This is a genomic window from Pseudomonas sp. YL2 (assembly GCF_023063025.1).
Lineage (GTDB): Bacteria > Pseudomonadota > Gammaproteobacteria > Pseudomonadales > Pseudomonadaceae > Aquipseudomonas > Aquipseudomonas putida_A.
In genome coordinates this window covers 224,994-336,649 of sequence record NZ_JAJSLU010000002.1, presented here as the reverse complement: position 1 = coordinate 336,649, position 111,656 = coordinate 224,994, and the positions used below count along the sequence as shown (strand labels likewise).

Sequence of the window (111,656 nt, the reverse complement as noted above, 5' to 3'; positions counted from 1 at the left end):
ATATCATCGACTGACCATGATGCTTTGAAGTGCGGAACATGACGACGGATCTGCTCAACCGCAGCCGGTGTGTACTCCAGATTTTGATTGACCAACACCCCGTCACCGCTCTCCTGAGCGATGTTCCACTGCTCCAGTGCCGGAAAATCCAGTCCTTCGACGTCAAGTTCGAACGCCTTCGACTTGATCTCAGCAGGGAATCCACCGACCTTGCCCTGTGGCCCTGAAACAATGCCCTTCCAATAAGCATCCAAACCACATAGCGCCCTAATCATGGATGTTGCGGTGGCCGCTGTGAGAGTGCTGATATCGGCGGGCTGGGGAACGGAACGTAAAACCTTCAGCAGCTCTAGAGGCGTAACTTCGTCGTCTGCCGTAAAGCACCGTGGCATGTGCTCAGGCTCTAGGGTTTGGTTTAGAAATCTTGATAGATGATGGTGGCATCCGAAGAAGCGGGCATTCTCGATAGCTGGCCATTGCGCCCGAACAATAGCGGCCACCGTCGCCAAGTTGCCGAAACCTCCTACGACAGGCCAGCCGAGCCGTGCAGCGACTGGATTTACCAGGTCAGGAAAGCACGCGTTGAGAACAGGTATGCGCTTACCCAGAGACTCTATTGCAAGGCAGACGGTGCGTAAGGGCGGCAAGTGCAAGGGAAGTGTTATACCAAAGCCGGCGTCCTTAACCAGTTGAGACCAAGCATCGTCGTTACCCAATTCTGAGGGCGGCTGTTCGCTGGCCATCTGCACCACGAGATCCGGCTCCCATTGCTCGAGGGCGGGCCGCACGCTTTGCGGATCCTGCCAGTCCACGGCGTAAGCTTCGCCAGTGATTTTCCTACCCGAACAGCTCGCGATGGCCTGAGCTTGTCCTAAAGTCTGTTCGGCATGTTCAAGTTTGCGGCCCAGCACTACCAGTGAGATTGAATCGGTCGCGACTGCCGTCAGAACCAATGTCTGAGCAATCGCATTGGATATTTTTCCGGTGCCTGCCAGCATGATGACTGCCATGATTTCTCTCCTGCCAGAATTAGATTTTGGACTTCGGTTGCACCGAAAAATGGGATGCAGCCTGTTCAAAACTCTGTCCTGCACGTGGATTCCACTGCACACCAGAGCGGGCTTCAATCCCAGGCTTCAGCTGCTGGTTGTCGTCATAGTCTTCACGGGGGTGAAAAAATAGCGGCTGCACCGCTTCCAGGCTTCGCAAGTAATCGGCATATGAGTTCAGATATTGCTGACGTTCGTCATCGCTGAGCTGCGCCGGCATCCATGCAGCGAACGGGGGAAGAACTGTGAAACCGGTATAGGCCAGAATGCCGTTATGGATAGGCCAGAGTACGTGATGCAAGTCGCCATCGATGCCCGCCGGGGTATAAAGGCTGCTTGCGGTGCCCGTGGTTAGACAAAGCATGGCTTTCTTACCCTTAAGTAGTCCCGATCCATACTTGTGCCCTGATGAGTATGCGAATCCCCGGCTCAATACCCGGTCGACCCAGCCTTTCAGAATGGCGGGCATCGAAAACCACCACACAGGAAACTGAAAAATCACCAGGTCAGCCCACATGACCTTCGATTGCTCAGCCTTCACGTCGTCGGTATGGGAACCGTTTGCAAACGCATGTTCTTGCTCGCGGGAAAGATCGAGATAGCCAGCATCGGCGCGATCCTCGAGGAAGTCATCAATGCCCAGCTCAACCTTCCAATTCATCGCGTAGAGATCGCTCACCTGAATCTGATGACCGAGTTCGCGCAGCGTTTCGACAGCTACGTCCTTTAACGCAGCGTTGAAAGACCTTGGTTCTGGATGCGCTAACACTATTAACGTCTTCATAACTGCATCTTCTCCTCGCGATTTTGCGGGGGCGGGTAACTTCTTTCGTCTCCAGTCTGTTCGACCGCTTTGCTGAGATTCACCACGAGCAGGCCGACAATGGTCAGGCTTGCGCCCAGCAAAAATCCGAAGCTCGTCTGCTCTCCGAGCCACAGATAACCCATCAGTACGCCAAACAGCGGACTCATGAAGGCCAGCACTCCCAGGCGAGCCGCGAGGTAGCGACGAAGCATCCAGAACCAGATCAAGTAGCTTGCCACTGACACGATTAGTGTCTGGAAAACCAGGTTGGTGACTGCAACGGATGAAAAAGTCATCGAGCTTTGGCCTGCCAGCAGGCTTAAAGGCAGCAGAAAGAGAAAAGCACCTGCCAGTTGGTAAAACAGGGTCTGGGTTGCCGGCGCTTCACTAAGGCGGCTTGTACGCACGGCTACCGTCGTAAACCCCCAAGTAGCGCCCGCGCACAAGCCCAGCAGGTCACCCAGAAGACTGTTTGCGTTGGTGCTTTGAATGGCTGTCCCATCGCGTGGCATGAGAAAGGTGATGGCGATCCCTGCGAACGCCAGAGACATACCAAACCATTGAGTCGCACTAAGACGCTCCTCCGGCAAGCGTAGGTGCAGACCAATGGCGGCGAATAAGGGAGCCGTATAAAGGAAGACCGCCATATGCGAAGCACTTGTCCACCGTAACCCTTGCGCGACGAACAGGAATTCACCAGCGAACAGAACGGCCACGACCAACCCGGCGCGGCACCAGACGCCTGGTAACCACATTTCCCGCATGATCCATTTACCGACCAGCCAGACCAAAGCTGCAGCGACTCCGGAGCGAACGGCGACCTGCATGATAGGTGCTACGTCACCCGCAACCGCCTTCATTGCCACTTGCTGAGCACCCCAAATCAGGCATAGCAGCACCATCACTGCCGTCGCAGCCCCGTCTACTGACTTCCTCACTTATCGGCCCTTTTTATCGTTGATGATTTGTCGTCAAACCACGTTACCCGGACAATCGGCATTGGGTTTTCCTTTGAAAATCGAGATTCGTTCTGCGCTGTTGCGAAATTCAATTGTGGGAAAGTACGCAAGCCGCTACAAATCATGTGTTTTCGATCTATAGAAGAGAAAAACTACGTCATGAGAGCTAACACGCCCCTCAGGGCTATAGCTTGCTTCGACGCGGTTATGCGCACTGGCAGCGTCAGCCTTGCTGCAAGCCAGTTGTTCGTAACGCCCGGGGCAGTAGGGCAACAGATCCGCAAGCTGGAAGATTGGCTAGGCACGCCACTGTTCGTACGCAGTGTGCGTAGGCTGCAGCCAACGGCTGAAGCACTGAGCTACTGGGAGCAGGTGAAGCCGGCTCTTCGCCTGCTGGAGACCGCCAACCTAGCCGTCCGTGGTCTTAGAGACAGACAGGTACGGTTAAGCCTGCCGCCGGCGTTCGCTAGCTCCTGGTTCGCAAAGCGGATGCCATTGTTCACGGAGCGTCATCCAGAGGTGCAACTGCACCTGAGCGCATCCACCGATACCGTTGATTTCAATGACGCTACTTGCGACCTGGCGGTGCGGCATTTCGATGGATATGGCAGTGGTGTGAACGCAGAACTGCTCTTGCCCGACGAAGTAAGGGTCTATTCCAGCCCGGCTTATCGCGAACGGCTCCAGTTGCATAACCTTGAATGTTTGCCGGGAGCAACCTTGCTCTACACGACGTCTCATGCTCACTGGTCTCAATGGCTATCATCGGTCGGTATGTCACTCGATAGCTTCTCGAGTAGCCTCAAGTTCGATCAGTCTGAGCTGGCAATCGACGCCGCGCGCCGCGATCAAGGTTTAGTGCTCACCAGCCCTTGGCTGGTCGAGGAAGATGTACAACGGGGCCTTCTCGTACCTGTCTTTGACTCTGTGCTAAAGACTGGCAAGGGCTACTATTTGGTGCAGGCCAAAGATGTGGTGTTGGGTGAGGCAGCCCAGCTGTTGCGCCGGTGGCTTTGCGACGTAGCGCAGCGAGCTCAACAAAATTGATAATTTGAAGTCGATGCTTTCTTTTTAACGTGAACACAAACGATCAATAAGTGGGCTTTGCGGGACGCTAACCGTGGATGCGCGATCTAGTCTTTGAACTGACGTAAGGTGCAGAAAGTTGAAACTTGGCTAAGCTCGCAAAAGGTTTACGAAGCCAGGTTGGTCAGGGAAGACAGGCTGGATAATGCTTGCTGAGCGAGAGCAATGGAAATGCGCAAGAAATCCCAGTCATGGTTTGTCCCACTCCTGATTCTTTTCGCGATCCTTTGGGCGATAGGCAAAAAAGACACGCCTCCCGCTCAGGTGCAACCGAGCCTTCCTCCCACTCCGAATACTCTGGTCTCATCTACCTCGGTTCCATCATCCACACCTGCCCCCTCAGTTGATCAATACGTAAGCACTGACAAGCTAAATATCCGAGATCAACCAGGCGGAAAAGTTATCTCCAAGTTGAGCCGGGGAGCCAAGGTTCAGGTCTTCGAAAAACGGGATGATTGGGTGCGCATAAGCGTCGATGGCCAGCCTGCGAAATGGCTTTCCTCCAAAAGTCTTTGTACCGGATCGAATTGCTACAGCGCCTCTAAACCGAGACAGTCGCCTTCGCCAGTGCAACCAACCCGGAGGCAGACTCCGGAATACGGATCCTCCTGCCCTTGTTCCTCGGGAAACGTTTGCATCGGGCCAAGAGGCGGTCGGTACTGCATTACTTCAGGTGGCAACAAGCGTTATGGCATGTAATTTTGCTTCAATGACGATCCGCTAGAACCTTGGCGCATCGCCTGTCGCTTCCGCAATGGTGGCCAAAGCCTCCTCCATATCGGCGATGTTGTCTTGAAGCTTTTGAAAAACCAACAGGAAAGCGCCGTCCACGTCCACGGTCTGATGGCCACGAAGCGTACCTACTCTTTCATCCTCCATCTGCTGGAGACGGTTGACGCTCTCTCGCAGAGCCAACAACTGATCAAAGATGGCGCCGATTTGAGCTTGGCTCTGTGCACTCATTCATGCCACCCAAGCCTTGAATTGATCTCCCTTCGATAGGACGTATCGATCTGAGCCGGTACCTGCCTAACGTAGTCCCGCGCGTGCTCCTGCGCATCTGCACTCAAGCCTGCTAGATATGAAACAGCGTCATCAACAGTTGGGATCAAACCTTCAATGTCTTCGAATCTGGGCGGCAGCGCAGTCCAGATAACTGCGTCCAATTGGTGAAGGAGTGCCCATTCGGCGATTACTCCCACTGGGGAGCTACTGGTAGTAAAAACACCGATTCCATCTTCCCTGTCCTCTGGAATTTGCTCTCGGACACGCAGGGCCTCGCATGCCTCTTCCAGGTTTTTCTCATTCAACACTGCCCAGAGAACGGTGCACGGATGCGCATTCGCGCAGATCGCCGTTGCGAGCTCGCCCCCATCACCGACTCGCGCAAATTCGATGGGCAAAACGGGCCCATCCAAAAACCATTTGCTTGCGAGCGGTAATGCTCCAGGTTTCCAAATCAGGGATCCCCATCCTAGGCAGGCAATTACCATTGAAAATTTCCTCTGGGTAGACATGCGCCGACGGACACGGAAAGCGAACTCCTGATAAAACTGTCGTCCTTGATAAGGATCGAAAGTCTTCTTCGCAGCCTCCCATTATTTTGGATTCGACTCAGCCTTTTGTTTTCCTAGGGTCGGCGGCACGAGGAAAGGTACGTTCCTCTTGTATCGTCCCATCCTCTTTGTGGATTTTTAGAGAGGCTGTTTTACCTTGCAAAAATTCGCTGGCTATTTCAGTAATTTCCGCTTTCGTAGAGGCCGTTTTGGAAGCACGTTGCGAGCCCTCTTTGACAAGCTCCCAAGCGTTTACTTTTTTTGTGATGTGGTAGTTATCCATGGATCACCTCGACATGATTAATCAACAACAGCTAGTAAGGTTGACCATCGTCGAACTGGAGAGTTTGAAAGGATTGGCGAAGAAACTAATGCTGCCTACGACTGCGTGTGCGCCCTCCCACAACGACGTTAACGAGCGGATTAACTGGCCTAGCTGCGCTCTAGGCTCGCCATATCATCTCGGTCTGCGATCCTCGATGCCATCCCTTCATCGTCATATTGCCGGCTAAGAAATTCGCGGATCAAGACGGCAGTTCGTCTAGCGCTGGTCACCACAAAGAAGTGCCCCTCCCCTTTAAGAATGCGAAGTTCTGAACGTCGAATTGTGCGGCGCAAGATATGGGCGTTGTATGCCTGTATTAACGGATCGCGGTCGCCGGTAAGAACCAGCGTGCGTTGAGGCAGCCGGGACAACCGAAGCAGGCTTGTCCATCCGATCAACGCTGCGAGCTGGAAATAGTAGGTACGCGGTTTAACAGAGAGCATGCCTTTCATCACACCGAACCGCAGCAGCGTGTGAATTGAATCGCGGGAGCTATCTTGCTTGGGCATTTTGGCGTTTTTACTCCTGCGGAAAAAATCCATAACGTCAGCAGGCTTCATCAACAGCACTAGGCCGGGAGAGGTTGCCGCGAGGATCAGCCTGCGTACCATGCTCGGGTAACGAAGAGCGAATTCTTGAGCCAGTGCACCTCCCCAACTCACCCCGAACACATCGACTTGGTCGACTCCCAGTTGCTGGAGCATTTCGGCAATCACGTCGGCATGGCTTGGCAGGCGAATGGGCCAACGGGGCATTTGCGACTTGCCGACTCCTGGCACGTCCAGCGTGATCGTCATGAAGTCGTCAAGTTCATCGCGCAGCGGATCAAAGGTACGTATCAAACCGCCCAAACCATTGAGTAAAAGCAGCGGAGAGCCCTGACCGCAGATCGAAACATTCAACTGCAAGCCCTTCGCTATTAGCCTGTGCGTTGTCATGATTTCTCCTTGCTGCACACAATTGGGAGGCAGTATTGGTGAGACTTAGGGGGAAGTTCCGAAGAGCTCCGCAGCCGCTTCCCTCATAAAAATCTCAATGGTTTTCGGCCCTACCCCTTCAAATTCAGATAGCCGTTTTTCGAATGCCTTACGATCTGCGCTTGCCGCGACGATGTTGCTGACCTTGCCGTGATATTCAGCATTCATCTTGTTAGCCAATGCCAACAACCGCGACGCGGTGGTCTCGTCGTAACGCACGTAGTGAGCCTCACCAAGCATCATGACCAACTGGCGGTGAGTGCAGCTCGCCAATTTGTGCGGCGTATCCCGATGATGTTTATCGACGATCACTTGATAGGCGTTGGCAGCAATTGGCCCCTGGATTCTCTTGCCCATCAGGAAACTGGCAAGCAGCCATTTGAATAACCCGGCTTCGTTCGCACCTTGAAGGTCGATTTGTAAGTCATGTGCGCAGATGATTTTGCTCACTGGTTCACCCTCAAGCGATGGTCTCAATGTAGACCAGGCGCTATCGCGAATGATCCAGCTGTGCGACGCCGTGATAAAGGAACCCTTATTCATGCTCGACGCCTAATGGTTGAACCTTACGATTTGAGAAAGTCGAAATGCATATTTCCGACACAATCCAAGTCATGGAATCGCTATCAGCCAACGAAGCAAACCTAAAGCTTCACGAGGGCTGGTCATTGATATCTGTGGTCGTCACAACCCATCCCAATGGTCAGCTTCATCCTTGCTACATTCTCGGCAAATCGAAAACCCCATCCAACCATCAAAAGCCCGATTGATTAGGGTTATATCGATAAGAGATTTGTTGCGCTGAACTGTAACGGGGGGATGATTTGGCTTATCTGGATTGGATTCAATGGCCAGCGATGGTTGTTACCGTTCTCGCCGCATGGCTAATCGGATCGCAGCGGCCAAGGCGGCGGATGATCGGATTTGTATGCTTCAGTGTGAGCAACGTTTTGTGGGTGATTTGGGGATTTTACGCAGGCGCGTATGCATTGATCGTATTACAGGTTTGTCTTTTCCTGATGAACCTTCGAGGACTCAAGAAAAATTCGAAGGGTAAAGAAAACGAGCATTCTCAGGACGGACGTTGACCATCGAAATTCTTCTTGAAGCCACGCGCATTCATCCCCAAAAGTATGCATTCGAGCAGGATCAGGGCGTAGGCATCAGCGTGAAGCCCCCAGATCACCCAAAGCACATTACTGGTGATAAATCCCCAAAAGGCAATCATGCGACGGTACGCTCGTTGCGACCCGATGAACCAGGCTGAGGCTACCGTCACTACCATGGCTGGCCATTGCAGGTAATCGATGTACTCCAAATTGTTCCCTCCTGCAGACGGCGCTTTTTTAAAGAGAGACGCCGGCGCTAGCCTGTGGATCAAGCGCAGGCAATCCCAGTGAGGCACCCAGATTGACCAGATACTCTCCAAACCCTCCACGACATTTGTAATCCTTACGGGCGCTGGTGATGACCGGATTCGTTGCTGTCCAAACGATATGAGCACCGATCCTCTTAAGGTCAGCGACCAAATGGACATCTTCGTGTGCGGTGAGAGGCTGGAACCCACCTGCGTTCCGATAGGCATCGGCACTCAAGCCAAGGTTAGCTCCGTGGATGTGCCGGTGATTCTCGATGAACTGGTAAAGCTCCATGTACTTTGAGCGAACCAGGTCTCCATGGAAATTCCAGCTATCCACTTCGACTGTTCCACAAACTGCATCAGCCTTGAACCCAATCTGACGCGCCAGCCAATCATGTGGCACGACGGTGTCGGCATCGGTGAAGGCAAGCCACATCGCGCCAGCGGCCAGAAGATGATCTGCACCGGTTGCTCTCGCCTTACCCACGTTCTGAAACGAAACTTCGATCCGTCCTACACCGTGTGCTGAAACAATCTGTCCGGTCTGATCAGAGCAAGCATCTAAAACGACGACTACGGAGACTGGCTGACCTGCCAATGCAGGATGCTCAGCCGCGAACAGAACAGATGTTAGACACGCAGCGATGTGGTGCTCTTCATTGTGGGCAGGTATGACAACTCCGATCATAAACGGCACCCTCGATTACCTGAGTTAAGACTCCAGCAGTCGACCCACTTCCGCTCAATTAGGTTTAAAAAATTACGAGCATGTCTACTTAGGCGACCGCTAGTCATCTGCGTATCTATCACTCTGAACTTAATTTCTCCGATCCTCCTCTCCCACTTACCATCCAGCTAAAGTAGGTAAGACGTTATGAGAGCACTCACCTATCACGGCGCGCACAGCGTCAAGGTCGACACGGTTCCTGATCCGGTTATCCAGGAAAGTGATGACATCATTCTTCGGGTTACCGCGACGGCGATATGCGGATCTGACCTCCATCTCTATCGGGGCAAGATTCCGACTGTCGAGCATGGCGATATCTTCGGGCATGAGTTCATGGGGATCGTTGAAGAGGCAGGCTCAGCGGTTACCGCAGTGCAACCCGGCGACCGCGTGGTAATTCCCTTTGTAATCGCCTGCGGCAGCTGTTTCTTCTGCGCAATGGATCTGTTCGCCGCCTGCGAAACAACAAATACAGGGCGCGGAGCGATCATGAATAAAAAGGCGATACCACCAGGAGCCGCGCTGTTCGGCTTCAGTCATATGTACGGCGGCGTTCCTGGCGGGCAAGCCGAATACGTGCGCGTGCCGAAAGCCAACACCGGGCCGTTTAAGGTGCCGGGGACACTGTCGGATGAAAAGGTTCTTTTCCTTTCAGACATCCTTCCCACGGCGTATCAGGCTGTAACTAACGCGGGGATTGGTAATGGTTCCAGCATCGCAATTTATGGTGCAGGGCCCGTCGGTTTGTTGAGCGCGGCCTGTGCAAGGATGCTCGGTGCCGACCAAATTTTCATGGTCGATCACCATCCTTACCGCTTGGCTTACGCGCAGAAAACGTATGGTGTAATTCCGATCAACTTCGATGAAGACGACGATCCTGCAGATACGATCATTCGGCAAACCAAAGGAATGCGGGGAGTTGATGGCGTCGTAGATGCGGTAGGGTTTGAAGCAAAAGGTAGTACGACGGAAACAGTTCTCGCGACACTCAAGCTTGAGGGCAGCAGCGGCAAGGCTTTACGTCAGTGCATCGCCGCCGTTCGACGCGGCGGCATCGTCAGTGTCCCTGGCGTTTATTCAGGGTTCATCCATGGCTTCCTGTTCGGAGATGCATTCGACAAGGGGCTGACCTTCAAAATGGGGCAGACCCATGTGCACCGTTTCCTACCCGAGCTCCTGGATCACATTGAGACAGGTCGTCTCGCACCAGAAGTCATCATCAGCCATCGCATGTCACTAGAACAGGCCGCTGAGGGATATAAAATCTTTGATAAAAAAGAAGAGGACTGCCGAAAAGTCATTCTGACACCCGGCGATAGCCACATCGATATTCCGGAGAGCGATAGCAGCGCAACACCGTTGACTACCTAAGTCTACCGGTAAGTGAAAAGGACGAGATGGTTCGGTTTTATACCGAAAACTCTCGTCCTTTTTTCATTTGGGGGAGCGATCCAAAAAAAGGCAGCGGTTTTCCACCCTGGTCGGCCTCTACTCTCCAGTTCGTTCAGGTACTGAGGACGATCTGTGATCTGGGTCATCAATAGATTCGCGAGGGGCCACAAAATCCTGAAATGCGAATACACTCACAAACTGACTCATCAAACGCCGACAGGTGCGCTCGGCTAAGGGATCTCGGATTGATCGTACAGTGGGAAGGTTTTTTGCCTATTGAAGGATCGGTGATCGTCATCGAGGACGATCCGACCTTGCGAGCGCTGATGGAAGAAATCGTATCGGAGGTCGGCGGGAAGGCGATCTCCTTTGAGACTGCAGATGATGCGTTAACCTATTTGCTTCAAACTCATGAACAGTGTCGTTTGGTGATCGCAGACCACGGCGTACCTGGCCAGATCCAGGGGATCGAATTCATCGAGATGGTAAGTAGTCGATGGCCATCAATTGCAGCAATCCTGACCTCTGGATATTTGATAGATCCAGAAGCTGTTCCAGCCTCTAGCATCTATCTGCACAAGCCGTGGTCGCTGGATGAGTTCGTGATCGCTATGGCGACGTTATTACAACCTGGTATCGCGATTCACAAAGCCTGACTTACAGGATCGGAGATGCGAAGGTAGGTCGGGCTCGACTTTGTAACTCCTCTCATCAGAAGCTTTGTGAGTGCCTCCTCTATCTCATCAGCAGCGCCGTTTTTATGCTCCGTAAGCGACCACTGCCAGTAACGATCTGCCATCAGGCCGCCAACCGCTTCTGCACATAGTGCATCACAGCTCACACCCATCTTTGTGGCTCCGCGATGACGGCTAGAAGTGCTTGCTCAAGTTGCTGTGTTCTATCGGAGGACACGGAACGGGCTCCATGAAAATGAAGCCTTAGTATGGCTGATACCAGTTTGACATCAAAGGCAGTTTTGGACTGCTATCCTTGTGCATGAATCTGCTCAACGCTCTTGGGCTCTGCGCTCGCTCCATTCGAACCTGGTTTTGCGTGCCGCCATCTCGCTGCGTAGCTCGCCAATTAGACTGGCAATCGCCCTGCTAGACGTGAGCGCTGGCGTCGAAACCCCCGTCACCAAAAGCTCCACACTGCCTGTTTAAGGATCAATAACCTTAATCATCAACGAGCCATCCGCATTTGTCGTGCATGTGCAGGACAATGGTAGAAAGCCACACTCAATCATATATCGGATCTCAAGGGCGGAGATCATGGTATTCGTCCTGGAAGCAGTTTCCATTAAGTATTGTTCATATGGGGAGGTAGTCAAAGATTCCATGACGGATTAATCGACAGGCCATTTCACGATGACTTTGCTGAAACGTTACACTTGCCGTCGGCCCGTCGCATATTTTTCGAGGCTTCGTCCGCCTCGAGCTTATCTTTCTTGCTACCACCGTTCAGACCACCCAATCAAAAGTCATCGAGTCCAATGGGAGAGAGAAGTCTCACCGAAAAGCGCCCTTTTGATCGTGCTGGAAACTCACCTGACGCATATCGGGTTCAACCGCAGCGCCAATCTTGAACCGTTTTGGCTGAGTTTCTTAAGGGACTGCCGTAGCATAACAATCGCCAATAACCCATTGGTGAGCGAGGCACCCCGCCACTGCAATCACCGTACTGATCGTCACCATTCTTCTCGACGATATCAGGAGGATAGGTGGTAAGCATCCAGCGAACACACCGACCGCATTCGGTCATTGACGTACACATAACACTGCCCGCTATTACCACCAAGGCTTCGGAAACCGTATCGGAATACGCAATCAGTCCACCGAATTGAGGCGATAGCATGAAACCGACGCTGGCACCAAGCAGGCCGTTTTCCTGCTTGTTGTCCTGCCAGTCTCCATCGATCTTGGTCTCTCCGCCACGATTGTAGGTCGCGTCCAGGGACGCCCGGAGCGCACGGATGAAGGCATCAGCAAGGAACCATGACTCCATGGGGTTGAACTCATCTGTCGTGGGTGTCGTCTAGCATACAAATGGAGCAATAAAATGATGCTTTAAAAACCTGGCGTCAGAGGACATATCCATGACTAAGCGCGCACGTTTGAATTACTTAAACGACACCCTTTTCGGCCCTATCGCCAAAACTATTGATTGCGACGTACTCATCACTCCCATCACATCAGGTGCCTTCCAAGTGCAGGTGCTATCCCCAGTACCTGATGATCTACACAAGGCTCACTCCTTGACCATGATTCTCTCTTCGGGAGAACGCTTGAACGGGACGGTGGCCCACGCCCGCAGACTGGAAAATGCTGATTTGGAGTTGCAGATCGATGTATGAAATTCCATTGCCACATCAGGGTTTCGGAGAACCTTGAATGAACAAACTGCGAGCTGAGACAGCTAACGTTCAAACCCTGCTGTTTGAACGCAACCAATGGGTTCCCAACAACCCGCGCCTACCGGTACTGATTTACCCCAACGCGATTGCAATTCAGGGCGACGCCCCAGCTGCGCGGTTCGAGCAAACCTTCATCGCCAATGGCTAGCCATCACAATGGCGATATGGGATTTACAGCTACCACCACTACCATACCGAAGGTCATGAAGTGCTTGGCATCGCCAGCGGTGGAGCTCGGCTGATGCTGGGCGGCTCGGAGGGTCATGTACTTGAAGTCAGTGCAGGCGACGCATTGCTATTGCCTGCCGGCACCGGCCATTGCAATTTAGATTCAAGTGAAGATTTTCTGGTAGTCGGTACCCATCCGCCGGGGCAACGTGCAGATATCTGCCGAGAGGCCCCCACCAATGCTCAACTGGCGAGCATCGACACGCTGCCGTTTCCCGACCAGGATCCGGTGCAAGGCTCGCAAGGCGCCGTACACCGGTATTGGGCTGGCCAAGGTTGAGATATTGCAGTCAATCACGAATGGCGCGAACCTTTCCGCTGAAGACTCTGAAGCCGTAGGTGTTGTAGAGGAGCGTCACCGGGATCAGCATGGCGAACCCGACCAGCATAAAAATCTGACTGGTGGGACTTGAGGCTGCTTCTTGCAAGGTCAGGTTAGGCGGGACAATCAATGGAAAGAGCGCTGCGACCATCAATGCGAATGCCAAGATGAAAATTCCCAGTGCGGCGAATAGCGGCAGATATTGCCGGCGGCTTCGAAAGCTCAAGGTAAAGCTGATCAGCAATGCAGCGAGCAATATTGCCGCTGGCAACCAGACAAGCCTATTTGAAAGACGATGCACATATTGAGCATCCAGCGTCGCTGTCCAGATCACCAACACGGCCAAAAGTATCATGGTCACGATGGCCAACGCCTTTGCCTGCCGACCTGACCGATGTTGCAGATCCTCTACAGTGCGCCAATACAGCCAGCACGCGCCTAACCATGTATAGGCCACGACGAGCACCGCCCCACAATACAACGGAAACAAGCCCAACCATTCCCAGCCGTTACCGCTGTATTGCCCGTCTTGATTAGGTACGCCTTGAACTAGCGTTCCCAACACAATTCCCTGAGTTGCCCCAGCTAGCAGTGAACCGATCAGCAGCAACCCATCGACCATGCGCTTCATACGATAGCTTTTCGAGTAATCGCGAAATTCCAGCGCGACCGCGCGAAGAATCAACGCCAGAAACATAGTGATAAACGGCCAATAAAGCGCCGGCAGCAGGACGGCATAAGCCAGCGGAAACAACGCCAGCAGACCGCCACCACCGAGCACTAGCCACGTTTCGTTAGCGTCCCAAATCGGAAGGATAGTCACCGCCATGGCACGTCGGTGCTTGCTGCAACGAGTAAGGCCCAGCAGCACCCCCACACCAAGATCAGTGCCATCCAACAGCACGTAGTTCAATACCGAAAACGCCAGCGCCGCAGCGGACAGTAGTGTTATCCAGTCATTGCCCATCATCGATGTTCGCCCTCAGGATCACCCGTCTCGTCCGCCAAAGAGGGTTGAGGCCCAGGCTCGTCTTCGAGAGGTGGCTCCCGCAAAAGTCGCAGCAGTACCCAGAAACCCATGCCGAAGATCACCAGATAAAACGACAGGATTGCCCACGTTGCCCCTACCACCTGCTGACGAGATACCGAAGACAGACTGTCAGCAGTTCGCATCAACCCATAGACAGTAAAGGGCTGACGGCCAACCTCTGTTACAACCCAACCACTCAGCATTGCCAGAAATCCAGCGGGCGCCATCAGCGCACTCCCTCGGAACATCCAACGCGCTGAGTACAAGCGATGCCGCCAGCGTAATACCAGACTGATTAACCCCTGCCCCAGCATCAATAGTCCCAATCCGACCATGACACGGAAAGCGAAGAACACGGGCGGCACAGGTGGTATGTCCTCAGGCGGGAATTCATCAAGCGCTTTAATAGTGCCGGTCAGGTCATGTCGCAAGTACAAAGACGCTACGCGCGGAATCGCTACTTCCCAATGGTTGCGTCGCTCAGCCATATCTGGAATGGCGAATAAACGTAATGGTTCCCCCTCTCCTTTCGCTGGTCGTGTCCAGGAACCTTCGATGGCGGCAACCTTTTGCGGCTGAACTTTAAGGCTGTGCTCACCATGCAGATCGCCCACCAGTAGTTGCACAGGCGTCAGCAACGCAACCACCCACAACGCCATAGAGTAGGCAAGCCGGGCTCGCGGGTTCTGTGGCACACGCAACAACTGCCAAGCGCTAACACCGGCTACCAGCGAGGCGCTGCCTATAATCGCGGCCAATGTCATATGCACAAGCCGGTAAGGGAACGAAGGATTGAAGATGATCGCCCACCAGTTTTCGGCAATAAAACGTCCATCGACTCCAATTGAATAGCCGGCGGGTGTTTGCATCCAGGAGTTGGCTGACAGGATCCAAAAGGCGCTGATCAAAGATCCAATTGCGACGGCGCAGGTGGCGAAAAAATGCAGCCTAGGGCCCACCCTCTTCAACCCGAACAACATGATACCGAGAAAACCCGCTTCCAGGAAAAATGCCGCCAGTACCTCGTAGAACATCAACGGCCCTAGAATGTCTCCCGCCTGGGCCGAGAGGCGTGACCAATTCAATCCGAATTGGTACTCCAAAATCACACCCGACGCTGTGCCTACCGCAACGTTGAGCACAAACACCTTTAGCCAGTAAAGGTAGACATCCAAGTAGATCCTACGCCTGCGCCACAGCCACAGTGCCTCCAGCACCATGAGAAAATTGGCCAAGCCAATGGTGAAGGCTGCCAGCACGATATGAAAGCTTATGGCAATCGCGAACTGGGCACGCGCTGCCATAAGCGCCGAATCAATCGCATCCATACAGCCCTCTAATGATTGGCCTGCATTTACGGAAATTTTCGCAACGCAAGCTCGTAGCTTAGCTGCGCGAAGAGCCAAATGGATGCGTGGATACAGGCGTAGCACTTGTCCGAAAATATTGCCCGTCGGCTCTTCCTGACTAATTGGCGGTCAAAAAAAGTAGGGAAAATCGTTCTCACGCCGACTCTCGCTTCTTGGAACGTAAATTTACTTCATATTTTGTCTTACCAACTTTATTAAAAAATTTATCGTTTTCATCACTCTGGACGGAAGTTCGCTTGAGCGCCGTCTCAAGCTGCTCTTGAGCAAGAAACCAATAAAAAAGGTCAGCGCCCTCTGGGCAAGCATCTTTTACCCAAAGTGCATACGCTCTTTCGCGAATAACCGATTCATCAATCATCTTTTTCTCCTGCTTGGCTATCCTGGGGCTCGTCAGGAAAATTCAGCTCCTTAGTTCGCTAGAACTGGATAGAGCTCGGATGAGTCATAATTTTCCTATCGAAGCTGGTCGACGGAACCATGCCTCCGTCGACCAGGACGTTTGCTGATACCGTTTTTATTTAGGATCCATGGTCGCTGCTTGATTACCACCTTGCTCCGCAATCTTAGTCAGCTTTTCGTCCGCACCTTTTTCTTCGGCAAGCGTTGCTGCTAATAAAGCTGCCGCGTCGTCGAGCTTTAGATGCTTTGCCATTGCTATCAGGGTGCCGTAGGCAGCAATTTCGTAGTGCTCCACCTTTTGCGCTGCACCAATCAATGCTGCGTCGAGAACAGCTCCCTTATCGATCTCTTCCAACAGCTCTTTCGACTCTTCGACAAGTCCCTCCATGGCCACGCACTTCATACGTTTCAGTTTGATACCGGTGAGTTCTACCAACTGATCAATGCGTTCAATTTGCCCATGAGTCTCCTCCAAGTGGGACGTAAACGCGTCTGCCAGGAGTGGATTCGTCGCTGCTTTCGCCAAGCGCGGCAATGCTTTGGTGATTTGTTTTTCCGCACTGTAAACGTCAGAGAGTTCATGGATAAACAAGTCTTCGACAGTTTTTCTAGCCATTTCCAAACTTCCTTCTGGTCAGTATTGGCGTCGCCCCGATGGGCGTCCGAATGGGATCAACATGCATTGCAAAACTTGCATTACATGAAGATTGACCAACCTCGTTTGAGACGTGTTCCGAATTTTTTTTGGGGGACAGACAAAAGGCTGGAAGCTAACCCAAAGCAGTGTCGAGAAACATCATCACACCGAAACCGAGCATCAGTCCCAAGGTCGCGGGAGTTTCATGACCGTTGCGATGAGTCTCCGGAATGACCTCGTGAGACACCACAAAAATCATGGCGCCCGCTGCTAAGCCGAGGGCAATGGGGTAGCCCAATGCGAAGCTGCTGGAAATACCCAAGCCGACGATGGCGCCAATCGGCTCCATCAACCCCGAACCCACTGCAATCAGCGCCGCGCGCAGTACGGAGATGCCCGTCACCCGCAACGCCAAGGCGACGGCTAGACCTTCGGAATGTCTTGAATGGCAATGGCAGTGGTTAGTGGCAGTCCGACCTTCATATCGCCATTGGCGAAGCTCACTCCAATAGCCATGCCTTCGGGCAGGTTATGCAGAGTGATTGCCAAGACGAACAACCAAACACGGTTGATACGCTGCGCGTCTGGCCCCCGGCGTCCGCTTTTCTCGTGTTCATGAGGGACGAAACGATCTAGGCCAACCATCAGCGTTACGCCCAATCCCAATCCCGCAACAACTACGCATGCTGCGAGCAACTGGTTTCCGAAAAGGGCCTGAGCTGCTTCGATACCAGCGAGAATGAGCGAGAAAGAACTGGCGGCCAGCATCATGCCGGCGGCGAAGACCAGCATGATGTCTTGAGTACGGGCGGCGATGTCTCGTAACGCAATCGCTAAAACAGCTCCCATGGCCGTTGCAGCGAAACCTGACATGCCACCGAGAAAAGCGAAGTGCAGATTTTGTTTGTTGGCGCCGACAAAGCCGCCATATCCGCATATGAGTAAGAACATTGTTGCGCAAATCAAAATTGACCAGAACGCGCGCCCGCCCCACCCAGTTCCTGAGAACCGGGCGAACCAGGAGCGAGGCGGCGCGCCTGATGAGGTCAACGGATCGGGCACGGATACCTCCTATTTTTTTGAATCGTACTTTTCAGTAGATACGGAAAGCGACCGTAGGAATTGCCTGGATACGCGTTGCGCGTCACGTTCAAAAGCGACGCTGGTGGCAAAGAGCATCTCAGGGCCAGTTAAATTCCGACGCGCTGATTTTTTGTTAACCATGCTGTGATTCCTCTCTGAATGAGATGAAAGACCGCACGCCGGAGGGCGTGCGGCTGCTCTTCAAGGTTGAGGTTCGCCTTGTACACCTGCCCCTAAGTCCGCCCCTGTGATCGGATTGCTGTCTGGGTCGGACATCGTCCTGGCTTTCATATCCATGAGCAGCGCCTCGTCCTCAGCGCTCAATTGCACAGAGGCGGTGCCGTCCCCACCATCCACTGCAGGCGCCGGATCTTCCACAAAGTCCCAATCGTCCCCTTCGTTCCAAGGGCCGCGAGTGCTGCCTTCGCCCTGTGACATGTTGAAGTAGACGTTGGTGAACTCCGGCATGCCCGGCAGTTTGCCCTGAGGGAAATTTGGCTGGATGGCGTGCAGTGCTTTTTCGAAAGATAGCTGGTGGGCGATTTCACGCGTCATCAGAAATCCTAGGGCCTCTTTCACACCCGGATCATCGGTAACATTCATCAACCGTTCATAGACAATTTTCGCTCTCGCCTCAGCGGCGATATTTGAGCGCATGTCTGCTGTCGGTTCGCCGATGGTGTCGACGTAAGCTGCCGACCAAGGCACGCCCGCCGAGTTAGTCAACGGAGCACCGGCGCCGTACAATAGACTGGTGATGTGAGAGTCGTTGCCGGCACCATTAATGGCGCGATAAAGCTCTCCTTCTTCCTCCACACCTTCAGCCATTTGTCCTTTAGCACCCTTGTTTAACATCACGATGATCGACCCGACGATCTCGAGGTGACTGAGTTCTTCGGTGGCGATGTCCATCAGCAGATCCTTTCTGCCTGGATCATCTTCTGCCAACGCTTGGGTGAAGTAGCGGGAGGCCGCTGCAAGCTCGCCCTGAGCTCCCCCAAACTGTTCCAGTAATAAATTTGCTAACCCAGGGTTTGGCTGGGCAACTCGCACGGTGTATTGAAGTCGTTTGTTATGTAGGAACATGACATTCTCCTCAGGCGAATCAGGGCTGCAGTTCACTCGGTAAGAGACCGAATGCCAACCCACATTCATCTGAAGCAAATGCGTCTGGGTTAATTTCAAAAACCTTCTGCACTAGCGACCAACGGATGCTGCTTACCCTTTGCTGTGTTCAGGCGACGATGGGCCTTCTTTGATTCCGCGCGGCCCCGCAACACCCCAAACGATTAAACCAATGACTGGGAAAATGATGAGCCCAATAGCCCAACCGGCTTTGACTCCCACCGTCTTGTCGCTGCGAAACACGCTTACGATGGCCCAAAGGTCAACGAGCAAAATGATCACTGCGACGGCAATTGCGAAATAGCTGGTAGCTTCCGACATGGCCAAGCCCTCCTCAGATTGATATTGCTTAGGCCCCACGAATCCAAGGGTGTTCAAGTAATTCCGCAAGTACATATCGACTCTCGCGAGTCAGTCTTCCTGGGCGATGACTGAGATCTTGCCGTTGCGCTCTAGGATTGCGAACTTGATCTCTTCCAGCTTCTCGATACCTTGGCTGGAACGTGCAGCCTCCATCACATCCGCTTCTAACAATCGCGCACGACGAAGGCGTTCGTGGAGCAGTTTTCCGTTCTCAACGATTACGGTCGGCTCGCCATCAATCAGCCGTGACATCCACCGCGAGCGCCGCTTGAGCAGGGACAGGCCAACGTCGATGGCGACAAGGGTGACGATGACGATCACAGAATTAGTGAGCGAAAAATCATCGCCCAGCAGGGCTTGCTGAGTCGCCTCACCGATCATCAGTAAAAGAATGAAATCGAAGGTGGTCAGTTCCGCCAAGGAGCGCCGTCCAGCGATCTTGAAGAGCACCAAGAGGGCCACATACATGGCACCTGCACGCAAAACTGAATCCATAAATCACCTAAGGGAAGATGAACTGCACAAGCTTTATGCCGTTGGTGCCCGGTGAAAAGATTTGACTGCGGTAGAAGCCAAGGCCATCCCCTCGCAGGGTGATATATAGCGTCGCTTGACCATCAAGGTCGGTCTGTAGCCAGAGCCTGATGCCCTGTGTAGAACTTCTTGAGCGCAGAGGTTCGGGTTGTAGAGTTTCGATACTGAAGCCTTCCAATAGCTGACCTGCGAGCTCCAGCTCTGCCTGAGAATCTGGCGCTGAATTCAAAGTGATTTTCATCGAGTTAGTCGAGCCGTTGCGATGGAACATTTCATATTCCACTCTGACTTTACCGTCCTCACTGCGGACATCTCTTGAACTGAGCAAGCCTCTGGAAAAGACGCCCATCAACCCCATCAAAACGACTAAAACCAACACGTACCAGCCGACGCGCTCAAAACGCCAGACCTTCAATTGATAGGTCATGTCCTCATGAATCGGGTGTTCGCGGCTTTTCAGATCTGCGTTATCGGAATCTGCGCTCATCAGGCTTCACCCCGCTCGCCAGCTCGCGCCCGACGATGAAAATGCGGTAGCCACTGCAATGCATATTCCGTTGCCTCTGCTTGAACCTGACAGCGTCCTCCGAAGAACCTGTGTTCATGACTGAAGACATAGCAGTCATCATCCGCCTGAAACGCCCAAGCAAAACAGATTGTGCCTGCAGGGATGCCATCGACATCGTCCGGCCCCAGTATTCCGGTAGTTGCGATTGCGACATTTGCGGTGCTATCTCGCAAGGCCCCCGTAGCCATTTCTTTAGCCACCTCGACGCTGGTGAGGTTGAAGGTTTTGATAGTTTGAGGGCTGACATGCAGTAGACGCTCTTTAGCTTGGGGCGAGTAAACGACGTAACCACATTCAATAAATTCGCCGCTGCCCTCCACCTCGGATAACAGCGTGACAATTTTCCCCGCCGTACACGATTCCGCTGTTGTGATCATCAATGCGTGATTACGCAGGTACTGAACAGTGTCGCCGGCGATAGACATGGCCTAAATAACCTCAGTGGTAATCGTCTCCAGCGACAGCACGCAGGTACGCGTCGTCTGCTTCCCGTCTCAGGTCGCGCCACTCGCCCCAAGTCAGAATTCCCAAGCGATCCATTTCATCCGACTGACGCAGCAGTTCATCGTGATAGGCGTCAGGGGCATTCCATCCGCAATTCAAGATTTTCCAATGCGCGATGCCAGGCATCCAAAGCGAGTAACCTAGTTTCCTGTACAAATGTCAGTTGATTCTTAAAAGCGCTCATCTCGCTCCCCCCGAACATTTCCCGGTTGAGCAACCGGGGTTGAGTTAGGTTCAACGTGTCGGACGAAAAACCGCATGACCTGAAACAAAGATGGGAGGCCTATTGCGGGCCTCCCGATGCCGCGCGGTTAGGAGGTGCCCAAGCCTTGAGAAAGATCTGCGCTGGCCGACGTGGTGGTGCGTGTTTCTTCAGCCGCAGACTGCGCCCTCGGCTGATCAGTGGTTTTCGTCACTGTGTCGCGCACCGCTTCATAACCCTCTTGCGCCTGCTTTTTCACCTTGTCGACCAGCCCCGCACTGGTGCGTCCCATGTAGCGTTGCTCGGTCTGGGTCGTGGGCAGTGCTGCGCCCAGCAAGGCTCCGAGGGCGATACCGGCAGCGGCCACCACCAACGGTTGTTCCCTGAGCAACTGGTTGAATTGCTGCCCCAATACCTGGGAGTTGCGCGTCAGCCGATCACCGGCGTCGTGCATGGCGTGGCTGAGATTTTCACCCGCCGCGCCGACGTTTTCTCCTAAGTGGGCGGCCTTGCCCTTGAGCGACTGGTAGCCCCCTTTGATCGAGTCAGCGGTCTGGTGCATATGTTCCCGTGCACTGTCTAACCCTTCTGCCAAACCGTCGGCCCACTCTCCCGCCTTGTCCTGATCAGGCCCGGTGCGATACGCAGGTTGGGGCACCGGTGGCCGATTCTGGCTCATCATCAGCCATAGCAATCCAACCGAAGTGAGCACGGCAGGCACCGGATTATTACGCACGCTGGTGCCGAGATTGCTGACAAAGATCGAGCCATTGTTCTGCATCATGCCCCACGCTTGATCGAACATCTGGCCGGGGGTGAATTTGCTCTCCAGCTTGTCGACGATGTTGCCGATACTGGCCCGTTGCGCGTCGATTTCCCGCTCGATCTGTTCCGGGCTTTTTTGCGATTCGATATCCAGTTCAGTGCTCATGAGACTTTCCTCCGCAGCGCTTCCTGATCCTTGTTCAAAGCATCGAGCGTCCGGTCAGGTTTGAAGTGGGATGGCTCAAATTGTTTTTTGCCCGACTGCAACATGGCGAAGCCAATGATCATCACCACCACACCGACGATGAGGGCTGCCAGCCATGGCGCCATGAACAGGCTCAAGCCGTAGACCGCTGACATCAGCAGAATGATGAAGCCCGCCAGGAACACAATCGCACCGCCCGCCACCGCAGCGATGCCGGCCTTGAGCGTATTGAGGCTGGTCTGCAGCTCGACTTTGGCCAGCGCCAGTTCCTTGGTAAATAACGCGGGAACTTCGCGGGACAACTGCCGTAATAGGCCCACCACCGAAGCATCGTCTGTGGACGCCAAGGGTCTGGTTCCTGGCAGATCAGGATCGTCTGTGTTCATCACAATACTCCTTTGGTGCTGGGCGAAACCGCCGCCGATGCACCGGCAAAGTCGGTCGGATGGTCTTGCTCATTGGGCGACGCAGGTGTGATTCCTGTGGCGAGTCCCGGGTTTAGGTCGGTGGACGTTTCGTAAGGCCGATGTACTCCGTACCCTCCCGAGGGCGGCGTCGAGCTGCCTGCAGCTGGATCGTGATGCGCGCTGACGGTAGCAGCCGCCGAGGTGCCTGCCTTTAAAAACCGCGACAAGCCGAACCCGATGGCCACACTGCCGACGATAAACAGTGCTGGATTGTTGCGAGCCAGATCGGCGGCGTCATGCAAGAGCTGCTCGGCGCTCTTGCCGCGCAGGTTCCCGGCGAGGCCTGTCATCGACTCGGCCATATCGGTGAGATAGTCGGACATGCCCAATGTGTCCTTGTCCTCCAGCTCGGAGACAAAGCTTTTCGCACCTTGGGCCAATGCCTCGATTTGATCGGCAGCGGTGTCGCGATATTGGCCGAACTGCGCATCGGCCTGCTCCCTAGCTCCACCGAGTGCTTCGGTGACATCCTCCTTCAAATGCTGAAAGTCTTGTCTTGGTTTAAGGTCTGCAGAATCGTCGGCCTGGGATCCCGCCCTGCTGTCTGAAGTATTCATGTGGCCCCTCGCTTTCCGTGTGAAAACGTTTAATGGGACTACACAGCAGAATTGCCCTGAGCCCCTCATATCAAAGGACGGGGCAGCTCAGGCTAGAGTTCAAAGAGGGTGATGAGCGTCAAAAGTGCTTCATCTAAGTTGCGCGGAATTAAGTTACGGCGCTCCTATATCAGACGCTTCTGTCGCTAGATTTTAGCTGCATGGAAACGATTTCGAGGTTCGAGATGCCGACGAAAGGTCGAATTGTAATAAAGTATTTCAGGCGTACCGGTTGTCTAGTTCTTACCTACAACTAGAGTTAGCAATCATGAAATTCGCACGATTCTGCCAAGCCCTTTCCAACTGGGCAGGCAGCTCAAAAACCTTCCTGCTGGCAATCGCTTTGATCGGAGTATGGGCGCTCACGGGGCCGTATTTTCATTACAACGACACGTGGCAGCTGATCATCAATACGTCGACAACCATCATCACGTTCCTAATGGTATTTCTGATCCAGAACACGCAAAACCGCGACAATGACATTCTACATCTGAAGATCGACGAACTGATTCGGGCAACTAAGGAAGCACAAAACGCGACGTTATGCCTTGATAAAATGGGCTCGAGAGACCTACGCAAGCTCCGGGATCAGTACAGCTCTCTGGGTGAGAATGATCAGGTCGATCTCGGTACTGCCAGTACGGATGAGACGATTTCTGCTGAAATACCTCTTCAATCTAAATCGCCTGACTCTGACCTTGGAGGTCTGCAAAGGTGAGGGCATTGAAGTAGCCTGCGGAAAGAGAGCAACTGAGCTAGCCTTCTTGTTAACCTCATCGATTGGGGCCCAATCGACCCACCCCTTAAGCGACCGGTGAGGTGAGCATCTTTCGCTAACATTCTTATAATTGAGCCTGGTTGGTCGTTAGCAAAAGCTGTGTAACGCCCTCTCTCCTCAACGTGGAAATTCTAGAGAGAATTGCAGTCCAGGATGTTGGTTCAGCATCGAAATTTCGCCACGAAGCTGGCGTGTCAGCGACTTAATAATCTTCATTCCTACCGACGAGTGCTTTTTGAGATCGAACCCTTCCGGAAGTCCCCTTCCTCTGTCAGTCACTCTCAACAGTACCTGGTCAGTGGACGCCTTTAACTCAACAAATACCTCGCCGCTTGCCTTGTCTGGATAAGCGTATTTAAGGGCGTTGGTGACCAGCTCATTCAGCACTAGAGCCAAAGGTATTGCTTTATCCAGCGGCAGAATTACGTCCTCCATATCGATTGCGAAACTCGTATGGAGGGATGCTGAGCCACGTAGGCCATCTATCAACTCAGACAAGTAAATTCCCGCGTTCACTGTTTCCACTTGATCAGCCTGATACAGCTTTTCATGCACTGCCGCGATGCTGGTGATTCTTCTACTGGTATCGACGAGTGCTGCCCGCGCCTGCGGATCTGCCAACTGGCGTATCTGTAACTGAATCAAGCCAATGATCAGCTGCAGGTGGTTCTTCGTTCGATGGTTGATCTCCTTGAGAAGCATGTCCTTCTGTTCAAGAAGTCGACTCTTCTGCTTTAGCGACCGTCTCAGCTCCAACTGAGCCATTACCTGTTTCGCCAGCGTTGCAAGGGCGAACTTTTGTTGCGGGGTTAACTCTCTTGGCTGACGGTCGAGGATGCATAGAGTCCCTAGACCATAGCCATCCGGTGTTTGCAATAAGCAGCCAGCGTAGAAGCGCAGACCTTCATCCGCCGTCACGAGAGGATTGGAACTCATACGTGGATCATCTCGCAGATCCGGTATGACGGTGACACCTGGTAGGAGAAGGACATGACGACAGATGGAAACGTCCAATGGCGTTTCCCTTATACCCAATCCGATTTCAGCCTTGAACCACTGCCGATGGCTATCGATCAGGTTCATCACTGAGATAGGCGCATCACAGATGGAAGCAGCCAAACTTACAAGTTCGTCGAAATCGGACTCGCGTGGGGTGTCGAGGATCTCATATCCATGCAGTACGGCAAGACGTTCCGGCGAATCGCATAAATCAGTGAAACGTTGCGCAATCATTAGGACTCCAGCATTGGGGCAAGCAGCATCAGTGCGATCAAACTCAAAGGAATCAAATGCATTGGCTGCGCGTGCTGATGGAGAAAGTGAGGAAATTCAGCATACAGCATCTGGAGCATTTTCTGATGACTGCAACACAGGATGTTCTAAGGTGTAATCTCAAATTTGTTGGACTTCATGGGAGATGAGCGGTTATATCCTAAAATCACCCGTAATCTGCAAGCTCAGCTGTTTTCATTTAAGGACGAGTCCATGCACGATAGCTTTCAAGCAAACGTAGCTGCAGCTGACGCTCTTACGTTGCTTCTGCATAACCAGCATGCAATTTGTGCGGCCATTGAAGAGGTTACGACGTGGCTTTCGAACAACGGAGCGGGGAATTCTGCGATCAATGCCCTCACTGCCATGGAAACATTAGACAGGAACGCTCAGGGGATTACGGACGCAATCTTGCGGCTACGTCAGTCATAGGCATCGCTTCCAACTGTCCGTCCAGCATGAACAAGTCAATTGCTTCTCGCTGATCTTGTTCTTCGCTTTCGGGACGAACTATGATTGAGCCGATGTAGCCAGACCAGGAAGCGCCATGTCAGCCTTCAGGACGATTGCCATTCTAGGAGTAGCCGTCGTCATCTCAACCGCAGCGTACTCAGCTCATTTTGTGGGGCAGCAGATCTTATATCTGCATCACAAGCTTTCTGCTTCGACAGAAAATCAGAGCTTCGCGACCCAGTGGCCCCTTGTAGAAGCAGCGCTCCCCAAACTGGAAGATCAGTTGCCGAGCTCGCTACAGAAGGCCACTCCCGTATCCTTGAATAATCTTGGTTCTGAAAAACGGTGAAACACTCGTCACGATAATTTCACATTTGCAGGTATACGGTTGTAACAGCTCCTTTAGTGATTCCAGCCCGCCCCCCATCGCGGGCTTTTTTTTGCGCCAATAAGGAATCACTTGTAAAGGCCTACACGCTCGCCGTTCGAGCTGTCCGCCCCTGACCAACTCACTCGATGATTGAGGAAAGGGGTGTCGGAGGGTTAGCGCGGATCCTGCTGATTGTCCATCACCGCATTATCCGTCTCCTCCCGCACACGCTCAGGGTCTAGCCCGACATCGTCATCATCAAGCGGACGCTCACCTTCATTATCCGGCAGTTCGTCAATCCCCTCCTCCTTCATTGGGCCAACTTCAGTGCGCCCAGGGCTCAATGGATCAGGTGAAGTGGGCATTGGGTCGTCCTCACCCATACCGCCTTGAAGCTTGGTATCGTGATTCATACACACCTCTCAGTACCCTCAATGGTGGGGGCATGTAGCTTGGAGAGGGTTCGCTTTTCGAGTGTTCGATTAATTGGCTTACCGACCGTCGCCATCCTTCCATTCACCCTTTCAGTCATCTCGATGGAACGTTGCTCCAGACCCCGTCCTCTATCGCAAGACGAGCAAATCTGAGGACATCATCATGATTGACCCAGCAACCGGTATGAAGGCGGGTGAGCGTTACATCGTAGAAAGTCTGGAACGCACACGACATTTCCCAGGCTTCTTCCTCGACGGGAAATATTACCTTGGCCCCGAATTGATGACGGCCATAGGTTGGTTGGAAGGTCAGCAGTTTTATTACGATGAGCTTGACCCCACTGGTGAGCCAGTATTCCCCAATCGACTCGCCGGCACTGTAGAAGACCTTACCCTCATTCTTGCAGACGGTGCGCGTTTACCTTTAAACGAAATGCCCTACGAAGCAGAGATCGATCCCTCTGACATTCCGATCAGTCGTAATCCATCGACATCGGGGCATCGCCCTACTTCACCAAGCGATAAGCACGGAGTAGAGGGCGTATGGATGTCAGGTAAACATCCCTATCCCATACTCCTTGCGGCGGGCGCAGCGCTATTACTGGGAATACTGTTTGGGGTCAAACAAGCTAAACGCCTTCCTATCCGAAAGCTGAGGTAGTCGTCCTTCGTGAATTCTGGAGAAGCGCCCTTTGAAAGATCGGAGTGAGAAATGCATCCAGTGACCCCTGATGGTCGTTACTTCGTTGTCAAAGGGCAGCTGTGGCGCTGTTCAAACCCGTCATTAGAAGAGGACGTGCGCCAGCGTCTTGTCGATGCCCTCATGGCAGCGCGACGCGAGGTGAAGAAAGCAAAAGAATCGGAAGACGCATCGCAGCTAAAGCGCGCTCGGGAAAAGGTACAAGTGGCCAAAGTAGCGCTTGGTGAGCGGGGCCCTGTTTGGTGGACAGATGGAAGCCCGGACTTCAACCGGCGGCTGGTCATCAATTCCCCGTATGCCGAATGGTTCAGCTCGCTTTATGAGTCTGATTAACCCTTGGCTCAAGGTGCATATTCAATATGCCTTGCCGGCTAATAAAAAAGACCTTCAAGGGCCCTTTTTGCACTTAAACCACAACCTGTACGTGTTGAACAACCTCGATGAAAAAGCGGAAGTAATGCGATGAAAACCGCAGTGGCACTCATGCGCTGCGGTTTCTCCGCTTCGATATCTGGAAAAGACGGAACGACTCAGACCATATGCTTTCGAAAAATTGAGCGCTTCAAGTTTCGAGGGTCGAGGGTCGAGGGTCGAGGAGAAATCTCATGACTGAAAAAAGCTCCACTTCATCAAAAAAAAGCAAAGCACTGGAGGATTCTGTTCTCGTCTCAGACGTGTCTGAAACAGGTTTAACAGATGACGAACGAGTTGTTAGGGAAGATGAGTTCCTTGGCGACGAACCACGTGTAGAACCTGGCCCAGCAGACTTGGAAAGACTTAAGGATTAAAGCCAGCTCCGCTTCGTTTTCGATGCGACCAATATTTTCAATACGCGACGTCTACTACTTGAAATTTGCTTAAAGGTGTCACGTATGCGCCAGCAAACCTCATTCATATTTGATCTTGATGGCACGTTGACTGATAGCGTTTACCAGAATGTTTTCGCGTGGAAAACCGCGCTCGACTCAGAAGACATACCGTTGGCCATGTGGCGAATTCACAGAAAAATCGGTATGAGCGGTGGACTGATGCTTAAGACGTTAGCCCGTGAGACCGGCTTGGAAATCAAACCAGACCAGGCCAAAAGGCTGAGTGATAAACATGATGAAGCCTACAAGGATCTGCAAGGCCAGATAACCGCTCTTCCTGGCGCTGTAGAGCTTCTCGATACTCTAAACCGCAATCAGCTCAAATGGTGCATCGCTACCAGCGGTGGCATGGACACTGCGGCGATAAATCTGAAGGCATTGGGCTTGGATATCGCGAAGGTCAGTCTCATCACCCGTGATGACGTGAAGTATGGCAAGCCCGATCCAGACCTTTTCCTCGCCGCTGCAAGCAAACTCAGTGTACCCATCGAAGATTGCCTGGTGATCGGCGATGCCATTTGGGACATGCTTGCCGCACGCCGCTGTAAGGCCACCGGTATAGGGCTGCTTTCAGGTGGTTACGACATAGGAGAGCTTGAACGAGCTGGTGCACTCCGCGTCTACGAAGATCCTCTGGCACTGCTGCGGCACCTAGACGAGGTTGCTTCCCGTCCGTGAAACAGTTGTAGGCACGCGGATTGAGTTGCTGTGCTCCCCGCTCGCGGTGACGTTCACGCATCCAGCCATGCCAGACGATTGATCGGGTTATGTTCCAGTGCTCCTCAGAATCGACGATCCGAGGCATTGGACGCACCCCGATAAAACTGCGCGCCCTACAAGGCACTCGTATAACGTCACCAAGTTTTACGCTGCGATAGTAGGCGAAGCGCTTACAAGATCAGCCCGGCTCCACTGGCGCCGGCACTGCCACTCTTGAACAGACAAAAAGCAACATGCCTATCAGGATCAAGCCCCCTCCCCGCATCCATGTTTCCAGACTTTGCTGGCTGAGCAGTACCAGGCACGAGACGATAGCAAGTACCGGAACCCACGTCGGCACCCGAAAGTGATTTTCCGCAACCTCGTCACGGCGCAGGATTAACACGGACAAATTAGTGCTTAGAAATACAAACAGTAAGAGCAGGACGACGGTTTCGGCCAATGTAGCTAGCGTTCCCGTCAGCGTGAGTGCGATTGCTACCACGGTGGTAGCGATGACCGCGATCCAAGGGGTGCGTCGCCGAGGCAGCACATTGCTCAAGGCGGTCGGCAACAGTCCTATACAGGCCATGCCATAAGTAAGGCGACTCGCCATTATCATGGTTAACAGCGCGCCGTTGGCTACCGCGATCAGTGCAATGAAGGCGAAGACGCGAGGCGGAATGTTTAAACCTGACGCCCGAACCACCTCAAGAAGAGGAGCCGAGGTGGCCACAAGTTTTTCCATGGGCAGTACGGAAGATGCCGCGATGCCGACAGCCATGTAGACGACTCCGGCGGTTAGCAATGCGGCAAATAATGCGCGCGGATAAATTTTTCGAACGTCTCGAATTTCTTCCGCGAGATTGGCGGATGTTTCGAATCCTACAAAAGAATAGAAGGCGATTAATGCCGCGCTCAAAACGGCTAACATCGGGCTGATCCCAGGTTTGAACTCAAGGCTGCGACCCAAATCAGCTTCGCCTGTACGGAAATACCAAGCAGCGGCTACGACGACCAAAAGAAGACCTGACAGCTCAATGACTGTCATCACCAGGTTGGCTCCCAAAGACTCTTTAATTCCCCTCGCATTGAGTAGCGCGATAACGAGAAGGAAAAGTAATGCTGCGATGTGAGGCGTTACATGAATGAACGCCGCTAGGTAATCACCGGCAAACGCTAGGGATAAACCCGCCGCGCTCGTGACAGCTGCCGATAGCATGCAAAAGCCAACAAGAAAAGAAATGAGCGGAGACCGGAACGCCTTCTCTGCAAAAACTGAAGCGGCGCCCGCATGAGGATATTTTGTCACCAACTCTGCGTAGGAACCTGCAGTAAGCATCGCGAAAAACAGAGCGATGAGCAGAGGCACCCATATTGCGCCACCTACCTCCCCCGCAATTGTCCCGGCGAGCGCATAAACGCCCGCCCCGAGAACATCACCGAGAATAAATAGAAAAAGCATCGGGCCGGTAACGGCGCGGCGCAGCGAATTATTCGGGTGCGAGGTCTTCACGTTCAACTTCCTGGCTTGGGGGTTCAAAAGCACATTCCCGGCTAGTAGCTGGTTGGCTTTGCTATGAAGCAATGGAAATTTGCGTGTGTCTAAAGTTCACATATCTTGGCTAACTGTGGGGAAGAAAACGCCGCTCCTATAACGTGAATAGAGCGATAAAATGCCCCCTGAAGATGAAAAAAACGATAAGAAAAAAGGGCCCTACTAGGCCCTTTTTTTATTCAAACCAAATCACTTGGTCAGCCAAGACTCAACGGTCGCGGAGCCGTGTTCAGCTTTCCAATCTTTCAACGTCTTGTGATTACCACCCTTGGTTTCTACGACCTCGCCGGTATGAGGATTTTTATAAACCTTCAACTGGCGAGGCTTGCGGCTGCCTGCTTTGGACTCGACAGCTGGAGCGCGACGACCAGCTTGTGGATCTAACAGGTTGATCACGTCCTTGAGGCTATAGCCGTATTTTGCGAGTAAATCGCGCAGCTTCGTTTCGAACTCGATTTCTTTCTTGAGGCCAGCATCGCCCTTGAGGGCTTCGAGAGCCTGGAGCTGTTCGGCGAGGTGTTTTTCAAGCTGGCGGAATTCGGCAAGTTTGGACATGGAAATTCTCGATGTGTGTGATACCAGAAGGTTACACCATAAATTACATCCCGAACTTACGCACAGTCGCTTTCTACCGCTTCAGCTCCCAATCAAGGCCGCTGGACAGATTACTAAGAGATGGCGTGCTGGTTTAGCGAAAACTATCCAAATCACGGTAGGCGCGGTTGTGCTTTACATTTTGGTCTAGTCGGAGCGAATGGCGATCTATTTCGCACCTGCATAGCACCTTGCTGACAAACCTTGCGTATACAGCTAGGCGGACAGATGACACCTAGCGTGAGGCTGGAGTCTTGATATTGATCTGAGTAAGCAGATCGAATATTGGTTAATCAGTAGTCAAAAGCTTTTTAACTTCTGCGATGACCAGGTCGATGTTGAATGGCTTTGCCAATACCGTGTCAAACAGATCCGATCTTTGCATACCTATATGCGCTTGAGCGCCGCTCATCAATATGATCGGCAGACGGTTCACAGAGGGGAGTGCTCGGACAGCTGTAGCGAACTCTAGGCCATCCATCACTGGCATCATAAAGTCGGTGATGATCAACTCAGGCCGTTCTCTGTCCAACACATCAAGTCCTTTTTGACCATTGCTGGCCGTCACCACCATGAACCCCTCATCCTCCAGCGCAAAGCTAAGGATGTCAGCGATCAGATACTCGTCGTCGACGACCAAGATGGTGGTCATGTTAATTCAACCCGCACAAAGGCTTAAGATTTTGAACCGGGCGTTGTCTCAGTAGGGACTGAAGGTTCATGTCTTGAAGCCTTTTTCAGGAAAACGTCTTGATCACGAATGACGACCTCGAATCGCGAAGGGTCGTAGGAGCTGTCTCGTACCTTAAGAATGGAAAGCGTCCTGCTTAGTTCAGAATGATTCTCAGAGAACCGCATCAGCATTAGATTGTCGACGATACTGGACAGGTCTGAGTTCGGCGCGCTGACCTCCGAACCGAACAGATCGCGCATTTCCCAGGAGGCGAATACTGTAACACCCCTGGATCGCAGCTCGTTCATCAAAGCACTGAAGAAGTCAGTAATCCGAGCCGGATTTGTCGAAACTCGTGTCATACCGCTAAGACTATCGATGAACAGGCGCTTGATGCCCTTCTCCTCGACGATCTTCAGAAGTCGTGCCCCTAGACCATCCAGCAGGCCTTCAGTTGTAGGCTGCCAAGCGATGCTGAGGGCGCCGCTGTCTTCCATGCCTTTGATATCGATACCCAGCGATTGACCTTTGAGTCGCAATCGTTGCGGGCTTTCGTAGAAACCAAAATGCAGGCCGGGAGCCTCCACTGTCGACTCAGCCAAAAACTTAAGACCCAGAGTCGTTTTTCCAATCCCGGAAGGGCCAATTACCAGTGACACACTGGAACTGTGCAGCCCTCCTCCCAATATATCGTCCAGTGATTCAATGCCGCTGGCGATACGCGTCATATCCGCGCTGTCGGGGGATGACGGGTGGCTATAAAGGCTTTCGAGTCGCGGATAGACCACCAAACCATTTTCGGTAATTTCACACTCGTGAAGACCGGTCATTGCAGAGCTTCCGCGAGTTTTCCGAAGTTGAATCCGACGTACAGAACGGGTGCCGTAAAGCTCTTCGCCCATCTCAATCACGCCATCAACCATCGTATGCTCAGGGCTGCCATCATCGAGGCGAGAGCTGGTGAGAAACAGCACCGTGCAACCAGCAAAAGCTGCATGACCTTGTAGCTCTGATATGAATTTCTTGGTATCGATATGCGAGTCAGCTTTTGAGCGTGCATTGAGTAAACCGTCCACCACCATAACGGTAGCTTTTTGACGGCTTATCTCGCGCCGAAGCAGTTTCACCACCTCGCCTAGCCCTTCATTTTCCAGAGTGTCAAACGCGCTGACAAACTGGATTTCAGCTCCCACTTTGGACGAGTCGAAAAAGCTTAGCGTCGAAAGAAATTGAAAAAGGCGGTCATGTGACTCGGCGAGAAGAGTCGCGACTAAAACCCGTCCTCCGTTTTTCGCATGATGGAAACCAAGCTGGTTGGCGAGGATCGTTTTGCCAGATCCCGGGCGTCCTTGGATTATGTATGAAGCTCCCTCGACCAGCCCGCCCTTGAGCAGAGCATCAAGCCCTTCTATTCCGCTTTGAAGGCGTTTTAGCTTTTCCAAAATGCGACCCTGATCCGAAAAACAATCTATTGATACCTAGTTGATGGAATGCTACCGCCAAATTTGCTTCGGAGCCATCTACGTTGAGTGGAGAGGTCGACCGACATCACAATCTGGGTATCATGAAAGCTGCAAACTGGCGAAGTGTTTACCCGAAAGCAGTCACTTCCAATTGTGTTTCGGATCACGTCGCAACTCTTCCCGAGTACACAAATCTGTCGGAAAAGCCCCTTCCATCGTCAGGTTTGCTCATGAGTACAACTGCTCACGTTGCGCCCGCACCGAGCTAGCGGAGCATCTGACAAGGCGAATGGACAGGCTCCAATCGGAGCTCCCGTGATCTTGACCACTAGGAATCCAGTACCAATTGTTATTCGACCAGGCGAGGCACAACGAGCGATCACTACGCCCGTGGTCAAGTCCTTATAAACACCATGACATTCAGGGTGCTCGCTGTTCTACGAGGTGGTAAGAGTGCATCGCCCATACAGACAGGCGACAGTCGGGCAGCACAAGGGGACTGTTTCCCCCCCTTCCAAAAAGCCTCCATTTCGGAGCTGCGCTTGGGGAATTTTTGAATACATCGCGGAATTATTAAACACTGTAATGCTCGCTATCGATCAGTGATGACGCATGGATTTTAATCACCCGATAAGTGGCCGTTTTCAGGGTTGACGCTCATTTCTTCGCGTATTAAAAAATGTTTACGCATGGCACTCATGGCAATTCAAACAAAAAGGAGGCCGTCGAAATGATGCGTAGAGGTTCAAGATTTTGGCTCTGGGCGGATTGTGAACTGCATTGCCGATCACACGATGAGGTATTGATTGACGGCACTATAATTGATGTTCAGACCCGAGTTTCTAGAAAGGGAAGAACGCAGTTGTTCCTCGGCGTTTATAGCAAGGATGGCCTCCCTCTATACGAAGAAGCTCATGACGACCTACCTAACGACACGATGACTACGGCGCTAGCATGGGGCGTAGGTCGTGCGCGTGCGAAGGCAGCCGACAGCCTGTCGCATACGAATTCAGCAAGCGAAAGCTCGCAGGCAATTTCCAGCAACAAGCGCACATCCTCTGCTTAAAAACACTCACGTTGCTTCCCCTATTTAATCTTACCGACTTTCGAGCCCTCTTCCGCTGGCCGAATAATTTCCACCCGAATAGAAGGCTTAACGAGTTGCGTCCGCACATGTCACCCGTCGAATTGTCGTACCTATGAGATTGACCGCGAGCGAACCAAATCGTTAACTGTATGCATGTACAGTTAATTTCCTAAGGCTTGCATCATGAGCATCACCATCCTCGGCCCTCTCGCGTCTGGCGGTAGGAAGCTGCCCCTCTATTCATCCAGGGTGCCGGCAGGCTTCCCCTCCCCTGCGGCTGATCACATCGAAAAACACATTTCCCTAGATGAGCTGTTCGATATCCGCGCGCCGCACGTCTACCTGGTGAGAATTGATGGAGACAGCATGCAGGGCGCCGGGATCTACTCAGGGGATCTGGTGGTTGTTGATCGGAGCATCGATGCGGTCAGCGGCGATATCGTCATCGCGGCGCTGAACTCAGAGCCATTCTGCAAGCGCCTGCTTCTGCGTGAGAACGCCGTGATGCTTTTATCGGAGAACCCAAAATATCCGGCAAGGCATGTAATGGAGGGCGATGAGCTCGTGATCTGGGGTGTCGTGAAATACAGCGTTCGCAATCATGACAACACCTGAACCTGTCTTCGCTCTGATTGACTGCAATTCGTTTTACGCGAGTTGCGAGCGGGTTTTCCGGCCCGACCTGGCGCGGACGCCCATCGTGGTGCTGTCCAACAACGATGGCTGCGTGATTGCGCGCAGCTACGACGCCAAACCTTTCGTGAAGATGGGCCAGCCGTACTTCCAGATCAAAGACCATCTACGCCGGCATGGAATCGTGGCCTTCAGCAGTAATTACGCTCTGTACGGCGACATGAGCGAACGCGTCATGACGATTATCGAATCGATGGTGCCAGCGCTGGAGGTCTACAGCATTGACGAGGCGTTTGCCGATCTGACGGGTATTGCCGGGGACTTGTCCGCGTTTGGTCGGCAGATGCGTACCACTCTTTTCAAGCGCACAGGGGTTCCCGTCGGGGTGGGCATTGCTCGCACCAAAACCTTGGCGAAGCTCGCAAACCATACCGCCAAAAGGCTGTTGGATATCACCGGCGGCGTTGTGGATCTGTGCGACCCGTTCAAACGCGACTGGACGCTGCGCAACACCGATGTCGGCGAGGTCTGGGGCATCGGCAGGCGCATGAAGGCACACCTGGAAACGATGGGCATCAAGACCGCAATGGACTTGGCAAAAGCCGATCCGTGGATGCTTCGTCAGAAATTCAGTGTGGTGATCGAGAAAACTGCTCGCGAACTTGCCGGCACCTCCTGTCTGGAACTGGGTGACGCTGACCCACCCAAGCAAGAGATTTGCTGTAGCCGGATGTTCGGCACCCGTTTGACGCAGATCGATCCGATCAAGGAGGCCGTCGCCACCTACACCCAGCGCGCGGCGGAAAAGCTCAGGACGCAAAACTCGCTGTGCAAGAAGATCCGCGTGAGTATCAGGACAGGCATGTTCAATCCCGAAGAAGCGAAGTACGCGAACGGCGCACTCGTCGAACTCCCCTACCCGACAAACGACGTTCGACTCATGACTAAAGCTTCGACCGAAGCGGTTAATCGTCTCTTCCGACCAGGCTTCAAGTACAGCAAGGCAGAGGTTCTGCTGATGGATTTGCGCCAGCCCGGTGAATTCACTGATGACCTGTTTGCGCATTCCCAGCCTGTGATGGCGGACAAGGTGATGACCGTGCTGGATGAAATCAATGGTCGTTGGGGAAAGGGAGTTCTTCGCCTGGCCAGCGTGCCGGCGGCGCCGGATTGGGCTATGCGCCGGGAGTTGATGAGTCAGAGCTACACGACGAAGGTGGATCATTTGTGGACGGTAAAGGCTAGGTAGCAGACAGGTGCGGTCTGGCGATGCTCGAATGATTCTGGAAATGCAGTGCTACCGGCAAAATGTCACCAATGAACATAAAATCAACACGTTACCTGTCATTAAATTTCCAGTAGATGAGCCAAAGCTAATTCAATTTTTCACATAGCTAAAATCAAGCATCTCTTGCCTATTGAAAGTATCCGTCCGTGCCAATAGGATGATCCCGCAGCAACTAAAATAACATTAACATCAAGGAGAGATTTTATGGCGCTTAAACCAGGCCCAAAACCGATTGCCAAATCAACCGGCGAAGTTGATAAGCGTCGTCGTGACAATAAAGACACGCAAGGAAATAACCCCGACTTGAAACCTAGCAAGCCTTCAAAAAAATAGGTTTTCGCTGACAGGAGCTACTCGAATGGTAGCTTTTGTCATTGGAGCTTTTAGGGAATGGATGCATAGCTGTAATTTCCAATTTATCTGGCAATCATCACGCGTTCTATGAGCACTACAACGACATATCGAATTTAATAATCGGGGTATTTCCCAAGAGTTGAATTACACTGCGATTTCTAAATATACTCTAGGCTAGTTGCTTAAAGTTTTTTCAACTCTACTGAAAACTTAACCCCCCTGTTTCACAAATAAACTGAACGATAGGTTTTGGCCGCATGTAGCCGTCGCAGGCTGCTCTAGAAAGCACGACCATTCGGCTGTTAACCGAGAGCATTGCCCCCTCGAAAGTATATTTGCCCCATGACTTTAAGCTCAAGACATTGGGAATTTTAGTCTAGTGACCGTGGGCGAAAGCACGTTTACTTATGTGTGTAGTGCACTGTAGGAGAGCGCCTGCGCAGGTGATCAAGGTGGTGATGGCTTTTTGCCTCGATGCCAGCTAGATTGGAGCTTTCTACGATCAAGGACAGATATGAAAAAGCTCATAGCTATCATGGGGGTGTGTGCCGCACTTGGCGGTTGTGCTACGTCGCACTTCACTGCAGGCCGAGACTTCCCTTCGGCCAGTGTGGCGAGCATCACCAAGGGTAAAACCACGACTGCTGAGTTGAAGTCGCTGCTTGGTGAGCCCTACGCCAAGAGCGCCGTTAGCGAAACCGACGAGAAGTGGATCTACACCTACACCAATGGCTCAGCACATGCCCAGAGCTACGTGGTCACCATGAAGGTCACGACCACTGGCACTCAGAAAACCCTCGACGTTCTTATCCGCAACGACGTAGTCATCAACTACACGTTCAGTGAAGGCCCCGCTCCGGGTACGACCACCGCGACAAACTGAAGAGAATGCTTCGTGTTGGCCCTTCGCATTTAACACGTTCACATACGTTCTGAGTGAAACGCGAGGTCAGCGCGGTGAAACCTTTATACATGGATAGGCTTTCTTCGGAAGCAAATTGAGAAACGGGAACTAATTATGTACGACATTCATGAGCACCGGCATCGTGTCGCCGTTTGGGGAGCTGGTCGTGCCTATTCTCGGCAAGGGCCTGGGCACACCATCGCAGTCGCGAGATATCTAATCGAGCGTTCTGGTTTGGGATCAATCAAAACAGCGGATCAACTGCCGCCTCCTGAACTAATGGACGAATTTATAAATGAGCGGATACAAGCTGTCATGGCAGCTTCCCAAGGCCTCACTTACACAAAGCGTCCGAAAGGCGGGCCAAACACCACAGAGCCTTTATTCTGCAGCTACGGTCGTGCTCAAAAGCTTGTAAACATGTATTTGAAACTGAAAATCGTCTGCGCTGGACATCATGATCATCCGCACACGAAAGGTGTGCACCCTCCGCTCGATGCGGTGTTATTGAAGGCCCTAGACTCAGCGGAGTCCATAGATCAGGAATGCGATCTCGAGGAGTTTCGTCGTAAGCTCAAAATTGCCAAGAAACTGGGCACAACTTGGACAACCTTTGATCGTGCGACCTACGACGCCTATATCAAAGCTATACGACTATTTCAGGGGCGTCAGCCGCTCTGGGCTGTTGAGCGGCTTTGGAATCCTGAGAGAGATGCGATACCGGTCTAAGTCCTTGCATGCTCGATCGCGTCTTCATGCACCAAAGGCGCGGCCACGCAACGAACGTAATCACCCATCGCTCACTGTCACTCCTAAAGTCAGGGTTTTTTATTTGACGTTGTCGAAGGACGCACAAGCGTCAAATCTTCGTCCGAAAGCCCCTCCTTCAGATAGAGCTCTGGAATATCGCACTGAGTGAGATCCTCCATCATCAGCGCAGATGTGGCCTGTGCAAATGCTTTCGGGATTGAGTGGCCGAAGCCAATGCTGGAGTAAAACTGGGATGAGAATACCCGAGCAGCTTCATCGCCGATTTCACGATTCATACCAATGGCAGCATCTATCTTTTCAACGCTGCTACGCGCTTGATTGAAAGAGAAACACGTATTGAAAAACACAAGTTTGACGCTGTCAGAGCCGAAGGCGATTGCGCTGACGATCCCCTCCTTGGAAACATGCTTCGGCCTACCATGATCATCCTGAAGAACCAATGCATCTGCCGAGGTGCCATGACCACTAAAATGCACAATCGTCGGGTGAAGTTCGTTTATAGCCTGAAGAATATCCATCGGCCTGACCGCCCAACGCGTCTGAAAATTTACGGCATCCCGATGCTGTGACGCTCGGAGCTTTTCACCAATAGACCTAGCCTCCTCATCAAGCGCGAGCTTGTTTGTCCCGGGATCCGACGCCATGAAAAGTACGGTAATCTGTTCAGGTAATGCCTTCAGCATCTGAATCTGCAAGGCCGCTTCTGCGTGCAAATCTTCATGCCTGGCCAGCCCTGCTCCCATCTCACGCATACGTCGCTCTCTGGCCTGCTCTGTGCGTTTATGATCGGCCTGTTGCTTCTTGAGATCGGCATCGCGCTTTTTCTTAGCCGCATCCTGCTTCTTCAGCTCGCGAGTCTCCTCCTGGCTAACCTTGCTTTGAGCGGCCACAAGCTTCTTATGCTCATCGGCAATCTTGCTATCGAGCTTGGCCATTTCGATCGTGGCCCTGCTGTTATCGGAGGCATAACGATCCGCCTCTCGCAACTTCATGTTGATTGTAGAAGAGCTAGTAGACCTGCCAGCGGCAGCCAAAGCGTCTTGCTTTTTCTTCAATGCCGCTGCGGCTTTAACCGAAAGCTTTCCCTTGTCAGCTTGCAGTTTTGCGATGTTTTGCTGACACGTGTTGACCTGCCTTCGATACATTTCAATGCTCATGCGCCGCTCCTTGACTGAAGCTTGATCATAGCAATCCCTGTAGAGTGGCCCACTCGATTTTCTATACAGCCTTCACGCTTTTTAAACGGATACGTACTGATATGGACGAGACAATCAGCTACCTGAAAGATCGCTTCAAAGAGGAACAGGGTCGCTTTGATCACTTCGAAAACAAATGTGCAAAATTTCTGACTGCGGTATCGATTGTGATTGCGGCCTTGAGCGCATTGGCAGGTTTGAAAAACGGAATACTTTTCCAGGTGACATCCCCTTTCGCTGCACTGATCTTCATTTCATTTGCTGCTACCGCCATCTGCGTGGCTTGCTCTTGGGGGCATGCTTTCAGCGCATTACGCATTTGCGATTGTCCGAGCCTACCATCGAGTCGTAAGACTGCAGAGTATTTGCTTGCCGTAGACGCTGAACAGCAAAAGCTCCACATTTACAAATGCTACATTGACACCATCGAAAAACTCCAAGTTGCCATCGACGCGAAATCTAAGCCTCTTGATTTGGCTTACAGCGAACTTGTCTGGGGCGCCGGGTTTTTCATGCTACTTGCGATTCTCACAACCATCAGAGAGCTGACCTCATGACAGACAAGAACCTGCAGAACAACGAGAACAAGACTCCACCTCCTCCGCCTCCCACTACTGAATATCAGCGAAGATCTGAAGAACCGGCTATCAACCGAATAGCACCTCCAGATAAACGCTAACAATTAGATCCCAGCCCCGTAAATGGAGCTGGCGCCTGCCTGGCTCGATAGACAGTTGAGCAATGTGAGCGGCTAGGATTGGGCTACAAAGCGAGGTGATGAACTTTCCAAATACATCACCGCGACGTGAATTCGGCGTCCGGTTCAATGAGCCCCTTTGGCCCTACGTCCCAATCATCATCCGGAACGTTACCACTCACAAATGCCCCTTGAGCACGGGTGAAATTGCATTCGAAAATGTTGGCATTACGAAAATCCACGCCTTCCAATTTCGCGCTACAAAAACTCGCACCTCTAAGGCAGGATCCGCGGAAATCCGCCCCAGTTAAGTCGGCGCTGTCGAAGTCTGCCATCCAACAATTGACCCCCGGTAGAACCAATGGATCGACGCTCGTCGAATAGAATTTTGCGTCACTCAAATTTGAGTTCTTAAAACTCTTCACATCCAATACCCAGTGCCAGTGCACGAGGCTTCCTGGTGCCTGGAGATTGCTAAAGTCAGGGAGTTTTTTACGAGCGAGCACTTGACTGATCCTGCTGAAAAGCAAGCTACTGAAGTGAAAGCCACTGAAATCTACTTTTCGTTTGTTGGCGGCGACGGCAAGGGGCACCTGATCTCGTAGGCACTCAATAAGCGCATCAAACTGAAGCAGGAATCGAGCGCGACGAAACTCGCCGCTGTAGGGCTGCCTCCAGTACCCCTGCGCATAGGAATGCTGCGCGTACCTAGAAATCAGCTGCTCTTCAGCTGTGATTTCCTCGTATGTGGTCTCGTATTCTCTGGCGATGGTTCGCAGGCATGTCGCGAGCTTGATTTCTGTCTTGGGACGAGGCGAATACCGAGCGAGCCTATTTGTGGCATCAGGACAACCGTCACGGAAATCGCGAAGCAGGACAGCTGCATCCGACTTGAAAGCACTGAGGGAGGGGGTAACAAAACGACTCATGGCCAAACCTCTCACGGCCAACGTTGAACCCTAGTATTCCGTTGACCATTCGAGATGGCTGGGATGAAGAAGTTGAAGCAACGGTGCAGAGGCTTTATCTAGCTAGGGCTGAACGCCACCGTCATTGGCGCAGTGGCAATACTGAAAATTTTCTCTATAAAAGTCAAGTCGCAGACACTAGCCCAGCAGATCGATCCAATACTGTGCTTAGTTCATCCATCGAGTCGCGGTTAGAGGCATCAAAAAACTGATTTTTGCAGAAAGACCGCTGCACTCCGATGCTTTTGGTTTGGTAGGCTGTGATTCGACTTGGAAGCTTTGATGAGGGGGAAAGGATGACGAATTGGATATGGGTACTGCCATCTGAGGCAGTGGTGGGTAATATGATTGCGGGTCGAAAAATCGTCAGAATTTCCAACAACAAGAAAATGCTGTCGAAGAGCTTATGCAAGGTAACGCTTCGCTCAATGTGGCCTGGCTACTACCAAAGCGTGATGATCGAGTGAATAAATTGTTCTTCCTGATGTTCAACGCCGAAGGGCTGAAAGCATCTATTCTTCCAGGTGAAGGACATTCAAATTCGCCTCAATTTAAAATCTAAAAATCGTTAGCACCGCGCAGCGCCCCCACGTAAGCGGAGCGCGCAGGCCTATGGCCAAAGACGTGAGGATGGAAGCCCGGCAGGGCCGAGACGCGGAGTGGCTCGGTTCACGACAGCCGTCCGCGAAAGCGGCACGCCACCCCAGTCGAATCAGTGAGATCCTAAGGCTTTATTCGGCACTGCTACCGTCGTGGGTCGAACACAGCGTGCTAACCCACTGCCCTTTTATAAGCCTGCCAGGAGCCCCGCACCTCTCACAAGTTTTCAGCGAAAGCCCGGCTGCCAAATCGACTGCTCCACGGCAGTACGCATCACCGCCGGCATAAAAAAAATGAAGCTCGCCGAATTTCGATTTGATTTGACCGACAGTCACCGGCACGACATCAGGATGCCGTGTTAGATGCTCCTGCAGCGTGTCGCAAAGAGCCAAGAGTAGACCGCGCCAACCTGGATCGCAGTAGATCTCATCCACTCTGAGATCTGAGAAAAGCTGCGGATAGTGCGCTCTGAACTCTTCAATCTCGATTTCAGGTAAAGCCTGGCCGTTCGAAGGAATATCGTTCATGTTTAGCTCAGCACGGTTGCTCCGGTTGCGGTTCTGCCGTTTTTAGATAATTCAGCAGACTCTCGCTTCCACCGTCCGGTCGAAATGTAACAAGCACATACCTGCAGCCCGCCTCATCTGATAAGACCCAATAACCCCCTTCCTTCTGAGCCATCACCACAACACCGGTTTGAATAACCCGGCCGTCTTCGAACCTTCCGTGAGGGTCGTCGCCCTGATGTCCGAATAGGACACCAACACATGTCCGGGACTTAATGAAGGCTTCAGTGAGGTATGCAGTAACCGGTTCAGCGAAGCCTTGGGAAACGGCTCCGGCTATGCACTGGAGATCAAAGTCAGAATGCTGTTTGCTGTGAAAATCTACATCGATGGAGCCGGGCATTAAGTGTCCTTAACAGATGGACTGACCACTGCTATACGCGATCAGAAAAAAGAGAAAATCGTTTTCAGACTCGCCGTTTGGCGTCGACCGGGGCCGACCAACACATACACGGTGTTCTTGGTCTCGGCCAGGAGGCTACCGTCGAACGATGCGCACATACTCGACCGCACCCAATCACCAGGCTGAAAGCGACCACGGCTATCTTCTATTACTCGATGGGCAAAGACCACCAATGGAAGATGCCCAGCGGCGTGAATCTTGGCCAGATCATCAGCGGATACGTCTACCTGAAAAAGAGTCCACTGCTCGACCACGCAATAAGCTTTCCTCGGAAAGCGCTCAGACACAAGCACACGAGCGTCATCCAGGCTTAGCGATAAACCGTCTATAAAAGTATGGTCATCATTCAACAGCTCGTTACCGTCCGCGATAGCCATTCCCCCTGCTCCTCTGACGAGTCAGTGCACGCCTCGCCCAGCGCTGCGATCGTAAAGGGATCGCATATTGGTCAACGTCGTTACATCCAGGCTGGAACGACACGAGTCGTGGTAAATCGCGCCACCCTCAACCGTCACTACACAGACGGCGTCACCATCTGAATCTTGCCCCAGGGCCAAGCTCTCTACCTTCTCCATCCGCCAAGCGTCGCCACCATTCATGTTGGCTGGGGTGACAATCTGAATCTCTTTGACGAAGACTTCATCGTCTTGTGACTGGAGCACTTGCTGTAGCTTGGGCTCGTCATTGACCATCAATTCAAACTCTTGCGCCCTGCCCTTCACCATCATTTTAACGGTGAGGTGGAACCAGTGCTTCCTGAGCATCCTGGAAACTGCATGCCAGTGCGCAAGGCCCTCCCCGAAAACTCCTGGGACGCCTGCCAAATCATTATCGTCTGTTCTAAACATCGGGTTCTCGTTGAATCCATCGCGAAGGCGATGCATAAAAATTTGGATGACCGAACTGCGCCAGCCCAAGTGGTGTCACGTACCTGTCCGCGAGATCGCCGAAAAGCGTACGAACGGTCTAGCTAGAGCGCGCGCGACCTTTGCAAACCATATCCCGGACAGAGCACCGGCATTCCATTGCAGCCTGTGACGGAAATATTCCATAAATTGTCTGAGGGTCATTGAGCTTGAGGTCACGGATCGTGCTTGAGCTCGAACGATTCGATGGCGAATCGTGCAATTCAGGGAATATATTCCATGGATTGAATTTAATCAATGTGGCTCTATCCTCAGCTTTGAGGAGCCGCCATGTCATTGAGAAATTCATTAGCCGCAGTCCTTCGGCTCATGAGAATTTCGCGCGGCCTCAGCAAAGACGACTTCCAGGGGGTAATTGATCCCAAACACTTGTACAACCTGGAGAGCGCCCGAAGCAGCGTCACGATCGATACGCTTGAAGCAGTGGCATCAGTGCTTCAAGTGGATGCCCTTACCCTTCTCACTGTCGCAGCGAGTCTCGAGCAGCGCGAATCTCACGATGAGTTACTCGGACGCCTCGGGATCGAAGGTAAGCAACTAGCCGAACTGGGTGTGCTCGCGAGATGGCATGGAGAGTTTCAGAACGGATCTCTGATTGCTACGCAGTCCGGTAGAAGGACATCTCCAGATAAGGTAGAAGCGATCCTTAATTGCCGCGCTCAAGGGCTGAGCAGAAAAGAAACGGCCGATGAAGTGGGCGTTTCTGCGACTACGGTGGGTAGGATTTGGAACCGCGTAGGCAAATAACTTTCCATGCGAACGCTACGAAGAGAGCCTCACTTTGCGGGCGGTCTCTGCGTTGATGTCCGCGATTTTTTCAAGGTCTTAACAACCCCTTTAGGCTCATTAAGCATACTCTCTGCTCGGCTTGGATCTATAAGTCGGATGATATCGAGCGCCGTAAACTCATAGCTCTCTGCTAGCAAGTCTAGCTCAGTAAAAAAAGATACAGCCTTCACCACGTCGGGATCGCGCAACAAAGGAATTAACGATTCGTACTCCTTAGTAATTCTGTTTGTTATAAAGAGAAGCTCTTGAACTCGATTCATTTCTGTTTCACCTCAGGGGTCAAGACTCAACTTGCTCAACACTGGCACTCGATAAACTTTTTCCTCGATCAGGCAAGTCATTTTGATCTCGCGGTTCGGTGTATATATCCACAAGCTGCTTGACCGCCTTAGTATTTATCGACCCTACCCCTCCCGGAAGCATGTCAACCGCCCCCACATATCGGCTCACTAAGAGATCCACGACCTCCGTCAGTGAATAGCCATATTTTAACCTGAGCTCTTTCAATTTATTGAAAAACTCGACATCCTGGACATAATCTGGTTCCTGCTTGCGTTGCTCGATTTCCCGAAAGACTTTTTCGAATTCATATTCTAACTGTCGTGCCTCGAGGAGAGGGTGAGAGCGCGCCATAATCAGACCTTTTCGATTGGATTACATCATCTTTTCATTGTAGCTCAATTGCCCATGTGAGACAGCAGGGCTAGCCGGCCTGTAAAATAAAATAAACGCTAGGATATCTACAATATTTTCAATAAGTTAAGCAGAAAATCGCGCCAGTGATGTTCGAGACGACAAACCGTCAGTCGGAATGTCAAATCCACCTCCGAACGGCGATTTGCAGGTGAAATTCGTTCATGACCAGACGAGTGTCTCGGGTAGATTCTTACAAAGATGGTAATGATCAGCCATGATAGCCAACTACCATATCGATGGCTTCTCCTGTCAATATATCCTGAATTGCGCGACTGTGTGTAGTCGTATTAGGGTGTTCCGATATGTCAATTTACGGAAATTGCCAATGTGCATGCGAAGCCACGTTCAGATAAAGCGTTAGAGCTTATAATTAAATTCAGTGGTTAGTTTTCATATGTGCTTAAAACACTCGCAGAGGAAGCACAGTAATTCTCTAGGTTTCGATTTCTAGGACTATTCCAACGCCCAAATCACCTGAGATAAATCTCCTGCATTGAATGTCGCATAGGCTAACGCAATAAGTTCGTCGCTGATGAGACGACTATGAACGCTCAGCCCTGCCCTTTTGATTTCAGTCCGATCTACAGGGAATGGTAGGGAGTACGGTCGACATACTTCTCGAATTAACTCAGCCTCATCGCGGGAAATTACCTCGAACGCCACACCAAGCATCCAGTAAGCAACCGCTAACTGGCGCGGAGTAGCCCACGAGTAATCAGGTGGCTCACTTGCAAAAGAAGTATCTGAAACTGGGTTCGCGTTGTTCCCTTTGCGCTGAGGAAAGAAGAAGGAACAAGCAAATCCAGAAGCCGTTCGCCAAGAAGGTTCACACAGCCAGACCCCCAGTAAAAAATCCAATACCGCCTTAGACGGCTTTTGATTCTGGTAAAGCTGCGTATCGGTGAAAATCCAGTTCTGAACCCTGGCAACTAATTGGAGCAACATCTCATTATCTGAAACGGCCTTCACGCCATCGCTTGTGAGCGGAAAGCTAACAAGCAACCTCGAGCTTGGGCTGCTGACGTATTCGCAATATGCACGCCACGCCTTATCCAATGGGGAGAAATGAGGGGTCGAAAGGCTAAGCAGAATTACAGGGGTCTCATGCTCGCAACAAACACACATCCCCTGCTGACGCCAAGCTAAGCGCCATGCTGGCAGACCCGCCTCCTTAATATCCACCTTGAAGCATTCGGGGCAATAGTTCGCACTATGCTTAAACGAGAGGTGGCTACTTGATCCGCGCTCAAAATGCCTGAAGACATCTTGCTCTCGGTCGCTAAAACATTGCCTGATATCAATCCTCTCATGCAACGTATCAGGATCGATCGTGATTGAAGTGCAACGACTGGCAAAGATGTCAACTGCGTTGAGTTGTGAGCTACTATCCGCGCGGACAGAAAGTCTTCCCATCCATGAGGAAAATGCCTCCCCGGGGCGCGGTGCCAGCAATGTTGATTTGGAGATAGACGGCTCTTCATCCACCCTAAGACCGTGATCAGCCAATGCCATTTGTACAAGGCTGGCCGCAATTCCGACATAGCCTCCGGATCTACAGTGCATCACTGTACTATCGAGCGATGGGGTGTCAGCCACACCATCACGGCTATCAAACAACCTAGCCATTACATCAGCTAAAAAACATTCAAATCGCTCGTCGTTGGTCATTGGGACAATGTGAAGCTGGTGTATGGAAACCTCCCTGCTTGCGATCGTCTCCATCACTTGCGGCATGGCGTCCGGAGCTCCAAATATCAAAACTGGGATGTCAGGACACCGACTCATTAATTCCTGCATGCTCCGCAAAGATTGTGTGGCTGTTGGTGAGGGAGGCTGAAGCCACTCATGTACGTCACGAATTATCAGACAGTCGTAGGCCCTTTCTGATATCAAATGCCAATATGCTTGCTCCAAGGTCGACTTGGCACCATGCCGTCGGAAGTCAGCCATCACCTCCTCTGGAAGGCGCAACGAGCAAACCAGATCTGAGGAAAAAAGCGTCGTTCCCTTTTCCGGATTACGCTGAACCGTGAAAACCTTTTTACCTTGTACAACAAGTTTTATTTCAAGTTGATCACACAGCGAGGAGGCACCGGCACCCGAAACTCCAGCAATTAGAAAAATCGGACGCGCGCTCTTTGGTTTTTCAAGAGAATAATAATTCCGAAGAGAATTGGAAACTACCAGATAAATGCCCTCATTGCCCGACAGTTCAGACCATTGGACGTTAATAGCTGAATTCCTGGGCTTTGGCATGAGCTAATCATTCCTCTACTACGCTATATTTGCTAACGTATGCCGGCCTATCTACTTTATGCTGCAAAATATCGAAAGCCTTCTGCAGGGATGCACAATTTAGATACTCGTCCCCACTCACAATAGCCAGCATGGATGCCTCCCTCAAAACTTCAACCATCGTCCTCAGCGGAGAGTATTCCTCCTTCGTGGCGTCAGCTATAATTACTCTTTTTGACAGTTCAAGTAGCTTTGTGCAGAAAGATTTATCTACGATAGATACCTGCTTGAGGGGCATTAGATTCACGAACCCCGATACAAATGCGTAAAAAGATTTGTCATATTTTAGCGGAGGCAAATTAGCAGTGCGCAAGTTGAAGCGAGTGCTTATAGTTGTATCGACGCTAAATAGCTTTTCAAGCTGCCGGGGATCTCCGCTCAAACAAATATTCATAGCCCAATTGACACCAGAAAAACCTTTGATGGCGCCTAACTCTATCTCGAGCTTCTTACTACTCAGAGCCAGAAGTATCGGGGCTTCGTCAATAAAGACTCCTCGCACATTATTTTCCCGGATCAACCTCTCTGCCATCGCGACATCGCGGTAACTTTTATTAAGAGGTCTGTGATCTGGATGAAACTGGAGTCCAACCTCCATTAGCATTAGTTTAGTCAAATCTAAGTTTGCGACATTCCTTACCAAATCAATGTAAATGACTTTTCCCGGCCAGTCGGAATTAAAGGTGCAACTTTGCGCTGCAATCAAAGCTCCGATGGTGCTCTTACCTTGGCCAGCCAGAGCTTTAATAGACATCCCAGAGTTATAAGACATACGAGGCAACGTCAACAAACTCTTGTAACTGTCGATCGCTCTCATAGCGACGTCTCGCGGTAGAAAAATCTCTCGCATGCAAGCGATTATCCGCTGTTCGTCGGTTAGGCTAGCGAAGTCTTCAGAGTTAGGTTTCATATGAAAATGCCTTTAAGAGGTTCAACTTCTGCCTCATCAAAGTCTTCCGACTCTTCATCTTTGCGTGGAATTGGACGGATGGGAGACTGAGCAAATGCGCCAACAGCTTCCGTTTGCCTTCCGTTCGCGATGTTACGAGCCCTATCTCGTGCCTCAATCTCAATTTGTTTTTTAAGCCCCCGCTGGCTCAAATGCACCCTTTCGCCGGCTGCGGTAAGCGAACCTGGCCCGGGCTGACCATACTTATAGGACTTATACACCAGCATCGAGATGGGGCCATCCTCATAAGGTCGAAGCTTATCCAAGTCTGGGCCAAGCCTTCTGATGGGAATCCATTTTTTGTCATACTCAACCCAAGCACGATCAATGTCGGAATTATCAATTTTCACCCTAACTCGAGTTTTCGACTTGTTGAAATACGGCCCAGGCTCATATAGTAATCCTACAACGGCTATCCCTTCCCTTCTAACCGTAACACGGTGTTCATGATACATTTCAATGACAAAGGCTAATGGATCTTCGAACCTCGGTGGTGTTCGAATAACCCCGTCATGGTCACCGTATGCATTTACCCAGCGCTGATTTGATGTGAGACCGTCCGAACCTACCTTTTCGTGTCTTCTACAAATTTCAGTAACGACTAGCTTGAAAGTATCCTCAATAGAATATAACGCGGAGTCTTGCACCTTGGTTCCGCGTGGCTTTTTCCCGGAAGACGGTACGGCCCCCTCAAGTGTCTGGATGAAATAACGATTGACTATTCCAAGTCCTCGTTCAATTGAACCGCCGCTCTGCTTCCGTCTTCTCCGCTTGTGCGTGACGCCATGGAGCGCACAGGCTGCTGTTACTGTATTTGCGTTAAGGTCAGCCCCCCCATCTACTAGAAGGAGGGACATGCGCCCGTATTGAATCCACTTGTAAGTTTCATCAAGATCGAGAGAGCGAAGCAGCTCATCCTTCGGTTTGATTGCCATATCAATGGCTTGAGCAAGTGTCCATCGGCTAGGTGCACCAAAATAGAGTGCGAAGCCCAGATACGCTTTCGTGAATTTGTCCTTCACCAACATTAGGTATGGGCGACCTAAGACTCGCCCCGTGTGCTTGCATCTCACATGAAGGTCAAGTGGACTTCCATCTGCCTCAACAATTTCAAGGGGGGCAGAAGCAATCATTCCATAAGGATAGCTGCCAAATTCGTCGGCGGCAGCTTCATACCCCTTCTTAGCTTTTACCCTTTCGCGCTCGGTAAGAATCACTCGTAGCCGCCGCCGTATCGTGCTGGGCGATGGTGCATCCCCAATTTTATCGTGACAGATCGTGATGATTGTATCGATCACCTGCTGCTCGTTAGCACCAGGGCCGGTATAATCTTTAGCTATCTCCTGAATCAGCTCTTCAACCACACTTGGGAACTGAGTCTCGCCTTTAGTGCGTCCAGATTTTTTTGGAACAAAGATTGTCCAGGACTTATGCACCAAGTAGGCGTTCCTGAGTTTCCTGACCATTGTACTGCCCAGGCCCATCAGAATCTTAGCCTCTTCAAGCGTTATCTCATCACTTATCAACCGTATCATTATATGTTCACGGCATTTAGCGAACTCGATCTCTTGCGGGGTATACGGAGACACCGAACGAATGTCACCCTCAACAATAGGGGCCTCGGAGATAGCCCTGCCTCTAATATCTTCGACGCTATCATCTGATATCCTAACAACATTGTCTTCAGCCACTTCAATGAGCTCTGGCAACGATCCTCTGAGGTAAACACGATTTTTTGCAGAGTCGTAATCGACAACTGTAAAAACACCTGGACTATTACGCAGAAAAACCAAATTACCAGGTTCATACTTCATCTTCGCCCACTCCAATCTCTGGCTCCATGAAGCCGTCGACTTTGTTACTTGCAATCCTAGCCTTTACCAACGATCTAGTTGGGGCATCGATTCCGAGCTGAGTACAGAACCAACATACATCAAGATAAACCACCTCAACAGAGCGCTTGTAGTTCCCGGAGTCTTGCTCCAGCACTGCTAGCACTAAGAAGTTAATGGCTGCATCCACTTCATATGTTGTCCCATTGACGGATGCCAAGCGAAGAAACTCACTAAAATATTCAGAAAAATTACTATATTTTTTCCGACTTGCTGAACCTGACGCTGCTGCTTTAACTACTTCCCGTACATGTTCACGAAAACGATCTGAAGGGTTCTCTTCAGCCAGTACGTGATCTGATGGCAATAAGAACTTTTCTCCGTCTCGCAATCGCCGAAGATAAAGCTCGTTTTTATCCCAATTAGCTCTAAGAACGTAACAGAGTTCTGGGCTGCGAGTGGTGCGAACAAAGGTGCCGATCGCGATCATGGCTGCGGGCCTCGGAAGGTAATTCCTCCTTATAAGGCTAGGCTGCGCTTACAAACTGACCAGTGCCGCTTGTCCAAAAGAACACAGGTATGTAACCTATTGATTTTATTGAACACCGTTTCACTAAACTGTGTTTATAGTGATTAAAAAAAACACAGATTACTGAACCATCACTTGAATTGTCTTGCAATACAATCAATTAGAGCGAGTACGCTGTATCAAGAAAATGGACATGCACCAACATCTGTCTCCACTCCAACAATCACTCCAGCACCCTATAGATCTCAGAAACCACCTGCACCGTAGCGTCTTCGATTGTTCCCTCATTACGGCACAGAACCCAACCGTGCTCCTTGACCGCTTGCTCGAACATCTCCGTACACGCCATATGCTCTGCGTACTTCTGGATCACAGTGCCGCCCAATCCTCGCGATCTTGTCGCAGCCCTTGCCCATGAAATGTCCGGATTGGTGACAACGCCAACATGCAGGTCAGGCACTCGCACGTCTCGATCCAGGTTCAACTGGAGAATCTCGGCAAACGGGATGGTTCGGCGAAACGCTGCATCAGACGGATACCAGCGATCAATCAGGATAATGCTGTCCAGCGGCTGCTCCGTCAGCACGTTTCGGGAAATCCAGCGCCGACTATCAGCCAGGCGCTGGCACACAGCCCATTCCAGATCCCGGGAAGGATTTCTGACAAGCGAGTTGATCAGGGCCATGGTTTCACCCCGGAAAGGATCGCTTTTTCTCTCGCAGAGCCGGATGACTTTCTTGTTGCCGGCCCTCAGTGCCGTCGTAACGGCCTCCAACAGCGTGGTTTTGCCGGTGCCTTTGGGGCCATCCAGAGAAACAAACAGCGGACGATTCATTGTTCACATAACGATGGATTTATGGAGGGTCACTCTAACCGCATTCCTGGCATTTCTGGCATTCCAGTGGCTGAATTGTCATTTCCAATGGCATAGCCCTGCCCTCACCCTACTTCACCGCCCTCCTCAGCTTATTGCTGGAGAAATGACTGGAGACTGTTGTGGCCGTCCACGATCAGTCCTCTAACGAGCGCCTCATAGTGTTCGGCAGTATTGAGATCTTGCAGATCGAAGCTTGCAGACCGGCGGATGAACGTCTTTGACTGTCCAGTCAGCGAGGCTAATTGAACAGTAGCTACATAGTTGTCCAGCGGTAACGGCGCCTCCTCCAAGCGATAAGACAGCGTCGTATTGCGATCATCGACCGACAAAAGACGCTCTCTGACCACAGCACCATCGATCAATATGAGTTTGCGAATACAGCCAACCAATCCATCGGGCTGGTTTCCCTCAATGCTGCTTTCCAAAATGGAGGGATGCCATTTACCAATCTCACCGAACCTCTTCAACACGCTCCAGGCGTGCGCTATGTCGCTGTCCAGGACAGCGGAGAACTCAACCATCGACATCGTGTACACCCTCAAAATCAACTGTTTTCGAACCTGACCTCTGCGCACGTCAGAGGTGGATGAAATCCGGTCCCGGTATGGATCAACAGGACCGGAAGACGCTCAACCTGCGAATTGGTGATAAACCTTGGCAATGACCTTCCAGGCCCCGTCGATTTTGATCAGGGTCAGGTAATCGTTGTAATCAGCGCCGATTGCATCCTGTTCCATATCGACACGAACTACGGCGGTGGTTGGCGTGATCGCCAGTACGTCGAGTCGGGTGATGATGTTCGGGGCATCGCCGTTCTTCTCTACGAAATCAAACAGATTCCTGATCGGGCCGCCCAGCAGTTCACCATTGGTGAATCCGTACATCACAGCGTCTTTATGGAACGCCTGCGCAACGCTCTGTGCACTGCCCACACGCAGCCCTTCAACATACTGATTGGCAATGGCGATGACAGCGTTGTACTCAGCGGTGGGTACTGCCTTGATGTTTTTCGACATGGGTCTGTCCTTCCAGTAAGGACGAGGCGCGACGCACCTCGCCAATTGCATTCAACGGCTTAGGCGCTTGGGTGGGTGTGGTAGATCTTGCTGACAATCGTCCACTGACCTTCAACCTTCAACAGGTTGAAAAAATCGGTGAAACGAAATCCTGAAACATTGTCGGTATCGACCCGGGCGCTGGCTGCCGTGCCTACGATGTCGATGCGAACGATCGCTGCTTGCGCTTCCGGAGACGGGCGGAAAGCGTTATCGATGACGTCGTACAGGTTCTGGATCGCACCGCCGACGAGCTTGCCTTCGTCGGCCCCGAACATGGTGGCCTGCTGGTTGAAGGCGGGCTTCATCAAGGCGCTGTCAGCTTTGGCACCACCTTCGTTGTACTGGCTGAGCACGTCGACGATTGCGTTGTATTCCTGAACATAAGTTGAAGTGGACATGAGGTATTCCTGAGTTAGTAAATGGCTGAAGAAAGCAAGGAAGGTTTACGGACGAGGCTCGGTAAACAGTCACCAATCCTGGCGCGTCGGCGAGATGATCAGGTCGTTGACGGTGACGTTTTCCGGTTGGTTGAGCGCGTAAATCACGGCTCCCGCGATGTCGTCGGGGGCGATGGCAATTCGGTTGAGCGCTTGGGCAGCCTTGCGCCCTTCAGGATCACTGACCTTGTCAGCCCAGCCGGTATTGATGACACCCGGGCTGACCGTGTTGACGCGGATGCCGTGCTGCACACCGAGCTCCTTGCGCATGGACTCGGTCATGGCCTGAACGAAAAATTTTGTTGCGCTGTAAACACCCGCCGCCGGTCCGACCTGATGACCGGCAACAGAGTCCATATTGAGAATCTGCCCGGACTTGCGCTCCAGCATGAAAGGCAGCACCGCCGCCGTAGTGTTGAGGTAGCCTTTGATATTCACGTCGATCATCTTTTCCCAGTCCTGCACCGCCAGGTCGACCCAGTTGGAAAAAAGCATCAGCCCGGCGTTGTTCACCAGAATGTCTACGGCGCCGTAGGTCTCATGCGCAAATTGCGCCAGCCCCTGGGTTTGATGCGCCTGAGTCACGTCGGTGGTAAAAGCGACCACTTCGTTACCGCCCGCCCGCAACTCGGCGACAAAGCTTTCCAGACCCTGTTCATCCAGTGCGGCGGCCACTACGCGCACGCCTTGGGCGACAAGCGCGCGGGTGGTGGCGGCGCCGATGCCGGAAGATGCGCCGGTGACGATGGCTACTTTGTTCTGCAGATAATTCATGCTCATTACCTCTTATCGATAAATGCCGTCGTTCAGGCGTTCGCGGTTGGCCAGTCGATGTAACCCTTGGCACCGCCGCCGTAGTAACTCTCGCGTGGCGCGATGGTGAGCTCGATCCCGCGACGCAAGCGCTCCACGAGGTCGGGGTTGGCAATGAACAAACGACCAAACGCCACCGCATCGATCCGCCCCTGCGCACGACGCTCTAGCGCCATCGGCAGGTCGTAGTTGTTATTGCCAATGAATGGCCCTTCGAACTGCGCACTCAGCGCGTCCAGATCCACGCCTTCCGGGACCGTGCGGGAGGTCGCCGTGGCGCCTTCGACAAAATGCAGATAAGCCAGATTGAATTGATTGAGCTGCTGAATCAGGTAACCGTAAGTCGCCATGACATTGCTGTCGGGAGGTGTATTTCCGGCATCGGGTGTAACTGGCGAGAGGCGAATACCGACCCGATCGCTACCCCAGATCGAAATCACGGCGGCGGTGACTTCCAGCGTCAGTCGAGCCCGGTTCTCGATGGAGCCGCCATATGGGTCAGTGCGTTGATTGGTGGAATCGCGCAGGAACTGGTCAAGCAGATAGCTGTTGGCGGAATGCACTTCCACACCATCGAAACCAGCTCGCCGGGCATTCTCTGCGGCCAGTTTGTACTGCTCGATGATTCCAGGGATCTCCGAGGTTTCCAGTGCGCGAGGCATCGACACCTCGACAAAGCCTTTCTCGGTGTAGGTGCTGCCTTCGGCCTTGATCGCCGAAGGCGCTACTGGCGCTTCTCCGTTGGGTTGTAGCTCGACACTCGAAAAGCGCCCCACGTGCCACAACTGACTGACGATTTTGCCGCCCGCCGCGTGCACCGCGTCAGTGACTCTTTTCCAGCCAGCTACCTGTGCCTCCGACCAGATACCCGGGGTCATGGCGTAACCCCGCCCCTGGGGAGAAATATTGGTCGCTTCGGCGATGATCAAGCCTGCACTGGCGCGCTGGGCGTAGTAAGTCGCGTGCATTTCATTCGGTACGCCGTCTTCGGCCATTCGGCTGCGTGTCACAGGTGCCATGACAATTCGGTTAGCCAATTGGAGTGCGCCCATTTGCATGGGCGAAAAAAGATCGGTATCAAACGTGTTAGCCTTCATAAAATCCTCGACTGAATAGACCGGTCGTCTAGTGGAAGGTTAAAAAAATACGCCCCTCTGTCAGCAGGCGTTTGCTGGTGATAATGCTGTTTCAAAAGCTGCCATCGTGTTCACGACTGTTACCGGCAGCGTTGCACCTGGTCACACAGGTGGTCGTCTGTATAACCCGTTCGTGAGGGCTCTAGTGCGACTTTCTCCCACTTGCTGATAACCAGCGGCGCAATCGCATTGCCCAGTACATTGAGCGTGGTGGTGCCGCTGTCGATAATCCTGAAAATGCCGGCGATCAATGCCACACCTTCCAACGGAAGACCGGCAGAGGCCAAGGTGGCTGACAAGATCACGATTGCAAACCCAGGCACACCTGCGGCGCCCTTCGAGGTCAGTACCATCGTCACGACCAACAGAATCTGCTGTGACAGAGACAGGTCTATCCCATAGAGTTGCGCCACAAAAATGGTCGCCACCCCGAGAAAAATCGATGCGCCATCGAGATTGAACGCATACCCCACCGGCACCACAAAACTGACGATCCGACGCGGTACACCGTAGCTTTCCAGTTTGGTCATCAGTTGCGGCATGACGGCGGCTGAGGCGGCACTGGAAAACGCCAGAATCAACTCATTGCGAAAGTAGCGAATCAACTTGAAGATGTTTTCGCCAATCAAGTAGCAAATACCGCCGAGTATCACTAGCGCAAAGACAATCAGCGCCAGATACACCACCCCAATCAACTTGAGCAGCGGCAACAGCGAGGCAAAACCAAACGTCGCGACGGTCGCGCCGATCATGCCGAATACCCCTATCGGCGCGTAAGCCATGACTATGGAAACCACCTTGAACATCGCATCGGAAAGGCTCTGCACGACCGCAATAAATGGCGCGCTTTTGTCTTTGGGCAAAGCATTCAACGCCAGCCCCAACAGCACAGCGAAGAACAGTACCGACAGCAACTTCGCTTCTGACATTGCCACTATCACGTTGTCTGGAACGATGTTCTGCAAAATCACCAGCGCCCCTTTGGACGGCTCAAGCGTGATCGATGCAGCGCCATGCGAAAGGCCTGAAATATCTGCTCCTCGTCCTGGTTCGAAGAGGTTGGCAAAACACAGGCCTATGACGATGGCCAGCGCGGTAATCGCAAAGAAGTAGCCGAGCGACTTCGCACCCATACGCCCGAACGATTTGCTGTCACCGCCGCCCGCGATCCCCAAAATCATGCAACAGAACACGATCGGAACAACCACCATCTTCATCATCTTGATAAAGATGTCACCGAGCGGTTTGAGGATCTCCGTACTCACCCATGTCTGATAGTGCGGATGCGTATTGAAGTACCAACCTGCAAGCACGCCAAGCAATAGCCCGGCAACGATTTGCCACACCAAGGGAATACGTTTCATGTCTAGCCTTCTTGTTGGAATGAAAGGTCTGCGTCTATTCGCAGTTGCTAGAGTCATGAGCTTCCAGCTCACTTGAGATCGAATGGCACAAACGGGTTGTGCCATGCGTGTTCCTATTTAGCGAAGAGCTGGCTCATATCCTTGAACGCCTTGAATTCAAGAGCGTTGCCGCACGGGTCAAAGAGAAACATGGTGGCTTGCTCGCCTACCTGGCCTTTAAACCGAATGTACGGTTCGATCACAAACTCGGTACCAAACGACTTCAGACGTTCGGCCAGCGCTTCCCATTGTTCCCAACCCAAAATGATGCCGAAGTGCGGAACCGGGACATCGTGTCCGTCGACCGGGTTGCTGTGAACGCTCTCTTGTGAGGCTGTTTTCGGATGTTCGTGGATCACCAGTTGGTGACCATAAAAATCGAAATCGACCCATTGCGTGCTGGAGCGCCCTTCTTCAAGACCAAAGACCTCACCGTAAAAGGTGCGCGCCGCAGCCAGGTCGTAAACAGGGATCGCGAGGTGAAATGGCGAGAGGCTCATCAGAACTCCAAATATTTTTTGTTGGTTAGCGAACATTTCCACCGTCATCGGCTCTCTGGATTCAGCCGGTGCCGGGGATGGAAAACATCCTAGGACGGAAAACCAAACATAAAAATCAATATATATTTCTCAGAAACACAATTAATATTTGTGAATGATCAAAGAACTGAAAACACTCATTGCGGTGGCGCGGGAAGGCACATTCGCCGCTGCCGGGAACAAGATCGGCCTGACCCAGGCCGCTGTCAGCGCGCAGATTCAGCGCCTGGAAACCGAACTCGGTTTTGAGATTTTCGACAGGAAAGGACGTTCGGCCCATCTGAACAAAATGGGTCACCAGATACTTCTGCAGGCGCAGGAGTTACTCAGGCTATACGACAATCTGGGTTCCACTGCGCAGGGCCAACCTACCAACATACTCATCAACATCGGTGCGATCGCATCCGTGCAACGTTCCTATTTGCCCGATGCGCTGGCGAAGTTTCACCAGCAGTGTCCGCAATGCCGTACACGTGTCATTCCAGGGCTTTCAATGGAGATGGTGAACCTCGTAGACGCCGGCGAAATCGACATGGCTGTCATCATTCGACCGCCCTTCTCTCTTCAAAGTGACCTGCGCTGGACGACGCTGGCGCGAGAGCCCTACCGACTGATCGTGCCACGCGAGCTGGAGGGAAATGACTGGTCGGAACTGCTGTCCAGCCAGCCATTCATTCGCTATGACCGATCATCTTTCGGCGGCCGGCAGGTTGATCGTTTCCTGCGACAGATGCATTTCACCTTGCAGGAAGTTTGCGAACTGGATGAACTGGAGGCCATCATCAAACTGGTAGAAAAAGGTGTAGGCATAGCGCTGGTGCCACAGACAGAGCCCCATCAGGAATGGCCCGCAGGTGTACGAGCGATCGATTTGGGACAACACACCTTTCACCGGGATATCGGGCTGGTACATCGATCTCGACAGAGTTTCACCGAGCCTGTGCGAATTTTGGCTCAGCTTATAAGTGATCAGGCAGCTGAATGTCTTTCGCATGAGAAGCGTTAAAGCCCGTCCATTTCACTCTCGCCGCAGAAGAGTATGGGGAGCAATGCCGAAGGTCTTGCGAAAAGCGTGGCTGAAATGAGAGAAGTCCGAGAAGCCAAAATCCAGCGCTGCCTGGGAAATGCTACGGACTTGACCACGCTCGATCGCGTCGCGGCTGGCGAACAACCGTGCCTTCCAGATTTCCGCGACCGGCGATTTCTGATGGCGGGCGAAAGCGCGCGTCACTGTGCGCGTGGAGACATGGTGAGCTTGAGCAATGCGCTCGAGTGAAAGATCCGCCTCGGTCAAATACTGGTGGATGTAATTCATGATCCGGCCATACAGGTCCAGCTCGTCATGCGTCTGCTTCAAATCCTGGAGTTCCAGGCTGACCACCAAGAGGTCGAGCAACGTGCTGGAATAACGACTGGACAGGCCTGGTTTTTGGAAGCCTGAAGCCATGCTCGCGGCCTGGCGCAACATTTCGCGTAACGGAATTACCCCTGGGCGACGATCATCCAGAACCATGGCGGTGCACTCCGCTATTCCCGGCAGCCGCTGGCTGAGCAATTGTCGCGGAATGCGCACAAGGTGGTTATCGGTACCACCGAAGCTGAATCTGAAGGGCTGGGATGCGTCATAAAGGAACAGATCGTCCGCTGCCAGCTTCGTCCGCCGGTCAGCCTGCTCCAGTTCGCCATAACCGCTGCGGGTAAAGCCCAACCACAAATCGTCATTCGGGTCGCTGCGCAGGTGCTGGGCGGTCCGCTCCCAATAATGCAAGGGTGCGGACAACGTGCAGATGTCCAATGCCCCCATGCCATGCACCTCCAGCGCCCCGTCGAAATCGCTCTGCGCCAGCAGTTTGCTGTCTGCGTCCAGGCAATGGTGACACACCACCTCCTTCCAGTAATCGAACCGTTGGGGCGCCGTGACGGCAAGCGTTGAATACTGACATGTCTGGCTCATTGCATGGACCTCGCGGCGGCGGTTCAACAAAAAAGCGTGGTAACGTTTTTTGCGAGCTCAGCAATTATCAGGCCATCTGCTCAGTCTCACGCCCAGCGCTTAGCCGCGCCGCAAGATCGCCCTCCGCACACTTGGCAGACAGTGCCTCCCCAGCACTTCCCCTGCAACTTTCCTGAGCATTTCGTCCCTTGTTTCACAAGCCCCGCACCATCACTGCGCATCGATGAGCTGGCCATTTACGGCTGTCCTTTTTAACCAAACGGTTGTCCATTCGAGCCAAGCACATCCCATCTCCCCTCGATAATTTTCACTCCACGCCGTGTCCCTCCCGACACCAATGACGAGGTGCCTCATGCAACGACGAGAACAGCAGCGACTGTCCGATTCGTCCTGGTTTTTACAGCGCTGGGACATGGCACCCGAAGAGTTCGCCAGTTACCTGGTGCAACTCGGGACCTTGGCGCTGCAACGCCGATGGCGTGGTCCTGATCGCAAAACAACAACATCCACTGGCCTGTAGAACAGCGAACCGTCCGTTTGAGACGGGAATAAAGGAGCCCCCATGGAATCTGCAATCGATAAACATCTGAAATGTCCGCGGACTTTGTCGCGTCGCGTCCACGACGAATACCAGCCACCCTTCCCCATGTTTGTGGGACGGGCTGACGAAAACGTGAAGCAAGTCGTGATGGCTTACCTCGGGGTGCAATTTCGCGAAGAACAACGCGCCGCCGCCCTGCAGGCCATACGCTACATTGACGCCAGCTTCGCCCTCGCCGATGGCCCCGGGCATTACGACCTGACCTACCACCTCGACAATCAGGGGTATGGAAACTTCATCGCCGTGGGCTACTGGCGTGATCCCGTCGCCTATCACCGTTGGCTGCTTTCACCGCCGGTGGCGAATTGGTGGGGCGACGATGCGCGTCTGAGCGAGGGGCTGGGATATTTCCGCGAGGTCATGGCCCCGCGCGCCGAGCAGTTCGAAACGCTGTATGCCTTCAAAGACGATTTGCCAGGCGTCGGTGCGGTCATGGACGGCATCAGCGGCGAGATTGAAGAGCACGGCTACTGGGGTTCGGCGCGCGACCGCTTTGCCATCTCCCAGACCGACTGGATGCAGCCGACCAGTGAGCTGCAAGTCATTTCAGGCGATCCGGCCAAGGGCGGCAGGGTCGTCGTACGTGGCCACGACAACCTGACGCTGATCCGCTCCGGACAAGACTGGGTCGAAGCCGGCGAGGAAGAACGCGCGCTCTATTTCAACGAGATGCTGCCGCCCCTGCAAGACGGCATGAACTTCCTGCGTGACGAGGGGCAGGCGCTGGGCTGCTATAGCAACCGTTTCGTACGCAATATCGACCTCGATGGCAATCTCCTCGACATCGCCTATGACATCGGTCACTGGCGATCGCTCGACAAGCTGGAGCGCTGGGCAGAATCCCACCCCACTCACCTGCGCATTTTCACCACGTTCTTCCGCGTGATCGGCGGTCTTTCGAAGCTGCGGCTGTATCACGAGGTCTCGGTGGCGGATGGTAGCCAGCAACTGTTCGAGTACATCAACTGCCACCCGCAGACCGGGATGATGCGCGACGCACACGTGTCGCCCGCCTGACTCCATCGCTGACTCCACTTTTAGCCCTGCGCGTTGCCTGACTGGCGATAGCGGGGCTCTTTTTGCCCGAAAAAAGGATCTTCGATCATGAAACGGTTCCGCTACCTGGCGCTTGCAGCCCTGCTCCCCAGCCTTTCCTCCCACGCGCTTGAGGTCGATCCTGGCGACTACGAGCCGCTCCCCGTGGGCGCGACCATCGGCGTGGTCTACTACCAGCACGCCAGCACCGACAAAGCCTATTCCAACGGGCACAAGACCAGTTCCGATTTCAACCTGACGTCCGACGTCGGCATTTTGCGTCTGCTGCACGTCTACCAGTTGAGCGAGCGGCTGACCATCGAGCCGCAATTCCTGTTGCCCTTCGGCCATGTGTCAGGCGGTGGTGATGCGTCTGCGCTGGGCGACGCCAGCGGCATCGGCGACCTCATTCTTACTGCGCCACTCAAGTACCGTCTCAACGACGCCAACGACACTCTCGGTGCGACCGCTTACCTGTACGTGCCGACTGGCAACTACGACAAGGACGACGCGCTCAACCTTGGCGAGAACCGTTGGAAATTCGATCTGCAGGCCGCTTACGTCAAGCACTTCACAGAAAAGTGGGCCATCGACCTCGTCGGTGACGCCATCTGGTACGGGGACAACAACGACTACGGCGCCAGCTCTGCCCGTCGCGAGCAGGACGTTTCCTATGGCGCCCAGTTGATGGGGCGCTACATGCCCGACGAGACGACGGCGCTGGCGATCGGCTTCGGCCACAGTTGGGGTGGGGAAAACCAGGTCGATGGTGTCAACCAGGACGACAGGATGGAAACCACCAACGTCCGCCTCACGGCCAGAAAGTTTCTGACCGCCAGGGACCAATTCCAGGTGCAACTTGGACGCGACCTTGCGGTGGAGAACGGCCCCAAAGAGGACTTTCGCATGAACCTGCGCTACGTCAGGGTTTTCTAGCCCCCTCCTCTGCGCAGCCCGTATCAAGCGTGCCAACCGGCTCATGAGATGCCCCTGATCTTAAACGGAGTAACCCGACAATGACCGACCAGCAACCCACCGCAGAACAACAACCTTCCCTCTACACCCGTCTTGGCGGCTATGACGCGATTTATCAGTTCGCAGGCGCCGTGTTGAGAAAAACCATGGGCCACCCCGCCATCGGCCACATCTGGGCCCATATGTCGGAATCGACGTTCCAGAAGGAACACATCAATTTTGTCGACTTCCTTTCCGAGCACTGGGGTGGCAGCGCCAAATACAGGGGCAGAGACATGGTCACCGCGCATCGCGGGATGGGGCTGACCGAGGTGCACTGGCAAGCGGTGCTCGATTGTCTGGAGGCCTGCTACGACGACTACGGCCTGGCCCCGGACCTGCGCAAGGAGGTCAATGACTTCCTCATCAAGTTCAAACCGGCGGTGATTGGCAGCCCCTCCTATCGGGATGTGGTACTCGCGCACCCGGAAATGGACCCGGCCAAAGGCATGAAGAGCGTCGGGGTTGTCTGGCCGAAACCCGGGAAGCCGTCCCGAAAACCGACCACGGCCGAATCCGAAGACTGACACGCTCGGCAAAAACCGGCGCCACCACAATACGGCGTCCCGCTCAACCAAGTGAATGTCCTCCTCAACCAAGCGCCGCTCAATGTGCGCAGATAGCTTGATACCAGCCCGGTCGTGACATCGCCAATCGTGCGCACCGTAACCGGGCTTCTCCGAGACGACGTTTGAACAGACATTGCCAACCCAGCAGGTTGGCACAGGACACAGGACACAGGACACCCCATGGCCATCATCCGCCCGACGCTCGAACAAGTGCAGGATCTCGCCAGCCGCCTGCACATACAGTTGACTCCCGAGCAAGCCAGCGAATACCTGGCGCTCATGCAATCCAGTTTTGATGCCTACGATCTCGTCGATGAGTTGCCAGACTTCATCCCCCCGGTGTGCTACGAGCGCAGTGCCGGTTACCGCCCTTCAAGTACGGACAATCCGCTGAACGCCTGGTACTACAGAACCGAGGTAATGGGCGCCAGTTCGGGCAAGCTTGCCGGCAAGACGGTTGCGCTCAAGGACAATATCTCTCTGGCCGGTGTCCCGATGATGAACGGTGCCGCGCCACTGGAAGGATTCGTACCGTCGTTTGATGCCACTGTGGTGACACGTCTGCTCGACGCTGGCGCCACCATCCTCGGCAAAGCCACTTGTGAACATTACTGCCTCTCCGGTGGTAGCCATACCTCAGACCCAGCCCCTGTGCACAATCCTTATCGCCATGGATTCACCACCGGCGGCTCGTCTTCCGGCAGCGCAGCGCTGGTGGCGTCGGGTGAAGTCGACCTGGCTGTCGGTGGCGACCAGGGCGGCTCCATCCGCATTCCGGCAGCCTGGTGCGGCATTTACGGAATGAAGCCCACCTTCGGTCTGGTGCCCTATACCGGCGTCATGGCGATCGAGGCAACTTTCGACCATGTCGGCCCGATGACGAGTAACGTCCGCGATAACGCGCTGATGCTTGAAGTGATGGCTGGATCGGACGGACTCGACCCGCGCCAGAGCGCTCCCGAGGTCGATGCCTATAGCGATTATCTGGAACGAGGCGTGACCGGACTGCGGATCGGAATTCTCCAGGAAGGTTTCCAACTCGCTAACCAGGACCCGCGCATCGCAGAAAAGGTGCGCAGCGCTATCGCCCGGCTCGAGGCGTTGGGTGCGCGGGTCGAGGAAGTCTCGGTTCCCGAACACAACCTGGCGGGGGCATTGTGGAGCCCTATCGGCTGTGAAGGCCTGACCATGCAAATGATGCACGGCAACGGCGCGGGCTTTAACTGGAAGGGGCTTTACGACGTGGGCCTGCTGGACAAACAGGCCGGTTGGCGTGACCAGGCCGACGCACTGTCGCCGTCACTCAAACTGTGCATGTTCGTGGGTCAGTTCGGTCTGGAGCGCTACCACGGTCGCTACTACGCCAAGGCCCAGAACATTGCACGCTTTGCCCGGGCCGCCTATGACCGGGCGCTGAATACCTATGACCTGCTCGTCATGCCGACCGTGCCGATCACCGCCCAGCCACTCCCTGAACCGGGCTCTTCCATCACCGAAACCGTCACACGTGCGTTGGAGATGCTGGGCAATACGGCCGCTCAGGACATTACCGGGCACCCCGCCATGTCGATCCCTTGCGGCCTGGTGGACGGACTGCCCGTGGGGCTGATGCTTGTCGGAAAACATTATGCCGAAGGCACCCTGTATCAAGCGGCAGCGGCATTCGAGGCCTCTGTCGATTGGCGGACGCTGTAAATCGGCGCATCGCGCTGAACGTGAGTAGCAAATTCAGAGGGGTCAAAACATGAGCCATACGCACGAACATCATCACGATCACGATCACACCGAGCCCCCCGAGGCCATCGCCCTGCGCGTCAAGGCGCTCGAATCCCTGTTGATCGAAAAGGGTCTGGTCGACCCGACCGCCATGGATGCGCTGGTGGACACTTATCAGCACAAGGTCGGCCCGCGCAACGGCGCTCAGGTGGTCGCCAAGGCCTGGTTCGATCCCGATTACAAACACCGACTGCTGGAAGATGCCACCGCGGCGATTGCCGAATTGGGTTTTTCCGGCGTGCAGGGCGAAGACATGGTGGTGGTGGAGAACACCGCGGCCGTGCACAACGTGACGGTCTGCACGCTGTGCTCCTGTTACCCCTGGCCAACCCTGGGTTTGCCCCCCGCCTGGTACAAATCCGCGCCCTATCGCTCACGGATAGTCATCGACCCACGCGGCGTACTGGCCGAATTCGGTTTGCTTGTTCCCGATGACAAGGAAGTGCGGGTCTGGGACAGCAGTGCCGAGTTGCGCTACCTGGTACTGCCGGAACGTCCGGCGGGCACAGACGGCTGGAGCGAGGAACGCCTGGTCGAGCTGGTGACGCGTGACGCCATGATCGGTACCGGACTGGCCAAGATACCGGGCGACGCAGCCTGACCCCGCGAAGGAGAAAACCATGAACGGTGTACACGACTTAGGCGGTATGCACGGGTTCGGCCCGGTGCTCACCGAAGACAATGAACCGGTGTTCCATCACGACTGGGAACGCAGGATCTTTCCGCTGTTTGCCTCGCTCTTCGTCGGCGGCTACTTCAATGTCGACGAATTCCGCCATTGCATCGAACGCATGCAACCGGCGGAATACTTGCAGTCGAGTTACTACGAACACTGGCTGCACGCCTTCGAGACCTTGCTGCTGGAAAAAGGCGTGATCAGCGCTGGCGAACTGCAGGGCGCGGTCAAACCGACCTCGCCGACGCAGCAGCCAACGGTGCTCACACCAGACATCGTCGAGGCGGTGACTCTTGGCGGCGCTTCATCCAGGGCGAAAGAGCCTGTCGCCGGTCGTTTCCGGGTCGGTGACCGAGTGCGGACGAAAAATTTCAATCCAACCACCCACACCCGACTGCCACGCTACGCGCGCGGCAAGGTCGGGACCATCGAGATTGCGCACGGTGCGTTTGCCACCCCGGACACGATGGCCCACGGTCTGGGCGAACAACCGCAACAGGTCTATGCCGTGCGCTTCAGTGCGACAGAACTGTGGGGCGTGGCGCGACCGGACAGTGTCTGCATTGATCTGTGGGACAATTATCTGGAGGCCGTATGAACGCCAGCAAGCTTCACATCCCGCCCATCTCCGGGCTATCTCTCGACAATGAAGCCCCGGTGTTCGACAAACCCTGGCAGGCCCAGGCTTTTTCCCTGCTGTTACACCTGCACCAAAGCGGTCTATTTCCCTGGAAGGACTGGGTGCAGACATTCAGCGACGAGATCAAGGCAAGCCCGGCGCAGCCCGGAGAAAGCATCAACGACGCTTACTACCGGCAGTGGATTGCGGCCATGGAAAGGATGGTTACCGCGCTCGGTTTGACCGCTTTCGAAGACATCACCCGGCGCACCGAGGAATGGCAGCAAGCCTACGAAAACACGCCCCACGGACAACCGGTCACGCTGCTCAATGCGAGTTGCCCACCGCCCCATGGACACGAGCGCGAACACCTGCCACGGCGCGAGCCGTTAGCGATAAGCCGAGCCGCAAACTGACTGCAGTCATCCGTTTTTTTACTGTCGAGGTCGCGAAGCGGCCAAGGAGCATCCGTCATGCATATCGAACCTGATCTGGTGGAAGCCGGAAAACTCTGGCTGAGCTATGTCACTGCCGCAGGTGTCGGCGCCTACACCGTCAAACTCGCTGCGCAAGCCATCGGTGAGCGTGGGGTCTTTTCGCTGCTGGCTCGGACTGTCACTGCCACGGCTCTGGTCTTCAGCTTCTTCGAGCTGCTGCCGCACTATCCGGTCGGTGTTTCCGAGGTGCATCTCATCCTCGGGTCAACGCTGTTTCTGCTGCTTGGCGCCGCACCTGCTGCGGCGGGTCTCGCCCTGGGGCTGCTGATTCAGGGCCTGTTCTTCGCGCCATTCGACCTGCCGCAATATGGCATGAACGTCACCACGCTACTGGTACCGCTGTGCGCAGTCGCTGCCCTGGCCAAACGCATCATTGCGCCCGACACGCCGTATGTGGAACTGAGCTACAGACAAGCGCTGGGGCTGTCGACCGCCTTTCAGGCAGGCATTGTCGCCTGGGTGGCGTTCTGGGCTTTCTACGGAAAAGGCTTCACAGCCGAAAACGCTCTGTCAGTTCTGACCTTCGGCAGTGCCTACATGACCGTGATCATCCTCGAACCGCTGCTGGACCTGGCCGTACTGGCCGCGGCCAAGGCCAGCCATCGTCTGCGGGGTAGTTCGCTGCTCGAACGCCGTCTGTACCAGGCCGCCTGAGTCGACGCACTCCAGTCCGCATCAGCCCGCCCCGAGCATTCGAAGAGCGTAATGCTCGAGGTATCAACCGCAGGAACCGCCCCGCGACTGCCGTAGCAGCCGCGAACGCTGAAGATGGCTTCCTATGGCTTACTGATCTTGAACCAGATGGAGTACATCGCCGGCAGGAACACCAGCGTCACGATGGTTCCGACGAACGTGCCGCCGATCAGTGTGTAAGCCAGCGTGCCCCAGAAGACCGAGTGCGTCAGTGGAATGAACGCGAGGATGGCCGCCAGCGCAGTCAGCAGTACCGGGCGAGCACGCTGTACCGTGGCTTCGATCACGGCGTGAAACGGATCAAGCCCTTCTTGTGCGTTGTGATGGATTTGTCCAATCAGGATCAGTGTATTGCGCATCAGAATCCCCGACAGGGCGATCAACCCGACCAAGGCGTTGATACCGAACGGCTGCTGGAAGAGCAGCAGTGTCGGCACCACACCCATCAGCCCGAGTGGCGAGGTGAGGAACACCATGATCATTGCCGATACCGAACGCACCTGCACAATGATGATCAGCAGCGTGACGGCGATCATGATCGGCAGCAGTGGCAAGATCGCTTGGCCGGCCTTGCCCGACTCCTCGATCGCCCCCGATTGCTCGATACGATAACCCTCCGGCAGCGTGTCGATGACCGGCTGCAGCGCCTTCGTGATCACGCTTGAAACGTCCGGAGGCTGCAAGCCTTCGGCAATGTCGCCGCGTACAGTAATGGTCGGCGTGCGGTCACGACGCCGAAGGACGGGATCCTCCATGCGCACATCCACTGTCCCCACTTGCGACAGCGGAATCCGCTGGCCCGCCGTGCCCACCAGCGTAAAGCCTTGAATTTTTGCAGGGTCGAGCCGGATGTCCCCCGCCGCTCGCCCGGTCACTTGTACCGAACGGATGTCCTCACGAACGGCCGTGATCGGTACCCCGGCAAGCAGAAACTGCAACTGCTGCGCGACCGCACTGGAGGTCAGCCCCACCGCCTGCAAGCGGTCTTGGTTCAGGGTGAAATGCAGCGCGGGTGTCAGCGGCCCCCAGTCAGTATTGACGGTTCGCATCAAGGGGCTCGCCTGCATCACCGTCTGCACCTGAGCGGCAATCTCACGCAATGTCGAGGGATCGGGCCCCATCACCCGGTAAGCGACAGGAAACGGTGAATACGGACCAAACACCAACTGCGTCACCCTGACCCGCGCTTCTGGAGCCAGCCCTTCGGCGACGGCCTCGCGCAGACGGAGCTTGAGGACTTCCCGTGCCTCCTGACTCTGCGTCAACACCACAATCTTCGCGAAAGACGGATCAGGCAGTTCCGGCGCCATGGCCAGATAGAAACGCGGCGCACCCTGTCCGATATAGGCCGTGACGATTTTTGCTTCAGGCTGCTTTTGCAGCCAGGCCTCGACTTTGGCGGTGGTGATACTCGTCTGCTCGATGGAGGTTCCATAGGGCATTTGCACTTCAATCAACACTTCGGGACGGTCCGAGGTGGGGAAGAACTGCTTCTTGACCAGGCTCATGCCGACAACGGCCAGGACAAACGTAGCGATAACGGTACCGGCGACCAGCCATTTGCGGGCAATGACGCGCGTCAAGATCCGGCGGAAGCGGTTGTAATTGGGCGTGTTGTAGATGGCCGCGTGACCACCTTCGACCTGTTTGATGTCCGGCAACAGCTTCACGCCCAGATAGGGGGTAAAGGCCACCGCAACCACCCATGAGGCAATCAGGGCAATGCCTACGATCCAGAACATGTTGCTGGTGTACTCGCCAGCGGTCGATTGCGCGAAGCCGTTAGGCAGAAAGCCGATAGCGGTCACCAGCGTGCCGGAAAGCATCGGTGCGGCAGTGTGACTCCAGGCATACGCGGACGCTTTGATACGGTCGTAGCCCTCCTCCATTTTCACCACCATCATCTCGATCGCAATGATGGCGTCGTCCACCAGCAGTCCAAGCGCCAGGATCAGCGATCCCAAGGTGATCCGGTCAAAGTTCTTGCCCGTTGCCGCCATCACCACAAACACCACGGCGAGCGTCAGTGGCACCGCTGCGGCCACGACAATACCGACATGCCAGCCCATGCTGAGAAAACACACCAGCATCACCACCAGCAAGGCGACGAAGAACTTGATCATGAACTCGTCGACGGCTGAACTGATATTCACCGACTGATCGGTGACCTTGCTGAGTGTCATGCCCAGTGGCATGCCTTCGTTGATCCGGGTGGTCTCCACGTCCAGTGCCTTGCCCAGGTCCAGGCCGTTCCAGCCCTCGCGCATCACCACACCCAATAACAGCGCTTCCTCACCGTTGTTACGCACAAGGAAGGTGGCCGGATCTTCGTAACCCCGCTCGACCGTCGCAACGTCCGAGAGCTTCAAGGTACGTCCCTGAATCGCCAGCGGTGTGTCACGAATCTTCTGCAACTTGTCGAAGGCGCCGTCGAGACGCAGGAAGACTTCTGGCCCCTTGGTTTCAATCGAGCCGGCCGGCGTCAGCACGTTCTGATTGTTCAGCACGGCAAAAATATCCTGCGGGGTCACCCCCAGTGTGGCCAGCCGATCATGGGAGAAAGAGACAAAGATGCGCTCGCTTTGCTCACCTATGATGTTGACCTTTTTCACGCCTGGCACATGCAACAGGCGCTGGCGCAGCGATTCGGCATCACGTACCAGCAGGCGCTGCGGCTCGCCTTTGGCTTTCAAGGCAAACAACGCAAAGGTCACATCTGCAAACTCATCGTTGACCATCGGGCCAATCACGCCGGCCGGTAGCTTGATCGACTCATCGTCGAGTTTTTTGCGCGCCTGGTAGAACTCCTCCTGCACTTGGGAGGGCGGTGTACGATCAAGCAGTGTCACCACGGTGAAGGCCAGACCCGGACGAGTGTAGGTTTCCGTGCGGTCGTACCATTTCAACTCCTGCAGGCGTTTTTCCAGCGGCTCGGCGACCTGGTCCTGCATTTCCTGCGCGGTCGCGCCCGGCCACGCCGTGATGACCGTCAGCTGCTTGACCGTAAACGGCGGGTCCTCCGCGCGCCCGAGCTGGAAAAACGCGAGGATCCCGGCAACACCGATCAGGAAGATCAGGAACACCGTGATCGAACGCTCGCGAACGGCAAGCGCCGAAAGATTGAAGCGCCCCTGGCTCATGGACGGCTCCCGGCAACCTGGACGTCAGGCTGTTGAGCCAGTCTCACCTCCTCCCCCTCGCGCAGAAGATGTGCGCCTAAAGCGACAACTTGCTCACCGACCTTGAGTTCACCGTCGACACGCGCAATGTCATCGCTCACGCCCAATATCTGCACAGGCCGCCACTTCACCTTGGTCGGGTTGCCAGCAATCACCCAGAGGCCGGGGCCTTTGCCTGGGTCATAAACCGCCGCCAGCGGCACTTGCAACACCTGTGCATTTGCGCGGCTGCCAGCGATCTGCAGCGTAACGGTCGAACCCAACGGCGCATTGGCCAGCGCGCCCTCCAGCACATACCGTGCCTCAAAGGTGCGCGTCATGCGATCGGCCGAATCAGACAGCAGCCGCAGTCTGGCTGTCACGGCACCCGAGGTGTTGCCATAAAGTGTGGCCTGCGCGGTCGAGCCTGCCGCCGGACGTAGCGTCTCGGGCAGGTGCACGATGGCTTCGCGCTGCCCTGCCCGCGCCAGTCGAACCACGGCTTGCCCGGGGCTCACCACTTGTCCTGGCTCAGCCAGCGTCTCCACCACCACGCCATCGGAATCAGCAAGCAACACCGCATAACCGGACGCATTGCGAGCGACATCAGCCTGCGCTTGCGCCGCGCTCAACTGAGCTTTGGCGGTATCTGCGGCGGCTTTGATCTGATCGTAGGCCGAGGCCGAGATGGCACCGGCGGCGACCAGATCGCGATACCGGGCCTCGTCATCCGCGGTCTGTATGGCTCGCGCCCGGGCGGCCATGACCGACTCTTGCTGCGCCCGCGCCTGCAGCCCGAGATCAATCGGGTCGAGACGCATCAGTGGTTGACCTCGTTTGACCGTCTGGCCTGTGTCAACCAGGCGCTCGAGTATTTTGCCCGAGACCCGAAAACCAAGGTCAGCCTCGACGCGGGCGATCACGACCCCCGTGAAAGCACGTGAAGCCTCGGACGCCGCCGAAACCGCAGCGGACCTCACCAACGGGGCATGCGTACGGGGATCGTCAACGACGGATGAGTCGCCACACGCCGTCAGGACGAGCGGCAACAGACAAACGGCAATCGGTACAGCTAGAGGCCGGCGCATAGGTTCCGTTACTCAAGAATAGGACATGCCGGCATTTTCATTAAGGTGACCATTAATGTCAACGGTCACACATTTTCAGTGGATGGCGCATACGGACAAGATATCGTTGACCTTAAAGCCGTGACCGTAATTTAATATGGTCACTTATCATCTTCGTCGCAGGTACCTCAATGCCTCCTGTTCGCCCTATCACGCTTTTGGTGGCCGCCAGTTTGATGGCAGGCTGCGCGGTCGGTCCCGACTATCAACGGCCTGCCCTCGCGCTTCCCGATCGTTACCTGAGTCAGCCAGCAGCCGGACAGACGCCGGCAACGGCGCCGGCCCGGCTGGTCAACTGGTGGGAGAGTTTTAACGATCCCGTGTTGACCGGTTTCGTCACCCAGGCGCTGGAACAGAACCTCGATCTGGCACAAGCAGCGGCGCGGGTCACACAGGCACGGGCAGGATTGGGGGCCGCAAATGCCGCTCTGTTGCCCTCGGGGAGCATTGATGGCCAGGCCGCACGCGCCTATCAATCCGTCGAAACGCCGCTCGGCCAGGTGTTGAACTCAACGCCTGGCTATGATCGCTACGGAAGTTCCTACGAGCTCAACCTCAATGCCGGCTGGGAAATTGATGTCTTTGGCGGGTTGAGACGCGAGCGCGAAGCCGCACTCGCCGAATACCTGGCCTCCGAGGCGGGCGCGACCGCCACACGCCTGGCCATTGCAGCGCAGACGGCCGATATCTACATCACCCTCCGTGGGTTGCAGGCGCGACTGGAGATTGCCAACCGTCAAGTCGAAACCCAGCAGGGACTGCTGGAGAAAGTCCGCCTGCTCTACGGCAAGGGCCTCGCTGCCCGCTATCAGGTTCAACAGACTGAGGGCGCGCTGGCGCAAGTCCAGGCGAGCGTGCCAGTGCTGCAGACCGGCCTGGATGCCGCCATGAATGCGCTGGATGTGATGCTCGGCACCCCGCCGGGGACTCACCGCACGCAACTGGCCGGTACGGCGAGCATTCCTGTTGTGCCGCCGATAAACGCCTCGGGAACGCCGGCCGATCTGCTGCGTCGCCGGCCGGATCTGATCGTCGCCGAGCGCCGCCTGGCAGCCTCCAATGCACGCATCGGCGTGGCGATTGCGGAGTACTACCCGAAACTTTCGCTCAGCGCATTGCTCGGTAGCGCCACGACTGTTTCCGGCGGCAACCTGTTCACTGGCGGCGCCAGTCAGTCGGCGGCGGTCCTTGGGTTGCGCTGGAGACTTTTTGACGTAGGCCGGATAAACGCGCAGATCGATCAGGCCAAAGGACAGGAAGCCGAAGCGCTGGCCGCTTATCGTCAGTCGGTGTTACGCGCCACCGAGGATGTCGAGAATGCCTTCTCCGCCCTGGTGAACCGCAACCTTCAGGCCACCACGCTCGCGGGAGGCGAGGCTTCTCTGACACAGGCTCGCCAAGCGTCTTTTATTGCCTACGGAAAAGGCACCGCGAGCCTGATTGATGTGCTCCACGCCGACGAAACGTTGCTCCAGGCTTCCGATGCCCGTGCGCAAGCGCGGACAGAATCGGCGCGGGCTGCGGTCGCGGCATTCAAAGCGCTCGGCGGCGGCTGGCAAGTTCCTGAAACCCTGCCTGTTGCGTCGCGATGAAGTTCGCCAGCTTTGCAAAGAATTTGGCTCGACAGTACACAGCAAAAGGTCGATCGCGGTTTTGACGCGGGCCACGCCACGGCGTTTTCATCGGAGCCTGATGGCCAAAGTCATGGGGGTTTGACCTACAAAAAAGGGCCAACCTCTCTGCGAGAATCGGCCCGATCAACATGCCCTTGCGTGTGTGTGGTCGGGAGGCAGCACGCACTCCCGGCCCCACATTGTGAGTACAGCCCTCAGCTAAAAACGGTAGCTGACAGACGTACCGAGCCCGCTCGCACTGTTCTTGTACCTGGCGCTGTAGGCACCTCTGGATGGCGAGCTGTCGTTGACCTTCACGCTCTCCTCCCAGAGGTAGGAGTAAGCGAAGTCGATGGTGACATTTTCCACCGGCGTCCAGCCTGCACCGAAGCTGATAACCTTTCGATCGCCCGTAGGAATACGGGGGCCGCGATTGGTATTGTTGGCGGGTGATTGATCTACCGAAAACCCGCTACGCAACACCCACTGGCTATTCAATTGATAGGCGGTACCGATGGCGTGTGCCCACGTGTCATGCCAGTTCTGCTCTTCGCTGATCGTCCCCAATTGACCGCTCAGCAACGGCGGCAGGCCGCTGTTTTCGATCGTCAGCTCCTTGAAGCGACTCCAGCGCGTCCAGGTGCTACCGACATAGAGCGTCCAGTCGTTATTGAATTGATGCGTGGCCGAAAAATCCACCGACTCCGGCGTATCCACATCCAGCGATGCGTCATAACTGCGGCCGCTGACGCCCAGCACGCTGAAGATGCCATCGGTGACCTTGGTTTTCGCATCCAAGTGGTAACTGACTTTGGAGTGATAAGTCAGCCCCAGGCGGGTCTGATCTGTCGCCTGCACCAGCACACCTGCGTTGAAGCCCAGCGCGGTGTCATCACCCGTGCTTTTGAGCTTGCCGTCATTGCGCCCCGGGGTTAATGGATTGGGCACCATGCCCGATATCTCTCCACCGATACGGTTGATGGTCGGACCGAAACCGATCGAGACTTTTTCGTTAAAAGCGTAACTGATGGTCGGTTGGAAAGTCAGCGTGGTGACTTCGCTCTTGTTGGCGTAATAGCGTCCGGCAAACCCACTGCCGTAGTCGGTGATCAACCCGAAGGGTACATAAAACCCGACGCCGAATGCCCAATGCTCATCGATGGGTTTGACGTAATAGCCCATCGGTACGGTGGTCGTGGGCACCATGTCGCCGTCTTCCTTGCCACCGAACGTACTGCGAGTCCGGCTGATATCGGACTTGGCGAACAATGTCGCCGCCCCCACGCTGACCTGCTCTTGTTTAAGTCGCGCCATGCCCGCCGGGTTGCCGTAGATCGTACTGGCGTCTTCGGCCGATGAAGATCGCCCGGCAAACCCGGACCCCATCCCGCTGATGCTTTGTTCGTTGAGTGCAAAGCCACCGGCCAGCACATTGGAAGACGCAAGCACGACGGCCAGGCCCACGGGGCTCTTGAGCATTGTTTTTTTCATTATCGGGACTCTATGGAGATCACTGGAATAGAACATCGAACTACATCGAAGCCATATTATCCATGTGACCAATTCAGTCAATGGTCACGAAGAGCGAAATGTTGCGCCCTCCCGGCACTCATTGGCCGGGAACGGAAAACGTCATGTGGGGGATGTGGTTTTGACTCGAATCGACTGACAGATTTGACCAGCGACAGTCAGGGCATGAGGCTGCGCAGGATGAGGTTGGAGGTCAGCGTGGGCGCTTGCTCGATGAAATCCAGATTGTGCTGCAACAGCAAGGGGTTGACGAAAGGTCGCAGCGCCAGATCGATCGCCTCGACAGTCTCGTCCAGTGGAGTCTTGCGCTCGAACTCCCCCGCTTCTCGTCCTTGCCGCACGATGTCGACAATAAAGTCTTTGATCAGTGCTTCATACACCTGGGCACTGTGCCAACGCTCCGAAGCGGAAAACGCCGCGATGTCATAAAGCTTGCGGTCGTTGAAGAACAGGTTCACACCCGTGGCAATGACGGTTTTTACCAATCTGCGCAAACGCTCGGTCGCCGAAAGAGATTCTTCGTTAACGGCCTGTTCGACGGCTGCAACGATTTGCCCCAGACAATTGGCGCAAATGGCCTCGCCAATCGCCTGTTTCGAGTCAAAAAATTTATAGATGTATGCCTTGGAAAAACCGATGGCCTTGGCCAGGTCGGAAACCGTGGTTTTCGCGTAGCCATACTGGCTGAAGTGTTCATTGGCCGCGGCGACAATCTGGTCACGAATGTCGTGCTCGGCCGGGCCACGAGTGTTTGGCGAGGAGGCAGATATTGATAGCTGATTCATGACAGCAGCTTACTCATCCTATGGCGGGCTGACAACTTGTGACCACACAGGAATAAGGTCACAAGTCTGGCGATTTCAGATGAGGCCAGCCGTTACATCTGCTTGCCGTTACGCGCAGTGATCGCCACGGTAGTCGGCGAATCAGCCAGGGGAACAAAGCGTCGGGTTGAACCATCCAGCGCATCGATGCACCCCGCCTCGATGTCGTAGACCCATCCGTGCAGATTCATGCGCCCTTGCTCGAGCGCGAGGGCCACGGAGGGATGCGTGCGCAGGTTCGCCAGTTGCGCGATCACATTTTCCCGGACCAGACCATCGAGCTTCGCGCGCGGTGTGTCGAATTCATGCGCCGCGTTGATCGCTTTCGCAGCGTCCGCGTGACGCAGCCAATTGGCGACCGCAGGAAGATGATCCAGACAGGTGCAGCGCGATATCGCGCCCATCGCTCCGCAGTCCGAGTGCCCGCAGATCACGATGTCCTGTACGCCGAGCACGGCGACAGCATATTCGACGGTAGCCGACACGCCACCGGGTTCGGGACCATACGACGGCACAATGTTGCCGGCGTTGCGGATCACGAATAGTTCACCGGGTTCGCGCTGTGTAAGAAGCTCAGGCACTACACGACTGTCCGAGCAAGTAACGAATAACGCCTTCGGATTTTGTGAGGTCGCGAGTTGCTTGAACAGCTCGACACGTTGCGGATATACCTCACGCTGAAAGCGCAGAAAGCCGTCGATAATGTCACGCATGAAGTTCTCCAAATCCTGATGCCGGATGCTTGCAAAAGTACTCGATATGAAAGGGTCGTGGGTGTTTTCAGCGCTGCAACAGGCGCTTCGTCATCACCATCGACGTCTGCAACGACTGCCCCGTGCGCTGCAGTTTGTTCAACAGACTGGCACCCAACCAGAGTTGGTACAGGGTTTCTGCCAGTTGCCGAGCGTCAGTCTGCGGCAAACTTTTATCCAACTGCCCTTCTTCCAGGCACGTCGTGATGCGCGCAACGATGCGCTCGGCGCCGTCGCGCAAGGTGAGGCGCATCGACTCGGACAGGTCGGCGACTTCCGCGCTCAACTTCACCACCAGACATTCATCACCATGGCCTTCCAGGGTGCAGCGGTTCTGCCAGCCCTGCCAGTAATCCATCAGCCGCTCATAGGCACTGAGGCCGGGCAGGGTCAGGCGTCGCTCCATATCTGCCAGGTAGCCGACAAAGTAATCCTCCAGCAGTGCTTGGCCGTAGAGTTCCTTGGATTTGAAGTAGTGATAGAACGAGCCCTTGGGCACACCGGCGGTCTGCAGGATCTCGCTCAGGCCAACGCTGGTGAAGCCCTTTTCGGCCATCATGCGGTGGCCGGTGTCGAGCAGGTGTTGGCGGGTATCGTCGTAGGTCGGTTTCATGGGGCGCAAAATACCAAACATTAGACCAGTCGTATATTTCTGATGGGCAGGAGTTTGCCACACTGATGGCGCGGAAACACGGGCGTAAAAATTTACTAGACGACCGGTCTAATATGAATCTATTCTGTGCCCGTCACTCCTTCCGAGGTGTCGCAGACGAACCCGTCGAGGACACCAGACCAATACAGGGCGCTCTATGAAAATCTTGATGGTTCTGACTTCCCACGATCAGCTTGGCAACACCGGCAAGAAAACCGGCTTCTGGCTCGAAGAGTTCGCGGCCCCCTACTACGCCTTCAAGGATGCCGGCGCGCAGATCACTCTGGTATCGCCGGCCGGCGGCCAGCCACCGCTCGATCCGAAAAGCGATGAGCCCGATGCGCAAACCGCTGAAACGGACCGCTTCCGCAAGGACCCTGCTGCTCAGCAGGCGCTGGCCAATACCGGGCGCCTGGCGGATGTCAGCGCCGAGGATTTCGATGCCGTGTTTTATCCCGGTGGCCATGGCCCACTGTGGGATCTGGCCGAAGACAAACACTCGATTGCGCTGATCGAAGCGTTCGACCGCAGCAACAAACCTCACGGTTTCGTCTGCCATGCGCCGGGCGTTCTGCGTCACGTGGTGGCTGCCGATGGCAAACCGTTGATTCAAGGCCGGGACGTCACCGGTTTCACCAACGCCGAAGAAGCCGCTGTAGGCCTGACCGATGTCGTGCCGTTCCTGATCGAAGACGAATTCCAGCGTCTCGGCGGCCGCTACTCCAAAGTCGCTGACTGGCAGGTTCACGTGGTGACCGATGGCCAACTGGTGACGGGTCAAAACCCTGCCAGCTCGGCAGCCGTCGCCGAAAAACTGCTGAAGCTGTTGGCCTGAACCCTCCAGCGTCCAGACACCGTGCGCATCCCGCACGGTGTTTTTTTACCGCATTACTAGTCGACTGGTCTAATAAGGCCAAAACAGGAATCACATGAAAAACAGCCCTTACTTCACCCCCGTCAAACTGGGCCTGCACACCCTGAAGAACCGCATCGTCCTGCCACCCCTCACCCGCCAACGCAGCACACAACCGGGCAATGTCGCCAACGCATTGATGGCCGAGTATTACCAGCAACGCGCCGGCGCCGGTCTGCTGGTTACCGAAGGCACGCAGATCGAGCCCCGCGGTCAGGGCTACTCCTGGACTCCCGGCATTCACACCCCTGAGCAAATTGCCGGATGGCGCACAGTCACCGAAGCGGTTCATGCAAAGGGCGGCGTGATATTCGCCCAACTCTGGCACGTCGGACGTGTGTCCCACACCGCGCTGCAACCCGATGGGGCGGCCCCGGTTTCAGCGTCCGCCATCGCCACCGAGCGAGTCAGCGTGTTCATCGAAACTGCGCCGGGCACCGGCGAACTGGTTACGCCATCCGCGCCGCGAGCACTGAGCACCGATGAAGTCCAGGAACTGGTTCAGCTCTATATACAGGCGGCGCGCAATGCGATGGACGCCGGCTTCGACGGGATCGAACTGCACTGCGCCAATGGCTATCTGGTGAACCAGTTCATTTCTGCCCACAGCAATGTGCGCACCGATCAGTACGGTGGCTCGCTGCACAACCGCCTGCGCTTTCTGCGCGAAGTGGTGTCGGGTGTCGCCGAGTGCATCGGTAAAGAGAAAGTCGGCGTACGTTTCGCGCCGCTGTTCACCACCACCGATGAAGCGCGCACCTATCTGGGCATGGTCGAAGAGGACCCGCACACCACTTACATCGAAGCGATCAAAGTGCTTGAGGATGTGGGCATCGCCTACCTGTCCATCGCCGAAGCGGACTGGGACGACGCGCCCGCGATGCCGCAAACCTTCCGCCGTGCAGTGCGCGATACCTTCAGTGGCGCGATCATCTACGCCGGGCGCTACAACGCAGAATCCGGTGTGCAATTGCTTGAATCGGGACTGGCGGATCTGGTGGCTTTCGGCCGTCCGTTCATGGCTAACCCGGACCTGCCGGCGCGCATCGCCAATGACTGGCCGCTCAATCCACTGGATCCCGCGACGGTCTACGGCGGCAATGCCGAAGGCTATGTGGATTACCCGACCTACAGCGAATAACTCCGCGAATTCGCACAGCGCTCCCACTCACCGGGACCGCTTCCTCCTCTCCCCCGCTACACCCGCAACCTCGCGCGCTGCGCTGCGAGGTTTTCGCATCTGCACAAAAAAGATTGCCGATTGATTGTCAGGTTTATTTTTTCAGCCTATCTTGAATAAAACCTATACAAAGCACTTCTTTACGTACAACTCTTCCGCTACGGATTGGCCCCCACGCACCGCACTGCCGCGAGCACCCTGAATGAACCCACTACTAGCCAGCCATTACCGCGAAATCCTCGTCGGTGTCGGTGAAAATCCCGAACGCGAAGGTCTGCTCGACACACCCAAACGTGCGGCCAAAGCGATGCAGTATCTGTGCAACGGCTACTCGATGAGCCTGGAAGACGTCACCAACGGTGCTCTGTTCGAATCGCAAAGCGATGAGATGGTCATCGTCAGTGACATCGAGCTCTATTCCTTGTGCGAGCACCATATGCTGCCTTTCATCGGCAAGGCACACGTGGCGTACATCCCCACCGGCAGGGTGCTGGGACTGTCGAAAGTAGCGCGCGTGGTGGACATGTTCGCCCGCCGTCTGCAGATCCAGGAAAACCTCACCCGGCAAATCGCCGAGGCGATCCAGCAGATCACCGATGCCGCCGGCGTGGCCGTGGTCATTGAAGCCAGGCACATGTGCATGATGATGCGCGGCGTCGAAAAGCAGAATTCGATCATGACCTCTTCGGTGATGCTCGGTGCCTTTCGCGACAGCTCCACGACGCGTCAGGAGTTCCTGCAATTGATCGGGCGGCGAAGTTGATTTCCGACCTTCGACAGGCGCGATAAACCTGTACACGATAAACCCACTGTACAAGCACGACATTCCTACTTTCACCCCTATACCTGTGCACTCAGGGAGAACGGCAATGGCCCGACTTGTGCTCTTACTGGCTCTGGTACTCGGCGTTGCAAGCTGCGGCAGCGTGGATGTCAGCCACTATGCCGATCAGCAACCGGCGCTGGATCTGCAACGCTTTTTCAGCAAACCCGTGAAAGCCTGGGGGATATTTCAGAAGCGCTCCGGGGAAGTGGTCAAGCGCTTTGAGGTCAACATCGTCAGCCATCGTGAAGGCGACAACCTGATTCTCGATGAGCGCTTCCTGTACAGCGACGGCACGCGCCAACGCCGCGTCTGGACCCTGACGCCCGAGGGCCAGGGACGCTGGAGCGGGCGTGCGGGTGATGTGGTGGGCGTCGCCACAGGTCAGGTCGCCGGCAATGCGCTGCACTGGCGGTATCGCCTGAACCTGCCGGTTGATGGCTCGACCTATGAAATGAGCATGGACGACTGGATGTACCAGATGGACGAGGACACGCTGATCAATCGCACCCGCATGTCCAAACTCGGTGTTGAAGTCGGTCAGGTGACCTTGTTCTTCCGTCGCCAGAGCGCGGGAGAAAATCAATGAACAGTGCTGAATTGATAGGCAAGGAGTGAAGCATGAATCTGCAAACCCTGACCGAACGTGCGGCCAACAGCGAAATACGTGAGCTGGAGTTGCTGTCGCTTGAAGGTGGTTTTTATCTGGCCCGCATCCGTCTGGATCACGGCCAGTTCACCTTGCTCGACGATGCAGCCAAACCGATGCATCTGCGCTCGATCACCCATCTGCGTGACCTGCTGCAGACTGTGCCGGCATTCCCCTGCGTGCTGGTGCAGCAATGCGTGCACGACGAAATGTGCGGGCGTGATAGCGGGCCCGTCGAAGAGCTGCGGATTCCGTTTTCGTTGGCCACATCGCTATGAAACGGATGCTGTGAATGAACCAGAACCGTCGGTTGTGCCTGGTACTGGGCGATCAGTTGTCCTTCGACTTGGCTTCCTTGCAGACGCTCGATAGCGAGCGCGACACTGTGCTGCTGGTCGAGGTCATGGAAGAAGCCAGCCATGTGCCGCACCACCCGCAAAAGATTGCCCTGATCTTCAGTGCCATGCGCCATTTCGCCCAGGCCCTGCGAGACCAGGGCGTTCGTGTCGAATACGTGACCCTGGATGATCCGCACAATAGCGGCTCGGTGCCGGGGGAATTACGCCGCTGGCAACAGCGGTTGCAGGTCGAAGAAGTGCACGTCACCGAATGCGGGGACTGGCGCCTGGAGCAATCGATCAGGGACTGTGGCCTGCCCATCCATTGGCACGCCGATACGCGTTTTCTGTGCAGTCGCGCCGAGTTCGCCGCCTGGGCCGCCGGCAAAAAGCAGTTGCGCATGGAGTTCTTCTATCGCGAGATGCGCCGCAAGAGTCGCTTGCTGCTCAATGGCGACGGCACGCCGGTGGGCGGCGCGTGGAATTTCGATGCCGAGAATCGCAAGGCCCTGCCCAAAGGCGTGAAAGCCCCCTACCCGATCCGCTTCAGCAACGACGTCATCACTGGCGAAGTGCTCGCGCTGGTGAAGGCGCGCTTCAGTCAGCATTACGGTGCACTCGACGACTTCAACTACCCGGTCACCCACGCCGACGCGCAGGCGCTGTGGGAGTATTTTCTGGATTCTGGCCTGGCAGGATTCGGCGACTATCAGGACGCCATGGCCAGTGACGAACCGTTCCTGTTTCATGCGCGCATCAGTGCCGCGCTCAATATCGGCCTGCTGGATTTGCGGCAGTTGTGCAGTGACGTCGAGTCCGCCTATTGGGCCGGCAGGATTGCCCTGAATGCCGCTGAAGGCTTCATTCGGCAACTGATCGGCTGGCGGGAATATGTGCGCGGCGTGTACTGGCTGAAAATGCCGGACTACGCACTCGGTAATGTATTCGGCAACGACCGGCCACTGCCTGAGTTCTACTGGACCGGCGCTACGCAGATGAACTGCATGCGCCAGGCTATCGGCCAGAGTCTGCAGCACGCCTACGCGCACCACATTCAGCGGCTGATGGTCACCGGCAATTTTGCCCTGCTCGCCGGCATCGCGCCGAGCCAGATCTGTGAGTGGTACCTGGCAATCTATATGGACGCCTTCGACTGGGTCGAGCTGCCCAACACCTTGGGCATGGTCATGCATGCCGATGGCGGTTACCTCGGTTCCAAACCCTATTGCGCCAGTGGCCAATACATCAATCGCATGTCCGACTACTGCCGAAGCTGCGCCTACAAGGTCAGCGAAAGTACCGCGGACAATGCCTGCCCGTTCAATGCGTTGTACTGGCATTTTCTGATGCGCCACGGCGAACAACTGCGCGGCAATCAGCGCATGGCGATGATGTACAAGAACCTCGACCGCATGCCACCAGCCAGACAGGAGGCGCTGTGGCAACGCGGGCAAAACCTGTTGGCGCGTCTGGATAACGGCGAATCGATCTGAAATGAGCGCTCGCATGCGCGGGTGGTGAAACTTAAGCACAGCGCGCCCGGTCAACGAATGATCGGCGCTCAAGTCCCCTGCGAGCGCGACGTTCACTGCTCGCGTTGTGCCTACGCGCTCTATGAAGCCAGTCCCTGAACATTCAATAAAGCAGGTCACATGGATACCCTTGAACACCTTAGTCGCGAAGCGCTTGAGTCAGAGGTAAGGCGATTGCGCGCGGCGCTTCAGAGCACCCTGGTCGACACGCAGGACGTTGACCTCGATCGCGACATGGCGGCGCAACTGCAAGCCAGTCGGGATGCGCTCGCCCGCAGCGAGGCACGCTTCATCACCATTCTGGAAACCATCGAGTCGGCGTTCGCCATCGTCAAGGTCAAATTCGACGCTGAGGATAAACCCGTCGATTACTACTTCGTCGAAGCCAATCCGGCGTTCGAACACCAGTGCGGGGTCAACCTGCGCGGCAAATGGGTGACCGAGTTCGCGCCGAATCTGGAAAGCTTCTGGTTCGAAACCTACGGCCATGTGGCCAAAACCGGAGAGCCGGCGAACTTCGAAAATTACGCCAACACCTTTGAACGCTGGTTCGACGTGCGCGCGGTGCGTGTTGGCGATCCTGCCGACCGGCAGATCGCGATCCTGTTCAACGACGTCACCCAGCGGCGCGACGCCGAGGAGCGTTTGCGTGCCAGTGAAGCGCTGGCGCGGGAGAACGTCGAGCGTGTGCAACTGGCGCTCGCCGCCGGTGCGATCATCGGCACCTGGCACTGGGACCTGCTCACCGACCGTTTTGCCGTGGACGAAGCGTTCGCCCGGGTGTTTGACCTCGACCCGGCGCTGGGCCGCGAAGGGCTCAGCCTCGAACAAGTCATGGTGACCGTGCATCCCGAAGACCAGGATGGACTGACCACCGCGATCAACGAAGCCATCGGCCGTGGTGGTGCCTACTCCCACCAGTACCGTGTGCGCCGCGCCGACGGCAAATATCAGTGGATCGAGGCCAACGGCCGTGTTGAATGTGCCGATGATGGAACGCCGTTGCGCTTTCCCGGCGTGCTGATCGATGTCGAGGAACGGCGCAATGTCGAAGCGGAACGCGACCGTGCCATCGCCGCGTTGCGCGCGCTCAACGATACGCTGGAGCAGCGCGTGTCATCGCGCACTTCAGAGCTGATGCAAGCCGAAGAGAAACTGCGTCAGTCGCAGAAAATGGAAGCCGTCGGCCAACTGACCGGGGGCCTGGCGCATGACTTCAACAATTTGCTGGCCGGCATTTCCGGCGCGCTGGAGTTGATGGGCGCGCGCATCAGCCAGGGCCGGCTGAATGAGGTCGACAAATACATGGTGACCGCCCAGGGCGCGGTCAAGCGCGCCGCCGCCCTGACCCACCGTCTGCTGGCGTTTTCCAGACGCCAGACCCTCGATCCGCGGCCGACAGATGTCAACACGCTGATGACCGGCATGACCGAGCTGATCCAGCGTACGGTCGGCCCCAGCATCGTTCTGGAAACCCGCGCCGCGCCGGGGCTCTGGCCAACCCTGGTGGATGCCAGCCAGTTGGAGAACGCCCTGCTCAACCTGTGCATCAACGCGCGCGATGCGATGCCGGATGGTGGGCGCATCACCATCGAAACGGCCAACCGTGCGCTGGACTGCGAGACGGCGCGCACCCTGGACATGCCCGAGGGCGAATACCTGTGCCTGTGCGTGACCGATACCGGCACCGGCATGACTGCCGATGTGATCGCCAAAGCCTTCGACCCGTTCTTCACCACCAAACCGCTGGGCCAGGGCACCGGGTTGGGGCTGTCGATGATCTACGGTTTCGCCAAGCAGTCCGGCGGCCAGGTGCGCGTGCATTCGCAGGTCGGCCAGGGCACCGAGATGTGCATTTACCTGCCGCGCTACCATGGCGAGCCCGTGCCGAATCAGGATCACAAGGACAACACGCCGGCAGCCTTGCCCAAGTCTGGCGAGACAATTCTGGTGGTGGACGACGAGCCTACGGTGCGTGCGCTGCTGACTGACGTGCTCGGCGATCTCGGCTACACCTTGATAGAGGCCGCTGACAGTGTGGTCGGGCTGAAGATGTTGCGCTCGGACATACACATCGACTTGCTGATCACCGACGTCGGCTTGCCGGGTGGCATGAATGGTCGGCAACTGGCCGATGCCGGCCGGGAAATCCGCCAGAACCTGAAGACCCTGTTCATCACCGGGTACGCAGAAAACGCGGTGATTGGCGCCGGTCAATTGGGCCCGGACATGCAGGTGCTGACCAAGCCGTTTGCCGTCGACACGCTGGTGGCGCGGGTCAGCGACCTGATGGCGATGAAATCCGAATGAGCGACCGTTGCGGCGCTGTAATCCCAGAGAGAGTGGCTGCGGCCAAGGAGTGAAAAATGGTGACGTTTCTGATTTTTCTGATCGCGTGCGGCGCTGCGGCGACTACCGGGGTGATTTTCAAGCCCGGGCCATGGTACGAAGGGCTCAATAAACCCGGATTCACCCCGCCCAATTGGGCGTTTCCGGTGGCCTGGACAATAATCTATCTATTGCTGGCCTGGGCCGGTTATCGCTTGAGCCTGATTCCTGGCAGTCAGACGGTACTGGCGCTATGGGCCGCGCAGATTGCCTTAAACACGTTGTGGACGCCGGTGTTCTTCGGCGCGCATCAGGTGGCCGCCGCCATGGTGATTCTGCTGCTGTTGTGGCTGGTGGTCGCGGTGATGGTGTTTATGGCGTTGCGCATGGATTTGATCACCGGGTTGATCCTGTTTCCTTATCTGGCCTGGTTGTGTGTGGCGGCGGCGTTGAATTTCTCGATTCTGCGCAATAACCGTGGTTGATGACGGCAGCTGTCATAACTCCCATTTTTTCTGACAAAAAGGCTCTTTTTCAGGCATTCAAAATATCTTTCCAGGCCCTTGAAAGCGCAGGTCCCCGCTCAGGACGGGGATTTCGCAATGAACAACAGTTCATTACTGAATTAGTGATTTAACTAGGTAGTTACCTATCTATATAATGCACGCCTCATTTCAACGGGACATTCAACGTGAAGCAGAGTCAACGCCTCTCGGGCATATCAAAATTCATTCTGGTCGGGCTGGGGGTGATCATCGCCCTGCTCGGCCTGGCACTTGCGGCTGGCGGAGTGAAGCTGGTCAGCCTGGGAGGGTCGTGGTACTTCCTCGTGGGCGGTCTGGTGATGGCCGTTTCCGGTCTGCTGATCGCTCGCTTCAAGACGGCCGGCGCCTGGCTGTTTGCAGCGTTTCTGGTGGGGACAGCGATCTGGGCGGTGAGCGATGCCGGGCTGGTGTTCTGGCCGGTGTTCTCGCGTCTGTTCATGTTCAGCGCCGTGGGTCTGGCGGTGACGCTGGTCTATCCGCTGCTCAAGCGCGCCAACGGTGGTGTTCCAGGTCGCGGTGCATACGGCCTCGCGGCAGTGTTGGCAATCGCCCTGGCGGTGGCTGCCGGCAACATGTTCGTTGCGCACCCGACCGTCGCGGCAACCGGCACTGGCCCGGGCCTGACCCCGGTTGAGCCAGACAAGGCGCAAAAAGACTGGGCGCACTACGGCAATACCGAAGGCGGCAGCCGCTTTGCTGCGCTGGACCAGATCAACCGCAACAACGTCGACAAGCTCAAAGTAGCGTGGACCTACCACACCGGTGACGTCGCCGAGAGCGATGGCAACGGTGCCGAAGACCAGCTCACTCCGCTGCAGATCGGCAACAAAGTGTTCATCTGCACCCCGCACAACAACCTGATCGCGCTGGATGCCGACACCGGCAAAGAGCTGTGGAAGAACGCGATCAACGCCCAGTCGAAAGTCTGGCAGCGTTGCCGTGGCATGGCCTATTTCGATGCGACGAAAAGCATCGCTCAACCAAGCAATTCGAGCATCATCGAAGCCAAACCGGCGCCGGCCGCCAATTGCCAGCGCCGTCTGCTGACCAACACCATCGACGCCCGCCTGATCGCGGTCGATGCCGACACCGGCGAGTTCTGCCAGGGTTTCGGCAACAACGGTCAGGTTGATCTGAAGGCCGGTCTCGGTGACGTGCCGGACAGCTACTACCAGCTCTCCTCCGCGCCGTTGATGGCCGGTACCACTGTGGTGGTCGGCGGTCGTGTAGCCGACAACGTACAAACCGACATGCCGGGCGGCGTGATCCGTGGTTTTGACGTAATCACCGGCGCCATGCGCTGGGCCTTCGACCCAGGCAACCCGCAGGACAAACAGGCACCGGCCGACGGCAGCACGTATGTGCGCAGCACGCCCAACAGCTGGGCGCCGATGTCCTACGATCCGGCAACCAACACCGTGTTCCTGCCAATGGGCAGCTCGTCCACCGACATCTATGGTGTCGAGCGCAGCAAACTCGATCACACCTACGGCGCCTCGATCCTCGCGCTGGACGCCACCACCGGTGATGAACGCTGGGTATTCCAGACCGTGCACAACGATCTCTGGGACTTCGACCTGCCGATGCAGCCGAGCCTGATCGACTTCACCAAGGACGGCAAAAGCGTTCCGGCGCTGGTCATCGGCACCAAGGCCGGGCAGATCTACGTGCTCGATCGTGCCACCGGCAAACCGTTGACCGAGGTTAAAGAAGTCCCGGTCAAAGCCGCGAACATCCCGAACGAACCGTACTCGCCAACCCAGCCGAAATCGGTGGGCATGCCACAGATCGGTGCCCAGCACCTGACTGAGTCGGACATGTGGGGCGCCACCCCGTACGACCAGTTGCTGTGCCGGATCGATTTCAAATCGATGCGTTACGACGGCCTGTACACCGCGCCGGGTACCGATAAATCCCTGAGCTTCCCGGGTTCGCTGGGCGGCATGAACTGGGGCAGCATCTCCACTGACCCGGTGCACGGTTTCATCTTCGTCAACGACATGCGCCTGGGTCTGTGGATTCAGATGATCCCGTCGCAGAACAAGGCTCAAGCTTCCTCCGGTGGCGAAGCGTTGAACACCGGCATGGGCGCGGTACCGCTCAAAGGCACGCCGTATGCGGTGAACAAAAACCGCTTCCTGTCGGTGGCCGGCATTCCGTGCCAGGCACCGCCGTTCGGCACCCTGACCGCGATCGACATGAAGACCCAGAAAGTCGCGTGGCAGGTTCCGGTCGGCACCGTTGAAGACACAGGTCCGCTGGGCATCCGCATGCACCTGCCGATCAAGATCGGTCTGCCGACCCTCGGCGGTACCCTGTCGACCCAAGGTGGCCTGATCTTTATCGCCGGCACCCAGGACTTCTACCTGCGCGCCTTCAACAGCGCCAATGGCGAAGAAGTGTGGAAAGCGCGTCTGCCGGTTGGCAGTCAGGGCGGCCCGATGACCTTCGTTTCGCCGAAGACCGGCAAGCAGTACATCGTCATCACCGCCGGTGGTGCGCGTCAGTCGACCGATCGCGGCGACTACGTGATGGCTTACGCCTTGCCGTAAACCGCAGCGCCCGCGCTGAACACGGGCGCTTTCTTTTTGCGCGCGGCACCTGAGGATGCCGCGCCGCTTTCCGATATTGCTACCGCTTTGAGCAGGAAGATCTCCATGTTTGGTTTTACTCGTAACGGCTGGGTCAACGGCGTGCTGTTGGGCCTGACCTGCACCACCCTGCCCGCCTTCGCCGATACCGATTCGAACCTGTTGACCCGCAACACCCTGACCGGTGACTGGGGTGGCCTGCGCCACCAGATGGACGAAGACGGGATCAAGTTCACCGGCGATTACACCGGCGAAATGGCTTACAACGCCGACGGCGGCCTGCACCGCTCCGGTCGTTATTCGCAGAACATCAAGCTCGGCGCGCAGTTCGACCTGAGCAAGTTGTATGGCGTAGAGAACGCCGGCAAGGTTCAGCTGACCATCAACGACCGCCGCGGCAACAGCGCCTCCGAAGATCTGGTTGGCAACCGTCTGCCGATCCAGGAAAACTACGGCGGCCTCTACACCCGCCTGACCGAACTGAGCTACGAGCGCAGCCTGTTCACCCCGGCGCTCAACGTGAAGCTGGGCTACATGGCCATGGGCAACGACCTCGGCGGCCTCGACAGCGGCATTCTGTGCAACTTCATGAACGCCGGTTTCTGCGGCCATCCGCTGAACATGTCCGGCGGCAGCGGCTGGACCAATTACCCGAACGCACACCTGGGCGTGCGGGTGAAATACGACTTGTCGCCGTCCTGGCAACTGCGCGTGGCCGCGTTCAATGTCGACCCGGAAAGCAACGGCAACTCCAGCCGCGCCTGGCATCTGGGCCCGAAACACACCACCGGCACCGTGGTGCCGATCGAACTGGTGTACAAGCACGCGGGCCAATTGCCCGGCGAATACAAGCTCGGTTACTACTACGACAGCTCCGACGTGAAACGCATCGGCAGCGACAAGGAAGTCTCCGGCCGTGGCGGTCACTACTTGCTGATCGATCAAGCCGTATGGAGTTCGCCAACGTCCGAGGGCCGCAGCCTGCATGCGTTCGGCCAATACTCGGCGGCCAGCGAAGCGGCTTCGCCATTCAGCAAGTGGTACGGCACCGGTCTGGTGCTGTACAAACCGTTCGAAGGTCGCCCGCGTGACACCGTCGCTCTGGGCTATGGCCGCGCCGTGCCTAACCCGCGCAGCCGCGACGTACAGCAGGACGCCGCCATGGCCAATGGCACGCAGTTCCCGAACCTGGACAGTGGCGAGCAGTTGATCGAACTCGGCTACGGCTACCAGGCCACGCCTTGGTTGACACTGCGTCCGAACATGCAATACATCATCGAACCGGGCGCGTTTTCCGGGCAGGACATCGACAATGCATTGGTGTTTGGCTTGCAGGTGAAAGCCTCGCTCTGACTTCTGGCAGAACTGCAGGCAATAAAAAACCCGGCGTAATGACCGGGTTTTTTATTGCCTGAAAATTGTCGTAACCAAGAAGCTCACTCGACACCGAACCTTTACCCCCGAACCAGCGTCGGAGCTAGGGCGTTAACGCTTACCGCTCGCCACGAGGTTTCCGTTTGAAAGCAGCCATCGTCAAAAAATACCGTTTGATCATCAAGACCATGGGCTACGTGGGCTGGTCGCTGTTCTGGTTGTTGCTCTGGGACATCGCCGTCACCGTCGACTTCATGTTGTTCCTGAACGCCAAGATCAACCTGCCGCTGATGCCGCTGACGCTGCTCGGTTCAGCGCTGGTGGTGCTGATCAGTTTCCGCAACAGCAGCGCCTACAACCGTTGGTGGGAGGCGCGCACGCTGTGGGGCATGATGATCAACAGCTCGCGCAGCTTCGCCCGGCAGGTGCTGACGCTGCTGGATGATCCCGACAACGAAGTGAACCCGGTGAAGGCGACGCTGTTGCGCCGCCATGTGGCGTACGTCAATTGCCTCGCGGCGCATCTGCAGGGTCAGCCTTGCCCGGAAGAAGTCCGCGCGTTCATCCCGGCGGATGAGTTCGCCCGCAGCGGCACCACCAACAACTTTGCCAACGACATCCTCACCGGTTCCGCGGCGTTGCTGGCCAGGGAATACAAGGCCGGGCGCCTGGACAGCATTCGGCTGGCACGGCTGGAATCGACGATGGTCGATCTGTCCAACAGCCAGGGCGGGATGGAACGGATCGCCAATACTCCGCTGCCCTACCCCTACGTGTATTTCCCGCGCCTGTTTATCTCGCTGTTCTGCCTGATTGTGCCGGTGGGGCTGGTGGAATCGCTGGGTTGGTTCACCCCGCTGGCCTCGACGGTGGTGGGCTTCATGCTGCTGGCCATCGAACGCATCGGTACTGACCTGCAAAGCCCGTTTCGCCATAGCGAGCACCAAATCCAGATGGAAGCCCTGTGCGAAACCATCGAGAAAAACCTGCAGTCGATGCAGCGTGATTCACTGGGGGATGTGCACAGGGTTGAAGAAACGGCTTGAGGAGCGATCTGAGGGACGCCAGGGCGTAATGCCCTGGCGAGTCGCAGGTATTACTTCTTCTTTTTCGCCGGCTTGTCAGCCTTCTTAGCATCCTTGGCCTTTTCCGGCTTGCTATCGGCTTTTTTCGCAGACTTTTTCGGTTCGGCGTCTTTCTTCTTGTCTTTCTTGTCGGAGGACTTGGAAAGCGCCGAAGCTGCCGCTGATTTCTTTTCCGGCGAAGACTTTTTGTCTTTCAAGTCCTTGCTGGCTTTCGAAGCGTCATCTTTTTTGCTTTTCTTCTCGTCTTTAGCCACGTTGACCACCTCTCGGAATGTGCCGGTATTGGCACCGGGCCTGTGCGAATGAACACAAGCTGATCGTTAGGCGTGGGCGTTCGGGCGGGGTTCAGATTATTTAGAGTTGGAGAGCGTTTAACCAAGAGGCCAGCAATTTTTGAAGTGGATTTCAATCAGGCCGGCAAATAGCCCATGGAGGCGCAGGGGTAAACTTTGACTCGATCCACTGTTTGAAAGCTATTACCACGGCGCTGGGAAACTTGGCTGACGGCCTGACCAGGTAAACCCCACCAGCGGTGTCGAGTTGCCAGTCCGGAAGAACGTGAAGCAATTTTCCTGCAGCAATGTCATGGCGCATCAGCCATTCGCCTGCGCCGAGTATCCCTGAATCAGCGCAAGCGGCGGCAAGTAACGATTCGCTGTCGTTGGCCGTGAGGTTTCCTTTTGGCGCGACTGTTTGCAACTCGCTGCCGCGAAAAAGCCTCCATTGCGGAAAAGACGCAAGGCCACTAAAGCGAAGGCAATTGTGCTTGATCAGGTCGTGTGGATGGTCGGGCATGCCATGCTTTTCTATGTAAGCGGGCGAAGCGCCGAGGATCCGGCGGTGGTCACTTAACCGTTTGGCGATCAGTCGGTTGTCTTCCAGTTCTCCGATTCGGATCGCAGCGTCGAATCCTTCGTCGATGATGTCCACCAGGCGTTCGCTATAGTCTGCGAGGATCGAAACGTGCGGATGTTCCTTGAGAAACTCCGGCAACATCGGACCAAGCCAGCGCCGTCCCATGGCTGCCGGCAGTGCAAGCCGCAACGTTCCTCGAACTTCGCTGGCACCTTGCGTCGCCTGCTGTTGCGCTTCATTCATCAGGTTGATGGCCGAGCGCAGATGCTGCTCAAGCTTGGCACCTACTGGCGTAATTCGAACCTGACGGGTTGAACGCTCGACGAGACGCACACCGAGGCGCTTTTCCATGGCGGCCAGTCGTTTCGATACGACGGTTGGGTGTCGCTGCAGGAGCCGACCTGCAGCGACAAACGAGCCTTGGGAGGCAACGGCCAGAAACGCAGCGATTTCGTCACTGTGCTGACTATTCAGAACATCAAGATTCATGGTTTTAGAATGATCGCCCCCGATGACTGCCCCGACTCCAATGCCGTATGCGCCTGCGATGCATCTTTCAGAGCGTAGCTGGCCCAAATCCTGGGCTTGATAATACCTGCGCCTATGGCGGCCAGCACATCCTGCGCCCGTTCCTGGTACTCACAGGCACTGGCGGTGTGTGCTGCCAGTGAAGGACGTGTGAGGAACAGCGAGCCTTTAGCATTGAGCGTCGACAGTTCTACAGCCGAGGGCGCACCTGACGAGGCCCCGAACGAAACCATCAGCCCGCGTGGCCGGAGACTATCCAAAGACGCCTGGAAAGACGCACGGCCAATAGGGTCGTAGACCACGTCAACCTTTCTGCCCTGGGTAAGACGGCTGACCTCAGACGCCAGGTTGTCGGCATTGAATACCAACACCTCATCACAACCGGATCTCAGCGCTTTTTCGACGCTGGCCAGTTTTGAAACCACACCAATCACTGTCGCCCCCAAGTGCTTGGCCCATGGCACCATGATTTCCCCCAATCCTCCAGCCACGCCATAGATGAGAACTGTGGTGCCCTGTGCCACTGGATAGGTGGTTTTTAACAGGTACTGCGCAGTGATGCCTTTGAACATGACAGCTGCGGCATCATCGAACGACAAGGCGTCGGGTATCTTCACGAGTCGCTCGGCTGGATAAAGTCGGGCCGAAGCATATGAGCCAATGGGCCCAGTAGCATAAGCGACCCTATCACCAACGTGCACATTGCTGACGCCCTCACCCACGGTGACGACTCGCCCGGCCCCCTCCAATCCGAGTCCGGATGGCAGCGCAACAGGCACCGCACCCTTGCGTTGAGTCACATCGAGGAAGTTGACCCCGATGGCGTCCTGTTCAATCCAGACCTCACCTGGCCCGGGCAATTGTTCGCTCAACGTTTCCAGACTCAACACATCAGGCGCGCCGAACTGATTAAAGCGGATAGCGGATACCATGGTCGTTTCCTCTAAGGTCAGAAGTCTTCCAAACAGATGCCGCTAGTGTGAGAACTGACTTGCCGACGAACAAGACGGGCTGACTGCACGACATTAATGCATGATTTGCAGCAATAACATCATGGAATGGAGCGCTGCATCAGTTGCGGCGCTGTAAATACCAACGGTTCAAAACTGTCAATAGCACAGTTGTGCGACTGTTCCGCAGATAGCGCAGTGATAGGCTTTTCTGGCGTGACATCACGCGAATGCCCGATCTGTTCAGAAGGCAGGTCGGGGCCAATGTTTAAGCCCGCTGTCAGCTAACTGAAAGGATTCGAACATGAAAAAGTCCATGACTACCCTGGCCATTTCCGCGACGCTCGCTCTCGCCGCAACGGTCACAAACGCTGCCGTTCATCCAACGACCATCAGTGCTCCACAGACGGTCAAGCAGGCGACCGCCTCGATTGACACGCCTTTCGCAACCCAGCGAAAAGCCGGAGAAATCCAGACGGCCAGCCTGGCCAGAAGCTGTTCTGATGAGCGCTATTCCTGGTGGGAATTCAGTGGCTGGGAAATAATCGCCTGCCTCGGAAGCGGTCAGTGGTAATTATTCAAACGAGTCTGGTGCGTGACTTATGTGCTGAGCACGCACCAGCGCCTGTTGTAGCCAAACGACAGTCCTTACTCTCGGCGATTGAGCCAATGCCGCAACCGCGACTCCGCCCTGCCCCACGCTCCCTCCGCTCTGATACCCCCGCATGCACCCCCGGCTTGGGGTGATCTTCAAAACATAAAGGTAGGTATGACCGGAATGAACGACAGCCGGAAATTCCAGCGGCTGCTGATCAGGTCATCCGGATGAATCGCCGAGTACTGAATCTCCCCGGAAACCCTCACCGGCAACTTGCCGAAATTGAAGATTCGCCCAGCGCCGATCCCGATGGGAAACGTGACTTTGTTGCCGCCCTCGGCCTTCCAGTTGACCGTGACGTTGGGGGTCATACCGATGCGCCACTGTTCCGGCCCCGGAATCGCCCGCTGAATGAAATACTGCACATTGGTCAGGCTGACGTCCTTGCGCTTGCTATCACCGCCAACCGACCACCAGTGCTGCGGGAACACGCCAAGGGTCCAGTCCGGGCCGAGGTACGCGGCGACCAACGCCGGGCCCAGCGAATATTTGCCCGTACCGAGCACGTCTTCTTCGGCAGTCGGGAACATCGCAGTCGGGCCGAAACCCCAGACCATCTTGCCGCCGCCAGCAAAGCGGATCGGCTCCTTGGGCGAAAACACGCCGACGTAGGCCAGGTCGCCGAAACCGCTGGTGCGGTCGAACGGGTCCTGCACAACCGAGGTGAAGTCACCACGATCGTGCAGAATCTCGTTGGGGGCCATGCCTATCAGATTACCGGCCTTGCGGTTGACCGGGGCGCTGACGTAGCTGATCGGCAGGCGGTTGATCAGGTTCCAGTCTTCGCCAAGAGAGATCGGAAAAGTCGGCATGAAACTGTATTTGCCGAGCATCCGTGTGCCGTTGCTGTGCGGACCTTTGAGCGCGGTGTAATCGTACTGGTTGAACAGCAGAACAAGGTTGCCCACCGGGTTGTCCATCAGTCTGGATATCTGTTCGGTGGACGGTTCGCAGCCGGCCTTGACCACCTCTTTCAGGTCAATGTCGAAGTCCTGTTGAAGCTGGTGGCACTTTTCCGGATCGACCTTGGCCCCTGCAACTGACGGGGAACCCAGTTTCGGCAGAGGGCTGGCGGCACAGGCCAAGCCACTGAGCACCGCCCCGCAGAGTGTCAGACTTGATCGAATCCTTATCGATGGCATCGATTTGCCCTCCATTTCACCAGGCGTACTGAAGGCGCAGGGTCCAATTGTTCACGTCTGGGGAGCTTCTATTGTTTGATCAGATCACTTGGCTTCCAGCTCTGATCAAAGAACGCCTGCTTCGGCCCATACAACCGCACGATCACCAGGAAGCCTTTCTCCGGTACGGTCTTGATCCAGTTCTTGCCCTCGCCCGGCGATGTCGGCCCGAAGTAGATGTCGGTGGAGCCGTCGCTGTTCTGCGCCGGTTTATCCATTTGATTGAGGGACGGGAACGGCTGGCCGTTGTCCAGGCCCGATGCCGTGAGGTTGTCGTAGGCGGTGACCGACCAGAACAACGCCGCCGGGACATTGGCCGGGAGGTTGAGCTTGTAGGTCTGGGCGCCGTCGAGGAACTTGCCCTCGGCGTCGCGGGTTGTCGCGGGATACTTGGCGCCGGCACCGACCATGTTCATGACCATACCGGGGCTGTCGGAATAGGCCGAGGTGAAGAACGCCACGCGCTGCTCAAGATTGGTGAAGCTGCCGCTGGACTGGAACTCGGTGTTCTCTCCGGCGAAGGTGTTCACGTACTGGCGATCCTTGTAGTACAGACCGCCCGGCTCTTTGTACAGCAGGTGACTGGTCACCACTTTGCTCATTTTGAACGCGGTGCGCGCGGCGTCATCCAGCAGCTTGCGTCGGTCGGCATCCGGGGCAAAGGGCTTGCCCTTCTCGATGCCCAGGGTGTGCAGGAAGCCGCGCATGTCCATGTCCGCCGGATCGACGGCTTCGGCGTCGATGAAACGCGAGAGCATGTCGAAGTAGCGACCGTCTTCGGGGAACAGCATGTTGATCGGTGCGCCGGTGGCGTCGGGGAATTGCATCGGCAGCGCCGAATCCTTCTTGCCCAGCGGATAGATCTTCGTGCGCTCGACTTCGGCTACCGGCACGCTGAGGTCTTTCGGGTCCTTGAAAAAGGTCCGCCAGAACAGGAACACGTTGTTGGTGCGCGAGCGATAGACGAATCCCTCGGTCGGCTCCGGCCCCTTGTAATCAGGCGGGAGCAGCACATAGGTGCCGCCCTTGCCCTTGTCGGGACCCGCCAGGCCAACGTCACCGCGCCAGGTTCTGCCGTCGATGGTCGGCCCGACAATCGGGCGCTGGAAGAAGTCATCGAACATGCCCTGCACACCGGGCGGTGCTTCAACCACCAACGGGCCGTACTTCGCCAGATCCAGATAGCTCATGGCGTAGACCAGGTCGGAATTTGGTGTGGTTACCAGAGTCTTGGCGTTGATGCGTTTTTTCCAGGTCGGCAGGATGTTGTAGCCCGCGCCGAACTGCTTCTCCGACGCTTCCTTCATCGACCAGATATTGATCGCCGGCAGAGCCCACAGATACGACTGCACGGCGCGCTGGAACACCAATTCGTCAATGAGGCTGCGTGCGGTCGCTTCGGTCGGGAAGCCTTTTTCAAAAGGCTGATTGGCCAGTTCTTCATAACGCGTCGCGGCATCGGCGAGGCCGCTTAGGGAGAGGCTTACGGCCAAGGCCATCAGTGAGATGCGCAAACGGTTCATGGGCTGTCCTTATGAACGCAGTTGGGAATTTGGTTCAGTTGACCTTGACCACCGCCGGTGGCGTCCACTGGCCATTCATCGCGGCCGCCTCCGGCCAGTAGGCGCGAACGTAGAGCGAGAAGTCCGCGCCCTTCGGTGCCGGGAGCCAGTTGCTTTCCTTGTCGGCGCCCGGCGAATCGCTCTGCACATAGAGCGTCAGCGAGCCATCGGCGTTGGTCTTGAGCGACTTGTTCTTGGTGCCGAGGGAATAGCGGCCCAACGAGTTTTCGGCGAAGAAATGCTGCTGGTTGTACAGCGTCAGCGACCAGAAACCCTTGACCGGCGGCAGCGCGCCTTTGGGGAAGGTCACGCTGTAGCGCTGTGCGCCGTTGAGTCGGACGCCGGACTCGTCCAGATCCTGATAGAAGTACTTGGTCTCGATCTGTTTGTTGACGAAGATGTTCGACCGGGCAACCGCCGTGCGCAGGAAGTAATCAGTGCCAAACGCTGCGCCGTTATCAATGGTGCTCCAGTGATTGAGCAATTGCTTCCCGTAGTTGCGGAACTGCAACAGCGGCTTGACCACTTCTGCATCAGACTTTTGCGCCTCATCGATCATGGCTTTTTTCAGCTCGGGATCGCGCTGGGCGATTTGTGCCAGCACCGCCAATTGCGCATAGCGCGCCTCTTCTCCCGGCAGCGGTTTGGCGTCCTTGAGAATCGCCGGCAACTCATCGAAGAACTTTTCCGGGAGCACCCAACGCGTTTCCTCGTCACCCGACGCCTCGGCGGGGAATTTCGGCGACTGGCTCCAGTCACGCTGCTTGAGTTTGCCGTCGTATTTGGACAGCGGGTACATGTCGATGCCCGACAAATAGTGCTGGATGGCCTTGCGATCTTCGGCCGTATCGTCCTGGAACACACGCGGAATCACGAAACCGGTGTTGGTCTTTGCACGAAAGACCTGGGTGATGCCCTCAGGCACCTTGCCGTTCCAGTCCGGCCCCACCAACAGATAGAAGCCCGGTTTGGTGGCGTACATCTTTCCTAGCTCGGCGAAGCTGTCGGAGCGCAGGTCCACCACCTGATAAACCCAAAACCGGTCGCCAAAGTCCGGGACCTGCAAAACCACCGGTTCGATATCCAGCGCAATGCTGCCCGCACCGTAGACCACATCCTGGTTCGGACAAGCCACCAGGCGTTCCCCCGGTGAAATGTAGTCGGTGAGCATCGACAGATGGTTGATCGGCGCCACGGGCACGATGCCCCCCATCAACCCGGCCTGCGGCAGATCCTTGAACTTCAGGCGGCGATTATAAATATTGGCCATCGGCCAACCCCAGAAATACGCCTCCCGCGCCATCATCCGTACGTAGGTTTCGGTCACCTTCACATCGGCTTCGGGGCCGGATACCTGTACTACTGGCGAGGTCTGTGCCTGTACGGCAACTGCGCCGAGCAATAGCGCGGTAGCGAGCAGGCCGCTGGCGAATAAAGGTGTTTTGTTCATACGGAAGGCATCCTTGCTTGGGACGGTTTCTCGGTGAATCAATCTTCCAGCGACAGATTGAACATTAGAAAAACCTAGCAGAGGAAATGAGATCGGCCAGAAAAGGTATGAAAAATTAAGATCCTATTTCCATTTCTGATAACTGCTCCTCAGCTCTTGGCCGACATTCCAGGCTGAGGGCAAGAACTCTGATAAGGATCGCGACGGAAGAAAGGCATCACAGTGCTCGTGCAGCTGTAATGGCCCAGAGCAAGCGTTTTTTGACCAGCGCTGGAGGACGCATGATTTGATTCGATCAATAGAGATGAAGTGTGTTGCCCCCTTATCCAAGGGGCAACGTACAAGCGTTGGTGAGTATTTTAAGCCACCATCTCGCTTCTTTACCCGAGTACGCTGGCAAACGCCTGGGGCGTCGGGCTCTCTTCCCATTGTGCAACGCCTTGCGGCAGAACCAGCCAGGGTTGCTTGCGTCGCGTCCAGATATGCGCCACCGGCGTGAAGCGCTCCGTACCTTCCAACACGCCGGCCCGCACCACACGCATGCCGGGCGCGGCGGTTGTCTCGTTGAACAGGCGGGTATGGCACTCGCCGCAGACATGTTGCGTGGAGGTCTGCCCTTGGTATTCGCGTACAAAGGTCGCCGTTTCGCCCTTCACCTGCACTGCCGAAGCCGGGCATAGCACGTGCAGGCCGAACGCGCTGCCACTCCAACGCTGACAGTTCAGACAATGACAGGCATACAGCGGTGGCAGTTGCTGCGCCTCGATTTCGATGCTGACCTGTCCACATAGACACTGACCGGTGAATCTCATGCGTTGACTCCTTACAATGACGCCCGGATAAGTTCGGCGCGCATGATCCCTTTTCACACGTCCGAGCAGAAGAGCAAAAAAGGAGCAGCTGTTGGTCAAGAATGTATGAGCGGTCTTGAATGGGAGAGCCAGCAGGTGTTCCTTGCGGTGCTGCGTTCCGGCAGCCTGAGCGGTGCTTCGAAGTTGTTGGGGATTGCGCAGGCCACCGCACGCCGACGCCTTGATCATCTTGAGCAGACACTCGGCTTGAGCCTGTTCACCCGCACGCCCTCAGGCCTGACGCCTACGAGTGGGGCGCAGCGCCTCATCGATCATGTCGAGGCCATGGACCTCGCCGCGCAAGCCTTCAACCGGGCGGCCAGCGCTGAAACGTCGGTGGACCACGGCACGGTGCGGCTGACCTGTGGCGAGTTGCTAGGAGTGGAGGTATTGCCCGCTTTACTGCGGAACTTCCATTACGACCATCCTGGACTGAAGCTCGAACTGAGCATCGGCGACGCACTGGAAGACATCGCCAGGCTGCAATCGGATATAGCCGTACGCCTGATGCGTCCGATGGAGGCCGATATCGCGGTGCGGCGGGTCGGCAGCTTGCGGATCGGCGTCCATGCCAGTGCCGAGTGCCTGGAGCGTTATGGTGACCCCGGCAGCCTGACGTCGCTGCGCCAGCGGCCGCTGATCGGGCCAGACCGTCGCTCAGCTGACTTGCGTCGCTTGGTCGACGCCGGGCTGTGTGAAGCCGATCAGCATTTCGCGATTGCCACGGATCACCACCTTGCGCAACTGGCTGCATTGAAAGCGGGATTGGGCTTCGGTCTTTGCCCGATACCTATCGCCAGAAGTCATGGGCTGATTCACGTATTGCCAGACAGCTTCGGCTTCGAGGTCGAAGTGTGGATCGCGATGCACAGTGACTTGCGCAAAATCAAACGGATCGCCAAGGCGTTCGAAGTGGTGGGTGAGGAACTGCATCATTATCTGCGCTCGAACGCCCACTGAGGGAAGTGATCCATGCCAGCACCAGTCCCTGCCCGCCATACCGGAATAATCGCGACTTATTGGCCTCGCTCTGAATCAACCGGCGCGAACGCTTTGGCAGCGGCCACGGTATCGAGGGATTCGCGCAGCAGCTGAATTTTGCCGTCTTTGGCCACCAGGCGGCCGGCGTACATTTGCCGGTAGATGCGCCCAGTGGCAGGCACCAAGGCCTCTACGCTGTATTCGGCAAACGCCTGGTCCGGTGTTTCGATCAGAAAGTGAACGTTGCGAAATTTGAAGTCCGGCACTTTACCGAGCAATGAGCCGATGAAACTCTCAATGGCGGCGGGGCCTTGCACACGGTGGGGTATGCCCAGCGACTCCAGGTAGGGCAACTCCAGCACGCCATCCTCCGCGAAAAGTGCTGCCGCCAGGTGCGGCGTCTGGATGGCATCCAGGTAGTTTTGAAGTAATTCCACGGCATTTTTCATGACGACTTTCTCCGAAACGCATAAGGGATGGGCACGCTGCAGGTGCTGACCTGATCACGTTAGGAGATCCCTTTGATTTCAAAAATAGACGTTAATGAAAATCATCGTTTCATAATTGAAAGCCAACGCCTCATGACGGCCATCGCCATTCAGGCTGGCTTAGATGCTCGGCAAAGAAGTCCGACAGCGCTTTGATTTTTACCGGCCGGGTACGTGCCGAAGGGGTGACGAAATACAAACCGCCACGGGCCATGCTCCATTCCGGTAGCACCACGACCAAGCGTCCGTCTTTCAAGTATTCGCTGGCGATAAATTCCGGCAGTTCGGCGATGGCCAAGCCCTCAAGCAACACCGGCAATAGCGCATCCGAGTTGGTCACTCTTAACGGGCCGCTGGGCACCACGTCTTCTTCGCTGCCGTCTTTATGGGTGAATCGCCACACTTGGCTGCGGGCCCGGTAGGCATAACTCAGGCACGTGCGGGACGCGAGTTCGCGGGGATGGACAAGGTTTCCATGAGCTTGCAGATAAGCCGGTGAGGCGACCAGGTATTGAGTGACGGCACACAGGCGCCGTGCAACCAGCGAGGAATCCGGTAATACGGCGATGCGTAACGCCGCATCAAAGCCCTCGGCGATCAGGTCAACCGAGGCATCCGAAAGGTGCAGGTCAATCGACAGCTCGGGATACTGGCGCAGCAACTGCGGCATCAGTGGTGCCACCCAACGCAAGCCAAACGACATGGGTATCGCCAAGCGTACTTGGCCGCGGGGCTGGACCGATAAATCCTGAGCCTCGCTTTCCACCTCTTCAGCCTGCCGATAAATCTCACCCGCCTTGGCCGCCATGCTCGCGCCGAATTCGGTGAGTGCCAGTTGCCGCGAAGTGCGGTTGAACAAGCGCCCGCCCAGACGCTCCTCCAACCGTGCGACAGCTCGCGATACCGTCGGCACCGACACGCTCATGACCCGTGCCGCGCCGGCGAACGAGCCCTCTTCGGCTACCTTGGCAAACATCGCCAACCCTTCAAAATCCGGAAGTCTGCTCATTTCATTTCTGCAACGATAGGTTTCAGACAATTCTATTTTGAAAGTTTTTTCCCGTCGATAAGCTTCTCCCACACCGCAACTCACTCAATCGAAATACGGGAGAAACCCCATGACTGACAAACTCGAAGGCAAAATTGCATTGGTTACCGGCGGCACCTCAGGCATCGGTCTGGCCACTGCCAAACGCTTCGCTCAGGAAGGCGCTCACGTCTATATCACGGGCCGTCGCCAAGCCGAACTGGACGCCGCTGTCGCCGCGGTTGGCAACGCCACCGGCGTTCAGGTGGACTCCGCCAACCTTGATCAGTTGGACGCGTTGTATCGCCAGATTGGCGCAACCCACGGCCGAATCGATGTGCTGTTCGCCAATGCGGGTGGCGGATCGATGCTGCCACTGGGTGAAATCACTGAACAGCAGTACGACGACACCTTCAATCGCAACGTAAAAGGCGTGGTGTTCACTGTGCAAAAGGCACTGCCACTGCTGGCCCAAAAAGCCTCGGTGATTCTCACCGGCTCTACGGCGGGCAGCTCGGGCACCGCCGCATTCAGTGTTTACGCCGCGTCCAAAGCCGCCGTGCGTTCATTTGCCCGCAACTGGATTCTGGACTTGAAAGACCGCCAGGTGCGCATCAACACCATCAGCCCCGGCGCCACCCGCACGCCTGGCCTGGTTGAATTGGCCGGCCCCGATGCCGCTCAGCAGCAGGGCTTGCTCGACTATATGGCCTCGCTGATCCCCATGGGGCGTGTCGGTGAAGCTGACGAAATTGCCAGCGCCGCGTTGTTCCTGGCCTCCGATGACGCCAGTTTCGTTAACGGTATCGAGCTGTTTGTTGACGGCGGCCAGGCGCAAATCTGAGCAGCCAGCGGGCGACTGTCGCGGTCGCCCGCCACCCATTCATGAGGATCCGTTTATGAACACATTGCACTGGGCACTGCTTGCCGCCACCCTGCCCTTGGCTGCCGGTACTTTGGCAGCGCCCTCGACTCCGCAGAGCCCACCCGCCATGAACTCCGCCGCACCGCTTCAGGTTTCAGCCATCGATCATGTCGGCATCAATGTGCCGGATATCGACGAAGCCACACGCTTTTTCTCCGCGCTGATGGGCGCACGGGTGATCTCGGATATCAGCCCTGGCAAGATCCCGGATCAGTGGAAAAGCCAATTCCGCTGGCACCGCTCCAGCGAGCTGCAACGCTTTGTGATGCTGCAAATGGACGGCGGCGCGAAGTTGGAGTTGTTTCAGTACCAAGGCTCTGAAATCAATCAGGTTCAACCCCATGGCGACGACGCCGGAGCCAGCCATGTGGCCTTGCGCACCGCCGATATTGACGGCAGCCTGGCTACCCTCAAGCGCCTGAATGTGACCATTCTCAACGAGCCCATTACCAACCCGGACGGCGTTCGCTGGTTCTATTTTCAGGCGCCGTGGGGCACGCAGATTGAGCTGGTGTCGCTGCCGCACAACGTCGGGGGCTGACCCCGCCGTTTACGAAAGGTTTGTGGCTGATTAACAATCCGCCAACAGGACGGTAAGGCCCCGGCGGCAGGCACACCTATTTACATAGTTCTACCACTGGCTTGCTCATAACTCGAAAGGAAATGCCGCCACTGCGACTCATCCCAGAAAGAATGCCGTCTGAGTTGAGGAATGTCGTGACGCGCCGCGCCCATTGCCGTAGCACGACCGCGAGATTTCTCCAGGTCAAGCAGCGCCAGTTCGAAATCGAAGTCTGTGTCGGTAATCGACGCCTTGATAAAGATGTGTTTGGAACGCATGCAACCGTGCTGCCATTTGCCCGAATGCATCCGCGCCAGCATTTGCGCCAAACGTTCAAGAAGTCGCAGATGTTGCTCTGTGGTCAACAGGCTTGCAGCGCCCTGGCTATACCAGGTATCCAGATCGATGAAGCCGCCCAGGTCTTTGGTAACCAAGACACCCTGCCATATGCCGTCGACTTTTCTCGCGCCATAAAATACCGGTCTTGGCGCATTCACGCCCAGTTGTTCGAGTCTTGAAAGGGCAACGCCTTCACGCAGTGCGGTGGGTCGGCCAGTGGGGTAACGGAGACTGCGGAACAAATGGCCGGTCTGACGCTTTACGAAAAACGTCTTGTCACCTTGAACAACCAGCTGGACACCGCTGGTGCCGCTGCGGCGCACATTCGGCGGTTCCACCCACGACCCGGAAGTACCCCACCAGAAATCAAATTCATCGCCTGCCCTGCCCATTGTGCGCTCCATTTATTGTAGAAATCGTTTCGTGCGACGTTTGCATGAGGGTCGCAACAGCAGCTCAGTCTGTTGGTGGACGTTAATAGTTCCCTCGGTTTTCGAGGATTTTAGGGCCAGCTTGGGGCTTTTACGCAACCACGTGACGAAAATTGGCTATTGAGGGGTGTTTATCCCTTCAGGTGTGTCCTTTTCGCCGATAGCCGACGACATCAAACACAGATGCCAACCGCGTCGCGAGGGTCCGCCCGACTGTTTTTTCGATTAACTTGAAAGCCGTTAAATTGACCCAGGTCATGATTCAATTCGATTGAGGGAAATAACGAACAACCTTCTTGATCGGCGTTTTCTTTGTGCTAAAAGTATTGCCGCCAGTGGCTCCTTACAGGGATGAGTAAGGGTTTGCTCATCCGCAGCCATTGCCCACGGATGCATACTTTCAACAAGGAAGTCATATGAAAATAGTTGGGCTGTCCGGGATTCTCCCGTCACGCATTATCAGCAATCAAGACGTTATAAACCTGGTCGAGGAACACTCTAAAGATACGTTCCAGGAAGACTTGCCAAAAACCTTGAAGACCATCAGTAAGTTGCTTGAAAAAAGCGGCAGCGGCACGCGTCACTGGCTGGGCGCCGACGAAACGCCGATGCAACTGATGGAGACTGCATTCAACTCGGCGCTCGCTCAGGCCAATATCGACAAGACCGACCTGGATCTGTTGATCTATCCGAACGTCACGCGAGGCTTCATCGAGCCGGCCAACAGTACGTTCATCGCCAAGGCGCTGGGCCTGAGCTGCAGAAACTTTGATGTGGTGGACGCCTGCAACGGTTGGGTGACAGCCATGGATGTCATCAACAGCAAAATGCAGGCCGGCGAGATTCGCTACGCGGCGATCGTCAATATGGAATTTGGCATGTCTGCTGGCGGGCCGGTCATGCCCAAGAACTTCTCTTTGCAGTCGTCGGCGGAACTGGCTTACAAGTTTCCGAGTTTTACCATTGGCGAAGCCGTCACGGTTACCATCCTCAGTCATGAAGCCCCCGGCAACTTCAAGTTCTCGTACATCAACCGGCCGGACTTGAGTGACTTGTCGACCATCTCTCTGCCGGATTGGAAACTGTTCTGCAATGAGGAGGATATTCCACGTATTTCACCGACCGGTGGGCAGTATCAATTCAATTCCTACGCGGCAGCCTTGCATGAAGATGGCCGCAATGAAGCGATAAAAGTCTTCAATCTGCAAAACATCTCTGCAGCAGATGTTCATAAAGTGTTTATTCATACCGGTTCGCCAAAGATGTGGGAGCACATTGGGCAACTGATTGGTATTGATCACAAGCTGCACCACGTCGGGCATAAGACCGGCAACATCATTACCGCGTCCATCCCCTACGGTATCTTCGATGCCATGAGTCGGGGCGAAGCCGAGAACGGCCAGTTTTGCATGGGCTGGGCAGGCAGTGGCGGGATGGTCTTCTCTGCGTTGTCATTTACTCTGTAAGGCCTGAAGCAACTTGCCGTCGTGAGGCGGCAAGTTGCTCGTCCATGATCAAACTGTTGGTCGGTACCAAAACGAAAATCGCGCTTCGATCTCTAGGCCAGCGGCGGGTAGTCGGTATAGCCCTCTTCCGAACCACTGTAAAAAGTGGAGGCATCCGCAGTAGCCAGCGGCGCATCAAGGAAGAAGCGTTCCGGCAGATCAGGGTTGCTGATGAACAGTGTGCCAAATGTGACTGCATCGGCCAGGCCGGTTTGCAGGGCCTGTTCCGCGGACTTCCGATCATAACCAACATTCAACACGAAAATTCCTGAGAACCGCTGGCGAGCCCCGGGCGCCAAGGGTTTCGCGCCTTCCGGCAGAGTCCCGGGTTCCATGAAATGCAGAATTCCAACGTTTCTACTTTCCAGCGCTTCTACCGCGTACATGTAGGTCTGCTCGAGATTGGAGTCGCCCATGTCATTGTACGGAATGCGCGGCGACAGCCTGACCGAGATACGGGCCGGTCCGAAGACTCTGATCGCGGCGTCCGTGGCTTCAAGCAAGAACCTCGCCCGCTTCTCAATGGTACCGCCATATTCGTCGGTGCGTTTGTTTGAGCCGTCCTCCAGAAACTGCGCGGGCAGATAACCATTGGCACCGTGTATCTCTACACCATCAAAGCCCGCATCTTTCGCGGCCTGTGCAGCTTTTTCGTAGTCCGCAATGGTGGACTTGATTTCATCAATGGTCAGTTCGCGTGGGGTCACCGAGGGTTTGATGCCTTCTGGCGTGAACGCCTGGCTATTGAAGGGGACTGACGATGGCGCGACCGGGAGTTCTCCACCATGAAAATCAGGATGAGATGCTCTACCGGTGTGCCAAAGCTGGGCGAAAATGAGGCCGCCGGCTTCATGAACTGCCTGAGTTACCTTCTTCCAGCCCGCAATCTGTTCAGGCGTATAGATCCCTGGGGTATTCGTCCAGCCGACGGCCTGGGCGCTGATCTGGCTGCCTTCGGTAAAAATAAGGCCCGCCGAGGCACGCTGTGCGTAATAGGTCGCAGTCAATTCGTTGGCCACCTGATCCTTGGATCGACCTCTTGTCATCGGCGCCATGAACACCCGATTTCTGAAAGTGAGCTCTTCGTTGTTCAAGGGGGTTAGAAGCTTAAAATTTCCCATACTTTCCTCAGAATAAATTTATTGAATGTCTGCCCGTGCCTAACGATTTCTCAAGTGCGGCTCGACCAAAGAAATGCTTCTGTCGGATGCTCTATTGGCTGGCTGCAAGCCGCCGGCAAGAGTGGCGAACGAAGGGTCCGGTTCGGACCGCTTCCCTCAAATGAGGACAGTCGACAAGGTATCAATAATAAACCTGGCGTCAATTAGGCACCGTTCGTACACCTGGTAGGTCTGAGGATACCTACCGTCAGGAAATGGTCGGCGGCTTATGGGCTGGCGAGCCATATACAGTGGCCTCGCGCGCAAGAGCAGGACGCTCTGCGTTCATGATCGAACGGCCTGAGCAATCGATGTGAAGGTTCGGTTGAAGCAGGTATCGAGATTGATTGCCCGCGGTTGAAAGGCAAAAACCAGCGCACTGCCAACAACAAAAAGTGTTAGCAGAGTTTCATGCTTACCAGATCGCGCTGGTTCGATTGAGATCTTCGATGTTTTTCAAGCCATCGGATGACAAGTCCCGAAGCGCAGCATGGGCGGCCGACAACGCGTTCACGTAATCCAGTGAAGCAACCTTCCCTACGTACTGGTTGGTCCGATTGCAGCGGCGTCGAACTTCTGCCGGGCAGCATCAACCTCCGGCAACTTGGCGAGCGTCCATTCATGCAGTGCTCGAAAAGGTTGTTGCAGCGTGCGGCCCAGCGGCGTGATTTGGTACTGCACCGCGACTGGCGAAAGCGAAATCACCTCGCGCGATACCAGGCCGTTGCGCTCCAGCCGGCGCAGACATTGCGTGAGCGCTTTTTGGGTAACGCCTTGCAGGCGACGACGGATCGCGTTGAAGCGTTGCGGACCGTCATCAAGCACGGCTAACACCATCATCGACCATTTATCAGCGATCTGCTCGAATAAAGCCCGGCTAGGGCAGTCGGACGAGAAGCACAGCGGTTCGAGTTCAAGCATGGCGGTTTCCTTCTGTATACCCAGGCGCTCTAAGGCGCGAGATTGACGCCAAGTTTACTGGATATACCGAGCCTGAGAACGCTTTCTACCGTTGTTTCGCCGGAACACTCTGACGCACATAATAATTGTCGAATTCACTGCTTTCGGTGAATTGGAAGCCATGGCGGGTATAAAAGCGATTCGAAGCACTTTCTTTGAGAGCGCCAACTTTAACAGGAAGCGCAGCCGCATCCGCCTCTTTGAAAATCTGAGTGAGAACAGCAGCCCCTACACCTGATCCTTGCGCGCTCGGTCTCACATACAAGTGGTCGAGCAAGAGTTCATTGTGGTGATGCTTGACCACTACAAAACCAACCCTCTCTCCAGATACCTCGATATAGCGTGTGTTGCGAGCGTCAAAACCGCCAAGAAACCGCTCACGCGCACGCACCGGATCAAATCGCCCGACACGCTCCAGACTTTCGCGCATGGCCTCAATTCGAATGGCTACAAGATTTTCCAGGTCGCTTGGTTGAGCCGGAACCAAAATGACTGGGAAATTTTGATTGGGTGCGACGGGCATAGGTTGTGCTCTATTTACCATCCTGGAAGGCCAGTATAGAGAGCCTGACTTGTGGGGCCCAGTTTGGCTTCACCGTCGAATTCAGGCCCCCATCTCAAAAACGAACATGACCTGGTCAATCTGGATTTTGATTGCCAGAGCCGTGCGTGACCGACAGGTCTCAAATACGACCTCATGGTATTCACATGTCGATATCAGACACGATCATGGCGCAATCAGGCTATTGAATCGGCAGCAAGGCCGGCTAAGGTGCCGTGTCTTCCTATCAAAACAATCCCGGTCAGATCATGGGGTTGATAAGAACTGCGGCGGTTGGACGGGCTTCTTTCGGGAGTTCAGCAGGCAACGATGGTGACCGATCGCGTGCCCGTTCAATTGCTTAAATGTCGATCAGCAGAGAATAAAAATACCGATGATCAGCCCGAACTCCATGGATTCGAGTAGCCAATTGGCGCAGGGCTTCAAGCCTCGTCACGTCACAATGCTGTCCATCGCCGGGATTATCGGCGCCGGTTTGTTCGTCGGTTCAGGACACGCGATTGCCGCAGCAGGGCCGGCGGTGCTTCTCGCCTATCTGTTTTCAGGTTTGCTCGTCGTGCTGGTCATGCGCATGCTCGGCGAGATGGCGGTGGCCAATCCGGACACCGGTTCGTTCTCCACCTACGCCGACCAGGCCATCGGCCGCTGGGCCGGTTTTACCATCGGTTGGCTGTACTGGTGGTTCTGGGTGTTGGTGATTCCCATCGAGGCATTGGCGGCCGGGCATGTGCTGCACCAATGGTTTCCGCAGGTCGATGCCTGGCTGTTCGCGTTGGGATCGATCATTGCGCTGGTAGTGACCAACCTGTTCAGCGTGTCCAAGTATGGTGAGTTCGAATTCTGGTTCGCCATGGCCAAGGTTGTGGCGATCATCGGCTTCATCGGGGTCGGTTTTGCCGTGTTGATGGGCTGGGTGCCCGACCGCGAAGTCAGCGGGTTGAGCGGCCTGATGGCCGAGCACGGCGGGTTTGCGCCCAACGGCTTGTCCGCGGTGGTCGGCGCTTTCATCACGATCATGTTCAGCTTCATCGGTACGGAAGCGGTGACCATCGCAGCCGCCGAATCGAATAACCCGGCGCAGAACATTGCCAAGGCCACCCGCTCGGTGATCTGGCGCATCGGCGTGTTCTACCTGCTGTCGATCTTCGTGGTGATTTCCGTGGTGCCCTGGAACGACCCGTTGCTGGCCTCGGTGGGCTCGTATCAGCGCGCCCTGGAAATCATGAACATTCCAAATGCCAAGTTCATGGTCGACGTCGTCGTCCTGATCGCCGTGGCCAGTTGCATGAACTCCTCGATCTACATTGCCTCGCGCATGCTGTACTCGCTGGGCCGTCGCGGCGATGCACCGAAAGCGCTGAAGGCCACTTCCGCGGCCGGTGTGCCACGCGCCGCCGTGATCGCCAGCACCGTGCTGGGTGCGTCGATCACCGTGTGGAGCTACTTCATGCCCGCCGGGCTGTTCGAGTTCCTGCTGGCCAGTTCCGGGGCGATTGCCCTTCTGGTGTACCTCGCCATTGCGGTGTCGCAGCTGCGCATGCGGCGGATATTGCAACAGCGCAAGGTCGAGCTGACCTTCCGCATGTGGCTGTTCCCGTGGCTGACGTGGCTGGTGATCGGCTTCATCTGCGCGGCGCTGGCGGTCATGATGATCACCCCGCAGCACCGCACCGAAGTCACCACCACCATTGGCCTGGCGCTGGCAATCTCCTTTATCGGCCTGATCACGTCGCGTCACCCTGCCCCGGCGGCACGCGCAACGTCGGTGGGCTAGGCGTTCACGCCGAGCTGATATTCCCTTGGCGAAGACCAAGGGAATGACCGACGCCTGCATCTCAGACCAATTCCTGTGAGGCCATGATGTCATCGACCCCCTCCGTGGCCGACGGGACAACCCAGTCCGTCGGGTTTCTGCTGTTGGATAAATTCACCCTCATGTCGCTGGCATCCGCCGTCGAACCACTGCGCATGGCCAATCAATTGTCGGGGCGAACGCTGTATCGCTGGCATACCTTCAGCGCCAATGGTGCGGCTGTTTGGGCCAGCGACGGGGTCCCGATCACGCCGGATGGCTCGTGGAGCAACCCCGGCGTGGCGGACACGGTGATTGTTTGCGGCGGGGTCGGCATCCAGAGCGTGATCACCCGCGAGCACACATCCTGGCTGCAAGCCCTGGCGCGCCAATCCAGACGCTTGGGCGGTGTGTGCACCGGTAGCTGGGCACTCGCCAAAGCCGGATTGCTCGATGGTTATGAGTGCAGCGTGCATTGGGAATTTCTGGCGGCCATGCAGGAAGCTTTCCCGCGCGTCAGCGTCAGCACCAGCCTATTCACCCTCGACCGCAACCGCTTTACCAGTTCCGGAGGAACAGCGCCGCTGGACATGATGCTGCACCTGATCGCCCGCGATCATGGTCGTGAGTTATCCGCCGCCATCTCGGAGATGTTTGTTTACGAGCGCATCCGCAACGAGCAGGACCATCAACGCGTACCGCTCAAGCATGTGGTCGGTACGCATCAGCCCAAGCTGCAAGAAGTCGTTGCGTTGATGGAGGCCAATCTTGAGGAACCGATCGAGCTGGACAACCTCGCCGAATACGTCGATCTGTCACGCCGACAGCTGGAGCGGTTGTTTCAGAAATACCTGCAATGCACGCCGTCACGCTACTACTTGAGGTTGCGCCTGATTCGCGCGCGACAACTGCTCAAGCAAACCTCGCTGTCGATCGTGGAACTGGCGTATGTCTGCGGATTTGCCTCCACACCGCATTTCTCAAAATGCTATCGCGAGCACTTTGGGGTGCCGCCGAGCGACGAGCGCTCAGGTTCTGCCATGAGTCGTAAACGGGTAACGCGGCCGTCAACGATCAACACACTGACAACGCTCGATCAGGCGAGAAACGAATCTACGTTTGCCAGTGTTCGAATGATGGCGAGTGCCGATCTGGCTTGAGCAAACCGAGGCAAATCGGCCGGGGACACACAAGATACCCCGGCCATGTGCCCTGCCCGTTTACGCCTGATCCAAGGCCTCCTCTACGCCTTTATCTTCCCCCAGAAAGCCGCCGCTCTGATGCGCCCACAGCCGCGCATACACGCCGTTCTTCTCCAGCAACTCCGAATGGGTGCCCTGCTCGATGATCCGCCCGTCATCCATGACAATCAGCCGATCCATCGCTGCAATCGTCGACAGTCGATGCGCGATCGCGATCACGGTCTTGCCCTGCATCATGTCGTCGAGGCTTTCCTGAATCGCCACTTCGACCTCCGAGTCCAGCGCACTGGTGGCTTCGTCGAGCAGCAGGATCGGCGCGTTCTTCAGCATCACTCGGGCAATCGCCACCCGTTGGCGCTGGCCGCCGGAGAGCTTGATCCCGCGTTCACCTACCAGAGTGTCGTAGCCGGTATGGCCCTGACGGTCGCTGAGTTGGCTGATGAACTCGTCAGCCTGGGCGTTGGCGGCGGCGCGGCGGATCTGTGCATCGGTAGCATCGGGCCGGCCGTAGGCGATGTTGTCGCGAATCGAACGGTGCAGCAGCGAGGTGTCCTGGGTGACCATGCCGATCGCACTGCGCAGGCTGTCCTGGGTCACGTGCGCAATGTTCTGGCCGTCGATACGAATCTCTCCGCTGTCAACGTCATAGAAGCGCAGCAGCAAATTGATCAGCGTCGATTTGCCCGCACCTGAGCGCCCTACCAGACCGATCTTTTCACCGGGCCGAATGCTCAGGCTCAGGCCATCGAGCACCTGACGCTCGCCACCGTAGTTGAACTTCACCTTGTCGAACGTCACCGCGCCGCCAGAGGTGACCAGCACGCCGGCATCCGGCGCGTCTTGCACCTTGGTGCCTTGGGTCAACGTCGCCATGCCGTCCTGGACGGTACCAATGCTTTCGAACAGCGAGGTCATTTGCCACATGATCCAGTTCGACATGCCATTGATCCGCAACGCCATGGCGGTAATCGCCGCCACCGCACCGGCGCCGACGTCGCCCTGGTGCCACAGCCACAGCGCATAGCCGCCGGCGGACATGATCAATGCCACCACCAAGGCCTGATTGACGATCTCGAACAGGCTGACCAAACGCATCTGGCGAAAGCCAGTCTGCTTGAAATCTTCCATCGCCGCCCGCGCAAAATGTGCTTCGCGGTTGGAGTGGGAGAACAACTTCACCGTGGTGATGTTGGTGTACGCGTCGGCGATACGCCCGGTCATCATCGACCGCGCGTTGGCCTGTTCCTGGCCGACCTTGCCCAGGCGCGGCACGAAGTACCACATGGCCAGACCGAACAGCACGACCCAGGCGAGGAACGGCAGCATCAGCTTCAGCGCAAAGCCGCCGGCCAGGGCAATGATCGCGATGAAGTACACGCCAATCCCCGGCAGGATCTCGATCATGGTGAACAGCACGTCACGCACGGCGAGTGCCGTCTGCATCACCTTGGTCGTGACTCGGCCGGAGAACTCGTCGGAGAAAAACGAAAGGCTCTGCCGCAGCATCAACCGGTGGAAATCCCAGCGCAGGCGCAGCGGCAGGTTAATCGCCAGAATCTGGTGCTGGACCATGGTGCGCAACGCCACCAGCCCGACACTGAGCACCATGACAATGCCCATACCCCACAACACGCGGCTCTCCTGCACCGCCGCTTCACCGCCGGCCTGCCACGTCGAGAGCAGATCGACGACCTGGCCGAGGAAGGAAAACAGCCACGCTTCATAGATCGACACAGCAGCGCTGAGCAACGCCAATGCCAGAATATAGCCGCGAGCGCCGCGAGTGCAGGCCCAGAGAAATTTAGCCAGACCGTTGGGTGGCGGTGGCACCTCGTCAGGCGGGAAAGGGTCGAGTCTTCGTTCAAACACACGAAGCATGATGTTCTCCTGAACGTTCAAGTCAGGGAGATTCTGCCACCGATTGGATCCCGGGAGGTCTTTGTGAAAAAGTGTGTGCTCCCGACCTGACGAGTGCCTGCCGTCTCTACCAGACTGCGATATGCGAATCCGCCCGCGGCTCAGTCCCGCCGCACAGTACGCCCGTCACTGGATCACGCAGAATGATTTGTCCGCGTCCGTAATCCGTCAGGTCACTGGCGATCTGCACCTCATGCCCGCGACGCGCCAACGCGTTGGCCAGATCCCTTGAAGCACCCTGCTCGATGCCGACCTTCATCCCGCCAAGCCACTGCCAGCGCGGCGCGTCCAGTGCCGACTGCGGGTTCAAGCCGAAATCCACCAGGTTCATGACCATCTGCACATGGCCCTGCGGCTGCATGTAGCCGCCCATCACACCGAACGGGCCCAACGCCTGACCGTCCTTGGTGAGGAAGCCAGGAATGATCGTGTGAAAGGTCTTTTTCCCCGGCGCCAACGCGTTGGCATGCTCGGGATCCAGGCTGAATTCCTGCCCACGGTTCTGCAGGGCGATGCCGCTGTCCGGCAGCACCACGCCTGAGCCGAAACCGTGATAATTACTCTGAATGAACGACACCATATTGCCCTGCCCATCCGCCGTGGCCAGGTACACCGTGCCGCTGGCGTGAGGATCACCCGGCTTCGGCGGCTGCGCCTGTTCGCCGA

The 111,656-nt window shown here is 55.6% G+C and carries 117 protein-coding genes and 5 pseudogenes (2 of these 122 cut by a window edge); 50 read left to right on the top strand and 72 right to left on the bottom strand.

The window, feature by feature from the left end:
* The 3 genes in view from LVD08_RS04615 to LVD08_RS04605 are tightly spaced (at most 19 nt apart) and all read right to left on the bottom strand, a layout consistent with a single transcriptional unit that may run on beyond the window.
* Window positions 1–1,010 carry the 5' portion of a hypothetical protein gene (locus LVD08_RS04615; RefSeq protein WP_247267554.1) on the bottom strand. 64 nt of this gene lie to the left of the window's left edge, so only the first 1,010 of its 1,074 coding nucleotides appear in the window; the start codon lies at window positions 1,008–1,010; the stop codon falls past the left edge of the window.
* Window positions 1,011–1,029: 19 nt separating this feature from the next.
* A complete protein-coding gene (locus tag LVD08_RS04610; protein WP_247267553.1) occupies window positions 1,030–1,833 on the bottom strand; it encodes an NAD(P)H-dependent oxidoreductase in 804 nt (267 codons plus the stop codon).
* A complete protein-coding gene (locus tag LVD08_RS04605; protein ID WP_247267655.1) occupies window positions 1,830–2,756 on the bottom strand; it encodes a DMT family transporter in 927 nt (308 codons plus the stop codon). The genes LVD08_RS04610 and LVD08_RS04605 overlap by 4 nt, the downstream gene beginning before the upstream one ends.
* A 180-nt stretch (window positions 2,757–2,936) precedes the next feature.
* Between LVD08_RS04605 and LVD08_RS04600 the strand changes: the two genes are divergently transcribed.
* Together LVD08_RS04600 and LVD08_RS04595 are read left to right on the top strand one after the other, a co-directional pair.
* Window positions 2,937–3,860, top strand: coding sequence for a LysR substrate-binding domain-containing protein (locus LVD08_RS04600; RefSeq protein WP_274621119.1), 924 nt, complete (start codon window positions 2,937–2,939; stop codon window positions 3,858–3,860).
* A gap of 204 nt (window positions 3,861–4,064) precedes the next feature.
* A complete protein-coding gene (locus LVD08_RS04595) occupies window positions 4,065–4,598 on the top strand; it encodes an SH3 domain-containing protein (RefSeq protein ID WP_342453825.1) in 534 nt (177 codons plus the stop codon).
* 21 nt (window positions 4,599–4,619) lie between these two features.
* Here LVD08_RS04595 and LVD08_RS04590 read toward each other — a convergent pair whose 3' ends face one another.
* From LVD08_RS04590 to LVD08_RS04575, 4 genes are all read right to left on the bottom strand, one after another.
* Window positions 4,620–4,862: a hypothetical protein gene (locus LVD08_RS04590; RefSeq protein ID WP_247267550.1), complete on the bottom strand. Its 243-nt coding sequence runs from the start codon at window positions 4,860–4,862 to the stop codon at window positions 4,620–4,622.
* 651 nt (window positions 4,863–5,513) lie between these two features.
* Window positions 5,514–5,738, bottom strand: coding sequence for a DUF2188 domain-containing protein (locus LVD08_RS04585; RefSeq protein ID WP_247267549.1), 225 nt, complete (start codon window positions 5,736–5,738; stop codon window positions 5,514–5,516).
* A 149-nt stretch (window positions 5,739–5,887) separates the two neighbouring features.
* Window positions 5,888–6,718: an alpha/beta fold hydrolase gene (locus LVD08_RS04580; RefSeq protein ID WP_247267548.1), complete on the bottom strand. Its 831-nt coding sequence runs from the start codon at window positions 6,716–6,718 to the stop codon at window positions 5,888–5,890.
* 45 nt (window positions 6,719–6,763) lie between these two features.
* Complete coding sequence (locus LVD08_RS04575) at window positions 6,764–7,207, bottom strand: DNA methylase (RefSeq protein ID WP_247267654.1); 444 nt, start codon at window positions 7,205–7,207, stop codon at window positions 6,764–6,766.
* Window positions 7,208–7,581: 374 nt separating this feature from the next.
* Between LVD08_RS04575 and LVD08_RS04570 the strand changes: the two genes are divergently transcribed.
* Window positions 7,582–7,845, top strand: a complete 264-nt coding sequence (locus tag LVD08_RS04570) for a YgjV family protein (RefSeq protein ID WP_247267547.1) — start codon at window positions 7,582–7,584, stop codon at window positions 7,843–7,845.
* On the opposite strand, the gene LVD08_RS04565 is transcribed toward LVD08_RS04570, so the two are convergent.
* Window positions 7,830–8,042, bottom strand: coding sequence for a hypothetical protein (locus LVD08_RS04565; protein WP_446739754.1), 213 nt, complete (start codon window positions 8,040–8,042; stop codon window positions 7,830–7,832). The genes LVD08_RS04570 and LVD08_RS04565 overlap by 16 nt on opposite strands.
* A 61-nt stretch (window positions 8,043–8,103) precedes the next feature.
* Complete coding sequence (locus LVD08_RS04560) at window positions 8,104–8,805, bottom strand: glycosyltransferase (RefSeq protein ID WP_247267545.1); 702 nt, start codon at window positions 8,803–8,805, stop codon at window positions 8,104–8,106.
* 186 nt (window positions 8,806–8,991) lie between these two features.
* Between LVD08_RS04560 and LVD08_RS04555 the strand changes: the two genes are divergently transcribed.
* Both LVD08_RS04555 and LVD08_RS04550 read left to right on the top strand, forming a co-directional pair.
* Window positions 8,992–10,215 carry a zinc-dependent alcohol dehydrogenase gene (locus LVD08_RS04555; RefSeq protein WP_247267544.1) on the top strand — a complete coding sequence of 408 codons (1,224 nt, stop codon included), beginning with the start codon at window positions 8,992–8,994 and terminating at the stop codon, window positions 10,213–10,215.
* 266 nt (window positions 10,216–10,481) lie between these two features.
* Window positions 10,482–10,892, top strand: coding sequence for a response regulator (locus LVD08_RS04550; RefSeq protein WP_247267543.1), 411 nt, complete (start codon window positions 10,482–10,484; stop codon window positions 10,890–10,892).
* 503 nt (window positions 10,893–11,395) lie between these two features.
* Here LVD08_RS04550 and LVD08_RS28185 read toward each other — a convergent pair.
* Together LVD08_RS28185 and LVD08_RS04540 are read right to left on the bottom strand one after the other, a co-directional pair.
* Window positions 11,396–11,509, bottom strand: a complete 114-nt coding sequence (locus LVD08_RS28185; RefSeq protein WP_446739752.1) for a DUF1652 domain-containing protein — start codon at window positions 11,507–11,509, stop codon at window positions 11,396–11,398.
* Between the two features lie 527 nt (window positions 11,510–12,036).
* Window positions 12,037–12,207, bottom strand: a pseudogene (locus tag LVD08_RS04540) (transporter); the annotation flags it as partial.
* A gap of 124 nt (window positions 12,208–12,331) precedes the next feature.
* Between LVD08_RS04540 and LVD08_RS04535 the strand changes: the two are divergent.
* Together LVD08_RS04535 and LVD08_RS04530 are read left to right on the top strand one after the other, a co-directional pair.
* On the top strand, window positions 12,332–12,589 hold the full coding sequence (locus tag LVD08_RS04535) for a hypothetical protein (RefSeq protein WP_145256697.1): 258 nt from the start codon (window positions 12,332–12,334) through the stop codon (window positions 12,587–12,589).
* Window positions 12,590–12,626: 37 nt separating this feature from the next.
* Window positions 12,627–13,157: pseudogene (locus tag LVD08_RS04530) on the top strand (cupin).
* A gap of 10 nt (window positions 13,158–13,167) precedes the next feature.
* On the opposite strand, the gene cydB reads toward LVD08_RS04530, so the two are convergent.
* The 14 genes and pseudogenes from cydB to LVD08_RS04460 all read right to left on the bottom strand — a co-directional run bounded on the left by cydB (window position 13,168) and on the right by LVD08_RS04460 (window position 23,008).
* The gene (gene cydB / locus LVD08_RS04525; protein ID WP_247267542.1) at window positions 13,168–14,169 is read right to left on the bottom strand and encodes a cytochrome d ubiquinol oxidase subunit II; all 1,002 of its coding nucleotides are present in this window, start codon (window positions 14,167–14,169) and stop codon (window positions 13,168–13,170) included.
* Complete coding sequence (locus LVD08_RS04520; protein WP_247267541.1) at window positions 14,166–15,557, bottom strand: cytochrome ubiquinol oxidase subunit I; 1,392 nt, start codon at window positions 15,555–15,557, stop codon at window positions 14,166–14,168. The genes cydB and LVD08_RS04520 overlap by 4 nt, the downstream gene beginning before the upstream one ends.
* 175 nt (window positions 15,558–15,732) lie before the next feature.
* Entirely contained in the window at window positions 15,733–15,957 is a 225-nt protein-coding gene (locus tag LVD08_RS04515; protein ID WP_247267540.1) for a DUF2934 domain-containing protein, read from the bottom strand.
* A 156-nt stretch (window positions 15,958–16,113) separates the two neighbouring features.
* Window positions 16,114–16,614, bottom strand: coding sequence for a YciE/YciF ferroxidase family protein (locus LVD08_RS04510; protein WP_145256709.1), 501 nt, complete (start codon window positions 16,612–16,614; stop codon window positions 16,114–16,116).
* A gap of 154 nt (window positions 16,615–16,768) precedes the next feature.
* Window positions 16,769–17,586: pseudogene (locus LVD08_RS04505) on the bottom strand (ZIP family metal transporter).
* Window positions 17,587–17,919: 333 nt separating this feature from the next.
* Window positions 17,920–18,804, bottom strand: coding sequence for a manganese catalase family protein (locus LVD08_RS04500; RefSeq protein ID WP_158828913.1), 885 nt, complete (start codon window positions 18,802–18,804; stop codon window positions 17,920–17,922).
* A gap of 132 nt (window positions 18,805–18,936) precedes the next feature.
* Window positions 18,937–19,164 (bottom strand): PLD nuclease N-terminal domain-containing protein, encoded by a 228-nt coding sequence (locus tag LVD08_RS04495; RefSeq protein ID WP_042559210.1) that lies wholly within the window; start codon window positions 19,162–19,164, stop codon window positions 18,937–18,939.
* Window positions 19,165–19,254: 90 nt separating this feature from the next.
* Entirely contained in the window at window positions 19,255–19,701 is a 447-nt protein-coding gene (locus LVD08_RS04490; RefSeq protein ID WP_247267539.1) for a DUF421 domain-containing protein, read from the bottom strand.
* Window positions 19,702–19,708: 7 nt separating this feature from the next.
* The gene (locus LVD08_RS04485; RefSeq protein WP_247267538.1) at window positions 19,709–20,227 is read right to left on the bottom strand and encodes a hypothetical protein; all 519 of its coding nucleotides are present in this window, start codon (window positions 20,225–20,227) and stop codon (window positions 19,709–19,711) included.
* Window positions 20,227–20,733 carry a CinA family protein gene (locus LVD08_RS04480; RefSeq protein ID WP_247267537.1) on the bottom strand — a complete coding sequence of 169 codons (507 nt, stop codon included), beginning with the start codon at window positions 20,731–20,733 and terminating at the stop codon, window positions 20,227–20,229. The genes LVD08_RS04485 and LVD08_RS04480 overlap by 1 nt, the downstream gene beginning before the upstream one ends.
* Before the next feature lie 13 nt (window positions 20,734–20,746).
* A pseudogene (locus tag LVD08_RS04475) lies at window positions 20,747–20,996 on the bottom strand (hypothetical protein).
* 127 nt (window positions 20,997–21,123) lie between these two features.
* Window positions 21,124–21,945, bottom strand: coding sequence for a DUF3618 domain-containing protein (locus LVD08_RS04470; protein ID WP_247267536.1), 822 nt, complete (start codon window positions 21,943–21,945; stop codon window positions 21,124–21,126).
* On the bottom strand, window positions 21,942–22,370 hold the full coding sequence (locus LVD08_RS04465) for a phage holin family protein (RefSeq protein WP_247267535.1): 429 nt from the start codon (window positions 22,368–22,370) through the stop codon (window positions 21,942–21,944). Before LVD08_RS04465 ends, LVD08_RS04470 begins: the two co-directional genes overlap by 4 nt.
* Entirely contained in the window at window positions 22,370–23,008 is a 639-nt protein-coding gene (locus LVD08_RS04460) for a hypothetical protein (protein WP_247267534.1), read from the bottom strand. The genes LVD08_RS04465 and LVD08_RS04460 overlap by 1 nt, the downstream gene beginning before the upstream one ends.
* 307 nt (window positions 23,009–23,315) lie before the next feature.
* Between LVD08_RS04460 and LVD08_RS04455 the strand changes: the two genes are divergently transcribed.
* Window positions 23,316–23,765: a low affinity iron permease family protein gene (locus tag LVD08_RS04455; RefSeq protein ID WP_247267533.1), complete on the top strand. Its 450-nt coding sequence runs from the start codon at window positions 23,316–23,318 to the stop codon at window positions 23,763–23,765.
* A gap of 177 nt (window positions 23,766–23,942) precedes the next feature.
* Here the strand turns inward: LVD08_RS04455 and LVD08_RS04450 are convergent, their stop codons facing one another.
* Complete coding sequence (locus LVD08_RS04450) at window positions 23,943–25,058, bottom strand: sensor histidine kinase (RefSeq protein WP_247267532.1); 1,116 nt, start codon at window positions 25,056–25,058, stop codon at window positions 23,943–23,945.
* A 252-nt stretch (window positions 25,059–25,310) separates the two neighbouring features.
* Between LVD08_RS04450 and LVD08_RS04445 the strand changes: the two genes are divergently transcribed.
* Together LVD08_RS04445 and LVD08_RS04440 are read left to right on the top strand one after the other, a co-directional pair.
* Complete coding sequence (locus LVD08_RS04445) at window positions 25,311–25,529, top strand: hypothetical protein (protein ID WP_042562089.1); 219 nt, start codon at window positions 25,311–25,313, stop codon at window positions 25,527–25,529.
* Window positions 25,530–25,644: 115 nt separating this feature from the next.
* The gene (locus LVD08_RS04440) at window positions 25,645–25,899 is read left to right on the top strand and encodes a hypothetical protein (protein ID WP_247267531.1); all 255 of its coding nucleotides are present in this window, start codon (window positions 25,645–25,647) and stop codon (window positions 25,897–25,899) included.
* 194 nt (window positions 25,900–26,093) lie between these two features.
* Here the strand turns inward: LVD08_RS04440 and LVD08_RS04435 are convergent, their stop codons facing one another.
* Window positions 26,094–26,333: a hypothetical protein gene (locus tag LVD08_RS04435; RefSeq protein WP_247267530.1), complete on the bottom strand. Its 240-nt coding sequence runs from the start codon at window positions 26,331–26,333 to the stop codon at window positions 26,094–26,096.
* Between the two features lie 184 nt (window positions 26,334–26,517).
* On the opposite strand from LVD08_RS04435, the pseudogene LVD08_RS28110 reads away from it, so the two are divergent.
* The 4 genes and pseudogenes from LVD08_RS28110 to LVD08_RS04415 form a co-directional block, all read left to right on the top strand.
* Window positions 26,518–26,776, top strand: a pseudogene (locus LVD08_RS28110) (short chain dehydrogenase); the annotation flags it as partial.
* A 290-nt stretch (window positions 26,777–27,066) separates the two neighbouring features.
* Entirely contained in the window at window positions 27,067–27,387 is a 321-nt protein-coding gene (locus tag LVD08_RS04425; protein WP_247267528.1) for a hypothetical protein, read from the top strand.
* Window positions 27,388–27,659: 272 nt separating this feature from the next.
* Complete coding sequence (locus LVD08_RS04420; protein ID WP_145256743.1) at window positions 27,660–27,842, top strand: hypothetical protein; 183 nt, start codon at window positions 27,660–27,662, stop codon at window positions 27,840–27,842.
* Window positions 27,843–27,926: 84 nt separating this feature from the next.
* Window positions 27,927–28,601 (top strand): HAD family hydrolase, encoded by a 675-nt coding sequence (locus LVD08_RS04415; RefSeq protein ID WP_247267527.1) that lies wholly within the window; start codon window positions 27,927–27,929, stop codon window positions 28,599–28,601.
* Window positions 28,602–28,821: 220 nt separating this feature from the next.
* On the opposite strand, the gene LVD08_RS04410 is transcribed toward LVD08_RS04415, so the two are convergent.
* The 4 genes from LVD08_RS04410 to LVD08_RS04395 all read right to left on the bottom strand — a co-directional run bounded on the left by LVD08_RS04410 (window position 28,822) and on the right by LVD08_RS04395 (window position 32,889).
* Window positions 28,822–30,087: an APC family permease gene (locus tag LVD08_RS04410; protein WP_247267653.1), complete on the bottom strand. Its 1,266-nt coding sequence runs from the start codon at window positions 30,085–30,087 to the stop codon at window positions 28,822–28,824.
* Between the two features lie 282 nt (window positions 30,088–30,369).
* Complete coding sequence (locus LVD08_RS04405) at window positions 30,370–30,735, bottom strand: histone-like nucleoid-structuring protein, MvaT/MvaU family (RefSeq protein ID WP_247267526.1); 366 nt, start codon at window positions 30,733–30,735, stop codon at window positions 30,370–30,372.
* Window positions 30,736–31,063: 328 nt separating this feature from the next.
* Window positions 31,064–31,426, bottom strand: a complete 363-nt coding sequence (locus LVD08_RS04400) for a response regulator (protein ID WP_247267525.1) — start codon at window positions 31,424–31,426, stop codon at window positions 31,064–31,066.
* A 23-nt stretch (window positions 31,427–31,449) separates the two neighbouring features.
* Window positions 31,450–32,889 carry an ATPase domain-containing protein gene (locus LVD08_RS04395; protein WP_274621113.1) on the bottom strand — a complete coding sequence of 480 codons (1,440 nt, stop codon included), beginning with the start codon at window positions 32,887–32,889 and terminating at the stop codon, window positions 31,450–31,452.
* A gap of 751 nt (window positions 32,890–33,640) precedes the next feature.
* Between LVD08_RS04395 and LVD08_RS04390 the strand changes: the two genes are divergently transcribed.
* The 6 genes from LVD08_RS04390 (at window position 33,641) to LVD08_RS04370 (ending at window position 37,905) form a co-directional block, all read left to right on the top strand.
* Entirely contained in the window at window positions 33,641–33,976 is a 336-nt protein-coding gene (locus tag LVD08_RS04390; protein WP_247267524.1) for a hypothetical protein, read from the top strand.
* A gap of 204 nt (window positions 33,977–34,180) precedes the next feature.
* A complete protein-coding gene (locus LVD08_RS04385; RefSeq protein WP_247267523.1) occupies window positions 34,181–34,612 on the top strand; it encodes a LexA family protein in 432 nt (143 codons plus the stop codon).
* Window positions 34,599–35,879, top strand: a complete 1,281-nt coding sequence (gene umuC, locus LVD08_RS04380) for a translesion error-prone DNA polymerase V subunit UmuC (RefSeq protein WP_247267522.1) — start codon at window positions 34,599–34,601, stop codon at window positions 35,877–35,879. Before LVD08_RS04385 ends, umuC begins: the two co-directional genes overlap by 14 nt.
* Before the next feature lie 243 nt (window positions 35,880–36,122).
* Complete coding sequence (locus LVD08_RS28020) at window positions 36,123–36,251, top strand: hypothetical protein (RefSeq protein ID WP_256575459.1); 129 nt, start codon at window positions 36,123–36,125, stop codon at window positions 36,249–36,251.
* 535 nt (window positions 36,252–36,786) lie between these two features.
* On the top strand, window positions 36,787–37,155 hold the full coding sequence (locus LVD08_RS04375; RefSeq protein WP_247267521.1) for a hypothetical protein: 369 nt from the start codon (window positions 36,787–36,789) through the stop codon (window positions 37,153–37,155).
* 135 nt (window positions 37,156–37,290) lie between these two features.
* A complete protein-coding gene (locus LVD08_RS04370) occupies window positions 37,291–37,905 on the top strand; it encodes a hypothetical protein (RefSeq protein WP_247267520.1) in 615 nt (204 codons plus the stop codon).
* Window positions 37,906–37,994: 89 nt separating this feature from the next.
* Here the strand turns inward: LVD08_RS04370 and LVD08_RS04365 are convergent, their stop codons facing one another.
* Complete coding sequence (locus LVD08_RS04365) at window positions 37,995–39,104, bottom strand: hypothetical protein (RefSeq protein WP_247267519.1); 1,110 nt, start codon at window positions 39,102–39,104, stop codon at window positions 37,995–37,997.
* Window positions 39,105–39,205: 101 nt separating this feature from the next.
* Here LVD08_RS04365 and LVD08_RS04360 point away from each other — a divergent pair, with 101 nt between their 5' ends.
* Entirely contained in the window at window positions 39,206–39,700 is a 495-nt protein-coding gene (locus LVD08_RS04360; RefSeq protein ID WP_247267518.1) for a hypothetical protein, read from the top strand.
* A 238-nt stretch (window positions 39,701–39,938) separates the two neighbouring features.
* Here LVD08_RS04360 and LVD08_RS04355 read toward each other — a convergent pair whose 3' ends face one another.
* From LVD08_RS04355 to LVD08_RS04340, 4 genes are all read right to left on the bottom strand, one after another.
* Entirely contained in the window at window positions 39,939–40,769 is an 831-nt protein-coding gene (locus tag LVD08_RS04355) for a pentapeptide repeat-containing protein (protein ID WP_247267517.1), read from the bottom strand.
* A gap of 770 nt (window positions 40,770–41,539) precedes the next feature.
* Window positions 41,540–41,935 carry a hypothetical protein gene (locus tag LVD08_RS04350; protein WP_247267516.1) on the bottom strand — a complete coding sequence of 132 codons (396 nt, stop codon included), beginning with the start codon at window positions 41,933–41,935 and terminating at the stop codon, window positions 41,540–41,542.
* Window positions 41,936–42,358: 423 nt separating this feature from the next.
* Window positions 42,359–42,754 (bottom strand): DUF6957 family protein, encoded by a 396-nt coding sequence (locus LVD08_RS04345; RefSeq protein ID WP_247267515.1) that lies wholly within the window; start codon window positions 42,752–42,754, stop codon window positions 42,359–42,361.
* Between the two features lie 21 nt (window positions 42,755–42,775).
* Window positions 42,776–43,294, bottom strand: coding sequence for a hypothetical protein (locus LVD08_RS04340; protein ID WP_247267514.1), 519 nt, complete (start codon window positions 43,292–43,294; stop codon window positions 42,776–42,778).
* 279 nt (window positions 43,295–43,573) lie between these two features.
* On the opposite strand from LVD08_RS04340, the gene LVD08_RS04335 reads away from it, so the two are divergent.
* Entirely contained in the window at window positions 43,574–44,050 is a 477-nt protein-coding gene (locus tag LVD08_RS04335) for a helix-turn-helix domain-containing protein (RefSeq protein WP_247267513.1), read from the top strand.
* A 321-nt stretch (window positions 44,051–44,371) separates the two neighbouring features.
* On the opposite strand, the gene LVD08_RS04330 is transcribed toward LVD08_RS04335, so the two are convergent.
* The 13 genes from LVD08_RS04330 to LVD08_RS04270 all read right to left on the bottom strand — a co-directional run bounded on the left by LVD08_RS04330 (window position 44,372) and on the right by LVD08_RS04270 (window position 56,617).
* Window positions 44,372–44,725 (bottom strand): hypothetical protein, encoded by a 354-nt coding sequence (locus tag LVD08_RS04330; RefSeq protein WP_247267512.1) that lies wholly within the window; start codon window positions 44,723–44,725, stop codon window positions 44,372–44,374.
* 516 nt (window positions 44,726–45,241) lie between these two features.
* Entirely contained in the window at window positions 45,242–47,044 is a 1,803-nt protein-coding gene (locus tag LVD08_RS04325; RefSeq protein WP_247267511.1) for a TniQ family protein, read from the bottom strand.
* Between the two features lie 7 nt (window positions 47,045–47,051).
* Complete coding sequence (locus LVD08_RS04320; protein ID WP_247267510.1) at window positions 47,052–47,900, bottom strand: hypothetical protein; 849 nt, start codon at window positions 47,898–47,900, stop codon at window positions 47,052–47,054.
* 89 nt (window positions 47,901–47,989) lie between these two features.
* A complete protein-coding gene (locus LVD08_RS04315) occupies window positions 47,990–49,846 on the bottom strand; it encodes an integrase (protein ID WP_247267509.1) in 1,857 nt (618 codons plus the stop codon).
* Window positions 49,836–50,354 carry a hypothetical protein gene (locus LVD08_RS04310; protein WP_247267508.1) on the bottom strand — a complete coding sequence of 173 codons (519 nt, stop codon included), beginning with the start codon at window positions 50,352–50,354 and terminating at the stop codon, window positions 49,836–49,838. Before LVD08_RS04310 ends, LVD08_RS04315 begins: the two co-directional genes overlap by 11 nt.
* Before the next feature lie 262 nt (window positions 50,355–50,616).
* Entirely contained in the window at window positions 50,617–51,228 is a 612-nt protein-coding gene (locus LVD08_RS04305) for a dTMP kinase (RefSeq protein WP_247267507.1), read from the bottom strand.
* Window positions 51,229–51,359: 131 nt separating this feature from the next.
* Complete coding sequence (locus LVD08_RS04300) at window positions 51,360–51,797, bottom strand: SRPBCC family protein (protein ID WP_247267506.1); 438 nt, start codon at window positions 51,795–51,797, stop codon at window positions 51,360–51,362.
* Window positions 51,798–51,899: 102 nt separating this feature from the next.
* Window positions 51,900–52,286 carry a nuclear transport factor 2 family protein gene (locus LVD08_RS04295; RefSeq protein ID WP_247267505.1) on the bottom strand — a complete coding sequence of 129 codons (387 nt, stop codon included), beginning with the start codon at window positions 52,284–52,286 and terminating at the stop codon, window positions 51,900–51,902.
* A 59-nt stretch (window positions 52,287–52,345) separates the two neighbouring features.
* Complete coding sequence (locus LVD08_RS04290; RefSeq protein ID WP_247267504.1) at window positions 52,346–52,726, bottom strand: nuclear transport factor 2 family protein; 381 nt, start codon at window positions 52,724–52,726, stop codon at window positions 52,346–52,348.
* Window positions 52,727–52,795: 69 nt separating this feature from the next.
* Window positions 52,796–53,539 (bottom strand): SDR family oxidoreductase, encoded by a 744-nt coding sequence (locus LVD08_RS04285; protein WP_247267503.1) that lies wholly within the window; start codon window positions 53,537–53,539, stop codon window positions 52,796–52,798.
* A gap of 32 nt (window positions 53,540–53,571) precedes the next feature.
* A complete protein-coding gene (locus LVD08_RS04280; protein WP_247267502.1) occupies window positions 53,572–54,675 on the bottom strand; it encodes an alkene reductase in 1,104 nt (367 codons plus the stop codon).
* 119 nt (window positions 54,676–54,794) lie between these two features.
* A complete protein-coding gene (locus tag LVD08_RS04275; RefSeq protein WP_247267501.1) occupies window positions 54,795–56,078 on the bottom strand; it encodes a cation:dicarboxylate symporter family transporter in 1,284 nt (427 codons plus the stop codon).
* Between the two features lie 113 nt (window positions 56,079–56,191).
* Window positions 56,192–56,617: a VOC family protein gene (locus tag LVD08_RS04270; protein WP_039762906.1), complete on the bottom strand. Its 426-nt coding sequence runs from the start codon at window positions 56,615–56,617 to the stop codon at window positions 56,192–56,194.
* A 154-nt stretch (window positions 56,618–56,771) separates the two neighbouring features.
* Between LVD08_RS04270 and LVD08_RS04265 the strand changes: the two genes are divergently transcribed.
* Entirely contained in the window at window positions 56,772–57,662 is an 891-nt protein-coding gene (locus tag LVD08_RS04265; RefSeq protein WP_247267500.1) for a LysR substrate-binding domain-containing protein, read from the top strand.
* A 12-nt stretch (window positions 57,663–57,674) separates the two neighbouring features.
* Here LVD08_RS04265 and LVD08_RS04260 read toward each other — a convergent pair whose 3' ends face one another.
* On the bottom strand, window positions 57,675–58,610 hold the full coding sequence (locus LVD08_RS04260) for an AraC-like ligand-binding domain-containing protein (RefSeq protein WP_027611804.1): 936 nt from the start codon (window positions 58,608–58,610) through the stop codon (window positions 57,675–57,677).
* Window positions 58,611–59,172: 562 nt separating this feature from the next.
* Here LVD08_RS04260 and oxdA point away from each other — a divergent pair.
* The 8 genes from oxdA to LVD08_RS04220 all read left to right on the top strand — a co-directional run bounded on the left by oxdA (window position 59,173) and on the right by LVD08_RS04220 (window position 66,051).
* On the top strand, window positions 59,173–60,228 hold the full coding sequence (gene oxdA, locus LVD08_RS04255; protein WP_097089776.1) for an aliphatic aldoxime dehydratase: 1,056 nt from the start codon (window positions 59,173–59,175) through the stop codon (window positions 60,226–60,228).
* A gap of 87 nt (window positions 60,229–60,315) precedes the next feature.
* Window positions 60,316–61,182 carry a transporter gene (locus tag LVD08_RS04250; RefSeq protein WP_247267499.1) on the top strand — a complete coding sequence of 289 codons (867 nt, stop codon included), beginning with the start codon at window positions 60,316–60,318 and terminating at the stop codon, window positions 61,180–61,182.
* Window positions 61,183–61,262: 80 nt separating this feature from the next.
* Window positions 61,263–61,787 carry a group I truncated hemoglobin gene (locus LVD08_RS04245; RefSeq protein WP_247267498.1) on the top strand — a complete coding sequence of 175 codons (525 nt, stop codon included), beginning with the start codon at window positions 61,263–61,265 and terminating at the stop codon, window positions 61,785–61,787.
* A gap of 222 nt (window positions 61,788–62,009) precedes the next feature.
* Window positions 62,010–63,524, top strand: coding sequence for an amidase (locus LVD08_RS04240; protein ID WP_247267497.1), 1,515 nt, complete (start codon window positions 62,010–62,012; stop codon window positions 63,522–63,524).
* A gap of 49 nt (window positions 63,525–63,573) precedes the next feature.
* On the top strand, window positions 63,574–64,206 hold the full coding sequence (nthA, locus tag LVD08_RS04235) for a nitrile hydratase subunit alpha (protein WP_115984656.1): 633 nt from the start codon (window positions 63,574–63,576) through the stop codon (window positions 64,204–64,206).
* 19 nt (window positions 64,207–64,225) lie between these two features.
* Window positions 64,226–64,879, top strand: a complete 654-nt coding sequence (nthB, locus tag LVD08_RS04230) for a nitrile hydratase subunit beta (protein WP_096796026.1) — start codon at window positions 64,226–64,228, stop codon at window positions 64,877–64,879.
* Window positions 64,876–65,316, top strand: coding sequence for a nitrile hydratase accessory protein (locus LVD08_RS04225; RefSeq protein WP_247267496.1), 441 nt, complete (start codon window positions 64,876–64,878; stop codon window positions 65,314–65,316). Before nthB ends, LVD08_RS04225 begins: the two co-directional genes overlap by 4 nt.
* A gap of 57 nt (window positions 65,317–65,373) precedes the next feature.
* On the top strand, window positions 65,374–66,051 hold the full coding sequence (locus LVD08_RS04220; protein ID WP_115989788.1) for an energy-coupling factor ABC transporter permease: 678 nt from the start codon (window positions 65,374–65,376) through the stop codon (window positions 66,049–66,051).
* 122 nt (window positions 66,052–66,173) lie between these two features.
* Here the strand turns inward: LVD08_RS04220 and LVD08_RS04215 are convergent, their stop codons facing one another.
* Both LVD08_RS04215 and LVD08_RS04210 read right to left on the bottom strand, forming a co-directional pair.
* Entirely contained in the window at window positions 66,174–69,230 is a 3,057-nt protein-coding gene (locus tag LVD08_RS04215; RefSeq protein ID WP_247267495.1) for an efflux RND transporter permease subunit, read from the bottom strand.
* A complete protein-coding gene (locus LVD08_RS04210; protein WP_247267494.1) occupies window positions 69,227–70,336 on the bottom strand; it encodes an efflux RND transporter periplasmic adaptor subunit in 1,110 nt (369 codons plus the stop codon). The genes LVD08_RS04215 and LVD08_RS04210 overlap by 4 nt, the downstream gene beginning before the upstream one ends.
* 170 nt (window positions 70,337–70,506) lie before the next feature.
* Between LVD08_RS04210 and LVD08_RS04205 the strand changes: the two genes are divergently transcribed.
* A complete protein-coding gene (locus LVD08_RS04205; protein ID WP_247267493.1) occupies window positions 70,507–71,967 on the top strand; it encodes an efflux transporter outer membrane subunit in 1,461 nt (486 codons plus the stop codon).
* Between the two features lie 240 nt (window positions 71,968–72,207).
* Here the strand turns inward: LVD08_RS04205 and LVD08_RS04200 are convergent, their stop codons facing one another.
* The 4 genes from LVD08_RS04200 to LVD08_RS04185 all read right to left on the bottom strand — a co-directional run bounded on the left by LVD08_RS04200 (window position 72,208) and on the right by LVD08_RS04185 (window position 75,707).
* Complete coding sequence (locus tag LVD08_RS04200; RefSeq protein ID WP_247267492.1) at window positions 72,208–73,479, bottom strand: OmpP1/FadL family transporter; 1,272 nt, start codon at window positions 73,477–73,479, stop codon at window positions 72,208–72,210.
* 197 nt (window positions 73,480–73,676) lie between these two features.
* Window positions 73,677–74,303: a TetR/AcrR family transcriptional regulator gene (locus tag LVD08_RS04195; protein WP_096796019.1), complete on the bottom strand. Its 627-nt coding sequence runs from the start codon at window positions 74,301–74,303 to the stop codon at window positions 73,677–73,679.
* 92 nt (window positions 74,304–74,395) lie between these two features.
* Window positions 74,396–75,055: a carbonic anhydrase gene (locus LVD08_RS04190; protein WP_027611791.1), complete on the bottom strand. Its 660-nt coding sequence runs from the start codon at window positions 75,053–75,055 to the stop codon at window positions 74,396–74,398.
* Between the two features lie 67 nt (window positions 75,056–75,122).
* The gene (locus LVD08_RS04185) at window positions 75,123–75,707 is read right to left on the bottom strand and encodes a TetR/AcrR family transcriptional regulator (protein ID WP_097089858.1); all 585 of its coding nucleotides are present in this window, start codon (window positions 75,705–75,707) and stop codon (window positions 75,123–75,125) included.
* A 196-nt stretch (window positions 75,708–75,903) separates the two neighbouring features.
* Here LVD08_RS04185 and LVD08_RS04180 point away from each other — a divergent pair, with 196 nt between their 5' ends.
* From LVD08_RS04180 to LVD08_RS04140, 9 genes are all read left to right on the top strand, one after another.
* Entirely contained in the window at window positions 75,904–76,581 is a 678-nt protein-coding gene (locus tag LVD08_RS04180; protein ID WP_103367097.1) for a type 1 glutamine amidotransferase domain-containing protein, read from the top strand.
* Window positions 76,582–76,675: 94 nt separating this feature from the next.
* Complete coding sequence (locus tag LVD08_RS04175) at window positions 76,676–77,800, top strand: alkene reductase (protein WP_247267491.1); 1,125 nt, start codon at window positions 76,676–76,678, stop codon at window positions 77,798–77,800.
* Window positions 77,801–78,041: 241 nt separating this feature from the next.
* Window positions 78,042–78,602 carry a GTP cyclohydrolase I FolE gene (gene folE / locus LVD08_RS04170; protein ID WP_027611787.1) on the top strand — a complete coding sequence of 187 codons (561 nt, stop codon included), beginning with the start codon at window positions 78,042–78,044 and terminating at the stop codon, window positions 78,600–78,602.
* Between the two features lie 106 nt (window positions 78,603–78,708).
* Window positions 78,709–79,251, top strand: coding sequence for a DUF3833 domain-containing protein (locus tag LVD08_RS04165; protein ID WP_247267490.1), 543 nt, complete (start codon window positions 78,709–78,711; stop codon window positions 79,249–79,251).
* Window positions 79,252–79,283: 32 nt separating this feature from the next.
* Window positions 79,284–79,589, top strand: a complete 306-nt coding sequence (locus LVD08_RS04160; protein WP_027611785.1) for a DUF6482 family protein — start codon at window positions 79,284–79,286, stop codon at window positions 79,587–79,589.
* A gap of 14 nt (window positions 79,590–79,603) precedes the next feature.
* Window positions 79,604–81,142: a cryptochrome/photolyase family protein gene (locus LVD08_RS04155; protein ID WP_247267489.1), complete on the top strand. Its 1,539-nt coding sequence runs from the start codon at window positions 79,604–79,606 to the stop codon at window positions 81,140–81,142.
* A gap of 159 nt (window positions 81,143–81,301) precedes the next feature.
* Window positions 81,302–83,491 (top strand): PAS domain-containing hybrid sensor histidine kinase/response regulator, encoded by a 2,190-nt coding sequence (locus LVD08_RS04150; RefSeq protein ID WP_247267488.1) that lies wholly within the window; start codon window positions 81,302–81,304, stop codon window positions 83,489–83,491.
* A 59-nt stretch (window positions 83,492–83,550) separates the two neighbouring features.
* Window positions 83,551–83,994 (top strand): tryptophan-rich sensory protein TspO, encoded by a 444-nt coding sequence (tspO, locus tag LVD08_RS04145; RefSeq protein ID WP_247267651.1) that lies wholly within the window; start codon window positions 83,551–83,553, stop codon window positions 83,992–83,994.
* Between the two features lie 206 nt (window positions 83,995–84,200).
* Window positions 84,201–86,606 (top strand): glucose/quinate/shikimate family membrane-bound PQQ-dependent dehydrogenase, encoded by a 2,406-nt coding sequence (locus LVD08_RS04140; RefSeq protein WP_247267487.1) that lies wholly within the window; start codon window positions 84,201–84,203, stop codon window positions 86,604–86,606.
* On the opposite strand, the gene LVD08_RS28015 is transcribed toward LVD08_RS04140, so the two are convergent.
* A complete protein-coding gene (locus tag LVD08_RS28015) occupies window positions 86,591–86,713 on the bottom strand; it encodes a hypothetical protein (RefSeq protein ID WP_274621110.1) in 123 nt (40 codons plus the stop codon). The two genes, LVD08_RS04140 and LVD08_RS28015, sit on opposite strands and share 16 nt — an antisense overlap.
* Between LVD08_RS28015 and LVD08_RS04135 the strand changes: the two genes are divergently transcribed.
* Window positions 86,712–87,998 carry a carbohydrate porin gene (locus LVD08_RS04135; RefSeq protein ID WP_027611780.1) on the top strand — a complete coding sequence of 429 codons (1,287 nt, stop codon included), beginning with the start codon at window positions 86,712–86,714 and terminating at the stop codon, window positions 87,996–87,998. The two genes, LVD08_RS28015 and LVD08_RS04135, sit on opposite strands and share 2 nt — an antisense overlap.
* 164 nt (window positions 87,999–88,162) lie before the next feature.
* Complete coding sequence (locus LVD08_RS04130; RefSeq protein ID WP_135295812.1) at window positions 88,163–89,065, top strand: bestrophin family protein; 903 nt, start codon at window positions 88,163–88,165, stop codon at window positions 89,063–89,065.
* A gap of 50 nt (window positions 89,066–89,115) precedes the next feature.
* On the opposite strand, the gene LVD08_RS04125 is transcribed toward LVD08_RS04130, so the two are convergent.
* The 3 genes from LVD08_RS04125 to LVD08_RS04115 form a co-directional block, all read right to left on the bottom strand.
* Entirely contained in the window at window positions 89,116–89,358 is a 243-nt protein-coding gene (locus LVD08_RS04125) for a hypothetical protein (protein ID WP_103367089.1), read from the bottom strand.
* 151 nt (window positions 89,359–89,509) lie between these two features.
* Window positions 89,510–90,448 carry a LysR family transcriptional regulator gene (locus tag LVD08_RS04120; RefSeq protein ID WP_027611778.1) on the bottom strand — a complete coding sequence of 313 codons (939 nt, stop codon included), beginning with the start codon at window positions 90,446–90,448 and terminating at the stop codon, window positions 89,510–89,512.
* On the bottom strand, window positions 90,445–91,419 hold the full coding sequence (locus LVD08_RS04115) for a quinone oxidoreductase family protein (RefSeq protein ID WP_027611777.1): 975 nt from the start codon (window positions 91,417–91,419) through the stop codon (window positions 90,445–90,447). The genes LVD08_RS04120 and LVD08_RS04115 overlap by 4 nt, the downstream gene beginning before the upstream one ends.
* A gap of 322 nt (window positions 91,420–91,741) precedes the next feature.
* Between LVD08_RS04115 and LVD08_RS04110 the strand changes: the two genes are divergently transcribed.
* A complete protein-coding gene (locus LVD08_RS04110; protein ID WP_247267486.1) occupies window positions 91,742–92,011 on the top strand; it encodes a hypothetical protein in 270 nt (89 codons plus the stop codon).
* A 176-nt stretch (window positions 92,012–92,187) separates the two neighbouring features.
* Here the strand turns inward: LVD08_RS04110 and LVD08_RS04105 are convergent, their stop codons facing one another.
* From LVD08_RS04105 to LVD08_RS04090, 4 genes are all read right to left on the bottom strand, one after another.
* On the bottom strand, window positions 92,188–93,237 hold the full coding sequence (locus LVD08_RS04105) for a hypothetical protein (RefSeq protein WP_247267485.1): 1,050 nt from the start codon (window positions 93,235–93,237) through the stop codon (window positions 92,188–92,190).
* Window positions 93,238–93,305: 68 nt separating this feature from the next.
* The gene (locus LVD08_RS04100) at window positions 93,306–94,799 is read right to left on the bottom strand and encodes a DUF1254 domain-containing protein (protein WP_247267484.1); all 1,494 of its coding nucleotides are present in this window, start codon (window positions 94,797–94,799) and stop codon (window positions 93,306–93,308) included.
* 34 nt (window positions 94,800–94,833) lie between these two features.
* A complete protein-coding gene (locus LVD08_RS04095; RefSeq protein ID WP_247267483.1) occupies window positions 94,834–96,288 on the bottom strand; it encodes a DUF1254 domain-containing protein in 1,455 nt (484 codons plus the stop codon).
* Window positions 96,289–96,668: 380 nt separating this feature from the next.
* Complete coding sequence (locus tag LVD08_RS04090; protein WP_115989774.1) at window positions 96,669–97,100, bottom strand: GFA family protein; 432 nt, start codon at window positions 97,098–97,100, stop codon at window positions 96,669–96,671.
* A gap of 42 nt (window positions 97,101–97,142) precedes the next feature.
* Here LVD08_RS04090 and LVD08_RS04085 point away from each other — a divergent pair, with 42 nt between their 5' ends.
* Complete coding sequence (locus LVD08_RS04085; RefSeq protein ID WP_247267482.1) at window positions 97,143–98,099, top strand: LysR family transcriptional regulator; 957 nt, start codon at window positions 97,143–97,145, stop codon at window positions 98,097–98,099.
* A gap of 56 nt (window positions 98,100–98,155) precedes the next feature.
* Here the strand turns inward: LVD08_RS04085 and LVD08_RS04080 are convergent, their stop codons facing one another.
* Both LVD08_RS04080 and LVD08_RS04075 read right to left on the bottom strand, forming a co-directional pair.
* A complete protein-coding gene (locus LVD08_RS04080) occupies window positions 98,156–98,569 on the bottom strand; it encodes a nuclear transport factor 2 family protein (RefSeq protein ID WP_247267481.1) in 414 nt (137 codons plus the stop codon).
* A gap of 130 nt (window positions 98,570–98,699) precedes the next feature.
* Window positions 98,700–99,617 (bottom strand): LysR family transcriptional regulator, encoded by a 918-nt coding sequence (locus tag LVD08_RS04075; protein WP_247267480.1) that lies wholly within the window; start codon window positions 99,615–99,617, stop codon window positions 98,700–98,702.
* Between the two features lie 109 nt (window positions 99,618–99,726).
* On the opposite strand from LVD08_RS04075, the gene LVD08_RS04070 reads away from it, so the two are divergent.
* Window positions 99,727–100,479: an SDR family NAD(P)-dependent oxidoreductase gene (locus LVD08_RS04070; protein ID WP_247267479.1), complete on the top strand. Its 753-nt coding sequence runs from the start codon at window positions 99,727–99,729 to the stop codon at window positions 100,477–100,479.
* Between the two features lie 55 nt (window positions 100,480–100,534).
* On the top strand, window positions 100,535–101,101 hold the full coding sequence (locus LVD08_RS04065; RefSeq protein ID WP_041063983.1) for a VOC family protein: 567 nt from the start codon (window positions 100,535–100,537) through the stop codon (window positions 101,099–101,101).
* Window positions 101,102–101,181: 80 nt separating this feature from the next.
* Here LVD08_RS04065 and LVD08_RS04060 read toward each other — a convergent pair whose 3' ends face one another.
* Window positions 101,182–101,853, bottom strand: a complete 672-nt coding sequence (locus LVD08_RS04060) for a lipopolysaccharide kinase InaA family protein (protein ID WP_247267478.1) — start codon at window positions 101,851–101,853, stop codon at window positions 101,182–101,184.
* Between the two features lie 455 nt (window positions 101,854–102,308).
* On the opposite strand from LVD08_RS04060, the gene LVD08_RS04055 reads away from it, so the two are divergent.
* On the top strand, window positions 102,309–103,358 hold the full coding sequence (locus LVD08_RS04055; RefSeq protein ID WP_247267477.1) for a 3-oxoacyl-[acyl-carrier-protein] synthase III C-terminal domain-containing protein: 1,050 nt from the start codon (window positions 102,309–102,311) through the stop codon (window positions 103,356–103,358).
* Window positions 103,359–103,450: 92 nt separating this feature from the next.
* Here LVD08_RS04055 and LVD08_RS04050 read toward each other — a convergent pair whose 3' ends face one another.
* The 3 genes from LVD08_RS04050 to LVD08_RS04040 all read right to left on the bottom strand — a co-directional run bounded on the left by LVD08_RS04050 (window position 103,451) and on the right by LVD08_RS04040 (window position 106,040).
* Window positions 103,451–104,518: an alkene reductase gene (locus tag LVD08_RS04050; protein WP_247267476.1), complete on the bottom strand. Its 1,068-nt coding sequence runs from the start codon at window positions 104,516–104,518 to the stop codon at window positions 103,451–103,453.
* Between the two features lie 576 nt (window positions 104,519–105,094).
* Window positions 105,095–105,478: a winged helix-turn-helix transcriptional regulator gene (locus LVD08_RS04045; protein WP_027611764.1), complete on the bottom strand. Its 384-nt coding sequence runs from the start codon at window positions 105,476–105,478 to the stop codon at window positions 105,095–105,097.
* 85 nt (window positions 105,479–105,563) lie between these two features.
* Window positions 105,564–106,040, bottom strand: coding sequence for a GNAT family N-acetyltransferase (locus tag LVD08_RS04040; RefSeq protein WP_115989768.1), 477 nt, complete (start codon window positions 106,038–106,040; stop codon window positions 105,564–105,566).
* A 412-nt stretch (window positions 106,041–106,452) separates the two neighbouring features.
* Between LVD08_RS04040 and gabP the strand changes: the two genes are divergently transcribed.
* Both gabP and gbdR read left to right on the top strand, forming a co-directional pair.
* Window positions 106,453–107,853 (top strand): GABA permease, encoded by a 1,401-nt coding sequence (gabP, locus tag LVD08_RS04035; RefSeq protein ID WP_103367075.1) that lies wholly within the window; start codon window positions 106,453–106,455, stop codon window positions 107,851–107,853.
* Window positions 107,854–107,939: 86 nt separating this feature from the next.
* Window positions 107,940–109,031, top strand: a complete 1,092-nt coding sequence (gbdR, locus tag LVD08_RS04030) for a choline metabolism transcriptional regulator GbdR (protein ID WP_247267650.1) — start codon at window positions 107,940–107,942, stop codon at window positions 109,029–109,031.
* A 60-nt stretch (window positions 109,032–109,091) separates the two neighbouring features.
* Here the strand turns inward: gbdR and LVD08_RS04025 are convergent, their stop codons facing one another.
* Window positions 109,092–110,951, bottom strand: a complete 1,860-nt coding sequence (locus LVD08_RS04025; RefSeq protein ID WP_247267475.1) for an ABC transporter ATP-binding protein — start codon at window positions 110,949–110,951, stop codon at window positions 109,092–109,094.
* Between the two features lie 106 nt (window positions 110,952–111,057).
* Window positions 111,058–111,656, bottom strand: the end of a protein-coding gene (locus tag LVD08_RS04020) for a gamma-glutamyltransferase family protein (protein ID WP_247267474.1). 1,012 nt of this gene lie beyond the right edge of the window; only the last 599 of its 1,611 coding nucleotides appear in the window; its start codon lies beyond the right edge, outside the window; its stop codon occupies window positions 111,058–111,060.

Bases quoted from the DNA above. Each gene is read 5' to 3' on its own strand.
- LVD08_RS04610 (WP_247267553.1), bottom strand. From the start codon at position 1,833: ATGAAGACGTTAATAGTGTTAGCGCATCCAGAACCAAGGTCTTTCAAC.
- LVD08_RS04605 (WP_247267655.1), bottom strand. From the start codon at position 2,756: ATGGTGCTGCTATGCCTGATTTGGGGTGCTCAGCAAGTGGCAATGAAG.
- LVD08_RS04600 (WP_274621119.1), top strand. From the start codon at position 2,937: ATGTGTTTTCGATCTATAGAAGAGAAAAACTACGTCATGAGAGCTAAC.
- LVD08_RS04595 (WP_342453825.1), top strand. From the start codon at position 4,065: ATGGAAATGCGCAAGAAATCCCAGTCATGGTTTGTCCCACTCCTGATT.
- LVD08_RS04590 (WP_247267550.1), bottom strand. From the start codon at position 4,862: ATGAGTGCACAGAGCCAAGCTCAAATCGGCGCCATCTTTGATCAGTTG.
- LVD08_RS04585 (WP_247267549.1), bottom strand. From the start codon at position 5,738: ATGGATAACTACCACATCACAAAAAAAGTAAACGCTTGGGAGCTTGTC.
- LVD08_RS04580 (WP_247267548.1), bottom strand. From the start codon at position 6,718: ATGACAACGCACAGGCTAATAGCGAAGGGCTTGCAGTTGAATGTTTCG.
- LVD08_RS04565 (WP_446739754.1), bottom strand. From the start codon at position 8,042: ATGGTAGTGACGGTAGCCTCAGCCTGGTTCATCGGGTCGCAACGAGCG.
- LVD08_RS04560 (WP_247267545.1), bottom strand. From the start codon at position 8,805: ATGATCGGAGTTGTCATACCTGCCCACAATGAAGAGCACCACATCGCT.
- LVD08_RS04555 (WP_247267544.1), top strand. From the start codon at position 8,992: ATGAGAGCACTCACCTATCACGGCGCGCACAGCGTCAAGGTCGACACG.
- LVD08_RS28185 (WP_446739752.1), bottom strand. From the start codon at position 11,509: ATGATCTCCGCCCTTGAGATCCGATATATGATTGAGTGTGGCTTTCTA.
- LVD08_RS04535 (WP_145256697.1), top strand. From the start codon at position 12,332: ATGACTAAGCGCGCACGTTTGAATTACTTAAACGACACCCTTTTCGGC.
- cydB (WP_247267542.1), bottom strand. From the start codon at position 14,169: ATGATGGGCAATGACTGGATAACACTACTGTCCGCTGCGGCGCTGGCG.
- LVD08_RS04520 (WP_247267541.1), bottom strand. From the start codon at position 15,557: ATGGATGCGATTGATTCGGCGCTTATGGCAGCGCGTGCCCAGTTCGCG.
- LVD08_RS04515 (WP_247267540.1), bottom strand. From the start codon at position 15,957: ATGATTGATGAATCGGTTATTCGCGAAAGAGCGTATGCACTTTGGGTA.
- LVD08_RS04510 (WP_145256709.1), bottom strand. From the start codon at position 16,614: ATGGCTAGAAAAACTGTCGAAGACTTGTTTATCCATGAACTCTCTGAC.
- LVD08_RS04500 (WP_158828913.1), bottom strand. From the start codon at position 18,804: ATGTTCCTACATAACAAACGACTTCAATACACCGTGCGAGTTGCCCAG.
- LVD08_RS04495 (WP_042559210.1), bottom strand. From the start codon at position 19,164: ATGTCGGAAGCTACCAGCTATTTCGCAATTGCCGTCGCAGTGATCATT.
- LVD08_RS04490 (WP_247267539.1), bottom strand. From the start codon at position 19,701: ATGGATTCAGTTTTGCGTGCAGGTGCCATGTATGTGGCCCTCTTGGTG.
- LVD08_RS04485 (WP_247267538.1), bottom strand. From the start codon at position 20,227: ATGAGCGCAGATTCCGATAACGCAGATCTGAAAAGCCGCGAACACCCG.
- LVD08_RS04480 (WP_247267537.1), bottom strand. From the start codon at position 20,733: ATGTCTATCGCCGGCGACACTGTTCAGTACCTGCGTAATCACGCATTG.
- LVD08_RS04470 (WP_247267536.1), bottom strand. From the start codon at position 21,945: ATGAGCACTGAACTGGATATCGAATCGCAAAAAAGCCCGGAACAGATC.
- LVD08_RS04465 (WP_247267535.1), bottom strand. From the start codon at position 22,370: ATGAACACAGACGATCCTGATCTGCCAGGAACCAGACCCTTGGCGTCC.
- LVD08_RS04460 (WP_247267534.1), bottom strand. From the start codon at position 23,008: ATGAATACTTCAGACAGCAGGGCGGGATCCCAGGCCGACGATTCTGCA.
- LVD08_RS04455 (WP_247267533.1), top strand. From the start codon at position 23,316: ATGAAATTCGCACGATTCTGCCAAGCCCTTTCCAACTGGGCAGGCAGC.
- LVD08_RS04450 (WP_247267532.1), bottom strand. From the start codon at position 25,058: ATGATTGCGCAACGTTTCACTGATTTATGCGATTCGCCGGAACGTCTT.
- LVD08_RS04445 (WP_042562089.1), top strand. From the start codon at position 25,311: ATGCACGATAGCTTTCAAGCAAACGTAGCTGCAGCTGACGCTCTTACG.
- LVD08_RS04440 (WP_247267531.1), top strand. From the start codon at position 25,645: ATGTCAGCCTTCAGGACGATTGCCATTCTAGGAGTAGCCGTCGTCATC.
- LVD08_RS04435 (WP_247267530.1), bottom strand. From the start codon at position 26,333: ATGAATCACGATACCAAGCTTCAAGGCGGTATGGGTGAGGACGACCCA.
- LVD08_RS04425 (WP_247267528.1), top strand. From the start codon at position 27,067: ATGCATCCAGTGACCCCTGATGGTCGTTACTTCGTTGTCAAAGGGCAG.
- LVD08_RS04420 (WP_145256743.1), top strand. From the start codon at position 27,660: ATGACTGAAAAAAGCTCCACTTCATCAAAAAAAAGCAAAGCACTGGAG.
- LVD08_RS04415 (WP_247267527.1), top strand. From the start codon at position 27,927: ATGCGCCAGCAAACCTCATTCATATTTGATCTTGATGGCACGTTGACT.
- LVD08_RS04410 (WP_247267653.1), bottom strand. From the start codon at position 30,087: ATGCTTTTTCTATTTATTCTCGGTGATGTTCTCGGGGCGGGCGTTTAT.
- LVD08_RS04405 (WP_247267526.1), bottom strand. From the start codon at position 30,735: ATGTCCAAACTTGCCGAATTCCGCCAGCTTGAAAAACACCTCGCCGAA.
- LVD08_RS04400 (WP_247267525.1), bottom strand. From the start codon at position 31,426: ATGACCACCATCTTGGTCGTCGACGACGAGTATCTGATCGCTGACATC.
- LVD08_RS04390 (WP_247267524.1), top strand. From the start codon at position 33,641: ATGATGCGTAGAGGTTCAAGATTTTGGCTCTGGGCGGATTGTGAACTG.
- LVD08_RS04385 (WP_247267523.1), top strand. From the start codon at position 34,181: ATGAGCATCACCATCCTCGGCCCTCTCGCGTCTGGCGGTAGGAAGCTG.
- umuC (WP_247267522.1), top strand. From the start codon at position 34,599: ATGACAACACCTGAACCTGTCTTCGCTCTGATTGACTGCAATTCGTTT.
- LVD08_RS28020 (WP_256575459.1), top strand. From the start codon at position 36,123: ATGGCGCTTAAACCAGGCCCAAAACCGATTGCCAAATCAACCGGCGAA.
- LVD08_RS04375 (WP_247267521.1), top strand. From the start codon at position 36,787: ATGAAAAAGCTCATAGCTATCATGGGGGTGTGTGCCGCACTTGGCGGT.
- LVD08_RS04370 (WP_247267520.1), top strand. From the start codon at position 37,291: ATGTACGACATTCATGAGCACCGGCATCGTGTCGCCGTTTGGGGAGCT.
- LVD08_RS04365 (WP_247267519.1), bottom strand. From the start codon at position 39,104: ATGAGCATTGAAATGTATCGAAGGCAGGTCAACACGTGTCAGCAAAAC.
- LVD08_RS04360 (WP_247267518.1), top strand. From the start codon at position 39,206: ATGGACGAGACAATCAGCTACCTGAAAGATCGCTTCAAAGAGGAACAG.
- LVD08_RS04355 (WP_247267517.1), bottom strand. From the start codon at position 40,769: ATGAGTCGTTTTGTTACCCCCTCCCTCAGTGCTTTCAAGTCGGATGCA.
- LVD08_RS04350 (WP_247267516.1), bottom strand. From the start codon at position 41,935: ATGAACGATATTCCTTCGAACGGCCAGGCTTTACCTGAAATCGAGATT.
- LVD08_RS04345 (WP_247267515.1), bottom strand. From the start codon at position 42,754: ATGGCTATCGCGGACGGTAACGAGCTGTTGAATGATGACCATACTTTT.
- LVD08_RS04335 (WP_247267513.1), top strand. From the start codon at position 43,574: ATGTCATTGAGAAATTCATTAGCCGCAGTCCTTCGGCTCATGAGAATT.
- LVD08_RS04330 (WP_247267512.1), bottom strand. From the start codon at position 44,725: ATGGCGCGCTCTCACCCTCTCCTCGAGGCACGACAGTTAGAATATGAA.
- LVD08_RS04325 (WP_247267511.1), bottom strand. From the start codon at position 47,044: ATGCCAAAGCCCAGGAATTCAGCTATTAACGTCCAATGGTCTGAACTG.
- LVD08_RS04320 (WP_247267510.1), bottom strand. From the start codon at position 47,900: ATGAGAGCGATCGACAGTTACAAGAGTTTGTTGACGTTGCCTCGTATG.
- LVD08_RS04315 (WP_247267509.1), bottom strand. From the start codon at position 49,846: ATGAAGTATGAACCTGGTAATTTGGTTTTTCTGCGTAATAGTCCAGGT.
- LVD08_RS04310 (WP_247267508.1), bottom strand. From the start codon at position 50,354: ATGATCGCGATCGGCACCTTTGTTCGCACCACTCGCAGCCCAGAACTC.
- LVD08_RS04305 (WP_247267507.1), bottom strand. From the start codon at position 51,228: ATGAATCGTCCGCTGTTTGTTTCTCTGGATGGCCCCAAAGGCACCGGC.
- LVD08_RS04300 (WP_247267506.1), bottom strand. From the start codon at position 51,797: ATGTCGATGGTTGAGTTCTCCGCTGTCCTGGACAGCGACATAGCGCAC.
- LVD08_RS04295 (WP_247267505.1), bottom strand. From the start codon at position 52,286: ATGTCGAAAAACATCAAGGCAGTACCCACCGCTGAGTACAACGCTGTC.
- LVD08_RS04290 (WP_247267504.1), bottom strand. From the start codon at position 52,726: ATGTCCACTTCAACTTATGTTCAGGAATACAACGCAATCGTCGACGTG.
- LVD08_RS04285 (WP_247267503.1), bottom strand. From the start codon at position 53,539: ATGAATTATCTGCAGAACAAAGTAGCCATCGTCACCGGCGCATCTTCC.
- LVD08_RS04280 (WP_247267502.1), bottom strand. From the start codon at position 54,675: ATGAAGGCTAACACGTTTGATACCGATCTTTTTTCGCCCATGCAAATG.
- LVD08_RS04275 (WP_247267501.1), bottom strand. From the start codon at position 56,078: ATGAAACGTATTCCCTTGGTGTGGCAAATCGTTGCCGGGCTATTGCTT.
- LVD08_RS04270 (WP_039762906.1), bottom strand. From the start codon at position 56,617: ATGAGCCTCTCGCCATTTCACCTCGCGATCCCTGTTTACGACCTGGCT.
- LVD08_RS04265 (WP_247267500.1), top strand. From the start codon at position 56,772: ATGATCAAAGAACTGAAAACACTCATTGCGGTGGCGCGGGAAGGCACA.
- LVD08_RS04260 (WP_027611804.1), bottom strand. From the start codon at position 58,610: ATGAGCCAGACATGTCAGTATTCAACGCTTGCCGTCACGGCGCCCCAA.
- oxdA (WP_097089776.1), top strand. From the start codon at position 59,173: ATGGAATCTGCAATCGATAAACATCTGAAATGTCCGCGGACTTTGTCG.
- LVD08_RS04250 (WP_247267499.1), top strand. From the start codon at position 60,316: ATGAAACGGTTCCGCTACCTGGCGCTTGCAGCCCTGCTCCCCAGCCTT.
- LVD08_RS04245 (WP_247267498.1), top strand. From the start codon at position 61,263: ATGACCGACCAGCAACCCACCGCAGAACAACAACCTTCCCTCTACACC.
- LVD08_RS04240 (WP_247267497.1), top strand. From the start codon at position 62,010: ATGGCCATCATCCGCCCGACGCTCGAACAAGTGCAGGATCTCGCCAGC.
- nthA (WP_115984656.1), top strand. From the start codon at position 63,574: ATGAGCCATACGCACGAACATCATCACGATCACGATCACACCGAGCCC.
- nthB (WP_096796026.1), top strand. From the start codon at position 64,226: ATGAACGGTGTACACGACTTAGGCGGTATGCACGGGTTCGGCCCGGTG.
- LVD08_RS04225 (WP_247267496.1), top strand. From the start codon at position 64,876: ATGAACGCCAGCAAGCTTCACATCCCGCCCATCTCCGGGCTATCTCTC.
- LVD08_RS04220 (WP_115989788.1), top strand. From the start codon at position 65,374: ATGCATATCGAACCTGATCTGGTGGAAGCCGGAAAACTCTGGCTGAGC.
- LVD08_RS04215 (WP_247267495.1), bottom strand. From the start codon at position 69,230: ATGAGCCAGGGGCGCTTCAATCTTTCGGCGCTTGCCGTTCGCGAGCGT.
- LVD08_RS04210 (WP_247267494.1), bottom strand. From the start codon at position 70,336: ATGCGCCGGCCTCTAGCTGTACCGATTGCCGTTTGTCTGTTGCCGCTC.
- LVD08_RS04205 (WP_247267493.1), top strand. From the start codon at position 70,507: ATGCCTCCTGTTCGCCCTATCACGCTTTTGGTGGCCGCCAGTTTGATG.
- LVD08_RS04200 (WP_247267492.1), bottom strand. From the start codon at position 73,479: ATGAAAAAAACAATGCTCAAGAGCCCCGTGGGCCTGGCCGTCGTGCTT.
- LVD08_RS04195 (WP_096796019.1), bottom strand. From the start codon at position 74,303: ATGAATCAGCTATCAATATCTGCCTCCTCGCCAAACACTCGTGGCCCG.
- LVD08_RS04190 (WP_027611791.1), bottom strand. From the start codon at position 75,055: ATGCGTGACATTATCGACGGCTTTCTGCGCTTTCAGCGTGAGGTATAT.
- LVD08_RS04185 (WP_097089858.1), bottom strand. From the start codon at position 75,707: ATGAAACCGACCTACGACGATACCCGCCAACACCTGCTCGACACCGGC.
- LVD08_RS04180 (WP_103367097.1), top strand. From the start codon at position 75,904: ATGAAAATCTTGATGGTTCTGACTTCCCACGATCAGCTTGGCAACACC.
- LVD08_RS04175 (WP_247267491.1), top strand. From the start codon at position 76,676: ATGAAAAACAGCCCTTACTTCACCCCCGTCAAACTGGGCCTGCACACC.
- folE (WP_027611787.1), top strand. From the start codon at position 78,042: ATGAACCCACTACTAGCCAGCCATTACCGCGAAATCCTCGTCGGTGTC.
- LVD08_RS04165 (WP_247267490.1), top strand. From the start codon at position 78,709: ATGGCCCGACTTGTGCTCTTACTGGCTCTGGTACTCGGCGTTGCAAGC.
- LVD08_RS04160 (WP_027611785.1), top strand. From the start codon at position 79,284: ATGAATCTGCAAACCCTGACCGAACGTGCGGCCAACAGCGAAATACGT.
- LVD08_RS04155 (WP_247267489.1), top strand. From the start codon at position 79,604: ATGAACCAGAACCGTCGGTTGTGCCTGGTACTGGGCGATCAGTTGTCC.
- LVD08_RS04150 (WP_247267488.1), top strand. From the start codon at position 81,302: ATGGATACCCTTGAACACCTTAGTCGCGAAGCGCTTGAGTCAGAGGTA.
- LVD08_RS04135 (WP_027611780.1), top strand. From the start codon at position 86,712: ATGTTTGGTTTTACTCGTAACGGCTGGGTCAACGGCGTGCTGTTGGGC.
- LVD08_RS28015 (WP_274621110.1), bottom strand. From the start codon at position 86,713: ATGGAGATCTTCCTGCTCAAAGCGGTAGCAATATCGGAAAGCGGCGCG.
- LVD08_RS04120 (WP_027611778.1), bottom strand. From the start codon at position 90,448: ATGAATCTTGATGTTCTGAATAGTCAGCACAGTGACGAAATCGCTGCG.
- LVD08_RS04115 (WP_027611777.1), bottom strand. From the start codon at position 91,419: ATGGTATCCGCTATCCGCTTTAATCAGTTCGGCGCGCCTGATGTGTTG.
- LVD08_RS04110 (WP_247267486.1), top strand. From the start codon at position 91,742: ATGAAAAAGTCCATGACTACCCTGGCCATTTCCGCGACGCTCGCTCTC.
- LVD08_RS04105 (WP_247267485.1), bottom strand. From the start codon at position 93,237: ATGCCATCGATAAGGATTCGATCAAGTCTGACACTCTGCGGGGCGGTG.
- LVD08_RS04100 (WP_247267484.1), bottom strand. From the start codon at position 94,799: ATGAACCGTTTGCGCATCTCACTGATGGCCTTGGCCGTAAGCCTCTCC.
- LVD08_RS04095 (WP_247267483.1), bottom strand. From the start codon at position 96,288: ATGAACAAAACACCTTTATTCGCCAGCGGCCTGCTCGCTACCGCGCTA.
- LVD08_RS04090 (WP_115989774.1), bottom strand. From the start codon at position 97,100: ATGAGATTCACCGGTCAGTGTCTATGTGGACAGGTCAGCATCGAAATC.
- LVD08_RS04085 (WP_247267482.1), top strand. From the start codon at position 97,143: ATGATCCCTTTTCACACGTCCGAGCAGAAGAGCAAAAAAGGAGCAGCT.
- LVD08_RS04080 (WP_247267481.1), bottom strand. From the start codon at position 98,569: ATGAAAAATGCCGTGGAATTACTTCAAAACTACCTGGATGCCATCCAG.
- LVD08_RS04075 (WP_247267480.1), bottom strand. From the start codon at position 99,617: ATGAGCAGACTTCCGGATTTTGAAGGGTTGGCGATGTTTGCCAAGGTA.
- LVD08_RS04070 (WP_247267479.1), top strand. From the start codon at position 99,727: ATGACTGACAAACTCGAAGGCAAAATTGCATTGGTTACCGGCGGCACC.
- LVD08_RS04065 (WP_041063983.1), top strand. From the start codon at position 100,535: ATGAACACATTGCACTGGGCACTGCTTGCCGCCACCCTGCCCTTGGCT.
- LVD08_RS04060 (WP_247267478.1), bottom strand. From the start codon at position 101,853: ATGGGCAGGGCAGGCGATGAATTTGATTTCTGGTGGGGTACTTCCGGG.
- LVD08_RS04055 (WP_247267477.1), top strand. From the start codon at position 102,309: ATGAAAATAGTTGGGCTGTCCGGGATTCTCCCGTCACGCATTATCAGC.
- LVD08_RS04050 (WP_247267476.1), bottom strand. From the start codon at position 104,518: ATGGGAAATTTTAAGCTTCTAACCCCCTTGAACAACGAAGAGCTCACT.
- LVD08_RS04045 (WP_027611764.1), bottom strand. From the start codon at position 105,478: ATGCTTGAACTCGAACCGCTGTGCTTCTCGTCCGACTGCCCTAGCCGG.
- LVD08_RS04040 (WP_115989768.1), bottom strand. From the start codon at position 106,040: ATGCCCGTCGCACCCAATCAAAATTTCCCAGTCATTTTGGTTCCGGCT.
- gabP (WP_103367075.1), top strand. From the start codon at position 106,453: ATGATCAGCCCGAACTCCATGGATTCGAGTAGCCAATTGGCGCAGGGC.
- gbdR (WP_247267650.1), top strand. From the start codon at position 107,940: ATGTCATCGACCCCCTCCGTGGCCGACGGGACAACCCAGTCCGTCGGG.
- LVD08_RS04025 (WP_247267475.1), bottom strand. From the start codon at position 110,951: ATGCTTCGTGTGTTTGAACGAAGACTCGACCCTTTCCCGCCTGACGAG.